Genomic DNA, 110560 nt, shown 5'->3' on the forward strand with positions numbered 1-110560 from the left:
GGCCAGCTCGCGCAGTTCGCGTTTCACAGCGATCGCGCCGGTCAACCCGCCGAAGTTCGCACCGAGAACCAGGATTTTCGCGCGCATGACGCCTCCGATCTCCGGGCCTCACGCGCAACGGTAGGACGCACGATCGGGCGACGAACAGGGCCACAGGTCCTGCCGTGACCGGCCTCCGCGGGTACATGATGGACCGGTGAGCGGGGACCCGGGTTACGCGGTGCGGCCGTGGCAGGTGCCCGAGACCCGCCTCGACCCCGATCTGCTGGCCCGATCCGAATCGATCTTCGCGCTCTCCAACGGCTATCTCGGCCTGCGCGGCAACCTCGACGAGGGCGATCCGCACGCCGTGCCGGGCACCTACCTGAACTCGTTCTACGAACTGCGGCCGCTGCCGTACGCGGAGGGCGGGTACGGCTACCCGGAGTCCGGGCAGACGGTCGTGAACGTCACCAACGGCAAGGTGATCCGCCTGCTGGTGGACGACGAGCCGTTCGACGTCCGCGACGGGCGCCTGGTGCACCACGAGCGGGTGCTCGACCTGCGCGACGGGGTGCTGCGACGCGACGTGACGTGGGAGTCGGCGGCCGGGCGCACGGTCCGGGTGCGCTCCACCCGGCTGGTGTCATTCGTGCAACGCTCGATCGCCGCGATCGCGTACGAGGTGGAGCCGCTGGACGCCCCGGCCCGGGTGATCGTCCAGTCCGAGCTGGTGGCGAACGAGGCGCTGCCGGGGCCGCTGCGTGATCCGCGGGTGTCCGCGGTGCTCCGGGCGCCGCTGCAGGCCGAAGAGCATCACGCATCGGGGACCGGGGCGGTGCTGGTGCACGTCACCCGGGAGAGTGGCCTGCGGGTGGCCGCCGCCATGGACCACCTGGTGCAGGGGCCGGCCGGGCTGCGGTGGGACTGTGAGTCGGATCCGGACCTGGCCCGGCTGACGGTCGTCTGCCGGTTGGCGCCCGGACAACGGCTGCGGCTGGTCAAGTTCGTGGCGTACGGCTGGTCGAGCCGGCGGTCGCCGCCGGCTCTCCGCGATCAGGTCGCGGCGGCGATCGAGGGTGCCCGGCTGGAGGGCTGGGACGGCCTGCTGCGCTCGCAGCGGGCCTACCTCGACGAGTTCTGGGACGGCGCGGACATCGAGGTGGACGGTGACGCCGAGGTGCAACAGGCGGCCCGGTTCGCCATGTTCCACGTGCTGCAGGCCGGCGCCCGCGCCGACCGGCGGCCGATCCCGGCCAAAGGGCTGACCGGCCCCGGCTACGACGGACATGCCTTCTGGGACACCGAACGGTTCGTGCTCCCGGTGCTCACCTACGTGCAGCCCGCCGCCGCGGCCGGCGCCCTGCGCTGGCGGCACGCCACCCTCGATCCGGCGCGCGAGCGGGCGGTCACGCTCGGGTGGGCGGGTGCGGCGTTCCCGTGGCGCACCATTCGCGGGCAGGAGTGCTCCGGGTACTGGCCGGCCGGCACCGCGGCGGTGCACCTGGCCGCCGACATCGCCGACGCCGTGGTCCGCTACGTCAACGCGACCGGTGACGAGGCGTTCGACCGGGACACCGGCGTCGAACTGCTGGTGGAGACCGCACGGTTGTGGGCGTCGTTCGGTCACCACGACCGGGACGGCGTCTTCCACCTGCACGGCGTCACCGGCCCGGACGAGTACACGGCGGTCGCGGACGACAACGTCTACACCAACCTGATGGCCCGGCGGAACCTGATGGCCGCCGCGGCCGCGGCGGCACGCCATCCGGACCGTGCCGCCGCTCTCGCGGTCGGCGAGGCCGAGACCCGGGCGTGGCGGGCCGCGGCGGCGGCCATGTGCATTCCGTACGACGACAAGCTCGGCGTACACCCGCAGGTCCGCGGGTTCACTCTGATGAAGGAGTGGAACTTCGCCGGGACCGGTCCCACCGACTACCCGCTCATGCTGCACTTCCCCTACCTGGAGCTGTACCGCACCCAGGTGGTCAAGCAGGCGGACCTGGTGCTCGCCATGCACTGGTGCGGTGACGAGTTCACCGCCGGCGACAAGGCGCGCAACTTCGCCTACTACGAGCCGCGTACGGTCCGCGACTCCTCGCTGTCGGCGTGCACCCAGGCGGTGCTCGCCGCCGAGCTGGGCCATCTGGACCTCGCGCACGACTACATCGGTGAGGCCGTGCTGATGGATCTGCACGACCTGCACCGCAACACCCGTGACGGGGTGCACATCGCGTCACTGGCCGGGGCGTGGCTCGCACTGGTGGCCGGGCTTGGCGGGATGCGCGACCACGGCGGCCGGCTCTCCTTCACGCCCCGGCTGCCCGACCGGATCCACCGGCTCGCGTTCTCCCTGCTGTGGCGGGGGACGCGCCTGCACGTCACGGTCCGCCCGCACGAGGCCGTCTACTCGCTCGCCGGCGACGACCGTGGCGCCGCGCTGCGGCTCTGGCACTACGACGAGCCGCTGACCGTCACCACGGCGGCGCCGGTGACCCGGCCGCTGCGCGAGACCGCCCCCGCGCCGGAGGCACCGGTTCAGCCGCCGGGCCGCAGCCCGGCGCGCCGTCGGGACCTTCGCCCCTGACCGGACCGGCTTCCCGGGCGCACGCTGAGGGGATACAGCGTGGTTGGGGGTAGCCATGAGCACCCGGGGAACGGTTCTGGTCGGCACGGACGGCTCGGTCACGGCGCAGGAGGCGGTGCGCTGGGCGGCGGTGGAGGCGCAGCGCCGCGAGGTCACCCTGACCGTCCTGTACGCGTACGAGGACGAATGGCCGACCATGCCCGGCATGCTCCCGCAACGGACGGTCGAAGCCGCACGCGACCACGCCGAGGTGGTGGTGAGCGGCGCGCGGCTCGCCGTACAGCAGATCGCGCCGGGGCTCACCGTGCACACCGAGGCGATTCCCGGTGACCCGGCGGCCGTGCTCGTGCGTCAGGCCGGCACGGCCGGGTTGATGGTGGTGGGGCACCGTGGCGACGGCGGATTCACCAGTCTGATGCTGGGCTCGGTGGGCCACAGCGTCGCCGCCCACGCGTCCTGCCCGGTGGCCGTGGTCCGCGGCCGGTCGATGGCGGCGAGCGGGCCGGTTGCGGTGAGCGCCGACGGCGCGCCCGGCAGCGACACGGCGATCGAGTCCGCGTTCGCCGAGGCCAACGCCCGCGGCGCGGCAGTGCTGGCGGTCCGCGCCTACCGGGAGCCGATGCCGCCGGTGACGCCGGGACTGCCGACACTGCGGCTGGTGTCTCCGGCCGAGCACGAGAAGTCTCTCACTGACGAGCTCGAGGCCCGGCTGGCGCCGTGGCGCCGGGAGTTCCCGGCCGTGCCGGTCGGCACGGTGATCAGCGCCGGAAGTGTGGCCCGGCTGCTGGTCGGCGCCTCGCACCAGGCACAGCTCGTGGTGGTCAGCCACTACGGGCCGGCGTGGTCGCAACTTCTTCACCACGCAGATTGCCCGGTGCTGATAGTTCGCAAGTGACCAGCGAAGGAGCCATCCGATGTCACCGACCGCCGCCGAGATCTGGGATGCCGTAGCCCGGTGCTCGTTCGCCGTCATCAGCCATGTGACCCCCTCCGGCGCTCCCCGATCGAGCGGCGTCGTCTACACCGTCTCCGGCGATCGGATGTACGTCGTGGTGGCCGAGAGCAGCTGGAAGGCCCGGCACATCCGTGACGAGGGGCTGATCGCCGTCACCGTCCCGGTGCGCCGCGGCGGACTGCTGTCGCTGCTCACGCCGATACCGCCGGCGACGGTCAGTTTCCCGGCCGTGGCGACGATCCATCCCGCGGCCCTGCTCGACGACATCCCGCGCCTCGCCACCCTGGTGCCGCCGCAACGGCGCTCCGGCTGCGCGGTCCTGGAGATCCGGCCGAACGGCCACTTCGTGACGTACGGCATCGGCGTGCCGTTGCTGCGAATGCGGGACCCGCAGCGGTCCCGGGCCCGGGTGCCGGTCCGGACAGGCCCGGCCGCGGCACACGGACCGGTGAAGGAGCCGTGATGGCGCCGATACCCGCCCCCGCGGTCCTCCGCCCCGCCCCGCCGGAGCCGGTGGCCGTAGCCGAGTCGCGCCGGCAGGCCCGGCTGCTGGCCATCGCGCACGCCGGCACCGCACCCGATCTCTCAGCGACCGCGGAGCAGGTACGTGATGCCCTGCGCCGCCGCTGGGACGCGACCCTCGCCGGGTTGCGGCCGTACCGCGGCGAGGTCCTGCGCCGGGAATCCGTGACCGAAGTAGAGCAGCGGGCACACCGGTTCCTGGCCGGGCGCGCAGCGCTGTTCGCCGCCCGCATCGATCGTGGACGACCCGACGACCTGATCGCGGAGCTCGCGGCCCGGGCGATGGATCTCGAGCGTCGCGGCGGGGATCGGGCGGCCGGACAGTTCCTCGACTGGTACGCGCGGTTCGGCGGCGACCCCGTCCCGGCGGCGCTGCTGCACCTTCACCTCGCCTACCAGGGTCTCGCCCGGGTCCGGGCGGGGTGTCTGCGTCATGCCCGGGGTGACCGATCGGCAGCCGCGGACGTCACCGCGTTCACCGATCTGACGCTGCGACATCTACGGACGGGAACGGTGCGCCTCATCCTGGTGGGCGGCCCGTCCGGCGCCGGCCGGTCGCTTGCCGCCGGACGGCTTGCGGACGAACTGGGCGCCGTCGTGCTCAGCAGCGACCGGATCCGCCGGGAGATCGCCGGGCTCGACCCGCACATCAGCGTCGGTGCGGCGTACCGCGAGGGAATCCACACCACCGAGTGGACCGAGCGCACCTACGCGGAGCTGCTGTGGCGGGCCGATCACCTGCTCCGGCGCGCGGAGACGGTGGTCCTGGACGCTTCGTGGCGGCGGCGACGCCATCGCCTGGCGGCGCGGGCGATCGGGGCCGCCACCTACACCGCGCTGACGGAGTTGTGCTGCGCCACCGCGCCGGGGGCGGCAGACGACGACTGGCCCGAAGCGCACGTTATCGAGGCGGAGACCGGCGACGGCGGGCTGCGGCAGGCGATGCGCGTCGTCACGGTCGTGCCGGCTACCGGTGAGCACGGAAGAGCACAGCGATGGACGACCGACTAGTTCCGGCGGTGGACCGGCTCGGCGCCCGGCCGGTTTTGCAGCGTCTCGGCGTCCTCCACGAGCCGGAAGGCCCGCTGCCCTCCGACACCGCCGAGGTCGCCGCGGTGCTGGCCGACCCGGGCTTCGCAGCGCAGCTCGACGTGCTCGCCGCAACCCTCGGCCGCGACCCGGGCCAGGTGCGCCGCGAGGCAGCCGGTCATCTGCGCGAGATGGGAGCCACCCACACCCGGCGCGCCACCCATGACTGGGCGCGGTTCAGCCACTGGCTGGCCCGGGCACACGACCTGATCCTCGACCCCGGGCAGGCGCAGCGGCTGCGGGCGCTGGATCGCAAGCAGTCGCTGCTCTTCCCGTTCTCGCACCGCTCGTATCTTGACGGGGTCACGGTGCCGGCAGCGATCTCGCAAAACGGCATCTCGCCGGCGTTCGTGCTGGCCGGCGCGAATCTCGACGTCTTCCCGTTCAACCATCTGCTGCGCCGCTCGGGCTTCGTCTACGTCCGGCGGTCCACGGCCGACCTGCCGGTCTACCGGCTCGCCCTGCGGTGCTACATCGCCCGGCTCATCCGCAACCGGCGCAATCTGTGCTGGTCCATCGAGGGTGGCCGGACCCGCACCGGCAAGCTACGGCCACCCTCGTACGGGGTGCTGCGCTACGTCGTCGACGCGCTCGGCGCCACCACCGGCGAGCAGGCGCTGATCGTCCCGGTGTCGGTGGTGTACGAACAGTTGCACGAGGTCCCGCTGATGACCGGCGAGGCACGGGGCGGCAGCAAGCGCCCGGAGGATCTGCGCTGGCTGTGGGCGTTCGGGCGGTCGCAGCGGGAGCGTTTCGGCCGGGCGTACCTGGAGTTCGGCGAACCGGTCTCGCTGCGCGAGCGGCTGGATCAGCTGCGCGACGAGACGCGGGTGGTGGAACGGATCGCCCTGGAGACCTGCCACCGCATCAACCGGGCCACGCCGGTGACCGGCACGGCCGTGGTGTGCCTGGCGCTGCTGGCCGCCGATCGTGCGCTGACCCTGGACGAGGTGCTGGACACGGTGGCCCCACTGGCCCGGTATCTCGCCCGGCGGGGACGGCCGGTGGCCGGCGCCGCGGATCTGACCCACCGGGCGACCATCCACCGTACCCTTGATGATCTTGATCGGTCCGGGGTCCTGACCGGCTACGCCGCCGGAACCGAAGCGGTCTGGGGCATCGCGCCGGGCCAACATCTGGTCGCCGCGTTCTACCGCAACACCGCGGTGCACGTGCTGGTGAACCGGGCGATCGGCGAGCTGGCCCTGACCGCCGCGATCGAGCACGACGACGGGCTGGCGACCGCCTCCCGAGAGGCGCTGCGCCTGCGTGACCTGCTGAAATTCGACTTCTTCTTCCCGGCCCGGACGCAGTTCGCGCACGAGATGGCCGCCGAGCTCGCGCTCGCCGACGAGACCGGCGGTGGCGAGTTGCACGAGTTCACCGCGGCCGACGCCCGGCGCTGGCTCAACGGCGGCACGCCGCTCGTCGCGCACCTGGTGCTGCGGCCGTTCCTGGACGCCTACCACGTGGTGGCGGATCGGCTGGCGGCCGCGGAGGACGACGAGCCGTTCGACGACGCACGGTTCCTCGACGAATGCCTGCGGGTGGGACGCCAGTGGGCGCTGCAGCGGCGCCTGGCCAGCGAGGAGTCGGTGTCGCTGGAGCTGTTCAAGCCGGCGCTGCAGCTGGCCCGGCACCGCGGTCTGGTCACCCCGGGCGGCCCGGCGCCGGCTCATCGCCGGTCGGCCTTCCTGGACGAGGTACGCACAATCCTGCGCCGCCTCGACACGATCGCTCAGCTGGCCCGGGCGCAGAAAGGATGATCAGCCCACCGGGATGGGACTTTGCACCCTGGCCCGCCGATATCGACGCGCATGACGATGGCAGGGACGGCACAGGTGCGGAAAGGGGCTGTGATGACACCGAACACCCCGGCCGGGGCTCCGGCAGTGGACGCGCTCACCTCGGACGGCGGCGTCGTGTCGATCCGGCCCATCGTGCCGGCGGACCGGGCCGCGGTCACCGCCCTGTACGCGAACGCCTCCGGGGAGAACCTGCGGCTGCGGTTCTTCGCCCGGCCCGGATCGGGCACACTCACCGCCGAGGCCGACCGGCTGTGCTTCCCGGACCCCCGGCACACCATCGCGATCCTGGCCCACGAGGGTGATGACCTGGTCGGGGTCGCTTCCTGTGAGCGGCTCGGCGAGGAGCCGCGGGCCGAGTTCGCCGTCTTCGTCGCGGACCGGCACCACGGCCGCGGCATCGGGACGCTGCTGCTGGAGCATCTCAGTGTCCGCGCCCGTCACCAGGGCATCACCGAACTGATCGGCGAGGTGCTGCCCGGCAACCGCGACATGCTGCGGGTGGCACGGGACCTGAGTTCCCGGGCGGACAGCCACTTCGACCGCGGCGTCGTCGACGTGAGCCTGCGGCTGGGCGACGACGAGCAGACGTTCGACGCGGTGGACCGGCGCGACCGCATCGCCGAGCGGGCCTCCCTGCGGCCGCTGCTGTGCCCGGACTCGGTGGCGGTCGCCGGAGCCGGGCGGCTCCCCGGCGGGGTGGGCCACGAGACCCTGCGGGCGCTGCGGGAGTTCGGCTTCCCCGGGGCGCTCTACGCCGTCAACCGGACCGGCACCCCGATCTGCGGGGCGCCCGGCTACCGCAGCCTGCGGGATCTGCCCTCCCCGGTCGATCTGCTGGTGATCGCCGTCCCGGCCGATCAGGTCCCCGCCGTCCTCGCCGACGGCGCCGCCACGGGCGTCCGCGCCGCCGTCATCCTGAGCGCGGGATTCGGCGAGACCGGCCCGGCCGGGCAGCGCCGCCAGGACGACCTGGTGCGGCTGGCCCGATCGCACGGCATCCGGCTGGCCGGCCCGAACTGCATCGGCGTGATCAACACCGATCCCGCCGTGCGCCTGAACGCGAGTTTTGCCCCGGCGTCCCCGCCGCCCGGCGGCCTGGCCGTCGCGACCCAGTCCGGCGCGGTCGCGGTCGCCGTGATGGAGCATGCGGGTCGTACCGGCTGCGGCGTCTCCACCCTGGTCTCCCTGGGCAACAAGGCGGACGTCAGCGGCAACGACCTGATCGCCTACTGGCACGACGACCCGGCCACCCGCGCTGTCGCGCTGTACCTCGAGTCGTTCGGCAACCCGCGCAAGTTCGCGCGCACCGTGCGGCAACTCGCCCGCCGCAAGCCGGTTCTGGCCATCAAGAGCGGCCGTTCCGACGCCGGGCGGCGGGCCGGCGCCTCGCACACGGCGGCCGCCGCCGCGCCGGCCGCCACGGTGGACACCCTGTTCGCTCAGGCGGGGGTGATCCGCACCGAGGCCCTCGGCGAGATGCTGGACGCGGCCCGCCTGCTCACCGGGCAACCGCTGCCGGCCGGGTCCCGGCTGGCCGTCGTCGGCAACGCGGGCGGGCTCAACGTGCTCGCCGCCGACGCGGCCGAGGCCCGCGGTCTGCGGGTTCCGCCGCTCGCCGACGACGTGCGGCGACGCGTCAGCGCCCAGGCGGCGAGCGGGGACAACCCCATCGACCTCGGCGCCGGCGCGACACCGGAGGCGTTCGCCGCCGCCGTCGCCGCGGTCGCCGACGGCGATGCCGCCGACATGCTGCTGCTCGTGCTCGTCGGCACCCGCGCCAACCGTCCGGCCGAGATCCTGGCCGCCGTAGCGCCGGTGCTCGACCGCCACCCGGGTCTCCCGGTCGCCGCCGTGCTGACCGGGGTCCGTCCGACGTGCCGGATCGGCTCCCGTGACCTGCCGGTCTACGAATTCCCCGAGCAGGCGGTCCGGGCGCTGGCGCACGCGTCGTCGTACGCGGCCTGGCGGCGGGAACCCCCGGGGCGGCACGCCGATCCGGACGGCATCGACCCGGCCGCGGCCGGCGAGGCGATCGCCACCGCCATGTCCGCGACGGACGGCTGGCAGCCGTACGAGCGGACCGCCGAGATCCTGGCGACCTACGGCATCACGATTCTACCCGCCACCTCGGCCGCCGACGCCGGCGCCGCGGTCCGCGCTGCCGCCCGGGCCGGGTACCCGGTCGTGCTCAAATCCGCCGACCCGCAGCTGGTGCACAAGAGCGACACCGGCGGGGTACGCGTCGGCCTGGCCGGCGCGGACCAGGTCCGATCCGCGTTCGCCGGGGTCGCCGCGGCCGGCCGGCCCGGATATGGCGTGCTCGTCCAGCACCAGCGTCATGCCCCGGTGGAACTGGTGGCCGGGCTGGTGCACGACCCGCTCTTCGGCTCCCTGGTGCTGCTCGGCCTCGGCGGGGTGCACACCGACCTGCTCGGCGACCGGTCCCTGCGGCTGGTGCCGATGACCGATCTCGACGCCGGCCGGATGTGGCGTTCGCTGCGCGGCGCGCCCCTGCTCACCGGGTACCGCGGCGGCCCGCCCGTGGACACCGCCGCGCTGGAGGACCTGCTGCTGCGGCTGAGCCGGCTCGCCGAGGACCACCCGCAGGTCGCCGAGCTGGACCTCAACCCGGTGCTCGCCGGCCCGGACGGTCTCGTGGCCGTCGACGCGAAGCTGCGGCTGGCCCCGGTGGGCCCGGAACCCGACCCGGTGCTGCGGGGCCTTCGGCCGGCCTCGGGCCGGTGAGCTCCCCGCGTACGAAAGAAGATCTGACCGCGACGCGGCGCGGCCGGGACCGGAAGTCCCGGCCGCGCCGTCAGGGTGGTTGATCATCGATGGGCGAGCCGGTCCATCTCGGCGCGGATGGCCTCCTCGGACGGCTCGGAGCCGACCAGCACGTCCCAGGCGTGGAAGATCACCCCGATGCCCCAGCCGAACAGCGGGAACATCGGCCAGAAGAACCCGTCCGGGGTGGTCAGCCACCAGATCACGATCAGGAACGCGTTGGACAGCACGTAGGCCAGCACGTGGGCCCCGAGCTCGCGGCGTTTGCGCAGGCGGGTGACCGCCACCTCACGCAGGCCATCCGGCCTCTCCGGTGATGCCGTCATCGCTCTCTCCTTTCGGCGATGGACGTCCGGACACCTTCACTGTCGCGCGGCGGCATGGCCCGGCACAGGGCCGGAAGGCCCCCGGCGCGGGTCCGCGGGACCGGCCCAGCCGCGAACCGCGTGCCCGGTGACCGCCGCCATCGTGACCGCCATCAGCAGGCCACCGGCCACCCCGATCGCCACGATCAGCGGCAGCGGCTGTCCCGGCTGCCACAACGGGGTGCTGAACAGCGTGAAGACGATGAGCCCGGCCAACCAGGCGGCGGCGCTGTACGCGATCCACCGCCCGGCGCGCGGGACGCGGCCGCGCAGCACCGTCCACTGCGCGACCCCGATCGTGTTGAGCAGCACCAGCGCGAGCAGCCCGGCCACGGGGATCAGCACGGCCGGCGGCCAGCCGGTCCAGACGTCGCTGAACGTCGACGGTAGCAACCCGGCCGCGTACGCGAGGACCGCTGCCGCCGCGGTGCGAACCACCCATCGGCGGCAGGGGAAGCCGCGGAGAACACGGCGCAGCACCACTGCCTGGCCCCAGCCGAGCATCAGCCCCTCCACGGCGCCCGCGGCCAGCAGCGCCGGCACCGACACGGACACCGACGCGCCGGCGGTGAGGGCGCCGGCCACGGCCGGGACCGCGAAACCGATCATCTCCGCCGCCGTCACGGTCACCACCCAGCGCTGCCACAGTGTCATGACGGCCTCAGCCCAGCTCCTTCTTGAGGACCTTGCCGGCGCCGCTGAGCGGCAGGCTGTCGCGGAACTCGATCAGGCGCGGATATTTGTACGCGGCGAGGCGCTCCCGGCAGTACCCGATGATCTCCTCCGGGTCCGGCGCCGGACCCGGTCGCGGCACCACGAAGGCCTTGACCTCCTCGCCGAGCCGGGGGTCGGCGACGCCGACGACGGCGGCCATCAGCACGCCGGGGTGCCGGTGCAGCACCTCCTCCACCTCGCGGGGGTAGACGTTGTACCCGCCCCGGATGATCAGCTCCTTCTTGCGGTCGACGATGAACAGGTAGCCGTCGTCGTCGAAGTATCCGAGGTCGCCGGTGTGGAACCAGCCACCGGCGAACGCCTCCGCGGTGGCCTGCGGCCGGTCATGGTAGCCGCGCATGGTGTGGTAGCCGCGGGTGACCACCTCCCCGACGTTGCCGGCCCCCGGAGGCAGCCGCCGCCCGTCCGGGTCCCAGATCTGCACCTCGACTCCCCAGACCGGGCGTCCCACGCTGTAGGCGCGCCGGTCCTGCGGACTCACGTTGAACGTGATGGTGGCCGCGGTCTCGGTCATGCCGTATCCCTCGAGGATGGGCACGCCGAAGCGTTCCTCGAACGCGTCCAGGGTCTGGGCGGGGATCGCGTCGCCACCGGAGATGCAGACCCGCAGGGACGACGTGTCGTAGCGGTCGTCGTGCGGCTGGGCGAGCAGGGCGGTGAACATGGTGGGCACGCCGTCGAAGATGGTGGCGCGGTCGCGGGTCACGGCGGTCAGCACGGCGTGCGGCGTGAACCGGGGCACCAGCGACAGCGCGGCGCCGAAGCGGACACCCACGTTCATGGTGCTCGACATGCCGAAGACGTGGAACAGCGGCAGCGCCGTGATCACCACGTCGTCGGATCTGATGTCGAACAGCCGGCCCGGGATGTCGGCGTTGAGGTAGAGCTGCAGATTCGTCAGTTCGGCGCCTTTCGGCAGGCCGGTGGTGCCAGAGGTGTAGACGATGGCGGCGATGTCCCCACCGTCGCGGTCGGCCAGCGGCCAGGTCTGCTCGCACGGGACGGTCAGCTCGGTGAACGGCTGTGCCGCGGTGCCGTCCACCGGGCCGACGCTGTAGATGCCGGTGAGCCCGGCCTCGGCGGCGCCTTTCGCGGCCTCCTCCAGCGCCCCGCTCCAGGTGATCAGCAGCCGGGACTGGGAGTCGGTCAGCTGGTAGGCGATCTCCGGCGCGCGCAGCAGCACGTTGAGGGGGACCACCACGGCGCCGGCCTTGAGGATGCCGAAGTAGGCGATCGGGAATTGCGGGATGTTGGGCAGGTGCAGGGCCACCCGGTCACCGGGCTGCACGCCCCGGCGGGTGAGGGCGGCGGCGACCGCGTCGGACAGCGTGTCCAGGTCGCGGTAGCTGATCGTGCCGCCGTCGTACATGATCGCCGGTCGCTCGGGCTCGGCGGTGGCGGACTCGCGCAGGATCACTGCCAGGTTCAGCATGGTCGGCTCCCCTCAGGGTGCGGCTGATTCAGCGGTGGCTTTCCGCTTCGTCGTGGCCGGCTTGCGGCGGCGAGGCGAAGGTGCGGGCACGGCCGGGCGGGCGAAGGCGCGCAGGGTGACCAGCTCGGCGTGCAGGTCCTCGGCGATGGCCGCCGTCTCCGGCACCGAGGCGAAGTCGGTGGTGACGCCGAACGCGGCCTGCCCGGCATAGGTGAACGCGGCGACGCCGATGCGCAGCCGCTCCCCGATCGGCACGTAGGGCAGGATTTCCCGGACCGGCCGGCCGAGGATGTAGAGCTGCTCGTGTGGTCCGGGAACGTTGGTGGTTACCGCCGTGATCGCCTGATTGGGCAGTCGCAGCGCGCTTCGGACGATCATGGAGACGGCGGCGAACGGCTCCCGCTCGGCCAGCTCGACCAGGCCGGCCACGGCTTCCACCTCGTGGGCGGCGCGCAGGGCGAGGACGCGTTCGTGCACGGCACGCAGCCGCTGGACCGGATCGTCGACCTCGACGGGCAGCAGGACCAGCAGCGAGGCGAGCCGGTTGTCCAGCACGCCCTCCTGGTCGCGGGCGCGCATGCTGACCGGGACCAGGGTGCGCAGCGGGTGTTCGGCGGGGTCCTCGCCACGGGCCTGCAGCAGGCGGCGCAACGCCCCGGCGACCGCGGCGAGGTAGACGTCGTTGACGGTCACCTCGTGGGCACGGGCCGTGGTGACCAGGTCGGCGATCGGGATGCGGGTGACGGCGTAGCGGCGGGACCGGCCGACCGGCCCGCGCAACGAGGTGGGCACGGCCGGCACGAACGCCCCGGCCAGGGTGCCGAGGCCGCTCGCCAGCCGGCCGGCGGTCCCGGCGGCCGCCGCGTAGTCGCGTACCGCGCCGAGCACGACCCGGGCCTGGTCGAACGGCATCCGGACCAGCCGGCCGAGCGCGTCGAGGGTGAGATCCAGGGTGTCCGCGGCGCGGGCCGGCCGCCACTCGTCCGGAACGGGCGGCTGCGGCTCCGGGCTGGTGTCGCAGATCAGGCGGTAGAGCTCGTTGCCGGAGATGCCGTCCATCATGCAGTGGTGCACCTTGGACAACAGCGCCCAGCGGCCGCCCGGGAGCCCTTCGACGAGCCAGTCCTCCCACAGGGGATGCTCGCGGTCCAGGCGCTGGCTCATCACCCGGCCGATGAGGTTGGCCAGCTCGGTGTCGCCACCCGGCGCCGGCAGCGCGGTGCGGCGGAGATGGAAGTCGAGATCGAACTCCGGGTCGTCGACCCAGACCGGCCGGCCGAGGTTGAACGGGATCCGCCGCACCCTCTGCCGGTACCGCGGGACGAGTGGCAGGCGCCCCCTGATCGTCGCGGCGAACTCGTCCTGGCTCGGCGCGGGGCCGTCCAGCACCGCCACCGAGCAGATCGCGAGCGACGCGTGGGCGTCCTGATCCTCGGCGTCCAGGAAGGACGCGTCCAACGAGCTCAGATAATCCACGGCACACCTCTTCCGGTCACGGATGGTCACACCACTCTCACGGTCCCGGCTGATGGCGCCGCCCGGCAGGGCCGGACGTCCCGTCGGGACTGCCAATTCGTGGCACCATGGACTGGTCGGCTCACGGGTGGTGGCAGATGACGGTCAAGAAGGTGGCGCTGGTGCTCGGCGCCGGTGGGACACTGGGCGCGGCGTGGATGATCGGCGGGCTGGCCGCGTTGCAGGAGCGGCTCGGGCGACCGCTCGGCGAACTGGACACCATCGTGGGCACCAGCGCCGGCAGCATCCTGGCGGCCGCGTTGCGGCACGGATTCACACCCGGCGATCTGCTCGCTCATCAGCTCGGTCAGCCTCACCCCGCGGTGCCGGGGACGGACGAGTTCGAACGTGACTCCGGGTTCCTGCCCCCGCCCCCGCGGCTGCGCCTGGGCTCGGCGCGGATGCTCGCGACCGCCGCGCTGGCGCCGCACAGCGTGCACCCCCGGGTGCTGGCCTCGGCGGTGCTGCCGCAGGGCCGCTCCGAGCACGCGGCGCTCCGGCGATACGTCCAGGCGCTGGTGCGTGACGATCCGGGCCGGTGGCCCGTGCCGCATCGCACGTGGATCGTGGGCGTTGACTACGAGTCGGGCCGGCGGGTGGTCTTCGGCCGCGCCGGCAGCCCGGCGGTGTCGCTGCCCGACGCGGTGGTGGCGTCCTGCTCCATCCCCGGCTGGCACCAGCCGGCGGTGATCGGCGACCGCCGGTACGTCGACGGCGGCGTCCGCTCCGCGACCTCGGTCGATGTGCTGCACCGCGAGGAGCATGACGAGATCTACGTGCTGGCGCCGATGGCCAGTCATCGGCCGGACCGCCCGTGGCATCCGGCCGCGCGGGCCGAGCGGCTGGTGCGGCAGATCTTCACGGCTCAGCTGGATCGGGAGGTCCGCAAGGTGTCCCGCGCCGGGGCCCGGGTCACTGTCCTCACTCCCGGGCCGGAGGATCTCGCGGCGATCGGCCCGAACCTCATGGACGCCCGGCGGCGGCACGACGTGCTGCGGACCGCGCAGGCGAGCATGCCGGCGGCGCTGCGGGCGGCGGCGTGAGCGGCCGCACACCGTCGGCCCTCGGAGAGATCATACGGCGGCAGCGGGAACTGGCCGAGTTGCCGATGCGGCAGCTGGCGTCGATGGTCGGCATCTCGATCCCGTACCTGTCGCAGATCGAGCGTGGCCTGCGCGCACCGTCGGAGAAGGTGCTGCACGCGATCGCGGGGTCGTTGCGGACCACCGCCGACGCGCTGATGGCGGAAGCGGGGCCGGAGCAGGGCGGGGCGCCGACGGTTCTGCAAGCGATCGCCGCCGACCCGGATCTGACCGCGCGGCAGCGACAAGCGCTGGCCGAGGTGTACGCGTCGATGACCGAGGTGACGATCGCGCGGCGGCACCGCGAACGGCCCGGGGTATGAGCCCGGGCCGTCATCGCAGCGTCACCGCAGCAGTTGGCGCGCGGTTCTGACATAGGCCGCGCCGACGTCCTCGATGAGCCCGGCGCTCACGGTGAGCGCGTTCTTGGCCCACGGGTACGGCGTGATCTTCGCTGCGTCCTTCTCGAACGCCACGAAGCTCGCGACGCCGCGCTCGTAGACGTTCACGGCCAGACCGCCGATCTCACGGCCGATCCGCTCGGCGTGCTCGCGCCGCGCCGCAGCGGGCGGTGTCTTGGCCGCCTTGGCCGGTTCGGCCGGCTTGGCGGGCCGGTTGGTCGTGGTGGTCATCGCAACCTCCCTTCTCCGTCTCCACTTAGCACGTTAGCTGTTCATTGCTAAATCGAGCAGGGCCTTTGGACCTGCATCAGCTCACGGAGGGCGCGGGGCTTCCCGGGGATGGGCTGCCGGGCGGCGGGCTGCTGGGCGGCGGGCTGCTGGGCGGCGGGCTGCTCGGAGACGCGGTGGGCGACGGCGCCTCCGGAGAAGAGCTGGGACTGATGTCCGGCTCCGGCGACGTCACGGACGGCGACGGCGGCGCCTCCGGTGACCTGCTGATCGCCGGTGCGGGATGAAGCCGGGGCGGTTCCACCACACCCGTTCCGGGCGCCGACAACAGCGACAGCACCGCCAGAACCGCCGCGCCGAGACCGGCGATGACCACCCCGGCGGTCGTTCCCGCCAGCATCGCCCGGCGGTCGCGCTGCCACTCCGAGCGGCGTCGCGCGGCGAGCTCCGGCGGCAGCATGGCACGCTGCGCGGCGATGCTGTGGTAGGGCGCCGCGGCCAGACCCAGGGTGGGTACCACGAGCAATCCGGCCAGCAGCGGGCCGCTGAGGGTGTCCCAGCGGCTCAACGAGGCGACGATGGCCGCCAGGCCGAGTCCGGCCAGGGTGGTCTCCGCGGCGTTGGCCCGCAACGCCTTGCCGAACGTCTCGTACTCCCCCGTCTTCGGGGTGCGCAGAAACTCGGCCCGGCGGGCGAACAGGCCTTGCACGGATGCGCGGGCCACCACGACCGCGGTGGACTGCCAGACGAGGAAGGCGCCGATGGCGTCACGCCAGGTGGCGCCGGTCTCGTGCCGCAGCAGCGCCACCGCCCGCAGCAGGCCCAGCAGGATCAGCACCGGCACGGTCGCTACCACGAAGACGGTGAGCCGGCGGAACAACTGGTCGCCGCCGAGGGCGAGGTTGACCGCACCGGCCAGCAGGAAGCCGAAGAAGACCAGCCCCAGCAGGTCGCCGTACCATTGCAGGGCACCGGACAGATAGGCCCAGCGCTGTCCGGGTGTCAGCCGGTTGTGGGCGGTCCGCGGCCCGGGCAGCAGCGACCGGATGTGCATCCGCATGATCTGGATGCCCCCGAAGCACCAGCGGTAGCGCTGGCTCTTGAGCGCCTCGAAGGTCAGCGGCATCACGCCACGGCCCATGGACGCGTCCACGTGCAGCCCGGACCAGCCGGCGCGCAGCAGCCGCAGCGACAGCTCGGCGTCCTCGGTGATGCACCACTCGTCCCAGCCGCCGACCTCGCGCAGCGCCGCCAGCCTGATCAGCCCCATCGTGCCGGCGAAGATGGCGCCATCGCGCTCGTTGCGCGACGGCTGCGACACCGCGAAGAAATATCGGTACGAGTAGTAGAGCCGGCGCAGGTAGGGCACGGTGTGCCAGGACCGGTAGTCCTGCGGCGCCTGGATGAACCCGATCGCCGGGTCGTCGAAGAGCGGCACGCACCGGCGCAGGAACTCCCGGTCGATGTGATAGTCGGAGTCGACCACCCCGATGAGCTCGGTCCTCGGGTCGATCAACTCACCGAACGCGTAGTTGAGGGCCCCGGACTTGTAACCGGGCCAGTCCGCGAGATGGATGAACTTCACCCGGTTCCGGCCGCACCAGGCCTGCACCGGCCGCCACAGCGCCTCGTCGGCGGTGTTGTCGTCGATGGCGATGAGCTCGTAGTTCGGGTAGTCGAGGTGCCTGATGTGCTCGAGCGTTTCGATGACCATGTCCGGGGGTTCGTTGTGCGCGGGAACGTGCAGGCTCACGAAGGGCAGGTCGGCGGCGGGCCGGCCGGCACTCAGCCGGGCCAGCTCCAGGGAACGGTCCACAGTGATGCGCCGGCGCCACTGTTCGGTGCCGAGGGCGTCGCACAGTTCCCACAGGTACGCCGCCGCCATCAGCGTGGCGACCAGTTCGAACAGGCACAGCAGCAGGCCCCCGGCGGTACCCCAGCGGCCGAGCCCGCTGTCCAGGGTCCATCGGGTAACGAACATCAGGTAGCCGGCGTACAGGAACGTGTTGGCGGCCCAGGCGACGTGGCCCCGGGCCGCCCAGCGGCGAGTGGCCGGCAGCCAGAGCAGACTCCACAGGACGAACAGGCCGGCGCTGTTCCTGGTCCAAGCCGGATCGGTGCCCAGCAGATGGAGCACCGCGATCATCGGGGCGGTCACGGCCACGGTCGCGGCCACGGCGTACAGCAGCCGCCGGACGGCCGGGCCGGCGCGCGGGCGCGGCGACAGGAACAACGCCAGCGTGGTCAGCGGCGCGGCGACGAGACCGGCCACCAGCACTGCCGCATACATCGAGACCACCTCCCGAACGGGTCTTCCGGCCCTGAACACCGCCACCGCGGCGGACGACGATGAAGGTCCTGGAGTGGACGGAGGCCCCGCCATGCGCGCACACATCGGCGACCGGATCGTCATCGAGTCACTGCACCTCGAGATCCCTCCACGGATCGGCGTCATCGTGGGTGTCGCACGCCCCGGCGGGCGCCCGCCCTACCAGGTACGGTGGCTGAGCAACGGACACGTCACCTTGATCATCCCTGGCCCGGACGCACGGATCGAACCGCTGCCACGGCCTCCGGAAGAGGCCGGATAGCGGTCAGGAAGACGACTCGGGCGGTTCGATGTCCGGAACGGACATCGGATGCCGTTCGTCGTCGCGCTGCGCCAGCCGGGACAGCGCCGCGCGGTACTGCGCCCGGGTGATGGAGCCGTCGACGAGTTGCCCCACCAGCACGCCCTCCAGCGTGGCCGGTGCGACCCTGCCGTCTACTGCTGGGATGCTCTCCTGCTCCGCCGGCCCGCCTTTCAGCACCGGCCATACGAGCAGGGCACCGGCGAGGATCAGACCGATCACGATGAGAACCACGTAGAGCATCGCAACCACCTCCGTCGATTCCAGCCTCGACCCGCAGCTCGTTTGATCGGCAGAGACGAAGGTCCCGGCCGGCCAGGACCTCAGAGCGCCGGGGTCCACTGCCGCACGACGCCGGCGATCTCCTTGACGATCACCGGCTGGAGCGCGGCCGGCAGATCGTGGCCCATTCCGGGGTAGACGACCAGCTTCGCGCCGGGAACGGCTTTGGCGGTGGCCCGTCCCCCGGAGAGCCGCACCAGCGGATCGGCGGCGCCGTGCACGACCAGGGCCGGCAGGCGCAGGCCGCGCAGACCGGGTCGCCGGTCCTGAGCCGAGACGATGGCGGACAACTGGCGGCGCACGCCGTTCGGGTCGTGGGCACGGTCGAAACTGTGCCGGGCCGCGTCGCGGATCCACTCCTCGTCATGCGGGTAGCCGGGCGAGCCGATGGCCCGGAACACTCGTACCATCTGCCGGGCGGCGGCCTCCCGGTCATGGACCGGGAGATTCGCCAGCGCGGCCATGGCCCGCGGGTGGGGCCGGCCGATGCGCGGTGACGGCGTGGAGGACAACGAGGTGAGGGTGCGGACCCGGCCGGGGTGCCGGATCGCCAGGGTTTGGGCGATCATGCCACCGAGCGACACCCCCACCACGTGCGCGTTCGGCCAGCCCAGATCGTCGAGAACCGCCACCGCGTCGTCGGCCATGTCGGCGAGGGTGTAACCGTTCCAGCGCCGGGTCAGGAAGACCAGGGGCGAGGGCAGGCCCAGCTCGGTCAGGTGCGTCGAAGCGCCGACGTCACGATTGTCGAAGCGGGCGACCCGGAAGCCGTGCTCGGTCAGCAGGTCACGGAACCGCGGCGGCCAGAAGACCATCTGCAGTCCCAGCCCCATGATCAGCAACAGGGGGATGCCGTCGTCCGGGCCTTCCACGTTCCAGGCGATCCGGATCCGTCCGCGTCGTGCCGTGCCGTCGGGCCTCATCGGTCACTCCTTGGCAGCGAACTGCCTGGTCAGGTCGACGAGCCTGTTGGTGTAGCCCCATTCGTTGTCGTACCAGCCGAAGACCTTCGCCAGCCGGTCCTGCGCCTGGGTCAGGCCCGCGTCGAAGACGCAGGATGCCGGATCGCCGACGATGTCGGCCGAGACCAGCGGCGCCTCGGTGTAGCGGATGATGCCGTGCATCGGCCGACCCGGGACGCTCTGGGCCGCGACGGCCTCGTTGATCTGCGCCGGCGTCACCGGAACCGTGAAACGCAGGGTGAGGTCGCTGATCGAGCCGTCGACGACCGGGACGCGCAACGCCACACCGTCGAGGCGGCCGGCGAGCTCGGGCAGTACCAGGCCCACCGCTTTGGCCGCCCCGGTGCTGGTCGGGATGATGTTGACACCCGCGGCGCGGGCCCGGCGCGGGTCCTTGTGCGGCGCGTCCAGCACGTTCTGGTCGTTGGTGTAGGCGTGCACCGTCGTCAGGTAACCGCTGTCGACGCCGAAGGCCTCGTGCAGCACCTTCAGCAGCGGAGCCACGCAGTTGGTCGTGCACGACGCGGCGGAGATGATCTGGTGCCGGGCCGGCTCGTAGCTGTCACTGTTGACGCCGGGCACCAGGGTGGCGTCGACGTCCTTGCCGGGGGCGGAGATGAGCACACGCGCCGCGCCGGCCTTGAGGTGCAGGGCCGCGTCGTCGCGCCGGCGCAGCTTGCCCGTCGCCTCGATCACCAGGTCCACGCCGAGTTCCCCCCAGGGCAGCGTGTCGGGATTGCGCTGGGCGAACACCGGGATGCTGTGCCAGCCGACATTGAGGGTGTCATCGGCGTACCCCACCGGGAGGTCGAGGCGGCCGAAGGTGGAGTCGTACTCCAGCAGATGCGCGAGGGTGGCGGTGTCGTACAGGTCGTTGATCGCGACCACCTGCAGCTTCTGGTTGGCCATGTCCTTGGCCAGTATCCGGCGCAGGTAGTTGCGGCCGATCCGGCCGAAGCCGTTGATCGCCACGCGGTAGGTCATGGTTCCTCCCATCCTTGTCCCTTCAGCCTCACCTGCACGACTGGGCGCCGGACAGGGTCAAACGGCCCTACGGACATGCCCCGATGCGGGACCGGCGGCCCTGTCGGCTGACCGGCGATCGCGGCCCAATGGAGGAGAGGGAGGAGGAGCCATGAACGCCAACACCAACCACGTGATCGTCGTCGGCGTGGACGGCTCGGAGGGCGGGCGACGGGCTCTGCTGTGGGCGGTCGAGGAGGCCCGTCTGCGCGACAGCGCCGTCCAGGCGGTTCTGGCATGGTCCTGGGACGGCATGGAGTTCAGCCCGATCTCCGCCATGTCCGCGGAGGAGGAGCGCCGGCACGCCGCAGAGCTTCTGGATCAGCAGATCGCCGCCGTGCGTGAGCGACTCGACGCGCCGCCGCCCGTCGCCGCCGAACTGGTCGAGGGCCGCCCTGCCGACGCTCTGGCCGCCGCGGCGCACCCGGCCGATCTGCTGGTGCTGGGCAGTCACGGGCACAGCCGGATCCGGCATACCGTGCTGGGCTCGGTGAGCGCGGACTGTGTGCGCAAGGCGACCTGCCCGGTGGTCGTCATCCCGGTGCCGGCCGACCACGACGTACCGATCTCCGCCCTGCCGGTCGACCGGCCTCGTCCGCGCCCTACGAGTTGACCATGTCCACCACCACCCGCACCCGCGCCGTGCACCGGGGAACGCCGGCGGGGTCCGCGGCGCCGACGCGTGCGCTGGTGTCGACGGCACCGGCACAGATCCGCGCTGGGGTGCCGGAGCACAGCGGCAGAGGCTGCTGTGTCGGCACCACCTCACCGGGCCGGCTGGTGGATGCGCTCGCGATCTGAGAGGTGCGGCGATGAACCGTCTAGCGGCCGGGCCCGGCCTGACCAGCGCCGAAGCCGCCGTACGACTGGCCGGGGACGGCCCGAACGTGGTGGCCGCTCCCCCACGCCGTGGCGTGGCCGGCCGGGTGACCCGTCAACTGGCCGATCCAATGATCGTGCTGCTGCTGGCCGGGGCGGTGGTGACGGCGGCGCTCGGCGACCTGCCGGACACGGTGATCATTCTGCTGGTGGTGTCGGTCAACACGGTGATCGGTGTGGTCCAGGAAGTGCGCGCGGACCGTGCCATCGCCGCCCTGAATCAGATGGCGGCGCCGGTGGCGCGGGTCCTGCGCGACGGCCGTGACCAGCTGGTCCCGGCCGCGGAGCTGGTGCGCGGCGACTACGTGCGGCTCGAGGCGGGCGACGTCGTCCCCGCGGATCTGCGACTGGCCGAGACGCAGCAGGCGGCGTTCGACGAGTCGTCGCTGACCGGCGAATCCGTCGCGGTCCACCGCTCGGTCGCCGAGACCGCCGGTGCCGGCACGGTGCTGGTCGCCGGGCGGGCTGCCGGGACCGTGCTGCGCACCGGGACCGCCAGCGCGCTCGGCCGGATCTCCGAGCTGGTGGCGCGCACCCGGCCCGGGCCGACCCCGCTGCAGCGGCGCATCGCGGCACTGGGCCGGATCCTCGGCGTGAGCGCGGTCCTGGTGTCGGCCCTGGTCTTCGCCCTGGGTCTGCTCGCCGGGCAGCCCCTCGTCCGCATGGCGATCACCGCGGTGAGCCTGGTCGTCGCGGCGGTACCGGAAAGCCTCCCGGCCGTGGTGACCCTCGCCCTGGCGCTGGGCGCCCGCCGGATGGCCCGCACCAAGGCCATCCCCCGCCGGCTGCACGCGGTGGAGACCCTCGGGTCGGTCACCGTGATCGCCTCGGACAAGACCGGCACCCTCACCGAGAATCGGATGACCGTGCAACAGGCGGTCACCCCCGACGGCGCCCGCTACACGGTGACCGGGTCCGGATACGACCCCGCCGGTGAGGTGTGCCGTGCCGGTGGTGGCGTGACCGGGGCCGAGCTGCGCGAACTCGCCCGCGGCGGCGCGCTGTGCAACGACGCGAGCCTACTGGCCCCGGACGGCGACCGGGCCGGCTGGGCGGCCGCCGGTGATCCGATGGAGGCCGCCCTGCTCACCTTCGCCGCCCGGTGCGGCCTGGATGCCGACGCCGAACGGGCCGCCGCCGCCCGCGTCGCGGAGCGCCCCTTCGATCAGGCCGGCCGCCGGATGCACACCGTGCACCGGCTGCCGTCCGGCGAGCATCTGGTGGTCTGCAAGGGCGCTCCGGAAAGTCTGCTCGACCCGGTGACGGACGCCGCGCTGCTGGCCGCCGCGACCGACCTGGCCGCCGACGGGCTGCGGGTGCTCGCGACCGCGACCGCGACCGTGCCGGGCCTGCCGGACCTGGACGCTCTGCCGGCGTTGCGCCCCGCCGGGCTGGTGGGTATCGGCGACCCCCTGCGGGACACCGCCGCGGACACCGCCGCGGCGTTCGAGCGGTGCGGCGTACGCCTGGTCCTGATCACGGGTGACCACCCGCGGACCGCCACCGCCATCGGACGAGAGCTCGGCATCCTGAGCGCCGGCGCGATGGCGCCGGAGGGCCGGGTGTGGGCGCGCGTGCAGCCGGAGCAGAAGCTCGACATCATCGCGGACCTGCAGCAGCGCGGCGAGGTGGTCGCCATGACCGGTGACGGCGTCAACGACGCGCCGGCGCTGCGGCGCGCCGACATCGGCGTCGCCATGGGCAGCGGCACCGAGGTCGCCCGTCAGGCCGCCGAACTGGTGCTGGTCGACGACAACCTCGGTACGGTGGCGGCCGCGATCGGTGAGGGCCGCCGGGTGTACGACAACATCCGCCGGTTCCTGCGGTACGCGCTCTCCGGCGGGCTGGCCGAACTGGTCGTGATGCTGGCCGGTCCGCTGCTGGGCATGCCGCTGGCGCTGCTGCCCGCACAGCTGCTCTGGATCAACCTGCTCACCCACGGCGTGCCCGGCGTCGCGATCGGCGCCGAACCGGCCGAATCCGATGTGCTCGACCGCCCCCCGCGCTCCCCGCAGGAGTCCGTGCTCGGCGGTGGCCTGCTGCGCAGCGTCATCACGGGTGCCGGTCTGCTCGCCGCGACCACCCTGGTCGCCGGCGTGGTGGCGCACCGGGCCGGCCTGCCGTGGCAGTCGGTGATGTTCCTGGTGCTCGGCCTGGCGCAGCTCGGCGTCGCCCTCGCGGTGCGAGCGGCGCCGGCGCCGGGCACTGCCCGCAACACGTCGCTGCTCGCCGCGGTGGCGCTGTGCGCACTGCTTCAGGTCGCCGGGGTGCTGTTCGGGCCGCTGCGGGCGCTGCTGGGCACCGAGCCGCTGACCGCCACGACGATGCTGGCCTGTGTCGGGGCCGCAACACTGCCCGGTCTGCTGCTGCGCCTGCGCCGGGCCGGCGGATCCGTTCGTGAGACACCGAGTAGGGAGGCCGAGTGATGATCACCAGAGGAATCCGTGTCCTGGATCCCACGACCGGCGCGCTGATCCGGGTGTGCCCCGGACCGTATCCGGCCGGAGGCTGCCCGCTGGCCGGACCGGACGGCGTCGTGCCGTGTGCCGGTTTCCTGGTCACCGTCGACAGCACCGGCAACCATCATTGGCCGTTGCGGATCCCGGCCGGCTACCGGCACTGTGACGTGCCCTGGAACGAGCGCGCCCGCGACTATCTGCGCACGGCGGAGACCTGCCGGCGGCGCTGGGATGCCGGGCTGTCCAAGGAGATCACCCGGGTGCGGACGCTGGCCGCCGCCCACGACCCTCGGTACCGCCGGATGAGTGACCACGAGATGCGCGCCACCGCACTGTGGCGGTGGCGGCTGTCGGCGGCGGGGCAGGCCCTGCGGCGTTCGGAGCAGAAGGCGCAAGAGAGGGCCGACACCTACCTGACGTTCCTGCGGTCCCGGCATGGCGACGATGTCCCGGTCCCGTGACGCCGAGGACCTCTGCCCGGTCAGCCGGCGAGGAAGACCGGGCAGAACGCCCGCACCGGCAGCACATGCGCCGCCGGGCCGAGCAGCGATCCGGAGATCATGCTGTGCCGGTGCCGGCCCACGACGACGGCGGCGGCCCGCTTCGATTCCTCGATCAGCGCATTCACCGGATCACCGGAGAGGATTCGGTGACGTACCGGCACGCCGTCCCGCGACTCCAGGCGCCGGGCCAGGTCCATCCGATCGCCCACGATGTGCAGCAGGGTGACGTCGCAGCCGCGGACCCGGGCTTCGGCGAGGGCGAAGTCCACCGCGGCTTGCGAGGGCGTCGAGCCGTCGACGGCCGCGACGAGGGGCCGTGAGCCGAACTCCGGGCCGGCCGGCCAGCCGGGCATCCGGACCACCAGGACCGGACCGGGATGGGCGCGGCCGACCCGGTCGGCGACGCTGCGGCCGATCGCGCTGACCGTCGCGCCGTGCCGGTGCCCCACCACCACCAGGTCGGCGTCGGCTGCCTGAGCCAGCAGGATCTGCGCCGGATGGGCGCCGGTGGCGAGCCGGCTGCTCACCACGACCTGCGGGGCACTCGCGTGCACCCGGTCGGTGAGCCGTTCCAGCAGCTCGGCGCCGGCGTCACCGGCCCCGGTACGCCGGACCGTGACCAGCCGTATCCCCCACCCGTGCAGGTCGGCCTCGATGGCGGCATGATCGAGCGCGACGCAGCTGATCGCCGAATCGTCCACGCCGACCAGCACCGTTCCGCCGGTGGCGGCCAACGGCGACGGCCGGCGCCCGGCTTCCGGTCGTGCCATCACGACCGCGTACGGGTCCGGGTAGCCGGACGCGCCGAGGTATCGGTTGATCGCGGCACCGAAGCGGTTGTGGGGCTGCGCCCGTCCCCCGCCCCGGCGGGCGGTGGTCCCGATCCGGAACTGGTTGAGGTCATTCATGGCGGCCTCCCGCGATGCCTCTCCCTCTATGCCACCACCTCACCCGTGGCTGCGACAGTGCCGTTCGGCCCGCCCGCGCCCGCCGGCGGGCACAGCCGCACGGCGGCGACCCCGGGCACGGTACGGGCCAGCGCAGTGACCACGGCCCGCTGCTGCTCGTTGGGGAAGGTGCCGGTGACTGTGACGACGCCGGACTCCGCGGTCGCCGTCCACAGGTCACGGCGGCCGGCGTAGTCGTCCAGGCGGCGCTGCACGTCGGCGGTGACGGTGTCGTTGGTGCGGACCACGGCCTTGAGGATGTCGCGGCGGCTGATGATGCCGACCACGACGCCGCCCTCCTCCACCACCGGCAGGCTGCGCACGTCGTGGTCCAGCATCAGCTGCGCCACGTCGGCGATGTCGGCGCCGGGGCTGGTGGTCACCGGGAATTCGGACATCACCTCGAGCACGACGGCCGGGCGGTGCAGCGGCTCGGTGTCGGGGTGGCCGGTCTCATCGGTGTCGGGTTCGGCGGGAACCCGGTGCCACAGCAGGTCGCTCTCGCCGACCATGCCGGTCAGCCGGCCTGCCGCGTCCAGCACCGGCAGGGCGGTGATCGCGTGGGTGGTCATGAGGTCGGCCGCGCGCTCCACAGGGTCGTCGTGCATGACGACGCGGACGTTGGTGGTCATGATGTCACGGGCTCGCATGACTATTCCTTTCCCGGGGTTGGATGATGGCGGTGCCGCGCCCGGTACCACTCGTCGGCGGCCCAGACCAGCAGCGGGAACGGCGCGAGGAACAGCAGTTCGGCGATGCCGAGGCCGGTGGTGCCGAAGAGGGCCTGCAGCGGCGGCAGGTAGATCACGGCGGCGGCGAAGAGCAGTTCGAAGGCGATGCCGCCGAGCAGCAGCCGGTTGCTGAGCACGCCGATCGAGCGCAGTGACGCGTGGTCGGTGCGGGCGGCGAACGCGGTGCCGATCTGACAGGCGACGATGCCGGCGAAGGTCATCGTGGTGGCCCGCGCGTATCGGACGCCAGTGACGGCCTGCCCGGGTTGCCAGCCGGCGCGCCACAGCGTCCCGAAGAAGCCGGCCATGACCAGCACGGCAGAGGTGATCCCCAGGACCGCCCAGGCGCGCCACAGCAACCGCCGGTCGATCACACCGGCCTTCGGTGACCGTGGCGGCCGATCCATCAGGCCGGGCTCGGCGCGTTCGCGGCCGAGGGCGAGCGCCGGCAGCGTTTCGGTGCCCAAGTCGATCGCGAGGATCTGCAGCACGGTCAGCGGCAGGGGCACGGCCCCGCCGGACAGCGCGAAGATCAGGAACGGTACGACCTCCGGCACGGCGTGCGCGAAGATGTAGAGCACGAACTTGCGGACGTTGTCGTAGACGCGCCGGCCGGAGTCGATCGCCCGGACGATCGTCGCGAAGTTGTCGTCGGTGAGCACCATGGTGGCCGCCTCGCGGGCCACGTCGGTGCCGGAACGGCCCATCGCGACGCCGATGTCGGCCCGGCGCAAAGCCGGGGCGTCGTTGACGCCGTCGCCGGTCATCGCCACGATGTGGCCTTCCGAACGCAGCGCCTCGCAGATGCGCAGCTTGCCCTCCGGCGACGACCGGGCGAAGACGATCTCCTCGTGGCCGCCGAGCAGCCGGTCCAGTTCGGCGTCGCCCATCGCGTCCAGTTCGGCGCCGGTGACGACCCGCGGATCGGCGCCGCCGATCCCGACCTGGGCGGCGATCTCCGCGGCCGTCGGCCCGTAGTCGCCGGTGATGACGTGCACGATGATCCCGGCCCGGTGGGCGGCGGTGACCGCGGCCGGCACGGCCTCCCGCGGCGGATCCACCATCGCCACCAGGCCGAGCAGGGACAGGTCCTGCTCGGCAGCGCCGCGTCCGGTGGCCAGCAGGTGCGCGTCGGCGACGCGCCGCGCCACGGCGAGCACCCGCAGGCCGGTGGTGGCGTACCGGTCGACGGCGGCGCTCACCTCGGCGCGGGCCTCGTCGGTGAGGTCCACGAAGCGGCCGCCGGCATCCATGATCCGGGTGCACAGGCTCAGCACCGACTCGGGCGCGCCCTTGGTGAAGAGATGGCACCCCGCCACGGTGGACATCCGCTTGCTGCGCGGGTCGAAGGTGTACAGCGCGGTGCGGGCGGCGTCGCGGTCGGACTCGGGCACCGGTACGCCCAGGGTGGCCGCGAGGCGCAGCAGAGCGAGTTCGGTCGGGTCGCCGGTGCCGGCCAGGTGGGCGGTGGTGCAGGTGGCGGCCGCGGTGGCCAGTTCGTGGGCCCGGCCGTCGTGGACGGCGTCGCCGACCTCACGGTCACCGCCGGTCAGCCAGAGCCGGGTGACCCTCATCCGGTTCTCGGTCAGCGTACCGGTCTTGTCGGTGCAGATCACCGTCGTCGAGCCGAGCGTCTCCACGGCGGAGAGCCGCTTCACGACGGCGCCGGCACGCGCCAGCTCGCGTACGCCGGCGGCCAGCGCAAGGGTGATGGTGGGCAGCAGTCCCTCCGGGACGTTGGCCACGATCAGGCCGATCGAGAAGGTGATGGCGGCGGCCCAGCCGAGTCCGGCGAGCACCCCGATCGGCAGGAATGCGGCGCCGGCAGCGACCGCGACGGCGGCGATGATCCAGGTGGCTCTGCGGACCTGCCGCTCCAGCGGGCTGGGATCGGTGTGCCCCCGCTGGGACAGTGCGGCGATCCGGCCGATCTCGGTGCGCATGCCGGTGTGGGTGATCACCGCGCGGGCCTGTCCCGCCGTACAGGAGGTGCCGCTGAACACGAGCTCGCGGGCTTGCAGCAGCGGCCCGGGAACGACCTCGGTGTCGGGGGTCCGTACCACCGGCACGGATTCGCCGGTGAGGGCGGACAGATCGACCGCGACGCTGCCGTCGACCAGGCGCGCGTCGGCGCAGATCCGGTCGCCCTCGGCGATCTCGATGACATCACCCGGCACGAGGTCCCGGGCCGGCGCCTCGACGAGCACGCCGTCGCGCAGGACATGTGCGGACAACGGCAGGAAGGCGGCGAGCGCCTCGACAGCCCGTTCGGCCTGTCGTTCCTGGGCGAACGCGAAGGCGGCGTTGAGCAGGATCACCACGATCACCGCGGCGGCCAGGGCCGGGCTGTGGCCGGCCCAGGCGAGGACGGCCGCGACCATCAGCAGCACCGCGAGGGGCTGGGTGAACTGGGCGAGCAGTCGGCGTGGCCAGGTTCGGCCGTGTTTGCGGGACAGTTCGTTGGGTCCGTACACCGTGAGCCGGCGGGCCGCCTCCCGTGAGCGAAGCCCGTCCGGGGTGGAGCGCAGATGCCGGAAGAGTTCCGTGGGCGGCTGGCGTTCGTCGACTTCGGCCGGAGCCGTCATCGTCTGAGCCATAAGTTCAGCGTCGGCCCGGGACGGATGGCCCGGACAGGGCCGGACGTCCCGGCCGGCGGGGTCCACCGGCCGGGACGCTCTTGCGGTCACTTCTTCGTGACGGCGATCTGCCGTCCTTCCGGCTGCGGCTCGGTCAACGGCACCACGATCTCCAGGATTCCCTTGTCGTAGGTCGCGGTGATCGCGGTCTCGTCGGCGTTGGCCGGCAGCCGCACCGAGCGGTGCAGCATGCCGTACCGGAACTCGGTACGGCCGGCGCCGGACGTCTCCTCACGCCGCTCCGCGTTCACGGTCAACACCCCGTTCAGGGCGCTGACCTGCACGTCCTTCTCCGGGTCCAGGCCCGGCAGCTCGGCGCGCACCACGTACTCCTTGTCGGTGATCCGGTCCTCGACGCGGATCGCCGGCAGCGGACGCGGAAAGTCGACTTCCAGCCAGTCGCTCATGTCCCCGAACAGCCGGGGCAACAACGCGCTCATTCCGATCCTCCTTTCCGGCTCTCCTTCCATCGCATCGCGGCGGGACCGGATCGGTCAGGGCCGAACGGCCGTTGTTGCGGTGCACGCTCATCGACCGGCGAGCACGGCTCCGCTATGCGATGAAGATCGCGGGCAGCGGGTCGGCCTCCTTGCGGTCGTCGAAGTCGTAGGAGACGTGATCGGTGACGTCGACGACCCCGGGTACCTGACGCATCAGCCGGACGAGCAGCACCGCGGTGGACCAGCGTTCCACCTTTCCACTGAGCGTGACGATGCCGCCCTCGACCTCGGTCTCGAGATGGGCGTTGTCCTCGCCGAGCAGGACCTCGCGGGCGGCCGCGCGGGCGTCGGTGCGGATGTCGTCGTCGGAGCGCAGGTGTTCCTTGAGCAGGTCGCCGCGGGTGACGATGCCGGCCAGCCGGCCCTCGTCGTCCACGACCGGCAATTGTTTGACGCCGGCCTCGTCCATGGCGCGCGCGGCGCCGGCGACGCTCGTCGTGGTCAGGGCGACGACGGCGGGCGCGGTCATCAGCTCGGCAGCGGTCTGCCCGGCCGCCTTGTGCAGGCGGGCCCGACGACGGCGGGCGTACCAGTGCGGCTGCTCCTCACCCGCATATTCGATCTTGAGGAGCAGATCGGATTCGGTGACCACGCCCAGCACCTGCCGATCGCCGCCGATCACCGGCACCGCGTTGATGTGGTTGTCGGCCACCAGGGCGACCAGGTCCCGGTAGGGGGTTTGCGGGCCGGCGGCGAGGACGTCGCCGGTCATCACGTCGGTGACATGCCAGGTCTTCATGACGATACCTCCACCTCGACGCTAGAAGACCACGCACACGTCGAGGAGGGTCCATGGTCCCGTTCCGCCCGGGCGACCCATCCCTTTCCCGGGACTCGCGCATTACGCTCACACCGTGGCCGAGCACACTCCCTCACTCGGGCTGCGGCCGCTGTCACGGGTCCGTCTCGACGAGTTGCTGCAGGAGATGCAGAATCGGGTGGGCGACATCGTCGCCAGCCGGGAACGGTTGCGCGCCCTGCTCGACGCGGCCGTCCGGATCGGAACCGATCTCGACCTGCGCAGCACCCTGCAGCGGATCGTCGAGGCGGCCTGCACGCTCGCCGGGGCCCGTTACGGTGCGCTCGGCATCCTCTCCCCCGCCCGTGACGGTCTTTCCGACTTCATCACGCACGGCATCGACCCGGCCGCCCACGCGAGGATCGGCGACCTGCCGGAGGGCCGCGGCGTGCTCGGGCTGCTGATCACGCAGCCGCACCCGGTTCGGCTGCCCGACATCATCAACCACCCCCATTCGTACGGATTTCCGCCGCACCACCCGCCGATGCACAGCTTCCTCGGCGTCCCCGTCCGCACCCACGATCAGATCTTCGGCAACCTCTACCTGGCCGAGAAGCAGGGCGCCGACCAGTTCAGCGAGGACGACGAGGAGATCGTGACGGCCCTCGCCGCCGCGGCCGGGGTGGCGATCGACAACGCCCGCCTCTACGAGATCGCCCAGCGCCGCGAGCGGTGGCTGGCGGCGTCCGCGGAGATCACCGGCCTGCTGCTGGGAACGGTACGGCGTACCGAAGCACTCGGACTGATCGCCCGCCGCGCCCGGGAGGTGATCGAGGCGGAACTGGTGCTCGTGCTCCTCTACGACGAGGCCGCCGCCCGCTGGACGATCGAGGTCGCCGACGGCGCCGATCCCGCGTGCGCCGCGATGGCGGGCGCACACCTTCCGGCCGACGCCGAGGAGGCCGACCGATTCGGACGGGAGAGCTCGCGCCGTATCCCGGACCTGCGTGCCGCGGCGGCATGGCCCGGCCCGGTTCCGGCGCGTCCGGCCCTGGCCGTCCCGCTGAACGTCTCCGACAGCCTGCAGGGCGTGCTCACCGTGGTCGCGCCGGCCGGCCGGGTGACGGCCGAGGAGGACGCCACGCTGTTGTCCACGTTCGCCGGGCAGGCGGCGCTCGCCCTGACACGGGTCCGGGCGCAGGAGGAACGCCGGCAGCTCGCGGTGCTGGCGGACCGCGAGCGCATCGCCCGGGACCTGCACGACGTCGTCATCCAGCGTCTGTTCGCCACCGGCATGCAGCTGCAGGGTGTCGCGGGGCAGACAATGAAACCCGACGTGGCGAAGCGGATCAACGCGGCCGTCGACGAACTCGACGAGACCATCCGCGACATCCGCCGATCGATCTTCGAACTGCGAACGGTTCTCGGTCCGTCGTTGCGTGCGGAACTGCGCCGTGCCGTCGAGGCCGCCGGCGGCGCGGCGGGCTTCGATCCGGTGGTGCGGACGTCCGGCCCGGTCGACAGCGCGGTGCCCGAGGAGATCGCGGCCGATCTGCTGGCGGTGCTGAGTGAGGCGCTGTCCAACGTGGGACGGCATGCCCAGGCCACGCGGGTGACGGTGACCGTCACCGCGACCGGGGGCGCGGTCACCCTCACCGTCCAGGACGACGGCAGAGGCACCGACCCGGCGGCGGCACGCGGTGGGCTGGTGAACATGGCAGCCCGGGCTGAGGACCGGGGAGGCCGGTTCGAGATCCGGACGCCGCCCTCGGGCCCCGGCACCGAACTGGTGTGGCAGGTACCCCTCGGTGATCCCGCCGGGTCAGGCGATGCCGAGGGGTGACACGGCGCCTTCCAGCCAGTTGTCGTCGTAGTCGAACGCGACACGGTCGGTGACCGCCGCAACCCCGGGTATCTGCCGTGCCGCCGCCACGGCACGCTCCGCGGTGGAGCGTCGGTCGACCCGGCCGGTCAGGGTGAGCACGCCGTCGACGACGCGGGCCTTCACCGAGCCGGCGATGCTCAGCGCCTGCAGGACGCCGGAGTCGACGTCCGTGCGGATGTCGTCGTCCGCACGCAGATGCACCCGCAGCAGGTCGGCGCGCGACACGATCCCGACCAGACGGCCGAGGTCGTCGGTCACCGGAAGGTGCTTGACCTGCTCACGTTCCATGATCCGGGCGGCGGACGGAATGCTGGTGCCGCGCAGGGCCGTGACCGCGGGCGTGCTCATCAGCTCGGCGGCGGTACCCGCGGCCGCCTTGCCCCGCTGGTCGCGGCGGCGACGGCCTTCGAACAAGCGGGGCTGGTCGTCCTCGGCGTATTCGATCTTGCGGAGCAGGTCGGCTTCGGAGACCACACCCGTCACCCGGCGGAAATCGTCGATCACCGGCACGGCGCCGACGCGCCGTTCGATGATCAGGTCGACGAGCTGCCGATAGGTGGCGGCCGGGGCGGCCGTCACCACCTCGGTGGTCATCACGTCGTCAACATGCCAGATCTTCATGACGGCTCCTCCCGGTCGACGCCTCACGGTCCGACGTTAGGGACGCCGTCTCCTGCCGGTCAGGGCCGAAGGTCCCGTTCCGGAGCCTTGTCAGTGCCGGGCATTCCGCAGCATGCGAAGGCTCTGCTCGTATTCCTCGGCGTCGATCTGCCCGCCGGCGAACCGGTCGGCCAGAATCTGCTCGGCCCGCTCCTGACCCTGGTCACGGCGCCGGTGCACCGGCCAGACGGCCAGCACCCCGAGGGCAGCGATCGCCAGGAGGAGCAAGAGGACGAAGAGCACCGAACCGGAGCCCATGAACATCGGCGACGGGTAGTCGTACATCATGACCGGCCTCCTTCCTGCCACCGCTCATGCTCCGGCGCCCCGGGCGACGGCGGCAGAGTCGCAAGACCCGTACCCATGCTCGTTCTCTCCCCGGATCCGGGCCCTTCGTCCCTGGGCACGGACGTGACCGAGGTGTCATCGTCGGGGTTCTGCCCGGGGACGATCCGGCATGGAGGTGGCCCGATGAGCAGATATGAAGCCTCGGCACCGACTTCCGGCCCGCACGGCGATGACCGGCCGGCGCAGAGCATCGGCTCACCGTGGGATCCGCTGTACCGGACCGGGGCCGTCTGCGCGACGCTCGCGGTCCTGTCGTACGCCGTCGCGTTGATCATCGTGGTCGTCGCCGAAGCGCCGCCCACCTCGGGCGGCGCCGAGGTGCTGGCATTCGTCGCCGCGCACCGAACGATCTACATCGTCCGTCAAGTGCTGTGGTTGCTGCCCAGCGTGCTCCTGATGGTGGTCTTCCTCGCCCTCGCCGTGGCGCTGCGGAACCGCGGCAGAAGCTTCGCCGCCGTCGCCGGCCTCATCACCATCTCGTCGTGGGCGATGTCGCTCGCCTGGCCGACCACCGGCGACGGATCACCGGCCATGGTGCTGCTCAGCGACAGGTACGCCGCCGCGACCACCGCCGGTGAGCAAGCGCCCTTCGTCGGCGGCGCGGAGGTCCTGCTCGCCCTCAACGACGTGCCCGCCGTGATCGGGGTACTGCAGACCTTCGGCATCCTGCTGATCTCGTTGCTGATGCGCCGCGGGCCGTTCGCCGCAGGACTCGCCTGGCTCGGCATCGCGACCGGCACGATCGGGATGGTCGCGGAGCTGCTGCGCCCGGTGCTCGGCTGGGCCTACGCCGTGTACGGCCTGCTGCTGTTCGGCTGGCTCATCGGGATCGCCGGCGCGCTGTGGCGGCATCCCCGCCGCCATGCCCCGGCGCGTGAAGCACCCTGACTCACTCGTGTCGCCGTAGGGCTGAGGTCCCGGCACGTGAGGTCTTCGGCCGCTTCCGGTCCCGGTGCGGGCTGCCGAGGCTGAGAGCATGGCGACCATCGAGGTACGCAACCTGGTCCGTGCCTATGGAGCGGTGAGAGCCGTCGACGGGATCAGCTTCTCCGTCGGTGACGGCGAGATCTTCGCCCTGCTCGGGCCCAACGGCGCCGGCAAGACCACCACCGTGGAGATCCTGGAGGGGTACCGCTCGCGCGACGCAGGCACCGTACGGGTGCTCGGGTGTGATCCCGCGACCGGCGGAGCGGGGTTCCGGGCGCGCATCGGCGTGGTTCTGCAGTCGGCCGGGTTCGAGGAGGAGTTCACGGTGCGCGAGCTGGTCCGGCTCCAGGCCGGGCTCTTCCCGCGCGGCCACGACGCCGACGAGCTGATCGACCTGGTCGGGCTCGGCGACAAGCGCACCACCCGGGTCAAGGCGCTCTCCGGCGGTCAGCGACGGCGGCTGGATCTGGCGCTCGGGCTGGCCGGCGCGCCGGAGCTGCTCTTCCTCGACGAGCCGACGACCGGGTTCGACCCGGCCGCCCGGCACCACGCCTGGGATCTGATCGCCCGGCTGCGCGGACTCGGCACGACGATCCTGCTGACCACCCACTACATGGACGAGGCGCAGCAGCTCGCCGACCGGGTCGCCGTGATGAGCGCGGGAAAGCTGATCGCCGACGGCTCACCGGAGCAGTTGCGCGCCGCGAGCGACCTGCCCACCGTGATCAGCTTCGCGCTGCCTGCCGACCGGGCCATGGCGGCGCTGCCGCGGCTGAGTGCGCCGCTGACGGTGACCGGGCGGCGGGTCACCCTGCTGTCCCGCACGCCGGTCACCGACGCCTCACTGCTCACCGGGTGGGCGATCCAGCACCGGGCCGGCCTGGCCGACCTGGCGGTCGTGCCGCCCACCCTCGAAGAGGTGTACCTGGCCATGACCGGGGAGGGACGTGATGACCGCCCGCACTGAGATCAGGGAATCCCGCGTCGGCGGGCGTCACCCCGTACCGTTGCGGGTCCTCACCGGACATGCCCTGCGCGCCTTCGTCCGCAATCCGGTGGCGGCGTTCTTCACCCTGGCGTTCCCGCTCGCGTTCCTCGTCATCGTCGCGTCGATCGTCGGAGATCAGGACGCCGGCAACGGGATTCCGGTGGCGCAGTACCTGGTGTCGCCGTTCGCCGTCTTCGGCGTGGCGCAGGCCTCGTTCGTGCTCATCGCCATCGACACCGCGCGGCTGCGCGACAGCGGTGTGCTGCTGCGGCTGCGTGCCACCCCGATTCCGCCGTGGACCGTCCTGTCCGCCCGGATCGGGGCGTCGCTGGTCATCTCCGGCGCCGGCGTGGCGCTGCTCACGGCGGTGGGGGTGCTCGGCTACGACGTGCGAATCGTGGGGCGGAAGGTGCCGGCTCTGCTGGTCACCCTGCTCGCCGGCATCGGGTGCTGTGCCGCGCTCGGGGTGGCGCTGGCCTCGCTGTGCCGCACGGTGGCGGTGGCGCAGGCGCTGTCCCAGGGCCTGCTGATCAGCCTGGCGTTCATCTCGGACGTGTTCATCGTCGGCGCCGACCTGCCGCGCGGGCTCGAGCTGATCAGCACGGCGCTGCCGCTCAAGCACTTCGCGCAGGCCATGTCCGCGACGTTCGAGCCGGGGCCCGGGTACGGCTTCTCCCCCGTCCACTTGGCCGTCCTGGCCGCCTGGGCGGTCGCGGGAGCGGTCGTCGCCCGTACGCAATTTTCCTGGCAGCCGGACGTGCGCACGCCGCCCGCGCCACCGCCCCCGGACGGCGCGTCAGCGCCGGGCGTGCTCTCCCCGCCCGCACCGCGGGCCGGCCGCTCACCACTGCTCATAGTGTCCGGTCAGATCGGATACGCCGTCCTCGGACTGCGCCGGGACCCGCTGTCGGTCTTCTTCTCGGTGGTGTTCCCGGCGCTGCTGCTGGCGCTGTTCCCCACGGTGTTCGGCGACGCGCCGGTGTCCGGAACGCCGATGGCGCACTATCTGTTCGCCGGCATGATCACCTACGCCACGGCGGTGGCCGCCTACGTCGACGTGCCGGAGGGGGTGGTCGGCGCCCGCGCGGCCGGGGTGCTCAAGCGGCTGCGCGGCACTCCCCTGCCCCTGCGCGGCTACTTCGCCGGGCGGGTGTCCGCAGCGCTGATCGTCGCCCTGATCGCCACCGCGATGCTCGCGGTCGTCGGTCTCGGCTTCCTCGGCGTACGCCTGGACGCGGCCCGCCTGCCCGCGCTGCTGCTGGCGATCGCCGCCGGTTCGGTGTGCTTCGCGGCGCTGGGTCTGGCCGTCGCGGCGCTGATGCCGTCCGCACATTCCATCGTGGCCGTCACGCTGGGCACGCTGCTGCCGCTCTGCTTCGTCTCCGGCGTCTTCGTGGTCGGCGACCGGCCGCTGCCCGGCTGGCTCACCACGGTCGCGGACCTGCTCCCGCTGCGCCATCTGATGCGCGCGGTGCTCGCCGCCACCGAACCGGCTGCCGCCGGCTACGGATTCACGGCCGGGCATCTGGCCGTGCTCGCCGGCTGGGCGGCCGCTGCCCTGCTGGTGGTGTGGCGCCGCCGTGCGGCACTGGCCGGTTCGGGCCCTCACTGACGGGACTATCGCCTCTGTCTGCCGGCCCGGGCCGAGCGTGCCATGGAGAGAGATTGGAGGGCCGTACCGTGCACAAGAAGATCATCGTCGGGTACGACGGCTCGTCCTGCGCCCGTACCGCGCTGGATTGGGCACTGCGGGAGGCCTCCCGCACCGCGGAAGCCGTCGAACTGGTCCACGCCGACGAGCGGCCGGCCTCGGCGCCCGCGCAGGTTCCGGAGCTCCGGCCGGACAGCCACGCCGAGCAGGTGATCAACGCCGCTCTGCAGAGCGCCCTGACGCACGCGGCCCGGTACCAGCCGATGATCGACGTGACCGCGACCACGGTAGCCGGTCACGCCGCGACGGTGCTGGTCGAGCGGTCCCGGCAGGCCCGGCTCATCGTGCTCGGCGCCCGCGGACACAGCGCCGTCACCGGCCTGCTCGGCTCGGTGAGCGCCGCCGTCTCCGCTCACGCGCACTGCCCGGTCGTGGTGGTCCGGGGCGAATCATCTGCATCCGCGCCGGTCGTCGCCGGCGTCGACGGCTCTCCCGCCGCCGCGGCGGTGCTCACCGTCGCCGCCGCGCAGGCGGCCCGGCGCAAGGTACCGCTGCGTGTGATCCGTGCCTGGAAGCCGGTGACCGGGCTGTGGGAGGAGACAGCCATGAACACCCACACGGTGACCGACGCCGAGCGGCAGCCGTTCGACTCACTGGTCGCCGTGATCCGGGACGCGTTCCCCGATCTGGAGATCGACGCCGAGGCCGTCGTGGAACATCCGGCGGCGGCGCTGACGGCAGCGAGTGCGACCGCGCAGCTGGTGGTGGCCGGCAGCCGGGGGCACGGGGCGGTGCGCGGCCTGCTGATCGGGTCGGTCAGCCAGCACCTGCTGCGCCATTCCGCATGCACCGTCGTGGTCGTTCACGGCGGTGCCGAAGACCCTCTGACCCAGGGCTCGTGTACGGGTCCGGGCAACGACCCACCGAAAGGACAGTCATGAGAGCACACGTCGGCGACCGCATCGTGGTGGAGGGCGTGCACCTCGGCGATGAGCGTCGCATCGGCATCATCACCGTCGTGGGCCACGACGACGGTGGCCCGCCCTACCACGTGCACTGGTTGGACAACGGCCGTACCACCCTGTTCTACCCCGGCCCCGAGTCCCACATCGTGCCGGGACACGGCAGCCCGCAGAGCGCGGTGCCATGAGGACGACCGCCGGAGCTGTTGGATTGCCCATCGTGGCGCTCGCCTGCTCAGCGGGTGGCCTGCCCGCGCTGCAGCAGATCACGTCCGGACTGGCCACCGACTCGCCGGCCGCGTTCATCGTGCTACGCCATCAGGACCCGCGATACGGCGACCATCTCGCGGGCATCCTGCAACGACGCACACGGATGCCGGTCGCGTTCGCCCACGACGGTGACGTGCTGGTCCCCGGACGGATTCTCGTGGCGCCGCCCGGCTATCACACCCTGGTGAGCCGTGACTTCACCGTCGTGCTCGTCCGCTCGGGTGATCGGCCGCCCTACCGGCCCTCCGCGGATTTGCTCTTCACCAGCATGGCGATAGCCGCAGCCGGCAAGGCGATCGCGGTGGTGCTGTCCGGCTACGGCAACGACGGCGCAACGGGCGCGGCGGTCATCCATCACCTCGGTGGAACGGTCATTGCCGGCGACAAGTCGACCTCACCGGTCTTCGCCATGCCGAACGCGGCGATCAGCCGGGACGAGATCGTGGACCACGTGGTGCCGGTCAACACCATCGCCCGTCTCCTGACCACGCTTTTCGCCTCGGGACCGTCCGAGTCGGTGGCAGCGGCGGCACCGCGCTGACGAAAAAATCGGAACAGGAGTGCTATTTCAGGAGGTTGGTCATGAGATCAATCGGAAGCGCTGTGATGGCGTTGTCGATCGCCGTGTTCGGGTCGGTCGCCGCGACGGCACAGCCCGCCGGCGCCACCGGCCCGCGGACCGAGCGGGTCAGCGTCGGCAACCACGGACAGCAGGCCGCCGGTCGCAGCTTCATGTTCGCGCTCAGTGGCAACGGACGCTACGTCGCGTTCGACTCGTCGGCCGCGAACCTGGTCCGCGGCGACACCAACGGCGCCGACGACGTGTTCCTGCGCGACCGCTGGGCGCAGACCACCCGCCGGGTCAGCGTCGCGTCGAGCGGCACCCAGGGGGATCTGAACAGCTCGGGCCCGTCGATCAGCAGCGACGGGCGCTGGATCACGTTCGTCTCGGACGCCACCAACCTGGTGCCGGGCGACACCAACGAGTCCTCCGACCTGTTCCTGCACGACGTGCTGACGGGTACCACCCGCCGGATCGCCTACATCGAGCCGTTCGGTGACCGCGACCGGCCGCTGTGGAACGGCGCCATCAGCGCGGACGGGCGCAGTGTCGTGCTCTCCGCGGCGGATCCGCTGCTGCCGCAGGACACCAACGAGCAGGAGGACATCTACGTCATCGACCTGCCGGACGGAAAAATCAGCATGATCACCCCGCCGGAGGCGAACGGCTCCAGCTACTGGCAGGACGTCAGCGCGACCGGCCGGTACATCGCGTTCGCGTCCTGGGCCGGCAACCTCGTGCCCGGCGACACCAACGACACGCTCGACATCTTCCGGTACGACCGGGCCACCGGCGTCACCGTCCGGGTCAGCCTGACCGCCGAGGGCCGGCAGATCGCCGGACGCAGCGACGGACCGTCGATCACCGCGGACGGGCGTTATGTGGCCTTCACCTCGGAGGATCCCGACATCGTGCCGGGCGACACCCACCCGGGCGCCGACGTGTTCCTGCGCGACCTGCGACGCGGCACCACCACCATGGTCAGCGTCACTCCGGCGGGCACTCCGGGCAACGACACCAGCAGTTCGGCGGACATCAGCCCGGACGGCCGTCAGCTCGTGTTCGGATCCGGGGCGACCGATCTCGTGGCCGGCGACACCAACTCCTGGTACGACGTCTTCGTGCGGGATCTGCGAACCGGCCGGACCTCCCTGGTCAGCGTGTCGACCACCGGCACGCAGGGCGACTTCGGCGGCGAGAACGGCGCCATCAGCACCGACGGCCGGCACGTGGCGTTCACCTCCGGCTCGTCCGACCTCGTGCCGGGCGACACCAACGACAACCTCGACGTGTTCGTCCGCGATTTCTGAGCGACATGCGAGCCGGTCGGCGCTACCGGGCGACTGGCCCTCCGTGTGATGTGCTGGAAAGGTGGAACGGTGCCCACACCTGAGGAGTTCTTCGGCGGCGAACCCACCGGATTGGCGATCTACCGGGCAGTCCGTGAGGTCGTCGAGTCCCTGGGCGCCGCCGAGGTGAGGGTCGGGAAGTCGCAGATCGCGTTCCGCAGGCGCAAAGGGTTCGCCTACGTCTGGCGGCCGGGGAAGTACCTCAAGTCCGACGTTCCGGCGGTTCTGTCGTTCGGCTTGCCGTCCGAGTTGCACTCACCGCGATTCAAAGAGGTGGCGCACCCCGCAGCCCGGGTATGGATGCATCACCTCGAGTTGCGGGAACCGGGTCAGGTCGACGCCGAGGTGCGCCGCTGGCTCGCCGAAGCCTTCGCGAAGGCCGCCTGAACCGGCCGTGCCGTCAGCGGCCGGCCTTGGTCCGGGAGAGCAGGAAGTCGGTGACGGCCGGGGCGAAGTCCGGACCCCACCGGGGCACATGGTCGCCGCCCTCGATCGTCCACGCCTGCACGGTCGACGCTCCCTCACATCCGCGCTGGTAGATCCGTACCGACGTCTCGGCGCCCGGCAGGCCGGGGACGAGGTCGAGCCGGGCGCCGTCACGGCCGAGTTCGGAACACCGGTCGTAGCCCACCCACTGGGCGACCGTGGTGTCCGCCGAGGGATAGGGGACGCCGTTGATGTCGCCACCGGCGAACGCGACGGTTTCATCGGCGCTGCTGTGAATGGCGAGCACGCTCACCGGTCCGGACGGTTCGCACCGCGCGGCGTCGTTCCAGCCGGCCCCGTTGAGGGAGACGATCGCGGCGATCTGGTCGGCGTGATCACAGGCCATCCGGAACGTCATGAAACCGCCGTTGGAATGGCCGATCAGGTAGACCCGGGCAGGATCGATGCGGTAGCGGGCCTGCATAGTGGTGATCAGCTCACTGAGATGGCGCGAGTCGTCGGGCGCACGGCTGGAGAACGCGCAACACGCGTCGGTGGCGTTCCAGAAGCGATCACCGGCGGCGTCGGCCGACCCGTCCGGATAGGCGTAGACGAATCCCGTCCGCTGCGACTCGGGGATGAGCCGAAGATACGTCTCCAGCTCCTTCGCGTCGGAGGTGTAACCGTGCAACGCCACGACCAGGGGCGCGGGCCGGGCCGGATCGTAGGAGTCCGGGACGTAGACGGTGACATCCCGCCCGCCGACCTGCGCCGTGCCGCCGCCGATCGACGGCAGGGCCGGGGACGGCTCGGTCGGCGCCTTCGGAGCACCACAGGCGACCGTCATCATGACCACCGCCGCGGCGGCCATGACGCGGGCGAACCGTTGCGTCATCGCACCTCCCGGGGCCGGGATGAGCATCCAAGAGTATCGCTGAAGTCACCTTCCTCAGGAACGGCGGCCCGGTCACCGTCTACGGAGCCCGCGCCTATGACGCCTCCCTCGAATTCCACGAGGAAGCGCTCAAGCGCGACAACGCCGCGTAAGCCGGCTCCGTACCGCGTCGGCGCCCCCGAACCTCGGCCCGCGCGGTCAGTAGACTCGCCGCATGAGTCGACCGGGTGTATCGCTGGCCGTGGGTGCGCTGGTCACCGCCGTGCTGGCGGCCGCGGCCGCGTTCGGGCCGCTGCCGTACGTCGTGGAGCAGCCCGGGCCGGCCGTCGACGTGCTCGGCTCCTACGACGGCGAGACGGTGATCGCGGTGACCGGGGCCGACGTGTCCGCGTCCGCCGGGAAACTGCTGCTCACCACGGTGCGGGTGCAGACCGAGGTGACGCTCGGCGACGCGGTCCGGGGGTGGTTCGACGACGACCGGGCGGTGGTTCCCCGCTCCGTCGTCTACCCGGACGGGCAGACCGGCGAGGAGACCGACGCGCGCAATGCCGAGCTCTTCCGGGGATCGCAGACCAGCGCCGTGGCCGTCGCCCTTCGTACCCTGAAGAATCAGCCCGCTGAGCAGCCCGGCATCTCCTTCGGCGTGGACGAGATCGGTGGTCCCAGCGCGGGCCTGATGTTCACGCTCGGCATCATCGACAAGCTCACCCCGCAGGACCTGACCGGCGGGCGGATCATCGCGGGCACCGGCGCGGTCGGCGACACCGGCGCGGTGAATCCGATCGGCGGCATCCCGCAGAAACTGCGCGGCGCCGAGGCGGCCGGGGCGCAACTGTTCCTGGTGCCCGAGGGCAACTGTACGGAGGCACTGCGCAACGTCCGGCCGGGGTTGACGATGGCCCGGGTCGCCACGGTCGAGGAGGCGCTGACCGCGGTCGCGACGTTCACCGGCGGAGGCGTGCCGGAGCCCTGCTAAGGAACGAGCAGCACCTTACCGATCGCGGCCCGTGACTCGAGATAGCGATGGGCCTCGGCCACGTCGGCGAGGGCGAACACCCGGGCGATCCGGGGCCGGACCGTGCCGTCGGCGATCCAGGAGAACAGCTCGGCCGCGCGCTTGCGCCGCTCCACCGGGGTGGTGAGCACGTTCCACAGGTCTCCCCCGGTGAGCGTCAGGGAACGGTCCATCAGCAGCGACGGCGGCACCGCGGGCGGTTCACCGCCCGCCATCCCGAAGTAGACGACCCGCCCCCGGTCGCGGGTGGCGGCCAGGCTCTCCAGGATCGTGGTGCCGACGCTGTCGAAGACGACATCCGCGCCGTGCCGCGCGATCGCGCGGACCCGCTCGACCCAGCCGGTGCGGCCGATCGCGGCGTCGGCGCCCGCGTCGAGGGCGGCCTGCTGCTTCTCCGCGGTCGACGCGACGCCGATCACCCGCCCGCCGCGCCGTTTGATCATCTGGGTGAGCAGCAGCCCGACGCCGCCGCCCGCGGCGTGCACCACACACCAGTCGCCCGGCCGCACCGGATGGCTGTCGTGGACCAGGTAGTGCGCGGTCAATCCCTGCAGGAGCACGCTCGCGGCGGTCCGCGCCGTGACCGTCTCCGGCAGTGGGATGAGCCTGCCGATCTCGACGGCGACGCGTTCGGCGTTGGAGTTCGGGTTGTCGCACCACGCCACCCGCCGGCCGGCCGCGAAGCCCGCCGCGGCACCAGCCGGCCCGGGGTCGGCGATCGTGCCGGCGCCCTCCATGCCGGGAATCCACGGCGCCGGGCCGGCCGGGGTGAAGCGGCCCTCGCGCCGGTAGACGTCGGCGTAGTTGAGCCCGGCCGCCTCCAGCCGGACGATCACCCGGCCCGCGTCCGGGATCGGGTCGTCGGTGTCCTGCCAGCGCAGGACATCCGGGGTGCCGAAGGCGGTGTACTGCACGGCTTTCACGGTGCCTCCTGTCCTGGTGCGAGAACGTCAGGAAGCGATGTCACCACGAATCCTGGCCAGAGGGCAGCCGTAGCCGGCCACGATGGGCGCCGGCTCCTCGATGACGAGCAGGACGCCGGAGGCCGCGCCGGGCTCGTCGGAGGGCGCGGGCGGGTTGGCACCGCTGGCCACGGCGATCGCCAGCAGTGCCGGCACCACGACCAGGGACAGCTTCGAGAGAGTCATGCTCGCCGGTCCGTTCCGGGCTGTTGTCCCACCGGCCGGGCAGGCCCGCCCGGCCGGTGGTGGTCGAGTTGATCGAGCTGAGGTTAGACAGGCGTAGCGAAAGAGGACCGAAAGGCGACCTCAGAACGCGATGAGCGCCTTCAGGATCTCGCGGTCGTCCATGGCGCGGTAGGCGTCCGGGACCTCGTCGAGGGTGACCGTGCGGTCGAAGACCTTGCCGGGATCGACGGTGCCGTCGAGGATGGCGGGCAGCAGCTCGGCGATGTAGGCGCGGACCGGCGCCGGACCGCCGTTGAGGGTGATGTTGCGGCCGAACAGGCTGGCGAACCCGACCGGCGCCTCCTCGTACTGCGGGACGCCGACCCTGCTGATCACGCCGCCGCCGCGGACGACGCCGACGGCCTGGTCGTAGGCGGGCCGGTGGCCGACCGCCTCGAGGACCTTGTGGGCGCCGCCGCCGGTGAGCTCGCGCACGAGAGCGATGCCCTCGTCGCCGCGCTCGGCCACGACATCGGTCGCCCCGAATTCACGACCCAGATCGGTACGGGTCTTGTGCCGGCCCATCAGGATGATCCGCTCGGCGCCGAGCTGCCGAGCCGACAGCACGGCGAGCAGCCCGACCGCCCCGTCGCCGATCACCGCGACGGTGTCGCCGGCGGTCACCTTCGCCATCTTGGCGGCGTGGTAGCCGGTGCCGTACACGTCGGCCAGGGTCAGCAGCGAGGGCAGCAGGGCGGTGTCGACGCCGGCCGGCAGCTTGTAGAGGGTGCCGTCGGCGAGCGGCACCCGGATCAGCTCGGCCTGGGCGGCGCTGAAGAATCCGGCCTCCGGGTGCGAACAGGCGGTCTGGAACCCGGCCCGGCAGAACTCGCAGGTGTCGTCCTGGTACGAGAACGACGCGACGACCAGGTCACCGGCCCGCACGGAGGAGACCTGCGGGCCGGTCTCCTCGACGACGCCGAGGAACTCGTGGCCCATCGGCATGCCCCGCTCCTGCTCGGGCAGGCCGTGGTAGGGGTGCAGGTCGCTGCCGCAGACGCAGGCCCGCACGATCCGTACGATCGCGTCGGTCGGCTTCCGCACGGCCGGGTCGGCGACGGTCTCGACGCGGACGTCGCCGGCACGGTACATCAGGGTGGCGCGCATTTTTCGATCTCCTGGGTGACGCGGGGTGGTGCGTGCCTTCCATGAAAGCGCCCGCCGGCCGCGGGTACGAGGCACTGATGAGGCAGGTACCGGCAGGGCACCCCTCGCCGGCGTCACCGGCCGGCGCCGGACTGCCCGCCTCCCACCAGCTCCAGCAGCTCGGCGGAGAGGGCCGCCAGGTGCGCGGCGGTCTGCCGGGTCTGCACCGCGCTGCTCTCGGTATCCCGCGACATCCGGGCGGTGTCCGAAGCGGCGACGTTGACCTGCTCGACGGCGGTGGTCTGCTGCTTCGTGGACAGCTCGATCTCGCGGGTGGCGTCGTTGGTGGTGGCGACGAGCCCGGCGATCGTCCGGAACGCCGTGGTGGCGTCGTCGAAGGTGCGGGAGCCTGCGTCGACCGCCTTCGCGCCGGTCTCGGTCGCCATCACGGTGGTGTCGACCGCGCCCCGCACGTCGTCGATGAGCGCGCGGATCTCCTTGGCCGAGGCCGCGGTGCGGTCGGCGAGCTTGCGGATCTCCTCGGCCACGACGGTGAACCGGCGGCCCTGCTCGCCGGCGCCGGTCGCCTCGATCGTGGCGTTGATGGCGAGGATGTTGGTCTGCTCGGCCAGTTCCGCGACGAGCCCGACGACCGCGCCGATCTGCTGGGACTTGTCGCCGAGCGCGACCATGTGCCGCACGATCTGGTCGACCTGGTCGCGGATGAGCGCGATCGAGGCGCGGGTCTGGTTGATCGTGGCGTCGCCTCGCAGCGCCGCCGACTCGGTGTCCTGGGCGGTGCGGGAGACGCGCTGGGCGTTGTCCGCGATCTGCCGTGAGGTGATCAGCAGTTCGCTGATCGTCGTATTGATCTCGGTGGTCGCGGTGGCCTGGTCACGGCCGCCCTCGGCCTGCTGGGTGGCGGCGACCTCCAGTTGCGCGGACGAGCTCTGGATGTGCCCGACCGCGGCGCCGATCTGCCGGCGCAGGGCCCGGTTGAGCCGGTGGGCGATCGCGGCGCCGCAGCCGAACGCGAGCACGCCCAGGGCGACGATGGCGGCGATGGCCTGGTCGGCGCGGTCGGCGGCGTGCTCGTTGAGGCCCTCGACGTCGGCGCGCAGGCGGACGACCAGGGCGGTGTTGGCGTCCTGCACGGCCTGCCGGGCGGTGATCAGCTCACCGGTGAGGAGCTGGGCGATCTGGGTGAGGTCACGCATCGACCGCCGCCGGTCCAGCAACGGCGTCAGCACCGCCGTGTACCGCTCCTCCGCCGCGGCGACGTCGTCGAGCAGCCGCCGCACCCGCGGGTCGTCGAGGGTGTCGCGAAGCCGGGCCACCTGGTCGAGGAAGTCCCCGCGATCCCGCAGGGACTGGTCCAGGTCGGCCCGGCTGCCGGTGATCAGGTAGCCGCGGGCGCTGGCGCCGCGGCTCTCCATGGCCGTGTTCAGCCGCTGCGCGCCGAGCAGGCTGCCGGTCGACGCGACGACCGCGGTGTTGTTGCCACGCACCACGAAGATCAACGCCGCGATCGAGGTGATCGCCATGATCAGGGTGAGCAGCAGCGTGAGGACGAACCCGGCCGTGAGCTTGGAGCCGAACGAGAGCCGGCTCAGATCGCGACCGAAAAGGCGCATGTAAACATCTTATACCGATTCACCCGATTCGAGGGCCGACAGCACGAACGAGAACCGGGCGACGTGGTCCCCCCAGTACCGGAACGCGCTCAGATCGGGCAGCTCCACGAGTTCCGCGCTGCCCCGGGCGGCCCGGACCAGACCGGACCACTCGGCCCGCTCCCTCTCGTCGAGCCGCGCGCTCACGGCGTTCTGCCACCGGCCGTCCTTCTCCTTCGGCTCGAAGCCGTCCAGGAACCGCGCCCAGGTCGTGCCGGCGGGCAGATCGCGCAGCATCTCGCCGAGGCGGTGCGGGTACGCGGTGAGCAGCCCCAGCAGCACCGCGGCGGCCTGGTACTGGCCCGGCTCCGCGGCGTTGCCGAGGAAGCGGGACACTCCTCCCGGTCCTCGGGGGCCGGTGCGGCCAGGCTGTCGACGAGGGAGCCGAACGTGTCCGGTGTCATGGCCGGGAGCACGAACGGGATGTTGAAGATCTTCGACGACCACGACGAACAGGTCGAGGGCGAGCAGCAGATGCACCGCCTGCAGCACCTCGACGACCTGTTCCGGCGAGCAACGATCGAGGTCGTCGATGTAGAGCACGATGCGGTCGACGGGCCGGCGCGCGTCGTCGTCCGGCGTGCTCCGCCAGTCGTCCATGAGCTTGATGAGCTGCTGGAAGTCCCTGCGGATCGTCGAGATGAGCCCGAGCCGGCTGCGGTAGTCGCCGCTCGCGGCGCGTTCGCTGAGGAACCGGTACAACCGCTGGCCCGGGTTGACGTCGACGAGCTCGCGGCCGAGCTCGCCGGCGCGGGCCAGCACCTCGTCGAGCTGGGCCTCGATCACCTTGCGGCGGGCGTCGGCCCGGCGGACGGCGTCGATCTCCGCGGCGAACCCCTCCTCGGCGTTCCGCTCGATCCGGGCGTTGATCCGGGCGGCCTCGGCGCCGATCGTCCGCAACGCGGCCCCGGCCCGGCGACCGGCGGCAGCGGCGACGGCGGCGCCCGCCACCAGGGTCGCCACGCCCGCGCCGCCGAGCCATCTCGTCCCGATGCTGCACCCGGCCACCGTCCGGGCCGGTCCTTCTGTCGCGCACCGGATTGACGGCGCACAGGCGCGGTCCTAAGCCGGAGCAATGGAGCCCGACCTCTTCGTACGCCGCCACACCGACTTCGTCCTGTGGCGCCCCCGGATCACCACGCCGCCGCCCCGCCTGGTGATCGGCACGTTCACCGCCGGCAATCCGCCCGGCCTGGCGGGCCGCAACGAGATCCCGCTGCTGCCCGACGGCGACCTCTGGTCGATCCCGGCCACCGACTGCGGCCTGACCGACGGCACGGTCTACCACTACTGGTTCGAGATCACCGACAGCTGCCCCTACGGCCACGGCGGCCGCCTGCTGCGCACCGACCCGTTCGCCACCACCGTGGACTGGCGGCTGCTGTCACCCCGGCTCGCCCCGCCCTATCACGGCGACGACCGCTGGCCCGCCGCCGTCCTGAAGTGGCGCGACGGCGAGCTGCGGACCTGCGACCCGGACGGCGCCGAGCCGCCGCCGGTGCGTCCCGGCCGGAACCTGCCGCCGAACCACCGGACCGTCTACTACAAGCTGCCCACCACCTGGGCGCGGAGGTCGGCCGAAGGCGGCGTGGAGCTCGCTGTCGGCTCCTTCGCCGACGTGCTCGCGCTGGTCGACGCCGACGCCGCGCCGGTGAATCTGCGGGGTGTCGCCGCGCTCGAGCCGGGCCGCGCGCACCTGCGGGAGTTGGGCGTCACCACGCTGGAGCTCACGCCGGCCGCGGACACCTGGGTGACCCGCGAATGGGGCTACTCGACGAGCCACTACACCGCCCCCGACCACGACCTCGGGCTCACCGGCCAGTCGACGTCGCCGGCCGCCCAGCGCACCCTCGCCGACCTGGTGAACGGCTGCCACGACGCGGGCATCCGGTTCGGCTACGACGCGGTGATGGCGTTCGCCCAGCGCGATCCCTACCGTGAGATCAACTTCTTGGACTTCCACGTGCGGCACGACGCCGGCGATCCGGAGGAGCAGGGCCGCGACGGCTTCGGCGGCGACCTGTTCAAATACAACTTCCGGACCGACGGTTACGACCCGGTGGAGGGCAAGGAGGGTCCGCTGCGGCCGGCCCGCCAGTTCCACAAGACCGCCATCGCCCACTGGATCCTGCAGCACGGTGTCGACTCCATCAGGATCGACAGCGTCAACAACGTCGGCAGCTGGGACTTCATAGAGCAATTCACCGGGTACGCCCGGAGCCTGCACCGGCAGCGAACGCCGGACGCGAGCGAGGACCGTTTCCTGGTGGTCGGCGAGGAGTTGGCCGTACCCGTGGATCTCGTGCGACAGAACCGGCTGGACGCCCTCTGGAACGAGCGCTTCCTCTATCTGCTGCGCAGCGCGCTGCTCGGCCGCGCCGAGGAACAGACCGGCTCGTTCGAGGAGACGGTCCGCCAGATGATCGACTGCCGGCGGCTGGGTTTCACCGACGGCAGCCAGGCGGTCCTCTACGCCACCTCCCACGACGTGCAGGGCCTGCACAAGGAACGCCTCTTCCGGTTCTTCAACAACAACGGCGTGTGGCAGACCGAGCAGCGCATCAAGCTCGCCTTCGTCTGCCTGCTCACCGCCGTCGGCATCCCGATGATCCTGGCCGGCGAGGAGTTCGCCGACGACCACGACCTGCCGATCCGCCACCCCGAGAAACAGACCGACCCGGTCAACTACGACCGCCTCGCCGACCCGTGGCGCCGCCGCGTCTTCGACCACGTGGCCCGCCTGGTGCGCCTGCGCCATGAGGCCGAAGCCCTCTCCGTCAACGACACCCGTTTCCTGCACACCGACTTCACCGGCGGCCGCCGCGTCCTGGTCTGGCAGCGCGGCCGCTCCGCCGACACCCCGGTCGTCGTGATCGCCAACTTCTCCGACTGGAGCCAGGGCCCGGGCGACGAGTACGTGGTGCCGGGCTGGCCCGCGACGCCGCCGGGGCAGCGATGGCGCGAGGTCACCCAGGATCGTGTGGTGCCGCCGGAGTGGGCCGGGCGCGAGTGGCTGCCCCGTTGGGCAGCGATGGTCTACACCCTGGAACCGGCCTGATTCACCGTCGCCGCCACCGGCGCAACCTCCTGCGGCGCCGCGGTGCCGCCGTCCCGGAGGAGGTCGCCGATGCGCTGGTCGCCGGCTCGGCCTGGGTATCGAGGGACGGTGGCTTCGCCGAGGGCTGGGCCGGCTGCGCCTGCGGGTCCTTGCTGGGCAGCCGTTCCAGGATCTGTTGCGCCCGATCGTCGGCGACGCGGGTGACGAGCTGCTGGGCGATGCCGAACAGCACGGCGTACGCGAGGATCTGGCGCTGGCTGTCCAGCTCGCTCAGGCCGGGCACGAACTCGCCGGCCAGCAGCAGCATCCCGATGATGGCGCAGAGCGCGCCGGTCGGGACCTTGAGGATCGCCAGCGCGGTGGCCGTCGCGTACGGGGTCGAGGTGCCGCGCAGGTTGCGGATCGCGACGATGGCGCCGAGCAGGCCGCCGACCGCGCCCAGCCCGGCGACGATGGTGATGTCGGCCGAGGACGGCGGCCTCGGCACGTCCGCGCCGGCGAGGGTCTCGCCGCTGGGGCAGACGGTGGGCAGCACCGTCGTGGCGTCCGGCGGGCCCGCGCCGGTGACGTCCGGCATGAAGCACAGCGGGATCGACGCGGGGAAGAGCGCCACCATGGTGATCAGGACCCCGGTGGCCAGGGCGATCGCCGCCGCGGTGAGCAGGACGATGTTGCGGAAGTCCCGGAGCCGCACGTACTCCTCGTCGGAGCCCTCGTACGCCGTCTCCATGGCCTGCTTCATCGCCGCCCGGTATTCCGGCTCGGGTGCCGCCTTCATCAGGCGTTGCTCGGCGTCCATCCGGCGCGGGTCGTTGCGGTCGAGCACCATCTGCAGGCGTGTCGTGACGTCCGGCACCAGGGCGTCGAGCTCGGGCTTGGTGAGCAGGTCGACGAGGAACACCTTGGCGGCGTGCAGGTTGCGGTACGCCCGGTCCACGGAGGTTCCCCGCCACTTGTCACGCCAGCGCCGCCGGCGGCGGGCGCCGGCACGCCGGCAGGCGTGGTGGGTGTGCCGGAGGTGAGCCTCGACGGCGCTCGCGCTCGCCGTCTCGGCGCCGGTCAGCGTGCGGGCTCGCGCCACGGTCACCCGGTGCAGCATCCGGTCGGCGTCGACGGAGGCCTGCACCGCCCACTGCTCGGGCCACAGGTCCTCGTGCGCGGCGGGCTGGTTCATCGGACCTCCCGATCTCCCCCACGCGCCCCGCCGGGGCACCGGCGGGCGCCCCTCCAGCACACCGCCCGCGAGGACCGGGCGTCTGTTCGGCTGCCGACCGGCGCCGTGTCGGCTTTCAGCCGGCCGGGGCGGGCAGCGTCTTGACGTAGTACACCAGCGTCCACGTCCAGGCCGGCCGATGCTCCCGGCCGGTCTCCCGGTAGCCCAGCGAGCGGTAGAACGCCATGGCCGCCGGCTGATTGGTGGCCGTGTCCAGATGCAGGAACCCGAGGCCGTCACCGGCCGCGCGCCTCTCCAACGCGGTCATCAGCTGCCGCCCGATGCCGCGCCGCCGGGCCGCCGGATGCACCCGCACGCGCAGCACCTCGGCGCCGCCGGCGGTATCCGGCCGGTAGCCGCCCATCCCGACGATGTGACCGTCCAGCTCGGCCACGAGGAACTCTCCGCCCACATCGAGGAAGCAGGCGCCGACGTCGGCGAGATCGGGGAATGCGGCCGGCGCCTCGGTCGCGGCCGGCAGCGGGATGGGGACGGCGGGATCGGCCGTCTCGCCGATGTTCGGCAGGGCGTTCAACGCCCAGAGCACCCCGGTGTCGGCCTCACCGAATCTGCGTACGATCACCACGCCACCGACCCTGCCCGGCGCCGGCACCGGCGCCAACCGGATTTCCCGGTGATCACGGGCAGTGCCGCCCCGGCTCGCCGAACGGGTCGACGGGGTGCTGTTCGTGGTCACCGTCGCGCGGCGGCCCGCCCGTCCGGTTCCGGCTCGCCGCCGACAGGGTCGCCCCGCAGGAGCCGGACCGCGCGATCGGCGACGGCCGCGTCCACCTGCACGTCGTAACCATCGGCACGGATCTGACCGGGCACCGTGACCGAACGGCGGCCGCGCGTCAGCCCGTACCCGAGAAGCCCGGACGACGCACCGAGAACCGCGCCCATGACCGTCGACCACAGACTGACCCAGCCGTCGCCGGTCGCCGGCTCCAGCAGGCCGGCGCCGGACAGCAGACTCCCCACCAGCACACCGACGACGGCGCCGAGCAGCCCGCCCCGCCCCGCCACGTCCCGCGCCGACAGCCGGCCGGTGATCCGCCCCGGCTCCCGCAGCCCCCGGGCCACGACGACGACCTCGTCCTCCCGCAGCCCGCCGTCGGTCAGCCGCGAAGCCGCCCGCTGCGCGGTGCCGTGATCGGTCGCCGTCGCGACGACGCGCCGGATGGTGCCGAGGTCCGATGCCATGGGTACGCTCCTCACGTCCGCCGTTGCCGTGCATCCGACGGTGACGCGCGGATTTCCCGGCGAGCATGCGGCGGGATGACGAGTCCGTGACAATGTCACCCCATGAAGTACACCGTCTCCATCGAGATCGCCCTCCCCCACGATCGGGTGGCCCGGAAGCTCGCCGACCCGGCACTCCTGCCGCAGTGGCTGCGCGGGCTGGTGGTGCACGAGCCGCTGAACGGGGTGCACGGCCAGGTCGGCACCACGTCCCGCGTCGTGCTGCGGACCGGGCAGCAGGAGATGGAGGGCACCGAGACCATCACCCGCCGGGAACCGGCCGACCTGCACGACATCCCGGCCGATGTCGTCGTCCACTACGAGCGCGAACTCGTCGCCGACGGCATGTGGAGCGCCGCCCGGGAGCGGCTTAGCTCGGTGGGGCCGGAGACGACGCTCTGGGAGAGCGAGAACGAATACCGGTTCAGCGGTCTGCCGATGCGGCTGGTCGGGCTGTTGATGCCGGGCGCCTTCCGGAAGCAGTCACTGCGGCACATGCGCGACTTCAAGGCGTTCGCGGAGCAGGGTACGGACGTGCGGGAGCAGTCGCCGTGATCCATCACCAGGGCTTGGTGGTCACGCCGTCCAGTTCACGGATCGCGGTCCGGTTCTCGGTCGCCAGGATCGTCAGCATCCGCTCGGCCTCGTCGAGGCCGGCGTACTTGCCGACCGAAGCGGACTCGGCCACGAACGGCGACTCCAGCCATAGCCCGCCGTGCTCCCACCGCATCTGCACGATGCCGGCTTCGTGCACGGCGGACAGCCACGATCCCGTGCGGGTGGGCAGCCGCCGCAGGACGGCGAGCATCTCGGGCAGGCTCATCGGCCGTCCGGCGATCTGCTGCGGGCCGGTCGGCAGGCACTGGTAGGTGACCTCCATCAGCCCCGGCTCGCCGGGAACCTCGCCGTCGCCCTCCCCGCTCAGAAGCCGCAGACCCTCGAAACGGCCGGTCTCGCGACCGTCATCGCTGATCAGGCGATGCTTCTCCCGCCGGATCGTCATCGTCCGCTCGCCGTCGTCGACCCGCACGCTCGTGCCGGCGGGCAGCCAGGGCAGCTCGAGCGCGGCGAGCGCACCCACCGGCATCGGCGGGAAGACCATGTGCCGGTCCGGAACGAACCGCACCTCCACGATGCGGCCGGGCTCGGCACCCACCGGATAGGCGGCCATCCGGCCGTACCGGCGTTTCGCCCAGCGCAGCCGGACATGGATGCGCTGCGCGGCGTCACCGGTCCAGTCCACCTCCAGGCCTTCGCCACGCAGCGCGGCCACGACCTCCTCGCCGACCTGCGCGGCGCCGGCCCGCTCGTCGAAAGTGCCGTACGCCAGCCACAGGGTCCCGCCCTGAGCCGCCCGTTCGGCATCCTGACCGTGATAGAAGACGTATCCGCGAGCCGGCCCGCCGTCGCCGATCTCGTCGCCGATCTCGCTGCTCCCGCACGACTGGCAGCACGCGAAGTCCTCCCGGGCCACGATCCCCGCCCGGTCGAGCGCACGGAACGCGTCCGTGAGGCGATCGCTGTCGGTCCGCGCGGGCCACCCCGCCTGGGCTTCGAGGTGCGCGGCAAGCTCGCGCGGCACGACGTCCCAGGCCAATGCGTACGACTCGGCGGGCTCAGCCTCGTCGTGCAGGTACTCCGCGGTGCCGGACACGATCATTCCGCACGTCATGAGGCCGCGGGCCACCTCAGCGCGGGCATATTCGGTCGCGGACCGCCGAAGATCATCAAGCTGCATCGCGGCAAGATACCAACGCTCCCGCCGCCCGGCCGGCCCGCTGCGAGCCGGCCACAGCAACGGCGCACCATGAACGCATGCCGTTCCATCCGCCGCGCGTCCGAGCCGACCCCGATCCCCGGTTCGACCCCTATCGCGAGCGCGCCGGCGCTCTCTCCCACGACGGTGAGCCGTTCGGCGTTCTCCACCTGCGCTTCGAGACCTACTGGCGGATCCTCGGCGGGCACCTCTGGTGGCGTCGCTGGTCGGAGCCGCGGGAACAGGTGGACGGCTACATCGCGCTGGCCCATGGCGGATTCGATGACTTCACGCAGGACACCGAAACCATCGCCGGCGAGCTGGAACTCTGGAGCCGCGGGCTGTTCCGCTATCGCGGGCTGCTCCTCACCGTCGCATGGCTCGATGACGAAGCGTCCCGCCTCGCTCGGGGGCCCGGCTAAATCGGTTGCCGCTCCGCCGATGTGTGGCACCGTGTGGATCACCGCCCCCGACCGTGAGGCCATGGTGACGATCTACTTCTACGGCGCCGGCGAGGTCCCGTACGGATGCTTCTCGAACTTCTCCGCGCACGGCTTCGACCTCGACGGGGACTGGTGGCCGACGTCCGAGCACTACTTCCAGGCCCAGAAGTTCGCGGGCACCCGGCACGCCGACCTGATCCGCCGGGCGGCCAATCCGTTGCGCGCCGCCCAATGGGGCCGCGACCGGTCCCGGCCGCTGCGCCGCGACTGGGAGCGGGTCAAGGACGACGTGATGCGCCGGGCCGTCGCGGCGAAGTTCACCGCCCACGCCGACATCCGCGCCGTCCTGCTCGGCACCGGCGACGCGGAGATCGTCGAGAACACCGGCACCGACCACTACTGGGGGCGAGGCCGGACCGGCACCGGCAGGAACATGCTCGGCCGGATCCTGATGCGCACCCGCACCCAGCTACGTGGGGGTCTTCACCGCCGATGAACCCCACCGCGATGCCGTCGGCTGAAGTGGACGTCACCCTGGACCTGGTCCGCCGGCTCGTCGGCGACCAGATGCCCGACCTGGCCGGCCGTGAGCCCCGGATGCTCGCGCACGGCTGGGACAACGTCATGGTGAGCATCGGCGACGACCTCGTGGCCCGGCTGCCCCGGCGGGCGGTCGCCGTGAAGCTCCTCCTGAACGAGCAGCGCTGGCTGCCCCGGCTGGCGCCGCGGCTTCCCCTGCCGGTCCCGGTGCCCGTCCGCATCGGCCGGCCGGGGCACGGCTATCCGTGGCCCTGGAGTGTGGTCCCGCGCCTGGCCGGCGACATCGCCGCCCGCACCCCACCGGCCGACCACGACCAGGCGGCCGTCACCCTGGCGACGTTCCTGGCGGCGCTGCACGTGCCCGCACCGCCCGACGCACCACGAAACCCGGTCCGCGGCGTACCCCTGGCCCATCGCGCCGATACGTTCGCCACCAACCTGGACCGGCTCGGCGCCTCTGTCGACGGCCGCCTCATCACTCACATGTTCCAAGCAGCGGCCGCGGCAGCTCCATGGGACCGGACACCGGTCTGGCTGCACGGCGACCTGCACCCCGCGAACATCCTCACCGACGGCGGCCGGATCAGCGCCGTCATCGACTTCGGCGACCTCACCGCCGGCGACCCGGCCACCGACCTCGCCGTCTGCTGGATGCTCCTGCCCGCCGGCAGCCGAGCGACGTTCGCCGACGCCTATGGCGCCGACGGAGGGCTGTGGATCCGTGCCCGCGCCTGGGCTCTCGTCCTGGCGATCGCGTTCCTCGCCCACTCCGCCGACAACCCGCGGATAGCGGCCATCGGCCGGCGCACCCTGACGGCGGTGCTCGACAGCGAAACCTGAACACCTCGCCCGAGCAGCGACCGGCGTCGAGCACCGTGGGCAGGGCGGCGAAGTCCGCTCCGCGGCGATGAACGGGAAGACGTTCACGGAGTCTTCTTTGCAAGCGAAAATCTCATCGAGAGCGCCCTCCCCGTTTGTCGTGCCGGCGCCGCCCTGAACAATGGGCGGCGGCCCCGCCGTACGAGGAAAGGTCTTGATCATGGGTTGGAACACCTCGGTGCTCTTCCGTCAGAACGTGACGGCGGACGAGGCTGTGGACGACCTCGCCATCACAGATTTCAGCGGCGAACTGGTCGGCGCCGACCAGGCTACAAGCGCTCTCAAGCCCGACGCCCTCTATGCCGCCGAGTCGGGTGGCTGGGTGCAGGTCTGGAATCCGATGATGGATGTGGTCATGGGGTGGGAGCCGACCGACCAGACCGACGCTTTGGTGGTCTTCTTCAGCAGCGTTTCGAGCACATACGGCTTCACGCTGTTCACGAATGGCGAACGCACCCGGCACTACGTCTACGCCGACGGTGTGGCCGTCGAGGACGAGGGAACGCCATTGCCGGTCGAGGCCGAGACTGCTCTGCCGTCCTGGGGTCCGGATGAGGACTTCCTCTGGTCGATCATCACGGCGGTCACCGGTCTGCGGTACGACGAGAAGCTGCAGTACCGCGTCTACCCGCTGTGACGGCGTATGCGACGGGCTACCGAGCCGGGTCGATTGTTGCGAGCCCTGCCCCGCGGCGGCGTGAACTGACCGGATCACGACTGACGGAACCAGCAGCGAATATGGGGGGCTGGGTCGCCTTTGGCGCTGCCTTCGGCGTCGTCGGGAGCGAGTGCATCTCGAGCACTCGTCAGGTCAGCCGGCCAGGAGCGCATGGTCAAGAGCCCGACAACGGCAACCAGACCTAACCGGGCGTCGCCAACCGGAAGCTGTGCTCACCCGCGTGCCGGTTCGGCAGCAGGCAGTCGTCGTGATCGGACTGGGACAGGCACACGTCGAGCGGCAGGATCTCGTGCCGGCCGCCGCCCCACCGCAGCCACCACCACTCGTCGCCCTGCTCGGCGGCGAGGACGAACGCGATGTGGCCGCCCTCGTGGCCCGACGCCAGTTCGCAGTGGACGGCGCGCAACGGCGGGCCGGCGCGGTACCGCTGGGCCAGGAGCGTGGAGAACTGGGAGTCCGTCACTTCGGCGGCGCTGTCACATCGGGACAACGTGCTCGTCCCGCGGTCGATCACTGACACAACAGGCAACCTATTTCACGATCACAAGGGCGGGTCAGGAGGCGACCGTACCTCCCTTCCCGGGCTGCCGCACTTCGGCGCGCTCACAGCAGTCCCAGCCTTCGGGCCGCGACGACGGCCTCGCGGCGGCGGCTCGCGCCGAGCTTGCGGTAGATCGAGCGGAGATGCGCCTTGACCGTGTTCACCGAGATGTTCAGGTCGCCGGCGATCTCGGCGGCGGTCAGCACGGTCGGCATGTACTGCAGGACGTCGGTCTCCCGCTCGCTGAGGGTCTCGGCGGAGGCGGTGGCCGCGACGACCGGCAACTCCCCGGTGATCTCGGTGAGGGCATCCCCCTGCGACCGGCCCGCCGAGACCGGCGAGACCGGCTGCCGGCCGGCCAGGACCAGCAGCCGATCGGCGCCGAAGCGGCGGAACGGCAGCCGCAGACCGTCCGGTTCGGCCGCGGCGAGTGCCCGGGTCATCGCCTCACCGGCCCGGCCGCTGCGGCCACGCGCCTCGGCGGCGAGGGCGGTGAGCAGCCAGGCGTAGACCACGGCGACCCGGTCCGGGCCCTCCCGGACCGCGGCGAGCAGGCGTTCGGCCTCGGTACGGCGGCCGGTCGCCTGGTAGGCCATGGCCAGCCGCACCTGCTCGGCCGGGTGCAGCTCGCGCCGGTCGGCGTAGCGGGCGACCACCGGCCGCGGGTCCTCGAGGGCCAGGTCGATGTCGCTCTGCGCCACCCCGACGATGCGCCGCAGCATCGGCGCGTCCAGGTGCGGCGCGGTCTCCCCGGCCAGTTTGTCGAGCTCGGTCTGCGCCGCGTGGGGTGCGCCGCGCTCGACCAGGAACGAGGCCCGCACCGCACCGGTCAGCACGAAGATCGCGGCCTCCGGCTGGTCGCCCGACGCGTGCAGGGTACGCCGCAGCGCCTCGTCGGCCTCGACGTCGTCGCCCCGCAGCATGGCGATCACCGCCTGGGTCAGGTGGGCGGCCGCGGTCGAGGTCTGGTCCGGTGCGGCGATCCGGCCCGCCACGGCGAGCGCCGCGCCGGCGTGCTGCCCGGCCTCGTGCAGCGATCCGCGCAGCACGCTGAGCATGGCGAGGTGACCGAGCGCGCTGACCTCGACCCACGGGATGTCCGCGGCCCGGGCGCCGGTGACGGCCGCCCACAGATGGCGGTCGGCGTGGTCGAACCGCTGCGACCAGAGCAGGCCGATGCCCTTGTCGTTGAGCGCGATGGCCCGGTATTTCGGCATCGCCGGCACCTGGTCCCAGCGCAGCCGGCCGAGTTCGGCGAGCACCCGGGTGGCCACCCTCGCCAGCCGGGGCATGTCGCCGTGCCAGCGGGTCGTGATGGTCGCCTCGAGCACGTCCAGCGCCATCGCGACGACCCGGCGCCGGCCGGCGTCGCGGTGGGTGAGCAGCTGGCGGGCCCGCTGGACGCGCTGGCTCACGCCGCTGACGTCGCCGAGCCCGTAGGTCAGCAGGGCGTCGCAGAGGACCAGTTCGGCACTGCCGCCCAGCAGGTCCCGCGGGATGGCGCCGAGCACGTCGAGCAGCTCGCTCCGGCCGGCCGAGTAGAACAGCGGCATGCCGTGGTCGGCGACGAGCCGGCCGACCATCGTCCAGTCGCCGGCGGTGGCGGCGTGGCGCAGCGCCGACAGCGGGCTGCCCTGCCGGGCGTGCCAGCGCGCGGCGAGCAGGTGCAGCCGGGCCGGGTCGTCGCCCTGTTCGAGGCCGAGCCGCTGCCGCAGCGCCGCCTGGAACTGACGGTGGTACTGGAACCAGCCGCCGGGCCCGATCCGGGTCAGGAAGAGGTTGGCGCGGGCCAGCTGTTCCAGCTGGATCCGCCCGTGTGCCCGGCCGGTCAGCGAGTCGGCCAGGCCGCCGCAGATCCGGTCGGGCACGCTGGTGTAGAGCAGGAACTCGCGCATCGGCGCCGGCAGCGCGGCCAGCACCTCGCGGGCCAGATAGTCGGCGGCCGCCTCGTCCGGGTCGGTGCCGGGCGGCGCGTCCACGGCCAGCCGCAGCCCGGCCGCCCAGCCCTCGGTGGCCTGCATCAGCGCGGCGAGTACCGCACCCGGCACCGGCCCGCCTCGTGCCGCGAGCAATTCGGCCGCCTCACCGGCCCGGAACGCCAGATCGTGCGCCCTGATCTCGGTCAGCTCCCCGGCCGCCCGCAGCCGATGCAAAGGCAATTCAGGATCCGTACGAGTGATGAGCACGAGCCGCAGCCGCGGGGGCGGATCGCGCAGCAGCCCGGCCAGATCTTCGAGGACGCCCGGTTCGGTGATCTCCTGCAGGTCGTCGAGGACGATCACCAGCGGACCGGGGAACGTGCCGAGGCCGGCGGTCATCCGGCGCAGCACGTGCGGCCCGTCGATCCCGCGCACCGTGCCGCGGTTCGGCAGCACCTGGCCGGGCCGCAGGGCGCCACCGGCGCGCAACGCCCGGATCAGATCCGCCCAGAACAGATAGCGGTCGTTGTGTCCCCGACGCAGGGACAGCCACGCCAGCGGCCCCCGCGCCGTCCTCGACCGCGCCCACGTCGCGGCCAGCACGGTCTTGCCCCAGCCCGGCCCGGCGCAGAGCACCGTCACCGCCCGCTCGGTGGCGGCGTCCAGCGCCCCGGTCAGCCGAGGCCGCCGGATCACCCGCTGCGGCATCGCCGGCCACGTCGCCCCCGCGTCGTCCCCCGGTCCCGGCGACGCGCTGCCTGTCTTCTCAAGCATGCCGACTCCCGGCGATCGCCCCGTTGTGATCTCTCCGTCCAGGCTCGCCGCAACACTGGGCATACGCATCGTTCGATTCGGGTGATCCGCCGTCACCGACCTGCGTCAGCGCTCACACTTCGCGCGCTTCAGCGACGAGTGGGGAGCGCGACCGACCGCCGCCGGCGACCTCGGCGGCGCGGCCGAGCACGTCGTCGAGCATGGCCGCGGTCAGCCGGCCGGTCCGGGTGTTCTGCGGGCTCGGGTGGTAGCAACCGAGCAGGATCCGGCCGTCGCCGGCCGGGTGCTCGCGCCCATGACCGAACGGCGGCCGGGGCCGCAGACCGGCCCAGGCCGCGGCGGCGTTCCAAGCGAGTGCGCCCAGGCAGACGATCACGCGTACGCCGGTGAGCAGTTCCAACTCCGCGTCCAGGTAGCGGGCGCACTCGCGGCGCTCCCCGGCGGTGGTCCGGTCCCGGGGAGGCGCGCAGCGCACCGCCGACGCCATCCACGCCCGGTCCAGGCGCAGCCCGTCGCCCCGGTGCGTCGAGGACGCCTGGTTGGCGAGACCGGCGCGGTGCATCGCGGCGATCAGCCAGTCGGCGGTGGCGTTGCCGGTGAACGCCCGGCCGGTGCGATTCCCGCCGTGCGCCGACGTGGCCATGCCGAGCACGTAGATCCGGGCGTCCGGGTCCCCGAAGCCGGGCACCGGCCGCGCCCAGTAGTCCTGCCCGGCGAAGGCCGGCCTGGGGTGCGCGGCCGCGTGCTCGCGGTGGGCGACCAGGCGCGGGCACCTCCGGCAGCCGGTCACGTGCTGCTCGAGGATCGCCAGGCTCCGCGCGGACATCCGGTCAACCGTAGCCGGTGCGGCCGCCTCGAACGGGTCCGTGCAGGCGGGAGCACATGACTCTTGCACTCGCCACGGTCGAGTGCTAAATACGGAAAGTGAGACGAGGCCTCGGTGAAGGAGCACCGAAGGAGGAGGGACCATGCTTCTGCGTACCGACCCGTTCCGTGAGCTCGACCGGGTTTTCGAGCAGTTCACCGGCACCAGCAGCCGGCCCGCGGCGATGCACGTCGACGCCGAGCGGGACGGCGACACCTTCTACGTCTACTTCGATCTTCCCGGCGTCGACCCCGGCTCGATCGACGTGACCGTCGAGCGCAACGTCCTGCAGGTTCAGGCGCAGCGGCAGCGCCGCACCCGGGACGACGTCGAGCCGGTGATCAGCGAACGGCCGATGGGCGTGTTCAGCCGCCAGCTGTTCCTGGCCGACACGCTCGACACCGACCGGCTCGAGGCGCTCTACGACAACGGCGTGCTGACCCTGCGCATCCCGATCGCCGAGCGGGCCAAGCCGCGCCGGATCGCCATCGGCACCGGGGATTCCGCCCCGAAACAGATCAAGGCCTGAGCGTACGGTGGCCCGGCGCCTCCACGGGCGCCGGGCACCGATGCTCAGTAGTGGGCCAGCACCTCGCGGACCTGGTGCCCGAGCGCCCGCCCCACCTCGGCCAGCTCCTCGGCCGTCAGGTGTCCGCCTCGGCCTCCTGCCCCGGGAAGAGCTCGCCGAGCACGGCCCGGGCCTGCTCGACAGCGGCGGTGTCCGGGACCCACTGCGGATCGGCCGGGATCAGCCGGATCAGGTGCGTACTCATGCGGCGTCCGTCATCGATCAGGCCGTCGTGCCGCCCGCGGCCGGGAGCCGCACCTCGAACCGGCAGCCGGGACCGACGTTGCCGACCCGTACCCGGCCGCCGTGCGCCTCCACCAGGCCGCGCACGATCGCCAGGCCGAGCCCGCCCCCGCCCGCGCCCTGCGGGGTGCGCGCCCGGGTGCCCCGGAACGCCACGTCGAAGACCCGGGGCAGGTCGTCGTCGGGGATGCCGCCGCAGCTGTCCGAGACCGCGAGCCACACGTCCCGGCCGTCCCGGCCCGCCTCGATCCGGACGACACCGTTCGCCGGGGTGTACCGCAGCGCGTTGGTGAGCAGGTTGTCCACCACCCGGTTCAGCTCGGCGGCCCCGGCGGTCACCACCGGCCACCCGCGGTCGGCGGCCAGCACGCTGATGCCCCGGTCGGCGGCGAGCGGCGCGACGGCGGCCACCGCGTCCGAGACCACGTCGCCCAGCGGCAGCCGGGCCGGGGACAGCCGCAGCGCGCCGGCGTGGATGCGGGACAGCTCGAACAGGTCGTCGACCAGGCCGCTCATCCGATCGGTCTCGGCCCGGATCCGGCGGTGGTACTCGGCCACCCCGGCCGGGTCGGCGACCACCCCGTCCTGCAATGCCTCGATCATCGCGCGCAGCCCGGCCAGCGGCGTCCGCAGGTCGTGCGACACCCAGGCGACCAGGTCACGGCGACCGGCCTCCATCCGCCGTTCCCGCTCCCGCGCCTGCGCCGCCCACATCGCCGCGGCCGCCAGCCGCCGCCCGAAGATCGTGCCGACGGCCAGGCTGACCGCCGCGGACGCGGCCACGGTGACGAGCACGACCTGCAGATCGTGGCCGGACAGGAACATCGCGCGAGCCACCGTGACCACGCCGGCCACGACCGCGGCCACCGTGATCGCCAGCAGCACGCACACGTGCACGGTGATCGACCGGCCGCGCAGCAGGCGCATCAGGCCGGCGCCGAGCAGCCCGACGACCGCGCCGGCGGTCAGCGCGTAGAGCCCGATCAGCAGGATGTCACGCATCGGCGGCCGGCTCGTAGCGGTAGCCGACGCCCCAGACGGTGAGCAGCCGCGCCGGCGCCGCCGGATCGGCCTCGATCTTCTCCCGCAGCCGGCGCACGTGCACGGTGACAGTGGACTGGTCGCCGAACTGCCAGCCCCAGACCCGGTCGAGCAGCTCCGCCCGGGACCACACCCGGACCGGGTGGCGCAGCAGGAACTCCAGCAGATCGAACTCGCGGACGGTCAGCGCCAGCGGACGCCCGGCCAGCTCCGCGACCCGCCGTCCGCCGTCGGCCACCAGGTCGCCGTCGCGCAGCACGGCCGGCAGCGGCGCCGGGGCGGGCGCGGTGCGGCGCAGCACCGACCGGACCCGCAGGGTCAGCTCACGTGGGCTGAACGGCTTGGTCACGTAGTCGTCCGCGCCGACCTCGAGGCCGAGCACCCGGTCGTTCTCCTCGCCCAGGGCGGTCAGCATGACGACCGGCAGCCCGGGCTCCTCACGCCGCAGCCGCCGGCACACCTCGAGGCCGTCGATGCCGCCGAGCATCAGGTCGAGCACCACCAGGTCGGGGCGTTCGGCGCTGACGGCGGCGAGCGCGGCGAGACCGTCGGTGGCCAGCCGCACCCGGCAGCCGTCCTGCTCGAGGTAGCGGCGCACGACGTCGCTGACCGTCGGGTCGTCGTCGACGACCAGCACCTGGTGTGTCACTCCGGCAGGCTACCGAGACGGGCGCCGCCGGCGCCCCGCCCGCCATCTTTCGATTCCCTTACGGCAGGCGAGGCCGGTCACGCTCACCGCCACCACGATCAGGAGCAGGCCCATTCCGTACGGGCGGGGCAGCACCGAGGGATCGCCGGGATCGCGGCCGAATCCGAGCGCCAGGGGCGCGCCGACCAGCAGGACGGCCAGGTCGACGAGCAGCACCAGCCGGACCGTGGATCGCCATCCGGGCGACACGGTCCGGCGGATCAGCGAACCCGTGAGCAGGATCAGCGGCATCAGCACCAGGTCGTGCAGGAGCAGCACCGCCAGGGCGAACACGAGCATGCCGAGCGGGTCGGCGTCGAGGTCGGCGAGGGCGCCGCTCACCCCGTACCCGATGATCAGCGCACCCGAAACGATCAGAGCGACCCTCATCCGGTCCTCCGCACGTCGATCCGGGCGACCCATTTGGTCTGCAGCACGCCGGGCCGGTTCGGGGCGATCAGCCGGGCCGGATAGCCGTGGTCGAGCGCGAGCGGCTCGCCGCCGAGCCGTAGCGCGATCAGCGTGCGGTCGTCGGCCAGGTGCGGACTCGCCACCGTGGACGTCCGATAACGGCCACCGACCTGCAACGACGCGACGACCGCGTCGCATTCAGCCGGATCGGCGCCGAGCAGACCGGCGAGATCCCGCAACCGGACGCCGGACCAGCTGCCGACGGAACTCCACCCCTCGACGCAGGCGATCGGCAGCACCGCCGTGTGCTGCGGCAGCGCCGCCAGGTCGGACAGACTCAACTCCAGTGATTGACCGAATCCGGTCACCGACAGCCGGTAGCCCGGATGCAGCGCGGCGTCCCGGACACCGGCGGCCGCCGCGGTGCGGTTCACCGGGAGGCCCTGCGGTCCGGTGCCGGGACGACGGGGTGCCAGCAGCGAGACGGCGGCCAGCGGCGTGACCGTCTGTCCCACCGTGGCCAGCGTGATCACCCCGGCGGCGGCGCCCGCGGCTCCCAGCACGTGCCGGCGGCTCCGCCCGGCCCGATCGGCCGGCTGCGGATCGGGCCGCTGCTGGTGGAGGGCGCCGCGGATCGCCGGTAGCTGCACGCCCACGTGCACGAGCAGCGCGCCGGCCAGCAGCCAGGCCGTCCAGTAGTGGGCGGCGGTGAAGAAGAACGGCATCACGGCGTACCAGCGCGCCAGGTTCAGCACGCCGCTCACCACCTGGAACAGGGCCGCGCCCACCAGGACGGCGACCGCGGCGCGCTCGGCGGCGTGTGCCGGGTGGCGTACCGGCGGCCAGCGGAACAGCCGCGGGTAGACCGACCACAGCTTCGCGCCGAGCAGCGGCACGCTCGCGAGGCCGGTCGCCACGTGCACGCCCTGGGTGAGCCGGTAGAGGCCGGCCGGCCCGACGGGCCACCGGAACCAGCCGGGCGGGTGCTGGATCAGGTGGCTCAGCACGCCGGTGAGGAAGCAGACCGTGAACGCCGCGCCGAGGGCGAGGCCGAGCGCCGTGGTGAGCCGTACCGAGCGCAGCGGGGAGGGGAAGGCGTCCGGGGCGAGGGGGCCGCGGCGCAGGCGGGCGGGCGGGGCCGGGAGCGGCTCGGTCAGCCAGGTCAGGAGCCGGCGCGCCCGGCCGTCAGGGTGGCGAACCATCGGCCTGCCTCCGTCCAGGTGTCGTCGATCCGCAGGCCCGCGTGCCCGGCCAGCGGCGTGAGGTCGTCGGCGGCGACCCGGGCCCACCGCAGCGCCGCACCGCCGTTGTAACCGTCGCCGCTCCGACTCCGCCCGTTCTCCGACCGGCCGGTGACGCGCTGCGCGGAAGCCGTCCCGGCCGTGTCGTCGCCGAGACGCACGGACGCCGGACCGGCCGTGTCGTCGCCGAGACGCACGGTGGCCGGGCCGGACCAGGAGCCGGTGCCGGGTGGTTCCAGTTCGGTGTGGATGCGGCCGTGCGGCGCCAGCAGTTCGCGGCAGCGGCGCAGCAGGGCGACCGGGTCACCGCCGATGCCGACGTTGCCGTCGGCGAGCAGCACGTCCTCCCAGCGGCCGTGCCCCGGCAACGGCGCGAACACGTCGCGGCGCAGGGCCAGCGCGCCCCGGGCCCGGGCCAGCCGTACCGCGGCCGCGCTCACGTCCACGCCCAGCGCCGCCCGGCCGCGCCGCAGCAGCGCACCGGCGAGCCGGCCCGGCCCGCAGCCGACGTCGAGGGTCACGCCGGTACACCGGTCGAGCAGCCCGTCGTCGCCGGGACGCCGGTCCCGGCACCATCCGGCCGCGTCGACCAGGTGCTCCCGGCCGTCCGCCGCCCGGAGCACCAGCATCCCTCCCCCGCCGGCCGCCACCCGCGCCAGAACCTGTTCGTACACATCGAGGGCGGCCCGCTCGTCCGGCGGGCAGACCACGGCGGGCGCGGTCATGCGCGCACCCCGGCGCGGGGCAGGTGGCGGGCGACCGCGGCCGGGAACCGGTGCCCGGGTGGGCAGAGCGCTGCAACCTCGATCGCGTCGGCGGCGGTGTCGACGTCGCGCAGCCGGTTCAGCAGCATCGGCCGTACCCCGCGGCCCCGCAACGCCGCGAGCGTCAGCTTCCCGGTCTGCTCCGTCGACATCGGCACCGTGGTCAGCACCGCGGCGGCCGCCGGGTCCGGCAGGCCCAGCGCCCACCAGCCGCCGTCCTCGGCCGGACCGAGCACCGGTTCGCCGGCCGCCAGCAGGTCCGCCGCCTCACCCAGCATGCCCGCGGTCACCTGCGGGGTGTCCATGCCGATGAGCAGCGCCGGAGCACCGGGCAGGGCACAGTCGGCGTACGCGTTCGCGAGCCGCTCCCCCAGACCGCCGCCGCGCTGGGGCGTCCGCGCCCAGCCGGGCGGCGCCGGATGATCGCCGTCGACCACCAGCGTGTGCCGTACCCCCGGGACCGTGCCGGCCACCCGCAGGGTGTCGGCCAGCGCGGCCGCCGCGACGGCCGCGGCCTGTTCCGGCGCGCAGGGCGGGCAGAGCCGGGTCTTCACCCGGCCCGGAACCGGTGACTTCGCCATGACCAGCAGCTGGATCATCGGGCCAGCACCGCCCGCATGTCGTGGATGGCGCGCAGCGTGCCGCGAACCGTACCGGTGACCTTCGAGCGGGTACCGGCGGCGCGGGGCGCGTAGGCGACGTCCACCTCGGTCACCCGCCACCCGGCCCGGGCGGCGCCGAGCAGCAGCTCCAGCGGATACCCGAACCGCCGGTCGCGCAGGTCGAGGGCGAGCAGCGCGTCGCGGCGGGCGGCCCGGATCGGGGCGATGTCGTGCACCGGCAGCCCGGTGTCGCCGCGCAGCCTGCGGGCGAGGACCGCGTTGCCGAGCCGGGCGTGCAGCGGCCAGGCTCGCGCCGCCGTGGGCCGGCGGCGCCCGCAGACCAGGTCGGCGTCGCCGGCACGGACCGGGTCGGCGAGCCGCGGCAGCTGCGCCGGGTCGAAGGAGCCGTCGGCGTCCATCACGCACACGACGCCGTCGGCCGGATCGGCGGCGAGGATCCCGGCGTGCACGGCGGCGCCGTAGCCGCGCTCCGGCACGCCGACGACGCGCACACCGCGCCGGCGGGCCAGCTCGGCGGAACCGTCGGTGGAGCCGTTGTCGGCCAGGATCGGCCGGTATCCGGCCGGCATCCGGTCCAGCAGCCACGGCAGCGCCGCGGACTCGTTCAGGCAGGGCAACACCACATCCGTCATGTCCGGCAAGTTATCCCTGCTCAGCGCCGCGAGATCTTACGAAGTGAGGACGTCGGCGGCAGTCCTTACGAACCGCTGACGGATCGGCGCGGACCCTGTCGGCGGGCCCTCCGGCGGGCCTACGGTCGCCGGCGTGACGCACATTCTCGTGACCGGTGGCGCCGGTTTCATCGGCACCCACGTGACCACCGCCCTGCTCGCCGCGGGCCATGACGTCTCGGTGCTGGACTGCGGCCATCCGTACGCGCACGCCGAGCCGCCCGGGGTTCCGGACGGGGTCCGGCTGCACCGCGCCGACCTGCGGGACCGGACCGCGGCCGGGGAGGCGCTGCGGGGTGTGGACGCGGTGGTGCACCAGGCCGCCCTGGTCGGGCTCGGATCCGGTCCCGGCGACCTGCCCGAGTACGTCGGCTGCAACGACCTGGGCACCGCCGTGCTGCTCGCGGCCATGTCCGAGGCCGGTGTGCGGCGGCTGGTGCTGGCCAGCTCGATGGTGGTGTACGGCGAGGGCAGGTACCTCTGCGCCCGGCACGGTCCGGTGCGGCCGGCGCCGCGCGAGCCGGGCGACCTGGCGGCCGGCCGTTTCGAGCCGGGGTGCCCGCACTGCGCGAGCCCGCTCACCGCCGGGCTCGTCGACGAGGAGACGCCGGTCGATCCGCGCAGCGTCTATGCGGCGACCAAGGTCGCCCAGGAACATCTGGCGTCGGCCTGGCAGCGCGAGTCCGGCGCCGCGGTGGCCGCGCTGCGCTACCACAACGTGTACGGGCCGGGCATGCCCCGGGACACCCCGTACAGCGGGGTCGCGGCGATCTTCCGGTCCGCTCTGGAGGCCGGCCGGGCGCCGCAGGTCTTCGAGGACGGCGGCCAGACGCGCGACTTCGTGCACGTCGGCGACGTGGCGGCGGCCAACGTGGCGGCTCTCGGTGTGGGGCGGGGCTTCCACCCGTACAACATCGCCTCGGGCCGGCCCACCACCGTGGGTGAGATGGCCGGGTTGCTCGCCGACGCGTTCGGCGGGCCGCGCCCGCGGGTGACCGGGCGGTTCCGGCTCGGCGACGTGCGGCACGTGGTGGCCGCCCCGGACCGGGCCGCGGCGGAACTCGGCTTCCGGGCGGGCATCTCCCCGGCCGACGGCCTGCGGGAGTTCGCGTGCGCACCCCTGCGCGCCTGAAGCGGCGCCCGAGTCCCGGCCGGCCGGCGCCGCTGTCCTGGCCGGTCCGGAAATCCTGGCGGGCGCCACGATCCTGGCGGGCGCCACGGTCCTGGCAGGCAGCGCGGTCCTGGCAGGCAGCGCGGTCCTGGCAGGCAGCGCGGTCCTGGCAGGCAGCGCGGTCCTGGCCGGCGTCGCGGGCCGATCGGTGGACGTTGCTGCTGGTGCTCACGCTCGTGGCCGCGGCGGCGCTGACCGCCGCGCTGCTGGGCCTGGCCGGACACTCGGTGCACGCCTCCGCGGCGCCGTTGTTCGGGCACGTGCTCCCGCACGCCGGCCCGGGCACCCCGGCCGCGCTCGCGGTCGCCGCCGCCGTGATCCGGTGGGGGCCGGCGCTGGCCGGCCGCCTGCCGTGGCGGCGGCTCCTGCTCGCCGGCTGGGCCGCCTCGGTGGCCTGGGCGTTCGCCCTCGCCCTGGTGGACGGCTGGCATCGCGGTGTGACCGGCCGGCTGACCACCCGGTTCGAGTACCTCAGCGAGGTACCCGGCGTCACCGACGTCGCGGCCATGCTGCGCGGCTTCACCGCCCGCATCCTCGACGGCACCGCCGACCCGTGGACGACGCACGTGGCCGGGCACCCGCCCGGCGCCCTGCTGGTCTTCGTCGGCCTGGACCGGGCCGGGCTCGGCGGCGGCGCCTGGGCGGCCGTGGCCTGTGTGCTGACCGGCTGCACGGTCACCGTGTCGATAGCGGTCACGCTGCGGGCGCTCGGCGACGAGGCGGCGGCCCGGGCGGCGCTGCCGTTCCTGGTGTTGTTCCCGGGCGCGGTGTGGATCGCGGTCTCCGCCGACGGGCTGTTCGCCGGGGTGGCCGCGGCCTCGCTCGCCCTGCTGGCGGCCGGACTGTCCCGGCGCTCACCGTGGATGGTCACCGCGAGCGGCGCCGGACTCGCCTGCTGCGCGTACCTGTCCTACGGCCTGGTCCTGCTGGCCCTGCCCGCTGCCGCGATCCTGGTGGTCCTGCGCCCGCGGATGCGGTCGTTGCTCGGCGCGGTGGCCGGCGGCGCCGCCGTGGTGGCGGCGATGACGGCGCTCGGATTCGCCTGGTGGGACGGCTACCACCTGGTCAAGCAGCGCTACTACCAGGGGCTGGCGAGCGAACGCCCGTACCCGTACTGGATCTGGGCGAACCTGGCCGCACTGGCGCTCTGTGCCGGACCCGCCGCCGGGGTGATCCTGCGCCGCGCCGCGGCGCGGGTCCGGAGCGTCCACCGGCCCGCGGTGGCGATGTGCCTGGCCGCCGCCCTGGCGATGGCGGCGGCCGACCTGTCCGGGTTGAGCAAGGCCGAGGTGGAGCGGATCTGGCTGCCGTTCGCGGTCTGGCTGCCGGCCGCGGCCGCGCTGCTGCCCGCCGGCGATCGCCGCGGCTGGCTGGCGGTGCAGGCCGGTACCGCGCTGCTGGTCAACCACCTCGTGCTGACCGGATGGTGACGGCTCAATCAACGCATAAACCGACGCAACCTGTTTCGGCGCTTTCCTCATGGGTACGTCACGGGCACGCTCAACGAAGGAGAACATCGTGACCACCGTGACCGAGTCCGTGGACGTGAACGTGCCGATCCGTACGGCGTACGATCAGTGGACTCAGTTCGAGACCTTCCCGCAGTTCATGGACGGCGTCGAGTCGATCACCCAGACCGACGACACGCACACCCACTGGGTGACCAAGGTCGCCGGCCAGACCCGCGAGTTCGACGCCGAGATCACCGAGCAGCACCCGGACGAGCGCGTCGCGTGGGCGAGCACCGGCGGCGACACCAAGCACGCCGGCGTCGTCACGTTCCACCGCCTCGCCGACGCCGAGACCCGGGTGACCATCCAGCTCGACTGGGAGCCCGAGGGCTTCGCCGAGAAGGTCGGCAGCGCCGTCGGCGTCGACAGCCACCAGGTGAAGGCCGACGCCAAGCGGTTCAAGGAGTTCATCGAGAACCGCGGTGGCGCGACCGGCGCGTGGCGCGGCGACGTCGAGCGCCCCGGCGCCTGACCATCTGTGGACCGGCCGGGGTGGCATGACGCCGCCCCGGCCGTTTCCGATACGCCATGACCGAAGGGGACTCCATCCGCCACCTGCCGCACGCCGCACTGGGTGGGCAGACCGTCGCCGCCGCGGAGTTCCGGCGCGGCGGCGAGGCCCCGGCGTTCTGGCGGTGCCCGCACTGCCGGCCCGCACCCACGATCGATCGCGACGGTCCGTCATGAACCGGATGACCGGGGCCGACCTCGAGGCCGGCGTCGCGGAACTGACCCGCCGCGAACCCCGCTTCGCCGCCGTGGTTCGCCGGCACGGATCCCCGCCGCTGTGGGACCGCCAACCCGGCTTCGCGACGCTGCTGCACATCATGCTGGAACAGCAGGTGTCGCTCGCGTCGGCCCACGCCACCTTCCACCGGCTCGAAGCGCTCACCGGCACCCTGACCGCCGAGAACGTGCTCCGCCTCGACGACGGCATGCTCCGCTCGGCCGGTTTGAGCAGGCAGAAGGCACGCTACGCCCGAGCCGTCGCCACCGCGGTCGCCGACGGCGCCCTCGACCTGGACGGTTTGGCCACACTCGACGACGAGAGCGTCGACACCGCCTTGCGTACGATCGTCGGCATCGGCCCCTGGACCGCGGCGATCTACCGGCTCTCGGCGCTCGGCCGCCCCGACGCCTGGCCCGCCGCCGACCTGGCCGTCATCACCGCCATCGCCGACCTGTGGCGGCTGCCCACCCCTCCCGCACCGGCCGACACCGTCGTCCGCGCCGAGGCATGGCGCCCATGGCGAGCGGTCGCCGCCCGCCTGCTCTGGCAGCACTACCTGGGCGAACGAGCCTCCCCCGACCACAACGCGCAACCAGCCACCGCGCCGCCGACAGCACCCCCAACCCCGATCTTGTGAATCCGCGCAGCACCGCCCCGCAGACATTCACAAGATCGCCGCAGCCAGGCCCGGCCAGCGCAGCCAGCCCCGCCCCCAACCGCGATCTTGTGAAACCGTGCAGCACCGCCCCCGCAGACATTCACAAGATCGCGGCAGCCAGGCCACATCGCGACAGCCGGCCCGGCCAGTCCAGCCAGCCGCGGCCCCCAACCGCGACCTTGTGAATCCATGCAGCACCACCCCCGCAGACACTCACAAGATCGCGACAACCCGGCCCAGCCAGCCCAACCAGCCCCGCCCCCAACCGCGACCTTGTGAATCCATGCAGCACCACCCCGGCAGACATTCACAAGATCGCCGCAGCCAGGCCACATCGCGACAGCCGGCCCGGCCAGTCCAGCCAACCGCGGCCCCCAACCGCGACCTTGTGAAACCGCGCAGCACCGCCCCCGCAGACATTCACAAGATCGCCGCAGCCAGGCCACATCGCGACAGCCGGCCCGGCCAGTCCAGCCAACCGCGGCCCCCACCCCCGATCTTGTGAAACCGCGCAGCACCGCCCCCGCATACATTCACAAGATCGCCGCAGCCCCGGCCACGTCGCGACAGCCGGGCCACATCCCGTCAGTCCAGCCAGCCTCGGTAGAGGCGGCCGTCCGACGACTCGTTCCAGGCGGCCAGCCACGCCCGCCGGATCCGCGCCGGCGCCCACGGCGAGTCCCGCAGCTCGAGCGGGATCAACGGGTCGTCGCGGATGGCGCGTTCGAGGGCTTCGGCGAGGCGCAACTGCTGCACCAGCGGATCGGCGGCCGGCTCGGCGATCACCGGTTCCACGGCCGCGTACCCGCCGGCGATCGGCCCCGCCGGCCACAACCGTTCGGCGACGGCGAGCGGCGCGGTCACGCCGCGTACGTCCAGTTCGCGGGCGGTCGCGCGGATCAACTGCGCGGGCTCGTCGAGCATGCCGGTCAGGTCGTGCGGGCTGACGTAGAGGCCGGGGGTGAGCGGGGCGGCCCCGGCGTCGAGGAGGCGGCGGCGCAGGGTGTCGCGTACCGATCGTTCGTCCTCCTGGACGCTGAAGGCCAGCAGCCGCCAGCAGCCGTCCCAGGGCGCCTCCCCGGCGTCCTGGGCGAACGCCAGGCGCAGGCCGAGCCGGTCGCGGAGCAGGCGCTCCCGTCCGCGGCCGGTCAGGGCGAGGCTGCCACCGCGCCCGCGCCCGGTTTGGATCACCTCGCCGGCGGCGGCCATCCGGCGGATCGCGAGGCGCAGAGGCTGGTCGCCGACGCCGGCCGCGTTGGCGGTGTCGTAGACGAGTCCGAGCCCGACCTCACCCTCGAACGGCAGAAAAGCCTCGATCACCGTACGCGGCGCCGGGACGACGCCGATCACGACGCGACCGGCCGGCGCATCGTGCGGTAGCGCCGGAAGCCGTAGAGCTCGCCGAGCACGCCCATCGAGCCCTCGCCGACCACCCGGTAGCCGAGCCGCCGGTAGAGGGCCTCGGCGCGCGGGTTGGTGTCGACCACCGACAGCTGCACCTCCCGGTCGCCGCGGGTGGCGGCGTGCGCCTGCGCGGCCGCGAGCAGCGCCGACCCGATCCCTCGGCCGCGGTGACGGGCGTCGACGCAGACGCCGTCGAGGACGAGGACGCCGCCGGCTTCGCTGCGGCCGAGTGGGGCGAGGGCTGCCGAGACCCGCAGCGACGTACGCACACCGAACCGTTCGCGCAGTTCACGCCAGGAGAAGGCGACGGCGCCGTGCCCGCCCTCGTGGAACCCACAGACACCGGCGACCTCACCGCCGACCCGGGCGACGAGCATCCGGTCGGCGCGCAGCACCCCGGTCACGAAAGCCTGACCGCTCGCGTCGTCGGGGAAGCCGGCGCGCAGCTTGCGGCGGAACGCCGCCCAGTACAGCGCGCCGACGCGCGGTCGTTCGGCGGTGGTGAATCCCAGCCCGATCATGAAGTTGAAACTATCACCTACGCTACGGACGTGAACAGAGCGATAGTTTGCGCGATCGTGGCGGTCGTGATGGTGACGGGCGTGGCGGTGGCCGGCAACGACTACCGGATCTCCGAGGAGCGGGTGAGCGTCGGCGACCTCGACGCGGTGCTGGTCCGGCCCCGGGACGGCGAGGCGGCGGGGCTGGTGGTCATGGTGCACGGCGACGGGCCGGTGGAGGCGACCCACGACGGGCTCTACCGGCCGTGGTTCGAGGCCGCCGCCGACGCCGGGTTCGCGACGCTGTCCTGGAGCAAACCGCCGAACTGGCTCGCGCAGACCATGGACGACCGGGCCCGGGAAGCCGGCGCGGCGATCGACTGGGCGCGCGGGCGGGCCGGCGTGCCCACCGGCGCCGTCGTGCTGTGGGGCGCCAGCCAGGCCGGCTGGGTGCTGCCGAAGATCGCGGCGGCCCGCGACGACCTGGCCGGGATCGTCGCGGTCAGCCCGGCGATCAACTGGCTGCGGCAGGGACGATTCCACCTGCTCGAAGGCCTGAGCGAGGCGAGCGACGAGGAGCGGGAGCGGGCCATCGCGATCAGCGACCGGACGCGGCGGCTGCTCGCCGACGACGCCGACTACGCGACCTATCGCGCCACGTCCGGCGACCCCGCGCCGATGGACGCCGCCCGCTGGGAGTTCGTGAAGCTCAACTTCCGCTCCGACGCCACGGCCGACCTGGAGGCCTCACGCGGGCGGCACCTCCCGGTGCTGCTCATGCTCGGCGACCACGACCGCAACGTGGACGTCACCGAGACGGCCGCCACCTACCGCCGCATCCTCGGCGACGACGTGCGCATCGCCCGGTTCGACGCCGCGCACTCGATGGCCCGGCCGGTCATGGAGGACTCCGCGGTGGCCGGGTTCGGCACCGCGGTGCTGTGGCCGAGGGCGCTCCTCGCCGGCGGGGTGCTCGACGAGTACCGCACGTTCCTGGAGCGGCTGTCCCCTCGTACCCGAGAAGGCTCTTGATCTTTAGCGCCCTAGACCTCCGGCTCCCAGGCGATGAGCTGGTCGAAGATGCCCGGATCGCCCTCGACCCGCAGCTGCTCCGCCGTGATCCGGCCGTAGAAGAACTTGACCAGCTCGTCGGCGGTGCCCCAGGCCGCGACGCCGGCCGGCTCCGAGCCCTCGCCCGGGTGGCGGGCGACGCGGGCGCCGTCGGCGGAGAGCCACACCCGCCAGGAACGGCCCTCGGTGGCGTGGTAGTCGACGATCGCCGGCTTGTGCGGCCACGCGCCCGTCGTGGCGCAGCAGGTGGTCAGGAACTCGTCGACCCCGTCGAGCGCCACCTCGGCGGGGAGCGGCTGCGGGGCGCCCACCGCGACCTGGGCGTCGTAGGTGTGCACGGCGAGCTGCTGGAGCTGGTGCCGGGCGACGGCGCCGCTGGTCCGCGGCGACTGCGACGCGCCCCACCACGTCCAGCATTCGCGGTCGGGTCCGGCCTCGCGCAGCGCGTCCAGCAGCTCCCGCACCGACGCGGCGAACCAGGCCGGCACGTCCCCGCGATCCTGGGGGACCTCCGGCACGGTCACTGCGGCGGGGCCCTCGGCCGGTCCGGCGGCGACCGTGGCGGCCCACCGGTAGCGGCCCTCCACCAGGTGCTGCACCAGGTCGAGGAGCGTCCACTCCGGGCAGGTCGGCACCCGCACGTCGAGGCTGGGCGCCGCGGCGACGACGGCCTGGAAGGCGGTCGCCCGGTCGTCCATCAGGCGCAGCAGGTCGGCGTACTCCAAGGTCTTCTCCACCGTGGGTTTGTATCACCACGCATCGACGGGCGACAGCGGATTAACTCCGGTGACCGCGCGTTCACTTCCCGCTGATGTGACGTAAGCAATTGTTGACTTATGTCGCGACCTGCCCCTTTACTAGTAAGCGAACGTTTACATCTCACAGCGGGGACACCATGACCCAAACGACCAACGAGCGCCCGGCCGGCGGCGGCCTGCTCGTGCTCTACCTCGCGCTCGGCGGCCTCGCGTTCGCCTGCCTGCAGTCGCTCGTCTCGCCGGCGCTCTCCACGATCGGCCACGAACTCGGCGCCAGCACCGCCGACACCAGCTGGGTCGTCACCGCGTACCTGCTGTCCGCCTCGGTGCTCACCCCGATCCTCGGCCGCCTCGGCGACATGGTCGGCAAGCGCAAGGTGCTCATCGGCGTGCTCGCCGCGCTGGCCGCCGGCACCCTGGTGGCCGCGCTCGCCACCAACCTGACCGTGCTCATCGTGGCCCGCGTCCTGCAGGGCGCCTCCGGCGCGATCCTGCCGCTCTCGCTCGGCATGGTCCGCGACGAGCTGCCCCGCAAGCGGGTGCCCACCACGGTCGCCGTGCTCTCCGCGATCAGCGGCATCGGCGCCGGCATCGGCATCGTCGCGGCCGGCCCGATCGTCGAGCACCTCTCCTGGCACTGGCTGTTCTGGCTGCCCCTCGCGCTCGTCGTGATCGCGCTGTTCGGCGCCGTCTTCGGGATGAAGGAGTCGCCGGTCCGCACGCCCGGCAAGCTCGACTGGCTCGGCGCGATCGTCCTGTCGGTCACCCTGGTGGCGCTGCTCATGGGCATCAGCAAGGGCCAGGCCTGGGGCTGGGGCGACGCCAAGACGATCGGCCTGCTCGCGCTCGGCGTCGTCGGCCTGCTCGCCTTCGTCCTGATCGAGCTGCGGGTCACCGAGGCGCTGGTCGACATGCGGCTCATGCGCAACCGCGCCGTCTGGGCCACCGACCTGGTCGCCCTGGTCATGGGCTTCGCGATGTTCGGCGCCTTCCTGGTCATCCCGATGCTGCTGCAGCTGCCGCCGGCGCTCGGCTACGGCTTCGGCAAGCCGGTCTCCCAGATCGGCCTCTACCTGCTGCCCACGGTCATCGGCCTGATCCTGTTCGGCGTCGTCGCCGGCGTCCTGGTCCGCAGGTTCGGCCCGAAGCTGCCCATGGTCCTCGGCGCCGGCCTGGTCACCGTCGCCTTCGCCATCCCGGCCATCGCCCACGACCAGATCTGGCACCTGCTGCTCTCCGGCTCGCTGACCGGCGCCGGCATCGGCCTCTCCTTCGCGGCCATGTCCAACGCCATCATCGAGGCCGTCCCGGCCACCCAGACCGGCCAGGCCACCAGCGTCAACGCCATCGCCCGCACCATCGGCAGCAGCATCGGCACCGCCGTCATCGCGGCGATCATCAGCGCCAAGGTGAGCCCGCAGGGCATCCCCACCGACGACGCGTTCACGATCGCCTTCTGGACCTGCTCCGGCATCGCCGTCCTCGCCATCGTCGCGGCCCTCGCCGTGCCGTCCGCCCGCCGCCGCCACGAGCAGTCGGTCGCCGCGGGCGTCGACGATCTGCCGCCCGAGCCGATCGAGCTGCACCTGCCACATCGCGCCCACTCCTGACACCCGCGTCGGGTCCGGCCAGGCGTTCCGCCTGCGCTTGATTCGGCGTACGAAGATGAGCGTCCGAACCCACCGGCCGGGACCGGAGCCGACAGTCGGCTCAGGTCCCGGCCGTCGCCATCCGGGCCGCGGGCACACCCCGCCCGCAGTGCCGGCAAGCACCGCGCCGGCGTAGGTGATAGGTCACGGTGGCGACGCCGAGCGCCACACCCCAGAGCACCCACGGCACGCTGACCAGGCGCAACCCCCACCCGTCGCCGACCGCCGGATCCCACAGCATCATCAGCCCGGCCGGGATCAGCACCACCGCGACCAGGGACGCCGGGACGACGGCGAGGGCCGGCGGCACCGGCCGGCCCGCCCTCCACCGGATCCATCGCGGATAGACCTCGCCCCACCGGCTGACCAGGCCGTGCGTGAGCACGCCGCCGGCCACCGACGCGACGGCCAATCCCAGCCCGATCTCGAGCATGCCGGGCGTCTCCCGCATCATCGTGAGGAAGTCCCGGTCGATCCCGAGCGGGTACCCGACGTACCAGGCCAGCCGGGTGATCTCGTAGGGCAGCGGCGCGAGGCACGCGACCACGACGGCCCACCGACCCCAGTGCAGCAGCGTCCGCCGGGACGGCCCGTCGCCGCCCGGACCGTGCCGGCGACCGCAGTGCTCGCACCGCTCCCTCCGCCGGCGCTGGTACGCCAGGGTGGCCGCGGCCCACAGCAGGCCACCGGCGAACAGGATGATCAGGTTGATCCGGTGCCAGTACAGGATGTCGCCGATGCCGTCCTGCGGCCCGGGCACCCCGGTCACCGCGAACACCATCAGCAGCGGAGCGAAGGCGACCACGGCGATCAGGGTGTAGTCCGGGATGATCAGCGTGAGGGCGGCCGCCGTGAGCCAGCCGAACGTGATCATGGCGGTGGCCGTGCGGCGGGAGCCCGCGCCCCGGGCCATCGTCAGCGCTACACCGGCCGCGGCCAGGCCGAGCACCGCCATGATCGGCGCCCCGGTCGCCGCCTCGGTGCCCTCCAGGATCGAACCCGACCGGCGGTCGTCGGCGATCGGCGCGAACGGGAACCCGTCGCCGCCGGCCGTCCAGTACAGACCGAGCATCGCGTACATCAGCGACCAGCCGGCCGCCGCGTATCCCACCCAGGACGGCCAGCGCCGCCAGACCCATCGAGACATGGCACTCCCCCGTACGACATGCGGCGCAGGTGCGCCGCGTCCCCCTCAGCCTCGATGCGGACCGCCCGGCGCGGCCATCTGCCGAAACGGCGAGGTGTGGCGGGCCGGCCGCCGCGTCCTCCACCGATCGGCGTACGGCGATGCCCGCCTACGATCGGGGCATGACGCGACGGGACCTCGGCTGGATCAGCATGGCGGCCGGCGCCGCCGCGCTCGGTGCGGCGTTCCTGGTCGACATGGACGGCCCGCCGTACCTGTTCATGCTGGTCGTCACCGTGCTGGCAGTCCTCGCCGCGGCCGCGGTGCGCTGGGCGCCGCGCCGGCAGATCGCGCCGGCCGCCGGATCGGCCGCCGCGGCGATGGCGCTGATCGTCTGGTCGTTCACCGGCGGCATGCCCGCGGCCCAGCGGGTCGCCGCGGCGGCGTTCTGGACGACACCCGCCGTGGCCGCGCTCGTCGTCGGCGGCTACCCGCGCCTGATGCTGCACCGGCGGGCCGCGGCCGTCGCGGAGGCCCGCCGCGCCCAGCGCCTGCAGGTGGCCCGCGACCTGCACGACTTCGTGGCCCACGACATCAGCGGGATCGTGGCGCAGGCCCAGGCGGCCCGGTTCGTCGCCGGCAGCCGGCCCGAGGCGGCCGGGCCGGCGCTGGAGCGGATCGAGGCGGCGGGCCTGGCCGCGCTGGAGACGATGGACCGGATGGTCGGCATGCTGCACGAGCCCGACGCCGGCACGGTGCGGCCCCTGCCCACCCTCGACGGGCTGCCCGGCCTGGTCGACCGGTTCCGTGCGGCGGGCCGGCTCGACGTCCGCCTCGACGTTCGGCTCTCGCAGGGCGACCGGCTCGGGCGAGACGACCGGCTCGTGCAGGACGACCGGCTCGGGGAGGTGCCCCGGGACAGTGCCGCCGTGGCCTATCGGGTCGTGGTCGAGGCGCTCACGAACGTGCGCCGGCACGCCCCGGCCGCCCGCCGGGTCGACGTGTCGGTGATTGGCGACGCCACCCGGGTCGAGGTGCGGGTCCGCAACGACACCGGGCCGGTGACGGCCCGGCAGCGCCCCGGCGGCGAGGGCGGGCACGGGCTGTCCGGGCTGCGCGAGCAGGTCGCCGCCCGGGGCGGCACCCTCGCGGCCGGACCGTGCGGCGATGGCTGGGAAGTCGTCGCCGTGATCCCCGGGGCGCCGGCATGAACCCGACCCGGGTGCTGCTCGCCGACGACCATCCCGACGTACGCAGCGGGTTTCGCCTTGTCCTGGACTCGCAGCCGGACATCACGGTGGCGGGCGAGGCCGCCGACGGCACCACGGCCCTGGCGCTGGCCCGCACGCTGCGGCCGGACGTCGTGCTCACCGACATCCGGATGCCCGGCGTCGACGGGCTCGAACTGACCCGCCGGCTCACCGAGGACGGCCTGCGGGTGATCGTGGTGACCACCTTCGACCTCGACGAGTACGTCGACGCGGCACTGCGCCACGGCGCCAGCGGCTTCCTGCTCAAACGCTCCGGCCCGGCGCTGCTGGTCGAGGGCGTCCGGGCGGCGATGGCCGGCGACGCCCTGATCAGCCCGCAGATCACGGTCCGCATGCTGCGCGCCATGGCGAAGCCCGACCGGCCCCCGATTCACAACCCTCTCACCCCGAGAGAGACCGAGATCGTACGACTGGTGGCGCGCGGCCTGACCAACGCCCAGATCGGCGCCGCCCTGTTCATCTCGGCCGGCACCGCGAAGACCCACATCGCCAACATCCAGGCGAAACTCGAACTCGGCAACCGCGTCGGCATCGCCGCCTGGGCCTGGCGCACCGGCCTGGCCGACCCGCACGCCTTCTGATCAATCCTGCGGCTCCGCCTCCAGCCAGGCCTCGCCCACGCACCCCTCCTCGTAGTCCCACCAGCCGTCCCGGGAACCGTCGCGCAGCAGCCGCTTCACCGCCGCCAGATCGGCGCCGGGCGGCACGTCGAGCGCCACCAACCCGAACTGCTGAAGGCCCTCACCCTCGACCCCGAGCGGCGTGAACAGGTCGAGCACCCGCTGCCGCGACCCACCGAGCGCCCCCTCCGCGAACGGGATGATCCGGATCGTGCAGTGTCCCGACCACTCCAGCCGCTCGCCGGCCGTCCACTGACCGTCCTCATCCCGGCGTACCCGGAACAGATCACCGCTGGCCGCGTTCCGCACGAACCACGGGGTGTTCTCCAGCCGGACCGTGTCCGCCGTGACCGGCGCCGCCCACAGCCCTTCCCGGCCCACCGGCGGCCAGCCGTCCGCATCCTGGTCCAGCACGAACACGACCTTCACGAGCCGCCGGTCCGGGCCGTTCCCCGATTCCACCTCATTCACGGCGCCAGCATGCCCGACCAGGGTTCGGACGTCGGTGCTCCCCCGCCCACGGTCTCCGGTCACGCGGGCCGGGACGGTAGGTGGCGATCCACTGCTCCACATCCGCAGCCAGCCAGATCCTGCCCTGAACCAGGTCGGCAACCGGCGCCGGGAAGGTGGCCCGTCTGCTCAGGACATGGGCGCGCTGCCGGCTGATGCCACCCAGCCGGGCCCCGATCTCCCGGATGCCCATGAGCGCGATGGGCTCTTGATCCATGCTCATGGCCGTGTTGTCTCCTTCTCCCTGCCGCCGAACGGGCGCTCGGCACCGTCGACACCGACGACGCGGCGCAGAAGAGCAGTGACCAGAATCCGGAGTGGGTGTACTGGCTGAGCCTGACGCAGCTGAAGAGGAGTCCGCGTAGACGCCGCAGCTCACGATGCGAGCTCGGCCCTCCACTCGGGATGGTCGAAGTAGAACCTGGTCGCCTGGTAGGCCGGCACCGCGTTCGCGCCGAGCCAGGAACTTGGCACCACCAGGAACGGCAGGGCCTGGCCCTCGAACGCCTGGAGGCGGCCGGTGTGGCGGCGCACGCGGGTGCCGGCAGCAGGCAGCGCCTTCACGGTGATCCAGGGGTCGGAGGCGTCGCGGGCCTGGACGTCGACGACCGCGTCCCAGGGAAGGAAGTGCTCGAGGACCAGGGAACGGTGGTAGATCCCGGTGGGGGTCAGCACGAGCGTGCCGGGCGCCAGGCGCAGCAGGACGACGAGAAACCAGCCGAGGAAGACGGCGAACGGGAAGGCCACGATCGCCGGCGGGCGGGCGGCCAGGAGGACGGTCCCGGCCAGCGTGACGGTCAGCAGGTAGTAGGGCAGCCGGGCGTACGAGAAGGCACGGCCCTTCTCTCCCTGGTCGGTGACGCCGGTGACGTGACCGTTTCCGGCGGGGCGGGGGCGCCACAGACCCGTGATGCCGATGGCGGCGACGTGCCCGGCGACGACGGCCGTCAGGCCGTACCCGGAAGCTTCCGCGAAATCACCGGCCGGCACTGCCACGGCGAGGAGGACGCTGACCAGGCCGAGAAAGACCGAGGCGAGCACGCGGACGGCGGACCGGCGCGGCTTCGGCCATCCGAGGGGCGGATCAGGGTACGGGTGCATGCGCCTCCGCCTTCGTGAGACCGAACCACCTATCGGGATCTACGCCGGCATCGTCGCAGTGGTTCATCGGGGTACGGTCGGGCGATGCCCGTCGAACTGCGCCCCGCCACCGAGCACGACGCCGACGCGATCGCGGTGATCTGGGAGGCGGGGTGGCGCGACGGTCATCTCGGCCACGTGCCCGCCGAGCTGGCCGCCCTGCGTACCCCCGAGACTTTCAAGGCTCGAACCACGGAACGCATCGCTCAGACGACCGTGGCCGAGGTCGGCGGCCGGGTCGCCGGGTTCGTCATGGTCGTCGGCGACGAGGTGGAGCAGGTCTACGTCGACGCCGGCCATCGTGGCAGCGGCGTCGCCGGCATCCTGCTCGCCGCGGCGGAGCGCCAGGTCGCCGACGCCGGGCACCCGACGGCGTGGCTGGCCGTAATTCCCGGCAACGCGCGGGCCCGCCGCTTCTACGAACGCCGCGGCTGGGTCGACGACGGTGGTTTCGGCTATGAGGCCGCCCACGCCGGCGGCTCCGTGACGGTGCCGTGCCGGCGCTACCTCAAGGAGGTCCCGTAACGGTCAGAGCAGGCCGGCGAGCCGGTACAGCACGAGTGACCCGGCGACCGCGACGTTGAGGCTCGACCCGGTGCCCACCATCGGGATCTCCACGGCGCTGTCCAGCAGGTCGAGCGCCTCGTCCGGGATGCCGGTGGCCTCGTGGCCGAGCACCATGACGGTCCGGCGCCGGGCGGCGGGCAGGTCGGCGAGCCGGATCGCTTCGTCGGCCAGTTCGACGCCGACGATCACGGTGCCGGCGCGGCGTTCCCCGGCGAGCCAGTCGAGCGGGCTGCGGATCCGGTGCACGCAGGCGGGTTGCCGCAGCGTGTTGCCGCGGGCGAGCGCCTCGTCCACCCATCCGAACGGCGGCACCGCGAGGCAGGCCCCGACGGCGTCGCAGGTGCGCAACAGCGTGCCGAGGTTGGCGCCGTGCATCGGCCACAGCGGCGCCGCGACGAGATGTCCCCAGCATCGGTGCCGGCGAGGACGACGTGTTGCCCGGATCTCGGTGGGTTTCCGGGTTCGGATCGAGGCTTTCACCGTACGAGGGGAGAGCCGCTCCGGCAGTCAGGAGTCATGTGAGAGCGTGCTTCGCGGCGCACGCGGGCCATCGTCGAGGTGTTCGGCGGCCAGGATACCGGACCGTCAGTTGATCGGCTCGCCCTCTTTGACCACCCCGGGTCCCCTGGTCAGGTCGCACAGGGCGCTCACCTGCGTCTTCGTGACGTCGGCTGTCTCCGGGACGGTGTTCTTCTGCGACATCGCGGTGATCGGCGAGGTGGTGCCGCCGACCTGGCAGGCGCTCTGCTTGGTCTGCCCGTCGATGTTGCCGCCGACGAGCTTGCCGGCCGTGTCGCGCCAGGCGAAGGTGATGCCGCGGGACAGCAGGTCGGTGCAGTTCGGGCTCTCCGTGGTGAACGCGACGAGCGCCGAGCCGTCCGGTTCGCGGCCGCTGCCGTCCGGGGAGACGGTGGCCGGGATCGGGGCGAGGCCGTCGGCGGCGTCTCCGGGCGGCAGCCAGCCGGTGACGGCGGGCTCGATCGTGACGGTGTCGACGGTCGCCTTCTCGTCCACGACCAGGGTGTCCCCGATCGCCGCCTTCTCGCCGGGCGCCAGCAGCGGAACCTCGATCATCTTGTATTTCGCCTGCTCGCCGGAGACGACGGAGGTGCCGGACGCGTCCAGGGCGTCGAAGACCACACGGGTACGGTAGGCGACCTGATCGCCGGTGTTCTCCAGCACCGCCCCGATGCTCACCCGCGCGAACGAGGTGGCGTTGCGCGCGAAGTCGGCCTTCACCACGGTGTATCCCTGTTCGGCGACCTTCACGGCGGTGGTGTCCGGCGCCGCCCCGGCCGCCGGTGGCGTGGCAAGCTCGCAGGCGGCGGCGTCCGGGTCGCCGTCGCCGTCGCCGGAGTCGCAGCCGGAGATCGCGAGGGCCAGCAGGATCACGCCTGCGATGGTTCCGCGAGATGTACGCCGCACAGCCGCTCCCCTATTCCTCGCCGTAGTGCTTGCTGGACAGTGCCACGAGTTTCGCGTACTGGTCGCGGATCAGCTCGCCGGCCGCTTCCCCGGCCGCCGCCGCGAACTGCCACTCGTCGAGCGCGCGCAGCGTTCCCGGGCGGATGCCGACCTCCCAGCCGCGCATGCCGACCGACCGGATCGTGACGTCGCCGTACGCGGACGAGCCGTAGACCACCAGCTCGTCGCGTTCGGCCCGCCACTGCCGGTCGCGTTCCCCGGCCGGCGGGTCGTCGCCGGCCGCGTCGGTGCCGGTGACGTCGCCGTAGATCCGCCAGTATTCGCGGGTCCGGGCCACCCACAGCCTGCCGGCCAGCGCCTCGAGGCGGCGTTCCAGCTCGGTCTCGTCGGTGAACTGCCGGTAGGCGCCGTCGCGGAAGGTCAGGGACAGGCCGTCCCGGCCGTACAGTTCGGCGGTGATCCCACCGTCGGGTGTGGACACGGCGATGTGCATGGTGTCGACGCGGTCGGCCAGTTCTCCCATGGTGGCGTCACCCCTCCGCCGTGCCGAGGCCGAGGACGTCGTCGCGGATCGTCGCCGCGGTGGCGTCGGCCAGCCCCGGCCGCGGCGCGATGATCCGGTCCGGGTTCTGGTGCAGCACGCCGAGGGCGTTGTCCATGGCGTCCCGGATGACCGTCTCGGCCGCGACGATCTGCGCGCTCAGCTTCGCCAGCGCGTCCCGGATGCCGTTGACGATCTCGCCGGCGTTGCGGCCGCTGAACGTCACCTTCTCCTTGTCGGCCATCGGCACCGCGGCGCCCGAGGCGAACGCCTCACCGACGATGGTCAGCCCGATCGCCAGGCCGCCGGTGGAGACCGACGCGCCGACCGCGAAGATCGAACCGGCGACGGTCAGCAGGAACGCGACGTCCTTCGGGTTGCAGTCGAGCATCGAGTCCAGCGACGCCTGCGCCTGATGCGCCAGGTCGTCGACGTTCTTACGGGCCTCACGCCACAGCGCGTGCTCCGCCTCGATCCCGCCCTTGAGCGCGATCACCAGCGCGAACTGGTTCGAGGTGATCGAGTCCCACTTCGACAGGTAGTCGCTCTTGAACTTGTGCCCGGCCTCGCCGTACCAATCCTTGACCAGGCCTTTGACGTCGTCCATCAGGCCCAGGTCGGGGTTGGTGAGCACACTCGCCGCGTTGTACGGCAGCTCGCCCTTCTCGTGGTTGAGCGTGGTCGCGGCCTGCGCCAGGACGTCGCGCAGCGGGATGAACGCCTCCGGGTCGGGCATGCCCAGGAACGGCGTGAACAGGTCGGCCACGCCGGAGAACTTCGCGGCGGTCAGATCGGCGGCCGAGCGCACCACCTCGTCGTCCATGAACGAGTCCCAGAACCGGTTCTCATCGGAGTCGTACCCGAAGCCCCGCTGCCGCATATCCATGATCACTGCGGAGCGTTCGAGCTGGATCGCGTGCTGGGCGAGTTGGTCGTAGCTCATGACGTGACCCCGTGCGCGTGGTCGAGCCCCTGCTTGAGCTCCTCGAAGTGCCGGGCCGCTATCGCGTCGGTCTTGCCGTACTCGTCGGCCGCCATGATCAGCGCATCCCCGGTGTCCTCCATGTTCACCGCCGTCGTCGCGATCACCTCGATGATCGCGTCCCGCAGCGCCTCCCAGGAGCCGAGCGCCGGCCCGGACGAGCCACCCAGATCCGGGTGCCGCGCGAACACCCCGGTCATGCCGTAGGTGCGCACCAGCGCCGCGCCGGCGCCCCGGAACTCGACGGCCAGCGCCTTCATCTTGAACCGGCCCGCGTCGTAGAGATCGACGAGGTCCGCGCCGAGCTCCTCACCCGAATGTGGCATGACCAGCCCTTCCCCTCGTGGCGTGTCATCACCGTATACGCGCCGCCGTCCGATGTGGTTCGGTCCTCATCGCGACAGTTCGCCCGGTGGAGGTGCCGGAGGGCGTGGCGTCGCCGTGGATGATGGGCCGATGCTGTTGCTGTTTCCCGCTGACGTGTTGCGCCCCCGCCGCCCGGACGAGCACTTCGCCGACGAGGCGGCGGCCGCCCGCGCGGCCGGGCACCACGTCGCCCTGGTCGACCACGACGCGCTCACCGGGGGCGGTACGCCGGAGAGCGCGGTCGCCCGGGTGCCCGCAGGAACGGACGCCGTGTATCGCGGCTGGATGATGAGCAGCGAGCAGTACGCGGCGATGGCCGGCGCCCTCGCCGCGCGGGACGTCACCCTGCGCACCAGCCCGGAGCAGTACCGCCGGGCGCACGAGCTGCCCGGCTGGTACGACACGATGCGGCCGCACACGCCCGAATCGGTGTGGGGCGCCGACTTCTCCGCCGTCCGCGCGGAACTGGGGACCGGCCCGGCGGTGCTGCGTGACTGGACCAAGTCGATGAAGCACTACTGGCACGAGGCCGCCTACATCCCGGACGTCGCCGACGCCGAGGCGGCCTCGGCGGTGGCGGCCCGGTTCCGGGAGCTGCGCGGCGACGACTTCACCGGCGGTTTCGTCCTGCGCCGCTTCGAGACGTTCACCGGCGCGGAGGCCCGCACCTGGTGGGTCGGCGGCGAGTGCCGGCTGATCACCGCGCACCCGGACACCGACGGCGACCTGCCGCCCGCCGGCCTCGACGTCACCCCGTTCGCCGCGGCCATCCGGGCGTTGCGGCTGCCGTTCGTGACCGCCGACCTCACCCGCCACGAGGACGGCCGGTGGCGCGTCGTCGAGGTGGGCGACGGCCAGGTCAGCGACCGCCCCCGCGGCACCGACGCGGCCGAGTTCATCGCGGCCCTGGCCTCCTGAACCTCACACCGGCCTGAGAGAGGGTGAACAGGCCTTGACGGTTCGCTCCAAGGCGCCACCTGACAAAGGTCAAAGAGCGCTCTTCGCGGCGGTGACGATGACGTCGGCGACGACGTCGGGCTGCGTCAGAAAGAGAGCGTGGCTGGCGGAGACGTTGGTGATCTCCGCGCCGATGCGCCGGGCCATGTGCTGCAGCATCGCCTGGTCGAACGCCCGGTCCTCGGTGGCGATGACGGCCCAGGTCGGCTTGTCGTGCCACGCCGCGTTCTTCACCGGCGTCGCGAACACCGCCATGTTGATCGGCACCTGCGAGTCGCGCAGGAATGCGGCGTCGGCGTCGCTGGTGTCGGCCGCGAACCCGGCCTTGAACTTGTCGCGGTTGATGAGGCCGAACCCGTCCTCGGCGACGTCGATGACGAAGTCCGGTGTCGGCGCGAATCCCTCGTACTGTTGCGCGGTCGTCTCGCCGGCATCGGGCGCCAGTGCCGACACGTAGACCAGGCCGGCGGCCTTCGGATGCACGCCGGCCTCGGTGATGACCGTGCCACCCCACGAGTGGCCGACCAGGATCGCCGGGCCGTCCTGAAGATCGAGCGCCCGCGTGGTGGCGGCGACGTCGTCCTCCAGCGAGGTGAGCGGGTTCTGCACGATCGTGACCCGGTAGCCCTGGGCGGTCAGCCGGTCATGGACGCCGCGCCAGCCGGAACCGTCGGCGAACGCGCCGTGGACCAGCACGACATTTCGAATACTGCTCATGATCCTCGTCCCCCTATGCCGAAGTTCTGTGTTCTGCATGCAATATATTGCACACAGCCGACGGTATTCAAGACATCTGTCGATGGGATGCCGGCCGGAAGATGAGAGGCTTACTCCTCCGACAGACCGAAATCTGTGCGCGGGTCCAGGCTCATCCAGTTGTCGCGCGCCGCCGCTGCCGCGCCCTCGACATCGCGGGCCGCGCACAGTTCGATGATCCGGTCGTGCAGGGCCACCGAGCCACGGGCGCTCACCGACGAGAAGCGCAGGCGCTCCAGCCTCCGCAGCACCGGCGTGAACTGCTCCAGCACCGACCGGACCGCCGGGTTGGCGGCCGCGGCCACCGTGATCCCGTGGAAGTCGTCGTCGGCGGCGATCGCCGCGTCGACGTCCTCGGCCTTCAGCGCCGCCGCGAAGCGCGCGTTGGCATCCTGCATCGCCGCGATCTCGTCGTCCGTCAGCACCGGCACCGCCTCACGCACGGCGAGCTCGTGCATCGCCGCGGTGACCGTCTGCGCCGACCGCGCCGCGCGGACGTCGAGCGGGCTGACCATCGTGTAGCGGCCCGGTTTGGTCTGCACGAGACCGGACTCCTCGAGCTTGGCCAGCGCCTCACGCACCGGGGTGCGGCTGACCCCGAGCCACTGGGCGAGCTCGATGTCGTTGAGCCGCTCCCCCGGCTGCAGCGTGCCGTCCACGATCGCGTCGCGGATCGACTGGTACGCGTTCTCGCGCAGCAGCGATCGGGCGATGACACCTGTACGCGGCGGGATCGGCATGCAACATATTCCACACCGCATGACGGATACCGGTCAAACGCGCGCTTTCCGACGGCGGCGGGCCCGTGAACGTGAGAATCCTCTTTCCTGATAACGGTCTGGGAACATGCTGAATGAAGACCGATAGGCACCTTTTGGGTCGGGTAATAACCGTTTCACCAGCCCCCCGGAAGGAGAGAACCATGGCCCTGAGCACTCACACCCACACCGACGACGTCCCGGCGAAGAACCTGCGCCTGCGCGGTGAGGAGACCAAGCCGTCCTACAAGACGACCGAGCTGATCGTCTATGTGCTGGCGGTCATCGGCGTGCTGATCGCCTCCAACGCGGTCGGCGACGGCTCGGCGAACAACGGCGCCGACTACTTCGCGGCCGACAAGGCGTGGTGGTACATCACCCTGCTGACCATCGGCTACATGATCAGCCGGGGCCTCGCGAAGGCCGGCAGCCGCAGCAGCGACGCCGACCCGCGCACCCACAACCACCACCACTGACATGGTTCTCGCGGGCGCGGCCGGCCGGGCCGCGCCCGCCGCCATTCCAGACCGAACGTTCTGGCCGCTACGATGGCGGAATGACGCGTGGGGCCACCTCTGAAGCCCGGGAGCGGCTCCTCGCCACGGCGACCAGGATCTTCTACGCCGACGGCATCCACGCCGTCGGCGTCGACCGGATCATCGCCGAGGCGAAGGTGACCCGGGCGACCTTCTACCGGCACTTCCCGAGCAAGGACGACCTCGTGGTCGCCTACCTGCAACAGGTGCACCAGATGGACCGCGGCGCCGTCACCGCGGCCCTCGCCGCCAGCGCCACGGCGACCGACTCGCTGCTGGCCATCGCCGGCGCCGTCGCCGCGAACATCCGGTCCCCCGGCTTCCGCGGCTGCGCCTTCCTCAACGCCGCCGCCGAGTTCCCCGACGCCGGCCACCCGGTGCACGCGCAGATCATCGCGCACCGGCAGTGGTTCCTCGACACCCTCACCACGCTGATGGCCCAGGTCGCCGAGGACTCCTCGGACGCCGCCGCGCGCCACTTCGTCATGCTGCGCGACGGCGCCATGGCGGCCGGCTGCCTCTTCGACCCCGACCTGGTCACCGAGACCTTCCTGCGCGGCGTCGAGGGCCTGGTGCGCATCCACGGCGAGCGCGAGCCGGCCACCGCCGGCTGAGAAGACGGCTGAGAAGACGGCTCAGTTCCACTCGACGCCGGGCTCGCGCAGCGCGTCCAGCGCCGGCCGCTGGAAGGTGCCGGCCGTCAGCTCGACGCCGCCCTCGTTACCCTCCTGGCCCTCCTGAACGATGACGACCAGGCCGGGAGCGACGTGCAGCGACGCGGCCGGGCCGAGGAAGGCGGGCCGGGCCAGCGGGACCTCGGTCAGCCGCTGCGCGAGCCGCTTCCACTGTGCGTCCGTGAGCTCGGCGCTCGCCCGGTAGGGCGCCGCCATCACGGCCTCGGCCAGGGTGAACTGCAGCAGGAAACCGCTCAGCGGCTCTTCGTCCGGGTCGCCGTCGTCGTGGACTTCCGGGTCGTCCTCGTCCGGGTCGACGACCCTCACCCACACGCCCTGGTTCTCGGCGGCGACGATCACACCGCCCTCGTCCTCGTCGTACTCCAGGTCGTGCGGCCGGTAGATCTCGTTGTGCACGCCGAACATCAGCGGTTCCCGCGCCGCGAGCCGATAAAAGACCTGCAAGGGTACGGGGAGAGGAGTCGCCGCCTCGGGTTCCTCGGTGCCGGCCGGCGCCATGTCGGCGTACCAGCCCTCGGCGAACGCCCGCAGCGCGCCGACCTTGTCGTGCGGCAGCATCGTCAGCCAGCCGAGGTCCGGCAGCCGCCGCTCGCGGTCCGGGCGCAGCAGGTCCAGCAGCGGGAACGGCAGCGGCTCCTCGAGCACCAGGTCAAGGTCGTCACCGTCGCGGCGCACGACTCCGCCGCTGCGGCCGAGCGGGACACAGTCGCCGCCGGCGAGCCGCGCGTAGAGCAGCCACGGCAGGCCGGCACGGTCGAACCAGGAGACGACCGGGTCCGGGAACGGCCCGCGCAGCTCGACCGTGCGCCGATCGGCCAGCCGCGTTCCGGCCGGCCGATCCCCCGCGTCCAGGACGATGATCAGGGCACGGCCGCCGGCGGCGTACACGGATGGTCCTGATCTTTGGATCTTCGCTCCTTCACCCGCGGCACGGAGCACCTCGTCCTCGGTGAACAGCGTCCATTCCTCGCCCATCTCAAGATCATAATTGGCGGCGGCCATAGGCCTCGAGCAGGCGCAACCACACCTCGCTGACCGTCGGGAACGCCGGGACCGCATGCCAGAGCCGGTCGATCGGGACCTCGCCGGCGATCGCGACGGTCGCGGCGTGCAGCAACTCGGCGACGTCCGGGCCCACCACGGTGAAACCGACGACCACCCGGCGGTCCTCGTCGACCACCATCCGGGCGTGACCCCGGTAGTCCTCGGCGTGCAGCGCCGCACCCGCGACCGCTGCCAGGTCGTGGTCGACGACCCGGGTCCGCAGCCCCGCCGCCTCCGCCGCCGCGGCGGTCAGTCCGGCCGACGCCACCTCCGGATCGGTGAACACGACCCGCGGCACCGCCCGCTCGTCGGCCGTGACCGCGTGCCGGCCCCACGCGCGAGTCTCGACCGGCTCGCCCTTCGCCCGCGCCACGATCGCGTCGCCGAGCGCCCGCGCCTGGTACTTGCCCTGATGGGTGAGCAGAGCCCGCCGGTTCACGTCGCCCGCGGCGTAGAGCCACTCCCCCGCTCCGGTCACGTGCAGGGCGTCGTCGACCGTCAGCCAGGAGCCCGGCTTCAACCCGACGGCGTCCAGGCCGATGTCCTGGGTGTTCGGTGCCCGGCCGATCGCGACCAGCACCTCGTCGGCCTCGACCTGCCCGCCGCCGGCCAGCGTGAGGTGCACCGTCCCGGTCCCGTCGCGGCGCACGGCCACCGCCTCGACACCGATCCGTACGTCGACGCCGGCGTCGCGCAGCGCCTCGGTGACCAGCTCCCCGGCGAACGGCTCCGCCGCCGGCAGCACGCCGTCGCGGGCCAGCACCGTGACCGTGGAGCCGAGGCTCGCGTACGCGGTCGCCATCTCGGCGGCCACCACGCCGCCGCCGATCACGGCGAGCCGGCCGGGGACCGCGCTCGCGGCGGCCGCCTCCCGGCTGGTCCACGGCTTCGCCTCGCGCAGGCCCTCGATCTCGGGAAGGAGCGCGCCGGTGCCGGTCGCGACGACGACCGCGTGCCGGGCGGTGAGCACCGTCGTGACCCCGTCGGCGCCGGTCACCGCGACGGTCCGCTCCCCGCTGATCCGGCCGTGCCCCCGGACCAGCGCGATCCCGGCCGACTCCAGCCAGGACACCTGGCCGTCGTCCCTCCACTGTGCGGCGAACGCATCCCGGCGGCGCAGCACGGCCGACACGTCCAGATCGCCGGTGACCGCCTCGCGGGAACCGGGCACCCGGCGGGCCGCCCGCAGCGCGCCCCCGCTGCGGAGCAGGGCCTTGGTCGGCATGCACGCCCAGTAGGAGCATTCGCCGCCGACCAGTTCGCGCTCGACGACGGCGGCGGTCAGGCCGCCCCGCACCAGGCGGTCGGCGACGTTCTCCCCGACCGGGCCGGCGCCGATGATGACGACGTCGTAGGTGGTGCTGGTGTCCGGCATGTCAGTGACCCTTCGCCGCGCTGTGGCTCGTCTCGGCGGCGCTGTGGCTCGTTTTCGCGGCGCTGCCGGCGCTTCCCGCGGCACTGCCCGCGCTTCCCGCGGCGCTGCCCGCGCTTCCCGCGGCACTGCCTGCACTCCTCGCGGCGCTGCCGGCGCTTCCCGCGGCGCTGCCGGCGCTTCGCGCGCTCCTCGCGGCGCTTCCCAGGCGGATGGCGGAGACGAGGAAGAAGACGGCGCCGGGGATGGCGTAGCCGACCGCGTTCGTCAGCGCGGGCTCGGCCGCCGAGGCGGCCGCGTAGAACGAGGAGCCGGCCAGCACCGACAGCCCGCCGCTGAAGATCATCGGCCACTGCCCGCCCATCCTGCGGCGGGTCACCGCCACGGCCAGCTGAACCAGGCCGGCCACGATCGCCCAGGCGCCCCACACCCGCAGCATCGCCGGGATGCCGGAGGCGCCGGCCACGGCCAGGCCGATCGCGGCGAGCGAGCTGACCGCGACGTTCACGTAGAGGAGGACGGGCGAGCCGGTGGCGCGCGACGACCGGGCGTCGACGATCGCGGCGGCCACGTCGGCCAGCGGATAGATCACGAAGAGCACGGTGGTGAGCCCGGTGAGCTCGCCGGCCGCCGCGAACGTCACGCCGGCCCAGGCGAAGGCGAAGACGGCCCGCGCGAAGTACAGCCGCCGCAGGGCGGCCGCCGCCGTCGAGATGCCGGAGGTGGTCATGGTGATGCTCCCGTTTGGTAGAACGATCGTTCTGTCTTGCATCACGATGACGGGTCGCTCGTCGCAAGTCAAGACCGAACGTTCTACCTACCGCTGCCCCGGCCGGGTCGCTACCGCAACCGGCAGGTCAGGTTGAGCATGTTGCCGTCGGGGTCGTGGACGTGCGCCACCCGCTGCCCCCACGGCATGTCGTTGGGCTGCCCCGGCACGGCGCCGCCGGCCGCCTCGACGACGGGCAGCAGCGCGTCGACGTCCTCGACCTCGGCGCTCAGGATGATGCGTACCGGTGCGCCGATCTCGGTCTTCTCCTCGTGCACGAGGCCGAGCGTGGTCGCGCCGATCCGCAGTTCGACATAGAAAGCGGGGCCCTCCTCGGGGACGCGCATGGCGGGGGTCGCGCCGAGCACCTTCTCGTAGAAGGCGCGCAGCCGGGGCAGGTCGGGGGTGCTGACGATGGGCTGAATCGAGGTCATACCGACGTGGACCGCCCGGCGGCCGGGAACTCATCGGTGCCGGAAACAATTGCGGTGACGGCGATGGCCGCCGTCGCGAGAATGGCGGCGTGGACGGGATCGAGATCGTCATCGCACATCGGGCCCGCGCCACCCTGCGCGCCGGCGACGTCTTCCTGAAGATCGACACCGATCAGGCGCGCATCGACGTCGAGGTCGCGGCGATCGCCCTGGCGCCGATCCCGACGCCGCGGGTGCTGTGGCGCCGGCCGCCCGTGCTGGCGCTCGCCGCCGTACCCGGCAGGGCGCTCGGCCGCCTCGGCCGGCCGTCCACCGCGTCGCCGGCGGCGTGGGCCGCGGCGGGCGCCGCCGTCCGCAAGCTGGCGCGCTGGTCGCTGCGCGCCCTGCTGGCGATCCGCTGGCTGTCCGAGCACGGCTTCGACCCGGCCGCGCCGGGCTGCGAGATCGACGTCCTGAAGGACCGGATGTGAGCGGGCTGCCGGATCGAGGTCCTCAAGGCCCGGATGGGTCCGCGCCGCGAACCGGGTGGGCGGCGCTCGCGCGGTGGGGTGACGACGCCGTACGCATCGAGCCGCTCACCGGCGGGGCCGCCAACGACGTGTGGCTCGTGCGCGTCGGCGGGCGTCTCGCGGTCGGCCGGCTCGGCACCCGGAGCGACGCCGACCTGGCCTGGGAGACCGGGCTCCTGCGGTACCTCGGCCGCGCCGGCCTGACCGTGCCGGCGCCGATCCCGGCCGCCGACGGCCGGCTCTTCGCCGACGGCCTGGTGGTGATGACCCACCTCGAGGGCGGGCCACCGGAGTCCCCGGCCGACTGGCGTCGCGTGGCCGGCACCCTGCGCGAGCTGCACCGGCTGACCCGGGACTGGCCGCAGCGCCCGGGCTGGCGGTCGTCTGCCGACCTGCTGCACGCCGAGACCGGGACGAGGGTCGACCTGCGCGCGATGCCCCGGGAGGGCGTCGCCCGGTGCCGGGCGGCATGGGCGCGGCTCGCCGGGCGGCACGGGCTCGACCTCACCGGGCGGCATGGGCGCGACCTCACCGGGCGGCACGGGCGCGGCCTCACCGGGCGCGAGACCAGCGTCGTGCACGGCGACCCCAATCCGGGCAACGTGCTCATGACCGCGGATCGTGTCGCGCTGATCGACTGGGACGAGGCGCACGTCGACGACCCCCTCCTCGACCTGCTGCTGCCCGGCAACGCGGCCGGCCTCGACGACGGCATCCACGACATCGCCGCGCAGGCGTCGGCGGCCTGGGAGGCCGCGGTCTGCTGGGGCGACGAGTACGCCGTGAGGCGGCTCGCCGAAGTCAGGGCGTAGAACGATCGGGCACCCTCGGTCACCGAACGGATCAACACTTGTGTAAGTTTCGATGTCCTGGCCGCCGCGGTCTTGGGGCGCGAGACCACCGGCGGCCGTTCCACTTCTACGGGGAGTCGTTCGTGGGCTATCGCCATCTCAGTTCCATCCTCGCGGTGACCGTCGCGGTCACCGCCTCCGGCCTGGTCGCGCCGCGCCCGGCAGTGGCCAGTCTCGCCGCGCCGTACCAGAACCCGGCCGGCCGGATGCCGCTCGGCCCGGACAGCCTGGTCACCACGGTCGGGGCGGTGCAGACGCCGGTTCCGGGGGTGACCTACCGCAAGTTCTCGCAGGGCTACGCCTCGTCCCGGTACGGCATCGCCCTGAACTATCCGAACGCCCAGAACCTGACCCGGGACGCCCAGGCCGCGCTGGACTACCAGGCGGCCCTGAGGGCGGCCGGGATCGAGACGACGAAGTCCACCTACGACCCGCCCCTGCCGGCCGACATCGGCTACCGGGCGCCGGCCGACGTCACCCTCTTCCACGGCCTGCACCTCACCGAGACGTTCGCCGACCGCAAGGCGGCGGAGACGAAGCTGGCGGCGCTCGCGAAGATCACGGTGAACGGCAAGGCCCTCAGCGGCACCGTCCAGCACCAGGCGTTCCGGCAGGAGACGACGACCGGGCCGTGGGAGGTGCGCGTCGTGGTCGTGGAGCCGGACGCCGCGGTGACCGTGGGCGGCGCGCACGGCCCCGATCTGGCGAGCGGGGAGACGGTGCGGGCGATCGCGAAGCACGCCGGGGCGTTCGCCGCGATCAACGCGAGCGAGTTCGACATCAACAGCGTGAACAACAAGGACTTCAACGGCTTCGACGGCGATCCGCTCGGCATCTACGTGCAGGGCAACAACCTGCTCAGCGAGGCGCAGAACGGGCGCACCGCGCTGCTGCTGGGCGGCGCGGCGGGCAAGCCGCGGATCACCGAGCTGACCAGCTCCACCAAGGTCACGGCGCCGGACGGGGCGCAGTGGGTGATCGACGGCATCCACCGCAAACCCGGGAAGATCATCAACTGTGGCGGGGTCGGCGACCTGCGGCCCGACGGCACGGCCGGCGACGGGGTCTGGCGGTACGAGGCCTGCACCGACGCCGACGAGATCGTGATCTTCCGGCCCGAGTGGGGGACGACCACGCCGACCGGCCCGGCCGGCAGCGTGGACGTGGTGGTCGACGGCAACTGGGTGGCCAAGCAGGTGCGCAGCCCGGCCGGCGGCCCGATCCCGGCCGGTTCCCGGGTGATGCAGGGCATCGGCGCCGGCGCGCAGTGGCTGCGCGACCGCACCGTGATCGGCCAGAAGTTCCAGCCCGGCACGCAGATCCTCGACCCGCAGGGCCGGATGGTCACCGGCCCGGACTTCACCGCGATCAACGGCGGCCCGGCACTGGTCCGCGACGGCGAGATCTGGATGAACTCGGGCGCGAACGGCTGGAAGACCAGCGAGGGCTACTTCGCCCCCGCCTTCCACTCCGACCGGCACCCGCGGACCATGGTCGGCATCACGGCCGCCGGCCAGCTGCTCATGGTGGTGGTCGACGGCCGGCGACCGGGCATCAGCGTCGGCGTCACCATTCCCGAAGCCGCCGCGGTGATGAAGTGGCTGGGCGCGGCCGACGCGATGATGTTCGGCATGGGCGGCGACAGCACCCTGATCATCAACGACACGCTCTACAACCGGCCCACCGACGACTGGGGCAACGAGGCGATCATCGAGCGCCGGGTCGGCAACGCCATCGTGATCAACAAGAACTAGTCAGTCGATGCGTACCGTGACGGCGTGCCAACCGGTCGCGCCGTCCGGTGCCGTCGGCGCCGGGGTGGCGGTCTGGGTCTGCCCGTTGCGGTCGGTGGCCCGCACCCGCAACCGGTGCTCCCCCGGCGTCGCCTGCCACGGGTAGCTCCACTGCCGCCAGGTGTCCGCGGACACCGTCGCGGCCAGCGTCGCCTCCCGCCACGGCTCGTCGTCGATCTGGACCTCGACCTTCGCGATACCGGTGTGCTGGGCCCACGCCACCCCGCCGACGACGACAGTGCCGGCCGCTCTCTTCGTACCCTTGCGCGGGGTGTCGATCCGGGACTGCAGCTTGATCGGACCCTGCGCCGACCAGCCGCGCGGCACCCAGTACGCGTCGAAGTCGGCGAACCGGGTCAGCTCGATCTCGGTGATCCACTTGCAGGCGCTCACGTAGCCGTACAGGCCCGGCACCACCATCCGTACCGGGAAGCCGTGCGCCACCGGCAGCGGCTCGCCGTTCATCCCGACGGCGAGCAGCGCGTCCCGGCCGTCGCGCAGGACCGCCGTGGGCGTGCCGCAGGTCCAGCCGTCCGCCGAGCGCTGCACCACCTGGTCGGCGCCGGGCAGCGGATCCGCCTCGTCCAGCAGTTCCCTGATCGGCGTGCCGAGCCACAGCGCGTTGCCGATCAGGTCGCCGCCGACCTCGTTGGAGACGCACGCCAGCGTCACGTAGCGCTCGATCATCGGCCGTCGCAGCAGCTGCTCCCAGGTGATCGTGATCGGGTTGCGGACCATGCCGTGGATGCGCAGCTCCCACGTCGACGGGTCGATCTGGGGCGGGTACAGCGCCGTGTCGATGCGATAGAAGTCGGCGTTCGGTGACACGTAGGGCGTCACGTCCGCCACCTGCACCCCCGCCGGCAGCGGTGGTGGCGACTGCCGGGGCGCCGGCAGCACCACGGCGTCGCGGGCCTGCTGGACGGCCTGCCGCGAGGTCAGCAGCCGCCCGGCCGCCCCACCGGCGACGGCCAGCCCGGCCGCCAGCCCGACACCTTTCAGGAATCGCCGCCGACCGTCCTCTTCGGCAGGCCTTGCGCCGAGTCCCAGCAGCCGGTGCAGCACCCACACGGCCAGCGCGGCTCCGGCGACGCTCGGCAGCCAGGCCATCGGCCCCGCGTCGTGCCGGGTCATCGCCGCGACGGCGCCGATCATTCCGAAGAGCGCGATACCCGCCACCCCGATCCACCACCGGCGTGCGGCCAACACCCCGATCGCGTACGCGTAACCCGTGAGCAGGATGAGCGTCCCCACGATCAGGGCCGTCTTGTCGTGGATGCCGAAGACGCGTACCGCGGCGTCCTTGACCGGCCCCGGCACCGTGTCGACCACGACGCCGCCCACGGCCAGCAGCGGCGCCGACAACGGCCCGGTCACCACGGCCACGATCTCGGCGACGCCCAGCGCCACCGCGGCGGCCGCCACACCGGACAGCCCGGCCCGCACAGAAGTGTTCACGCGCCCATACTGCTACCCCGGCACCCGAAACGCGGACTTGCCCCTGACGTCAACGTCAGGTTCTAGGGTCGGCGGCATGCAGATCTCCGGAGCAGTCGCCCTCGTCACCGGCGCCAATCGCGGCCTCGGCAAGCACTTCGCCGAGCAGCTTCTCGCCCGCGGCGCCAAGGTCTACGCCACCGCCCGCCGCCCCGGGCTCGTCGACATCCCCGGCGCCACGGTGCTGCCGCTGGACATCACCGACCCGGCCTCGATCGCCGCCGCCGCGGCCGCGGCCCCCGACGTCACCCTGCTGGTCAACAACGCCGGCGTGGACACCGTCACCGGACTGGTCACCGGCGACCTCGACCGCATCCGGCTGGAGCTGGACACCCACTTCTGGGGCACCCTCGGCATGATCCGGGCCTTCGCACCCCGGCTGGCCGGCGGCGCGATCCTCAACGTCCTCTCCGCGATGTCATGGTTCAACTACCCGGGCCACACCGCCTACGGGGTCGCGAAGGCCGCCGAGTGGAACCTCACGAACGGCGTACGCCTCGAACTGGCCGCCCAGAAGACCCTGGTCACCGCCCTGCACCTGGGTGCCGCCGACACCGATCTGAGCGACTACGACGGCCCCAAGGGCGACCCGGCCGTGCTCGTCCGCGCCGGCCTCGACGGGCTCGAGCAGGACCGCATCGAGGTGATCGCCGACGACTGGACCGCCCATGTGAAGGCGTCCCTGGCCGGCGACCCCGCCGCCTTCTACCGCTGACCTCGCCCGGAAACTCATCGCCGATCGGCCGCTTTTGGTAGTCATGAGAACATGACCCGACTCGCGGCCCTGACGATGCTGGTCACGGCGATGCTGGTCACGGCGCTGTCCGTGCTCCTTCCCGCCCCCGCCGGCGCAGCTCCCGCAGGGGTCGAGGGCGGTGTCTCCCCGCGGAACCTCACGCTGCCGGCCGCCGGGGACCCGGTCGAGGAGATCCTGGCCCCGGTGCTGTTCGCCGACGAGGAGGGCTGGGCGAACAGCGTCACGCTCACCTTCGACACCTCGAAGGTGGGCGTGGCCGCCGTGGAGATCGACGCCGCGCAGGCCGGCGGGACGTGCTCGGCAGGCCCGGTCGTGCGGTGCGTGCTGCCCGGCCCGCACCGGGTCTTCGAACGCCCCGACGACGACGCCACCTGGGGTTTCGCGACCACTACCGTGATCATGCTGACCCTCACGCCGGAGCCGGGCGCCGCGGTCGGCGACGCCGGCACCCTGTCCGTCGCGACGGCCGTCGACGGCGGCGCCGCGACCACCGAGACCGCGACCGTGCGGATCGGCGAGGGCGTCGACCTCACGGCCGTGGACGGCGCGCCGCTGACGGTGGCCCCGGGCGGCGCTGCCACGCTGCGGCCCGCGGTCCGCAACACCGGCACCACGGCGGTCGGCGGGCTGACCGCCGTGATCAGCAGCGAGCCGGGAGCGCTCGCCGGCACGAACTTCGGCAACTGCACGTACGGCTGGTCCATCGCCTGCACCTTCGACACGACGCTGACGCCGGGCGGCACCTACCGGGTTTCCGCGCCGTTCACGGTCGAGGCGCCCGGCGACGCGGCCGCGGGAAGCGAGACCTCGCTGGCCGTGCAGTGGCTGACCGCCGCCGAATGGGAGGACCAGCGGATCCCGCTCCCCCAGGACCGGACCGGCACCGGGCCCGCGCTGGAGCTCGAGGAGGTGGCCGCGTCGGCTGCCGGCGTCCCGCAGGCCGACACCGACCAGGACGACAACGGCACGTACACGACCGTGACCGTGACCGGCGAGCGGCGCACCGACGTGGTCGCCACCGGCGCGAGCATCCCCGGCACGCCCGGCGAGCACACGATCGAGGTGGGGTTCGGCAACTCCGGTCCCGGCACCCTGCGCTACCCGCCCTTCACGAACAACGCCTCCTACACCCGCGTCACCCTGCCCACGCCGCTCACCGTCGTCCGCTCCGACGACCGCTGCCGGCTGCTCTCCGACGACGAGACCTCGCGGGAGTTCACCGAATTCGACTGCTCGCTGCGGACGACGACGCTGCCCCCCGATCAGCAGGTGAAATTCACCTTCACCGTACGAGGGGCCGAAGCGGTCCACGGCGAGCAGGGCTCGGTGCAGGTCGAGCTGTTCGGCGACGAGGACGGCATCGACCGCGATCCCGGCAACAACGAGGCGGCGATCACGGTGACCGCGGCCGGCGCCGAACTCCCCATCACCGGCACGAGCGCCGGCGCCACGGCGAGCATCGGCCTGGGCCTGCTGTTCGCCGGGGCCGCCGCCGTCGCGGTGCGCCGCCGCCGTGATGGCAGACTCGGCGCATGACTTCTCCCCCGGCGCGGCGCGCCCTGGTCACCGGGGCGTCCCGGGGTATCGGCCGGGCCGTCGCGGTGGCCCTCGCGGCGCGCGGCGACCGGGTCGCCGTCCACTACGCCAGTGACCGCGCCGCCGCCGAGCAGACCGTTGCGCTGCTCGGCGGCGACGGCCACGCCGTGGTCGGCGGCGACGTCGGCGATCCCGGGCAGGCCGCCGAGGTGGTGCGGCAGGCGGTGGCCGCGCTCGGCGGCGTCGAGATCCTGGTGAACAACGCCGCGGTGGCGCCGGCCCCGGACAACCGGCACGCGATCGCCGAGGTGTCCTACGCCGGCTGGCAGGACAGCTGGCGCCGCATGATCGACGTCGACCTGATCGGCGCGGCCAACGTGACGTACTGCGTGGCCCGGCACCTGATCGACCGCGGCGCGCCGGGCAGCATCGTCAACGTCGGCTCGCGCGGCGCGTTCCGTGGCGAGCCGGAGTTCCCCGCGTACGGCGCCGCGAAGGCCGGGCTGCACGCGTTCGGCCAATCGATGGCGACGGCGCTGGCCCCGTACGGAATCGGGGTCTGCTCGATCGCACCCGGCTTCATCGGCACCGACCGGCAAGCCGCCAGACTCGCCGGCGCCGGCGGCGAGGCCGTCCGCGCCCAGAGCCCGTTCGGCCGGGTCGGCACCCCGGAGGAGGTGGCCGCCGCCGTCGCCTACCTCACCTCCGCCGAGGCGGTCTGGGCCTCCGGCGCGATCCTGGACCTCAACGGCGCCTCCCACCTGCGCACCTGAGGTCCCGTCAGCCGGCGACCACCCGTGCACCTGAGGGCCGTCAGCCGGCGGCCACCCGCGTCACCAGCTCGCGGTAGGCGTCCTTCATCGGCAGCTCCCGTTCCACGACTACCCGTCGGCGGCCGGTGCCCTCCCACCACAGGCCGATGCCGCGCCGCTGCCAGGCGGGCACGTCGTTGTAGTTGATCCCGTGCCGGAACAGCAGCTCGTTCTTCTCCGCGGTGCCGGCGCCCTCGATCGCGGCGGAGGCCTCCCGCCGGGACCGTCCCGCGGTGCGCAGCGTCCAGTAGCACCAGCCGTTCAGCGCCGACCGGGCCGCATCCGCCTGCCGCCAGGAGAAGTAGTCGGCCACGTCGCCGACGCCGGCGCCGAGCCAGATCCGTGAGTCGAAGTGCGCCGCCCGGCCGGCCTCCCGGGTGAAGACCGCGCTGGCCATCCCCGCCGACACCGACACGAGTTTCTCCACGGCCCGCCCGAACAGGTCGAAGCCCGGATCGAACAGCAGCGAGATCTCGTCGCTGACGGTGTACGCGTACCGCGCGCCCATCTCGGCCAGCAGCGCCTCGGCACCGTCGACGTCCACGCCCTGCCTCCTGCCTCACACACACCCACGGGCCGCCCCGGCGAGGGACGACCCGTGGATTATGCGGCCCGGCTGTCTAGCGCTGGAGGGTGAGCACTCCCGGCCGGTACGGGAGCAGCCCGTAGTCGCCGCCCGAGCTCGGCGAGCGGCCCTGGTAGAGCAGCTGCAGGTTGCAGGGGTCGATCGTCATGGTCTGGTCGGCGCTGACCCGGATCAGCTCACCGTGGCTGATGTCGTTGGTCCAGGTGGCGCCGCTGTTGGCCCTACCCGCGAACGGGTTGCTCTCGGTGGCGGCCTGCGGCGTCCACGAGCCGCCCAGGCTGGTGGCCGTGAACGAGCGGAAGTAGCGGCCCTGGCTCCCGATCGCCTCGACGATCATGAGGTACTGGTTCTGGCCCTGCACCTTGTAGACCTGCGGCGCCTCGAACAGGTTGTTCGTGGTGTCGCTCATGATCGTGGTGTAGGACGAGCCGAAGTTGCCGGGGAAGTTCCCGATCGGCATCGACGCCCGGTAGATCTTGCCGTTGTCGCCGGCGAAGAAGAGGTACATGGTGCTGCCGTCGGCGATCAGCGTGTGGTCGATCGGCCCGGTGCCGGAGCCGGTGATGCTGCCGGTGAACAGGGTCTGCGCGGCCGACCAGCCGTTCGGGTTGGTCGGGTCGCTGGAGGTGCGGTAGGAGAACGCCGGGCCGCCCCACTGGTAGGCGAGCACCCAGATGTTCTTCGGCGCGAAGTAGAACAGCGACGGCGCGACCGCCGCGAAGTTCATCCCGTTCTGGCTGGCCGAGCCCATGTCCGACCAGTTGGAGAAGACGCCGAAGTTCATCGAGCCCCACGACGTGCCGGTGTCGTGCGTGGTGGCGTAGACCAGCTGGCGGCCGTTGTAGGGCGCGTGCGTGAAGTCCTTCAGCGACACCCAGCCGGACCGGGGCTGGGCCAGCGCGCCCGTCGACGACCAGCGGTAGTTCGACGGCAGCGAGCAGGTGCCGCCGCCACCGCCGCTGGAGCCGACCTTGACGAGCTGCCACTGCTGGTTGGCGCCGTTCCAGTCGCTGTACTGCACGACGTTGGCGCCGTCGGCCGTGGACGCGCCCTGCACCTCGACGGCCTTGCCGCTGTTGCGGTTGATCAGCTGGATGTAGCCGTCCACGTCCTGGACGCTGAACTGCTGGTTGGTGGTGTTGTTGTCGGTCCACTGCACGATCGATCCGCCGTCGGCCGTCGACAGGTTGTAGACGTCGAGGACCTTGCCGGAGTGCTTCGACTTGAGCCGGTAGTAGCCGCTGCCGGAGCTGACGAACTGCCATTGCTGCTGCGCCTGGTCGTTGCGCGCCCACTGGGTGATCCGCGCGCCGTCGTTGGTGGCCAGGTTGTAGACGTCGAGCGCCTTGCCACTGTTGCGGTTGACCAGCACGTACGACGCGCTCGTGTCGATCGTCGCGGCGGCTGCCGGGGTCGCGGTCACCGCGACGGTTCCGCCGGTGACGACCAGGGCCAGAGCGACGAGCATTTTGGGTACGTGCATACGGGTGCTCCTCGGGGAACGGGTGGGGATGTGGTTGCCGTACATCAAGGGGTGGTCAGGTCGAAGCGGTTGACCACGACCGCGCCGCCCAGCTGCCGGGTGGCGTGGTTGAAGATGCCGAAGCGGTAGCCCATGAAGAACTGCCAGGCGTTGTTGAGGGTGAACGGCGGTCCCAGGGTGGTGAAGGTGCTGCCGTTCGTGCTGTAGGAGAACGTCGCGGTCCGCCCGGAGCCGGGCCGGATGTCGGCGCTGACCCGCAGCCAGATTTTTCCGCCGCTGATCGCCGCGCCGGCCGCCTCGCTGCCGGTGCCGGTGGTGGCCCAGCTGGAGTTCATGGTGAGCCCGTTGGTCATCGACACCCGGGTGGCGCCGTTCTCCTTGCGCACGCCGATCCAGGCGGAGGAGTCGCGCAGCATCGCGAGACCGGCCCGGTCGCCGTCGGCCATCTGCGAGTAGTCCAGTTCGATGGTGGCGGTCGACGACGGCCCCTGGATCCGGTGGGTGAGCGTGTTGCGGGCGTTGTAGAGGTCGTTGGTCACCGTGGCGGTGGCCAGCCGCAGCCCGTTGCCGACGCTGAACCTGCTGGTGTCGGGGTTGTGGTTCCACTCCCAGCGCGGGCCGAGCGTGCTGCCGGTGAAGGTGTCCGGCCCGATCATCGAGCGGACGGTCTTCCCGGTCGTGATGGCGGGTTTCGGGTACGTGGCGCCCCAGCGCCCGCCGGAGGTGGTGAGCACCGGCCAGTCGTTGCTCCAGGTGATCGGCGCGAGCGTCGGCACCCGGCCGCCGGGGTAGGCGTCGGTGAACGCCATGTACCACCAGTCGCCGTTCTGCGTCTGCACGATGCCGCCCTGGTGCGGCACCCCTCCCCCGGAGATCGGCCCGGGAAGATCGAGAAGGACCTGCCGGGATTCGTACGGACCCCAGGGGCTGGTCGATCGGAGCACGTACTGGCCGTTCGCCGGGCGGGTCAGCCAGATGTAGTAGTAGTTGCCGCGCTTGTACATCCGGGCGCCCTCGAGGGTGCCGATGCTCGACGGCGTGGTGTAGACGGTCTGCGCCCGCACCTGCGAGGTCAGGTCGCCGGAGAGCTGGGCCACGCTGATCGTGCCGTTGCCGTACGCCACGTACGGGGTGTCGTTGTCGAACAGCAGGCCGGCGTCGTAGTAGCAGTTGTTGATCCGGGCCTTCTTCGACCAGGCGCCGTCGACCGCCGAGGCGGTGTAGACGTAGGTGCGGTTGAACTCGGTGCAGCCCAGCCAGTAGTAGGTGCTGTTGCTGGGCCGGTAGTTGAACGCCGACGCCCAGATGCCCTTCACGTACGCCCGGCCGCCGTTGAGGTCGTAGGCGTTCGAGTCGAAGTCGAGCCGGGGCACCGAGTGGCCCGCGTACTCCCAGTTCACCAGGTCGTAGGAGCGCAGGATGGGCGCGCCGGGCGAGTAGTGCATGGTCGACGCCGAGTAGTAATAGGCGTCGCCGACCCGGATGATGTCGCCGTCGGCGAAGTCCTGCCACACCACCGGGTTGGTGAAGGTGCCGGTGGAGGGTGTGCCGCCGCCGAGCTTGACGAGCTGCCACTGCTGGTTCGCGCCGTTCCAGTCGCTGTACTGCACGACGTTGGCGCCGTCGGCCGTCGACGCGCCCTGCACCTCGACGGCCTTGCCGCTGTTCCGGTTGATCAGCTGGATGTAGCCGTCCACGTCCTGGACGCTGAACTGCTGGTTGGCCGCGTTGTTGTCGGTCCACTGCACGATGGCGCCGCCGTCGGCCGTGGAGGCCCCGGAGACGTCGAGGACCTTGCCGGAGTGCCGGGACTTGAGCCGGTAGTAGCCGCCGCCGGAGTCGACGAACTGCCACTGCTGCTGCGCCTGGTCGTTGCGCGCCCACTGGGTGATCCGCGCGCCGTCGTTCGTGGCCAGGTTGTAGACGTCGAGCGCCTTGCCGCTGTTGCGGTTCACCAGCACGTACGACGCGCTCGTGTCGATCGTCGCGGCGGACGCCGGCACGGCGGTGACGGTGAGGGTGAGCAGCGCGATCAGCGCGGCGGCGAGCAGACGGAAGGGCCTCACGCGAACCTCCACCAGTCGACGTTGAACAGGTAGCCGCTGCCGCCGGTGAACCTCAGGTACACGTCGCGGGTGCCGGTGGCGCCGCTGACCGGGCAGCTCACGGTGGTCCAGGTCTGCCAGCCGCCGGTGGCCGGGACCGTGCAGGTGCCGCCGAGGGTTCCGGTGGGGCTGCCGTACCGGACCTCGAGGCGCCCGCCCGCGGCAGCCGAGGCGACCCGCGCCGAGAACGAGGTCGCCCCGGCCCCGAAGGCGACGCCCTTGACCTTGATGTAGTCGCCGTTCTCGAGGTAGCCGACGTTCATCCCGCCGTCGCTGGAGCGTTCGGTCTCCACGCCGGAGCTCCAGGCGATGGTCTCGGCCTCCTGCCGGACGTACGGGTTCAGCGTCCCGTTCTGCGGCGCCCCGGCCGAGGTCATGGTGATCCCCGGAATGGTGCCGTCGGCGTTGTAGGTGAACTTCTCGACGGCGACCGAGCGGGTGAATCCGCCGCCGCCGGGCAGCGCGCCGTTGTGGTAGAAGAAATACGATCCGCCGTTGAAGTCGACGATTCCGGCGTGATTGGTGAAACTGCTGCCCTGGGTCGGCATGACGGTGCCGCGATAGGTCCACGGCCCGGTCGGGCCGGGCGCCGTGGAATAGGCGATGAACTCCGAGCAGCATTTGGCGGCGAACACGTTGTAGTAGAGCCCGTTGCGCTTGTAGACCCAGGGGCCCTCCTCGTAGAGGGTCGGCCGGGCCGCGTCGCCGGTGCGGGTGCCGAACCCGGCGGTGGTGAGCGGGATCCGGGTCACCGCGCCGCTGTAACTGATCATGTCGGGGTTCAGCCGCACGTACCAGAGATTGGGGTTCCCCCAGTAGAGGTAGGCCTGGCCGTCGTCGTCGATGAACACCGACGGGTCGATCTCGCCGTTCTCGGCGAGCGGCCGTCCGATCGCGTCGGTGAACGGCCCGGTCGGGCTGGTGGAGACGCCGACGCCGATGGCCTTGCGGCCGGTCGCGCGGTTGGTGACCGGGACGTACCAGTAGAACTTGCCGTTGCGGGCGACGACCTGCCCGGCCCAGGCGTCGGCGCTGGCCCAGCCGAACGTGGCGAGGCTCATCGGCGAGCCGTGATCGGTCCAGTTGACCATGTCGGCGGACGAGTACACCCGCCACTCCTTCATGGTGAACCAGGTCGAAGCGTCCTCGTCGTGGCCGGTGTAGAGGTAGACGCGGCCGTTGTGGACCAGCGGCGCCGGGTCGGCGGTGTAGATGGTCTGCACGATCGGGTTGTCGGCGTGCGCGGCCGCGGCCGGGACGGTGAGGCCGGCGCAGACCAGGGCGACGACCCCGAGAAGCCTTCTCAGCATCAGGCACGACTCCATCGCTGGTTGGCGGCGGTACCGCAGGTCCACAGCAGGACCCGGGTGCCGTTCGCGGTGAGGTTGCGGTCGACGTCCAGGCACAGACCGGAGGCGGTGCCGCGGATGGTGCCGTCGGAGCGCAGCGTCCACTGCTGGTTGGTCTGTCCGTTGCAGTCCCAGAGCTGCACCTTGGCGCCGGCGGTGGCGCCGATCGGGGCGTCGAGGCACTTGCCGAGCGCCTGCAGGCTGCTGCCGGAGAAGGTCCAGCGCTGGTTGGCGCCGCCGTTGCAGTCCCAGATGACCGGCTGGGTGCCGTTCGCGGTGACGCTGTCCGGCACGTCGAGGCAGCGTCCCGACGACGCGCTCACCAGAGTGGCGGCGCTCGGCAGCGGCGTCGTCGTGCCGCCGCTCACCCGGTAGACGACCGTGCCGTGGCCGGGAACGGTGGCGCTGATGCCGCCGGTGCTGGTGCTCGTCCCGCCGGTCCAGGCGTCCTGCAGGGTGAACGAGCTGCCGGACTTGCCGATCGCGGCGGCGGTCGTCGAGACGGTGGTGGCCGAGGTGCCCTGGTTGAAGAGCGCCACCGCGACGTCGCCGTTCGCCAGCCTCTTGGCCAGTACGCGACGCGTCCCGTCGTACGAAATCTGATTCGCCTGAAGCCCGAGCGCGTCCTGGTTGATCGCGATGAGGCGCGGGTTCTTCAGAATGGTCTGGGTGGCGCTGCTCATCGAGCGCAGGTCGTTGCCGGCGATCAGCGGCGAGGCCATCATGGCCCAGAGCGCGAAGTGGCTGCGCTGCTCGGTGTCGGTCATGCCACCGCGGCCGACCTCCATCATGTCCGGGTCGTTGAAGCTCCCCGGCCGGGCGTACGCGGCCAGCGGGACCGTGACGTCGACGATGTTCTTGACGCCCATCGGGTAGCCGTTGGTCTGCCCGGTGTCCCAGGCGTCGCTGATGTCCTCGGTGGTGCGCCACATGTTGGCGACGTCGCCCCAGTTGCGCTGCGGGCCGGTCTTCGCGTGGATGCTGTTCGGGTTGATGCTGTAGACGATCGGCCGGCCGGTGGCGGCGAGCGCGTCCCGCATCTTCGCGAACGTGGCGACCTGGTCGTTGATCGTGCCGGTCGGCGAGCACCAGTCGTACTTGAGGTAGTCGACGCCCCAGGCCGCGAACTGGCGGGCGTCCTGCACCTCGTGGCCCAGGCTGCCGGTGGCGCCGGGATAGCTGTTGAAGTACTGCGCGCAGGTCTTGTCGAGCGGCCCCTGGTAGATGCCGAACTTCAGGCCCTTGCCGTGCAGGTAGTCGCCGAGCGCCTTCATCCCGCTCGGGAATCGGGTCGGGTCGCCCTGCAGGTTGCCGGCCGAGTCGCGGTTCGGGTTGAACCAGCAGTCGTCCACCACCACGTACTGGTAGCCGAGGTCGCGCATCCCGCTGCTGACCATGGCGTCGGCCATCTGCCGGATCAGCGTCTCGTTGATGTTGCAGCCGAACGTGTTCCAGCTGTTCCAGCCCATCGGCGGGGTCCGGGCCACGCCGTTGTCCAGCGCCTGAGCCGGCGCGGACACCAGGCCGGCCAGCAGCAGCCCGGCCGCGAGCATCGTCGCAAGTCTCTTCATCATCGGCTCGTCCAGATCTGGTTGGCGGTGGTGGTGCAGGTCCGGAGCGTGGTGGTGGTGCCGTTGGCGGTTCCGCCGGCCTCCAGGCACAGGCCGGACCGGGCGTTGCGGATCGTGCCGCCGGAGGTGTAGGTCCACCGCTGGTTGTCGGCGCCGCTGCAGTCCCAGATCTGCGCCCGGGCGCCCGTGGTGGCGCCGGTCGGCGAGTCCAGGCACTTGCCCAGCGCCCGCAGGGTCTGCCCGTCGTAGGTCCACCGCTGGTTGGCGGCGCCGGAGCAGTCCCAGATGATCGGCTGAGTGCCGTTGGCGGTGGCGCCGGCCGGCAGGTCCAGGCAGCGGCCGGAAGCCGCGCCGGCCAGCGCCTGGCCGGTGCTCGGCGCCGGGTCGCCGAGCGAGCCGGGGACCGCGCGCAGGGCCGCGTACCAGGTGGCGGCCATCCTGTCGTAGCCGCCGGCGGTGGGATGGACGCCGTCGATCAGGTCGGCGGTGGTGAGCGCGGCGTGCATGTCGACCAGGTGGAAACGCGAGCCCTTGCTGCTCACGATGCCGGGCAGGGCCGCGTTGAAGGTGCGTGCCGCGGCCTCCTGCCCCGGGTTGGCCAGCGGGATCAGGGTGGCCACGAAGACGTCGGCCGACGGCGCGCCCGCCTTGATCCGGTCCAGCAGGGCGGACAGCCGGCCGGGCGCGCCGGACACGTTGTGGTTCTGCAGGATGTCGTTGGTCCCGATGTGCAGCAGCACGGTGCGCGGGGTGGTGGTGCGCAGCCAGCCGGCGACGTTCGCGTCGATCTGGTCGATGCGCCATCCGGGATGGCCCTCGTGGTCGTGGTCGCCGAGGGCGGCCGGCCCGTTGAACTGCGAGCCGACGAAGTCGGTCCGGTATCCGGCGGCGGCCGCGCGCTGCCAGAGCCCGGTCCGGTATCCGCCCGGGATCTGGGTGCCCTCGGTGATCGAGTCGCCGAGTGGCATGACCCGGGTTCCGCCGTTCGACTCCGCCGCGGCCGGACCGGGATGAAGGACGAGGACCGCCGCGACCAGAGCCGCTACGGGAAACCACCGTGGTATTCGGGGCATGGCTGAGGAGCCTCCCTGACAATCGGGGATTTCTGTTATCGCTCACACCGCATCGACTGCTGGTCGGGGATGATCCAGATCAGATGCGATAGGGGAATGGGAGCGCTAACAGCTTGATTCCGAAGGTTGCCAGGATGTTTCGGGACATTCAAGAGGGTTGTTGTGGCGACCATTCGCCGGTCGTACGCATAACGCTTTTCCCCGGCGAACTCACGCCGGGGCCGTCTCCCGGTGTCGCTGCTGCTTGGCCCGGTACATGGCGGCGTCGGCCTCGCCGAGCGCACCGGCCAGGCCGTGCTCCGGGCTGACCGACGCCCAGCCGATGGAGGCGGTGACGCCCGCGGCGTCGAGCTCGGCGTTCACCCGGGCCACGACGGCCTCGGCGCCGGCCCGCTCGCACGGGGTCAGCAGCAGGCCGAACTCGTCGCCGCCGATACGGGCGATCACGTCGGTGTCCCGCAGGGCCCGCCGGGCCGCGTTCGCGGCGGCCTGCAGGTAGGCGTCGCCGGCCGCGTGACCGAGTCCGTCGTTGACGGCCTTGAGGCCGTCGAGGTCGAGGATCGCGACGACGGTGGGATCGGCGAGGCGCTGATGGCGTTCCTGGGCCCGCTCGACGGCCCGCTGCCAGGCCCGCCGGTTGGGCAGTCCGGTGAGCTCGTCGGTGTCGGCGTTGAGCTGCTCGCGCAGCAGCGCGTCGGCGGAGCGGTCCTGGGTGCGGTCGGCCGCGAGCGCCGTGGTCAGCATCCGGCCGAGGAGCACGAGCAGGCGTTCGGCGCCGGCCATCCGCGGGTCCTCGGTGTGGGTCTGCGGGTCGAGCCCGCAGATGGCGCCGAACAGGCTGCCGTCGCTTTCCACGATCGGCGCCCCGGCGTAGGTGCCGATGTCGATGCGCTCGTTGATGCGGGCGCCGGCGTAGAGCGGGTCGGCCCGGGCGTCCCGGGCCACGGCGGGCGCCCGGCCGGCGGCCATGTGCACGCAGAAGCTGTCCTGCCACGGGTGACTCTGCCCCTGACGCAGCCCGTAGCCGTTGTCGGCGTCGAGGTAGAGGTAGGTCTGCCGGCCGTTCTCGACCCGGGTGACCGCCCAGAACGCCAGCGGCATCTCCTCGTGCAGGTATTCCAGGACCAGGTGGGCGGCCTGGGCGAAGACCCCGGACACGGGTACGGGGTCCGCAGGCGTGGGCCTCGCCACCGGCGCGGTCCCGGCCTCGACCGGCGGCGCCTCCGGCTGTGGCTGCGACTGCGGGCCGGACTGCGGATGGGGCTGGGACTGCGGCCGGGGCTGGGACTGCGGCTGCGGCTGCGGCTGCGGGGAGTCGGGCAGGGCCGCGGCCTCGGCCGGCAGCGTGAACGTGAAGCGGGACCCGGCGCCGTCCGGATGGGCGGCGGCGCCGATCGTGCCGCCGTGCCGCTCCACGATGCGTTTGCAGATGCCCAGGCCGAGCCCGGTGCCCGCGTAGCCGCCGTCGGTATGGGCGCGGTGGAAGTCGCCGAAGATGCTGCCGTGCTGCCCCTCCGGGATGCCGATCCCGTTGTCGTCGATCGTCATGGTGACCATGTCGCCGACACGGTCGCTGCCGATCCGCAGCCGCGGGGTGACACCGGCGGCGGTGTACTTGACAGCGTTGCTGATCAGGTTCTCCAGCAGCTGCCGGATCAGGACCGGGTCGGCGTAGACCGGCCGCAGCTCGCCGATCTCGAACACCGGCACCGGCCGGCCGGTGCTCTCGGCCTGGTCGATCCGGCCGGCCGCGATGTCCCGCACCATCTCGCCGACGTCGACCGTCGCCGGCGAGATGGCCGCGTCCCGGGCCGTGGTGTAGGCGAGCAGGTCGTTGATCAGGTTCCGCATGCGGGCGGCGGCCCGGCTGATCCGGCCGATCCCGGTGGCGGCCGGGGATCCGGCGGGCGCGCCGGCGCCGGCGGTGTCGCCGAGCGCCTCGGCCCAGCCCTCGATGGTGGTCAGCGGGTTGAGCAGGTCGTGGGCCACCACGCCGGCGAAGGAGGCGAGCTCGCCGCGGTGACGGCGCTCGGCGGTGACGTCGTGCAGCACGGTCACGGCGCACCGCGTCCCGTCCAGGTCCAGCGGCAACGCGCGGGAGCTGGCGTTCAGGATGCGGCCCTCGGGCAGGTCCGGGTTGCGGATCAGGATGTCCATGTCCCGCACGTCCTCGCCGGCGAGGGCACGCCGGTACGGCATCTCGTCCGGTCGCAGCGGCGTGCCGTCCGGGTGGAACATGCCGTAGAAGTCCGGTTGCGCCATCCGGTCCGACCGGCCGGCCACCCCGCCGACCAGCTCGCGCAGGGCGGGGTTGCGCAGCAGGAAGCGGCCCTGCTCGTCGACGACGGTCAGGCCCTCGTTCATCGTATCGACGATGGCGCCCATCAGCTTGGCCTGCCGGTCGGCGCTCTGCTGCGCCCCGCGCAGGTCGCGGACCAGCTCCGTCCGCTCGTCGCGGCCGAGGGCCAGCGCCAGCCCGGCCACCGCGATCATCCCGACGAACAGCTGGGCCACCAGCGCCCGGGCCGGATGCGAGTCGATCTGGGCGAACACGCCGCGCCCGGCCAGGGTGAACAGCACCGCGACCGACCCGAACACGAGATCGTGCAGCACCACGAAGACGGTGTGCAGCCGCGTCGCGGCCCACACCGTCATGCCGATCACGGCGAACGCCAGCGGCAGATGGGTGTTGACGCCGAAGACCACCGTGTACGAGGCCGCCGAGAGCACCAGCACGGCCACGTACTCGAGCCGGCGGGATGTGTCCAGGCCCGCCCAGGTCCGCCGCGAGAGCACCTTTCCGGCGCCGGTCCGGTGCTCGCGCAGCAGATGCCCCAGCCGCAGGCCCACCGCGGCGATGAGCAGGATGCTCACCGTGTTGCGGGTCAGCCAGACGGCCGTGGCCGACCACGAGTAGCTGCCGGTGACCGCCCACACCCCGGTCGGGCCGATCAGCGCGCCGCCGGCGGTGGCCAGGAACGCCGCGGACACCAGCCGCCACAGCTCGCTGATCCGGGCCAGCGGCCGCTCGCCGCCGCACCCCCACAGGTGCGGCGTCCAGCGCCGCATCAGGACGGCGAACAGCCCGGCCTGCAGCACGTTCGCGACCACGAACCAGGTCGCGAGCACGGCCGGGGCGCCGGTGGCGACGTTCACCGCGACGGTCACGACGGTCAGCGCCAGCACGTCCAGGGCGCGCCACGGCGAGGCGTACCGGACCAGGAACCACAGCGCCGACACCCCGGCCGCCGGCCACACCAGGCTCAGGTTGGTGTCGTCCATGACCGTCAGCCGGCCGGCGTACGTGGCTGCCAGGTACAGCGCCGTGAAGCCGGCCGTGCGCCACACCGGCGAGCGACCACCCACAGCACTCAACCCCACTTCCGTACGATCGGCACCATCGGTGACCCGCTGAGCCGGGTCCTCAGCTCCGCGTGCGGGCAGCCGATCAGCAACCGGTCACCCACGACGCACGAGGGAGCCTCGGGATGCCGCGAACCC

General features: G+C 72.5%; 113 protein-coding genes (2 of these 113 cut by a window edge). 50 read left to right on the top strand and 63 right to left on the bottom strand.

What is annotated here, in order from left to right:
• On the bottom strand, positions 1–87 hold the 5' portion of the coding sequence (locus AB0G10_RS13965) for an FAD-dependent oxidoreductase (RefSeq protein ID WP_360919925.1). The gene continues 1116 nt to the left of window position 1, outside the view; the window shows 87 of its 1203 coding nt (coding positions 1–87); it begins with the start codon at positions 85–87; its stop codon lies off the left edge, out of view.
• Positions 88–196: 109 nt separating this feature from the next.
• On the opposite strand from AB0G10_RS13965, the gene AB0G10_RS13970 reads away from it, so the two are divergent.
• The 6 genes from AB0G10_RS13970 (at position 197) to AB0G10_RS13995 (ending at position 9685) form a co-directional block, all read left to right on the top strand.
• Positions 197–2566, top strand: a complete 2370-nt coding sequence (locus AB0G10_RS13970; RefSeq protein ID WP_360919928.1) for a glycosyl hydrolase family 65 protein — start codon at positions 197–199, stop codon at positions 2564–2566.
• 55 nt (positions 2567–2621) lie between these two features.
• Positions 2622–3461 (top strand): universal stress protein, encoded by an 840-nt coding sequence (locus tag AB0G10_RS13975; protein WP_360919931.1) that lies wholly within the window; start codon positions 2622–2624, stop codon positions 3459–3461.
• A 19-nt stretch (positions 3462–3480) separates the two neighbouring features.
• Positions 3481–3984, top strand: coding sequence for a pyridoxamine 5'-phosphate oxidase family protein (locus AB0G10_RS13980; RefSeq protein ID WP_360919934.1), 504 nt, complete (start codon positions 3481–3483; stop codon positions 3982–3984).
• A complete protein-coding gene (locus tag AB0G10_RS13985; RefSeq protein WP_360919937.1) occupies positions 3984–5054 on the top strand; it encodes an AAA family ATPase in 1071 nt (356 codons plus the stop codon). Before AB0G10_RS13980 ends, AB0G10_RS13985 begins: the two co-directional genes overlap by 1 nt.
• Positions 5039–6898, top strand: coding sequence for a lysophospholipid acyltransferase (locus tag AB0G10_RS13990; RefSeq protein WP_360919939.1), 1860 nt, complete (start codon positions 5039–5041; stop codon positions 6896–6898). The genes AB0G10_RS13985 and AB0G10_RS13990 overlap by 16 nt, the downstream gene beginning before the upstream one ends.
• 93 nt (positions 6899–6991) lie before the next feature.
• The gene (locus AB0G10_RS13995; protein WP_360919942.1) at positions 6992–9685 is read left to right on the top strand and encodes a GNAT family N-acetyltransferase; all 2694 of its coding nucleotides are present in this window, start codon (positions 6992–6994) and stop codon (positions 9683–9685) included.
• 83 nt (positions 9686–9768) lie between these two features.
• On the opposite strand, the gene AB0G10_RS14000 is transcribed toward AB0G10_RS13995, so the two are convergent.
• The 4 genes from AB0G10_RS14000 to AB0G10_RS14015 are packed head-to-tail and all read right to left on the bottom strand — an operon-like array spanning position 9769 to position 13732.
• Positions 9769–10050, bottom strand: a complete 282-nt coding sequence (locus tag AB0G10_RS14000) for a 2TM domain-containing protein (protein WP_360919945.1) — start codon at positions 10048–10050, stop codon at positions 9769–9771.
• A 36-nt stretch (positions 10051–10086) separates the two neighbouring features.
• Positions 10087–10743 carry a hypothetical protein gene (locus AB0G10_RS14005; protein WP_360919949.1) on the bottom strand — a complete coding sequence of 219 codons (657 nt, stop codon included), beginning with the start codon at positions 10741–10743 and terminating at the stop codon, positions 10087–10089.
• Positions 10744–10750: 7 nt separating this feature from the next.
• On the bottom strand, positions 10751–12256 hold the full coding sequence (locus AB0G10_RS14010) for a long-chain fatty acid--CoA ligase (protein WP_360919952.1): 1506 nt from the start codon (positions 12254–12256) through the stop codon (positions 10751–10753).
• A 12-nt stretch (positions 12257–12268) separates the two neighbouring features.
• Positions 12269–13732, bottom strand: coding sequence for a wax ester/triacylglycerol synthase family O-acyltransferase (locus tag AB0G10_RS14015; RefSeq protein ID WP_360919955.1), 1464 nt, complete (start codon positions 13730–13732; stop codon positions 12269–12271).
• A 137-nt stretch (positions 13733–13869) separates the two neighbouring features.
• Here AB0G10_RS14015 and AB0G10_RS14020 point away from each other — a divergent pair, with 137 nt between their 5' ends.
• A complete protein-coding gene (locus AB0G10_RS14020; RefSeq protein WP_360919958.1) occupies positions 13870–14814 on the top strand; it encodes a patatin-like phospholipase family protein in 945 nt (314 codons plus the stop codon).
• Positions 14811–15176 (top strand): helix-turn-helix transcriptional regulator, encoded by a 366-nt coding sequence (locus AB0G10_RS14025; RefSeq protein WP_360919961.1) that lies wholly within the window; start codon positions 14811–14813, stop codon positions 15174–15176. The genes AB0G10_RS14020 and AB0G10_RS14025 overlap by 4 nt, the downstream gene beginning before the upstream one ends.
• Positions 15177–15197: 21 nt before the next feature.
• On the opposite strand, the gene AB0G10_RS14030 is transcribed toward AB0G10_RS14025, so the two are convergent.
• Both AB0G10_RS14030 and AB0G10_RS14035 read right to left on the bottom strand, forming a co-directional pair.
• Positions 15198–15485 carry a hypothetical protein gene (locus tag AB0G10_RS14030; RefSeq protein ID WP_360919964.1) on the bottom strand — a complete coding sequence of 96 codons (288 nt, stop codon included), beginning with the start codon at positions 15483–15485 and terminating at the stop codon, positions 15198–15200.
• 76 nt (positions 15486–15561) lie between these two features.
• Positions 15562–17772 (bottom strand): glycosyltransferase family 2 protein, encoded by a 2211-nt coding sequence (locus AB0G10_RS14035; protein ID WP_360919967.1) that lies wholly within the window; start codon positions 17770–17772, stop codon positions 15562–15564.
• A gap of 91 nt (positions 17773–17863) precedes the next feature.
• Here AB0G10_RS14035 and AB0G10_RS14040 point away from each other — a divergent pair, with 91 nt between their 5' ends.
• Entirely contained in the window at positions 17864–18073 is a 210-nt protein-coding gene (locus tag AB0G10_RS14040) for a DUF1918 domain-containing protein (protein ID WP_360919970.1), read from the top strand.
• A gap of 3 nt (positions 18074–18076) precedes the next feature.
• Here the strand turns inward: AB0G10_RS14040 and AB0G10_RS14045 are convergent, their stop codons facing one another.
• The 3 genes from AB0G10_RS14045 to gap form a co-directional block, all read right to left on the bottom strand.
• Positions 18077–18355, bottom strand: coding sequence for a hypothetical protein (locus tag AB0G10_RS14045; RefSeq protein ID WP_360919972.1), 279 nt, complete (start codon positions 18353–18355; stop codon positions 18077–18079).
• 80 nt (positions 18356–18435) lie between these two features.
• Positions 18436–19317 carry an alpha/beta hydrolase gene (locus AB0G10_RS14050; RefSeq protein ID WP_360919974.1) on the bottom strand — a complete coding sequence of 294 codons (882 nt, stop codon included), beginning with the start codon at positions 19315–19317 and terminating at the stop codon, positions 18436–18438.
• Positions 19318–19320: 3 nt separating this feature from the next.
• The gene (gap, locus tag AB0G10_RS14055) at positions 19321–20340 is read right to left on the bottom strand and encodes a type I glyceraldehyde-3-phosphate dehydrogenase (protein WP_360919977.1); all 1020 of its coding nucleotides are present in this window, start codon (positions 20338–20340) and stop codon (positions 19321–19323) included.
• Positions 20341–20491: 151 nt separating this feature from the next.
• Between gap and AB0G10_RS14060 the strand changes: the two genes are divergently transcribed.
• From AB0G10_RS14060 to AB0G10_RS14075, 4 genes are read left to right on the top strand one after another with little or no spacing between them, the layout of a single operon-like run.
• The gene (locus tag AB0G10_RS14060) at positions 20492–20992 is read left to right on the top strand and encodes a universal stress protein (RefSeq protein ID WP_360919979.1); all 501 of its coding nucleotides are present in this window, start codon (positions 20492–20494) and stop codon (positions 20990–20992) included.
• A 2-nt stretch (positions 20993–20994) separates the two neighbouring features.
• Complete coding sequence (locus AB0G10_RS14065; RefSeq protein WP_360919982.1) at positions 20995–21180, top strand: hypothetical protein; 186 nt, start codon at positions 20995–20997, stop codon at positions 21178–21180.
• Between the two features lie 11 nt (positions 21181–21191).
• On the top strand, positions 21192–23684 hold the full coding sequence (locus AB0G10_RS14070) for a cation-transporting P-type ATPase (protein WP_360919985.1): 2493 nt from the start codon (positions 21192–21194) through the stop codon (positions 23682–23684).
• The gene (locus AB0G10_RS14075; RefSeq protein WP_360919988.1) at positions 23684–24178 is read left to right on the top strand and encodes a hypothetical protein; all 495 of its coding nucleotides are present in this window, start codon (positions 23684–23686) and stop codon (positions 24176–24178) included. Before AB0G10_RS14070 ends, AB0G10_RS14075 begins: the two co-directional genes overlap by 1 nt.
• A gap of 20 nt (positions 24179–24198) precedes the next feature.
• On the opposite strand, the gene AB0G10_RS14080 is transcribed toward AB0G10_RS14075, so the two are convergent.
• The 5 genes from AB0G10_RS14080 to AB0G10_RS14100 form a co-directional block, all read right to left on the bottom strand.
• Complete coding sequence (locus AB0G10_RS14080) at positions 24199–25128, bottom strand: universal stress protein (RefSeq protein ID WP_360919991.1); 930 nt, start codon at positions 25126–25128, stop codon at positions 24199–24201.
• Between the two features lie 26 nt (positions 25129–25154).
• On the bottom strand, positions 25155–25817 hold the full coding sequence (locus tag AB0G10_RS14085) for a CBS domain-containing protein (protein WP_360919993.1): 663 nt from the start codon (positions 25815–25817) through the stop codon (positions 25155–25157).
• 2 nt (positions 25818–25819) lie between these two features.
• Positions 25820–28495, bottom strand: a complete 2676-nt coding sequence (locus AB0G10_RS14090; RefSeq protein ID WP_360919996.1) for a cation-transporting P-type ATPase — start codon at positions 28493–28495, stop codon at positions 25820–25822.
• Positions 28496–28581: 86 nt separating this feature from the next.
• Positions 28582–28974, bottom strand: a complete 393-nt coding sequence (locus AB0G10_RS14095) for an Hsp20/alpha crystallin family protein (protein ID WP_360919999.1) — start codon at positions 28972–28974, stop codon at positions 28582–28584.
• A 112-nt stretch (positions 28975–29086) separates the two neighbouring features.
• Complete coding sequence (locus AB0G10_RS14100; protein WP_360920001.1) at positions 29087–29773, bottom strand: CBS domain-containing protein; 687 nt, start codon at positions 29771–29773, stop codon at positions 29087–29089.
• A 187-nt stretch (positions 29774–29960) separates the two neighbouring features.
• On the opposite strand from AB0G10_RS14100, the gene AB0G10_RS14105 reads away from it, so the two are divergent.
• Positions 29961–31616 (top strand): GAF domain-containing protein, encoded by a 1656-nt coding sequence (locus AB0G10_RS14105; protein WP_360920744.1) that lies wholly within the window; start codon positions 29961–29963, stop codon positions 31614–31616.
• On the opposite strand, the gene AB0G10_RS14110 is transcribed toward AB0G10_RS14105, so the two are convergent.
• Together AB0G10_RS14110 and AB0G10_RS14115 are read right to left on the bottom strand one after the other, a co-directional pair.
• Positions 31596–32279, bottom strand: coding sequence for a CBS domain-containing protein (locus AB0G10_RS14110; RefSeq protein ID WP_360920004.1), 684 nt, complete (start codon positions 32277–32279; stop codon positions 31596–31598). The genes AB0G10_RS14105 and AB0G10_RS14110 overlap by 21 nt on opposite strands.
• A gap of 90 nt (positions 32280–32369) precedes the next feature.
• A complete protein-coding gene (locus AB0G10_RS14115; protein ID WP_360920007.1) occupies positions 32370–32606 on the bottom strand; it encodes a hypothetical protein in 237 nt (78 codons plus the stop codon).
• Positions 32607–32789: 183 nt separating this feature from the next.
• On the opposite strand from AB0G10_RS14115, the gene AB0G10_RS14120 reads away from it, so the two are divergent.
• The 8 genes from AB0G10_RS14120 to AB0G10_RS14155 all read left to right on the top strand — a co-directional run bounded on the left by AB0G10_RS14120 (position 32790) and on the right by AB0G10_RS14155 (position 39762).
• Entirely contained in the window at positions 32790–33554 is a 765-nt protein-coding gene (locus AB0G10_RS14120; protein WP_360920010.1) for a hypothetical protein, read from the top strand.
• Positions 33555–33642: 88 nt separating this feature from the next.
• On the top strand, positions 33643–34560 hold the full coding sequence (locus AB0G10_RS14125) for an ABC transporter ATP-binding protein (RefSeq protein ID WP_360920013.1): 918 nt from the start codon (positions 33643–33645) through the stop codon (positions 34558–34560).
• The gene (locus AB0G10_RS14130; RefSeq protein WP_360920016.1) at positions 34544–36193 is read left to right on the top strand and encodes an ABC transporter permease; all 1650 of its coding nucleotides are present in this window, start codon (positions 34544–34546) and stop codon (positions 36191–36193) included. Before AB0G10_RS14125 ends, AB0G10_RS14130 begins: the two co-directional genes overlap by 17 nt.
• A gap of 53 nt (positions 36194–36246) precedes the next feature.
• Complete coding sequence (locus tag AB0G10_RS14135; RefSeq protein ID WP_360920019.1) at positions 36247–37173, top strand: universal stress protein; 927 nt, start codon at positions 36247–36249, stop codon at positions 37171–37173.
• Positions 37170–37382, top strand: a complete 213-nt coding sequence (locus tag AB0G10_RS14140) for a DUF1918 domain-containing protein (RefSeq protein ID WP_360920022.1) — start codon at positions 37170–37172, stop codon at positions 37380–37382. The genes AB0G10_RS14135 and AB0G10_RS14140 overlap by 4 nt, the downstream gene beginning before the upstream one ends.
• A gap of 32 nt (positions 37383–37414) precedes the next feature.
• A complete protein-coding gene (locus AB0G10_RS14145) occupies positions 37415–38005 on the top strand; it encodes a chemotaxis protein CheB (protein WP_360920747.1) in 591 nt (196 codons plus the stop codon).
• Positions 38006–38046: 41 nt separating this feature from the next.
• Entirely contained in the window at positions 38047–39336 is a 1290-nt protein-coding gene (locus AB0G10_RS14150; protein WP_360920025.1) for a hypothetical protein, read from the top strand.
• Between the two features lie 69 nt (positions 39337–39405).
• Positions 39406–39762: a DUF5655 domain-containing protein gene (locus tag AB0G10_RS14155; RefSeq protein ID WP_360920028.1), complete on the top strand. Its 357-nt coding sequence runs from the start codon at positions 39406–39408 to the stop codon at positions 39760–39762.
• A 13-nt stretch (positions 39763–39775) separates the two neighbouring features.
• Here AB0G10_RS14155 and AB0G10_RS14160 read toward each other — a convergent pair whose 3' ends face one another.
• Positions 39776–40696 carry an alpha/beta fold hydrolase gene (locus tag AB0G10_RS14160; protein ID WP_360920030.1) on the bottom strand — a complete coding sequence of 307 codons (921 nt, stop codon included), beginning with the start codon at positions 40694–40696 and terminating at the stop codon, positions 39776–39778.
• A 214-nt stretch (positions 40697–40910) separates the two neighbouring features.
• Between AB0G10_RS14160 and AB0G10_RS14165 the strand changes: the two genes are divergently transcribed.
• On the top strand, positions 40911–41672 hold the full coding sequence (locus tag AB0G10_RS14165) for a S16 family serine protease (protein WP_360920033.1): 762 nt from the start codon (positions 40911–40913) through the stop codon (positions 41670–41672).
• Here the strand turns inward: AB0G10_RS14165 and AB0G10_RS14170 are convergent.
• From AB0G10_RS14170 to AB0G10_RS14190, 5 genes are all read right to left on the bottom strand, one after another.
• Entirely contained in the window at positions 41669–42634 is a 966-nt protein-coding gene (locus AB0G10_RS14170) for a quinone oxidoreductase (protein ID WP_360920036.1), read from the bottom strand. The two genes, AB0G10_RS14165 and AB0G10_RS14170, sit on opposite strands and share 4 nt — an antisense overlap.
• 27 nt (positions 42635–42661) lie before the next feature.
• Positions 42662–42859, bottom strand: a complete 198-nt coding sequence (locus tag AB0G10_RS14175) for a hypothetical protein (protein ID WP_360920039.1) — start codon at positions 42857–42859, stop codon at positions 42662–42664.
• Between the two features lie 120 nt (positions 42860–42979).
• Positions 42980–44005 carry an alcohol dehydrogenase catalytic domain-containing protein gene (locus AB0G10_RS14180; protein ID WP_360920042.1) on the bottom strand — a complete coding sequence of 342 codons (1026 nt, stop codon included), beginning with the start codon at positions 44003–44005 and terminating at the stop codon, positions 42980–42982.
• A 113-nt stretch (positions 44006–44118) separates the two neighbouring features.
• Entirely contained in the window at positions 44119–45618 is a 1500-nt protein-coding gene (locus AB0G10_RS14185; protein WP_360920045.1) for a methyl-accepting chemotaxis protein, read from the bottom strand.
• 9 nt (positions 45619–45627) lie between these two features.
• A complete protein-coding gene (locus AB0G10_RS14190) occupies positions 45628–46665 on the bottom strand; it encodes a P-loop NTPase fold protein (protein WP_360920048.1) in 1038 nt (345 codons plus the stop codon).
• Between the two features lie 67 nt (positions 46666–46732).
• Between AB0G10_RS14190 and AB0G10_RS14195 the strand changes: the two genes are divergently transcribed.
• Complete coding sequence (locus AB0G10_RS14195) at positions 46733–48715, top strand: alpha-amylase family glycosyl hydrolase (protein WP_360920051.1); 1983 nt, start codon at positions 46733–46735, stop codon at positions 48713–48715.
• Between the two features lies 1 nt (position 48716).
• Here the strand turns inward: AB0G10_RS14195 and AB0G10_RS14200 are convergent, their stop codons facing one another.
• The 3 genes from AB0G10_RS14200 to AB0G10_RS14210 form a co-directional block, all read right to left on the bottom strand.
• A complete protein-coding gene (locus tag AB0G10_RS14200) occupies positions 48717–49889 on the bottom strand; it encodes a hypothetical protein (RefSeq protein ID WP_360920054.1) in 1173 nt (390 codons plus the stop codon).
• A 115-nt stretch (positions 49890–50004) separates the two neighbouring features.
• Positions 50005–50511, bottom strand: coding sequence for a GNAT family N-acetyltransferase (locus tag AB0G10_RS14205; RefSeq protein WP_360920057.1), 507 nt, complete (start codon positions 50509–50511; stop codon positions 50005–50007).
• A gap of 110 nt (positions 50512–50621) precedes the next feature.
• Positions 50622–51131, bottom strand: coding sequence for a general stress protein (locus AB0G10_RS14210; protein WP_360920059.1), 510 nt, complete (start codon positions 51129–51131; stop codon positions 50622–50624).
• A gap of 102 nt (positions 51132–51233) precedes the next feature.
• Here AB0G10_RS14210 and AB0G10_RS14215 point away from each other — a divergent pair, with 102 nt between their 5' ends.
• Positions 51234–51725: an SRPBCC family protein gene (locus AB0G10_RS14215; RefSeq protein ID WP_360920062.1), complete on the top strand. Its 492-nt coding sequence runs from the start codon at positions 51234–51236 to the stop codon at positions 51723–51725.
• 4 nt (positions 51726–51729) lie between these two features.
• On the opposite strand, the gene AB0G10_RS14220 is transcribed toward AB0G10_RS14215, so the two are convergent.
• The gene (locus AB0G10_RS14220) at positions 51730–52908 is read right to left on the bottom strand and encodes a hypothetical protein (protein WP_360920065.1); all 1179 of its coding nucleotides are present in this window, start codon (positions 52906–52908) and stop codon (positions 51730–51732) included.
• Positions 52909–52985: 77 nt separating this feature from the next.
• Between AB0G10_RS14220 and AB0G10_RS14225 the strand changes: the two genes are divergently transcribed.
• The 4 genes from AB0G10_RS14225 to AB0G10_RS14240 all read left to right on the top strand — a co-directional run bounded on the left by AB0G10_RS14225 (position 52986) and on the right by AB0G10_RS14240 (position 55425).
• On the top strand, positions 52986–53348 hold the full coding sequence (locus tag AB0G10_RS14225) for a hypothetical protein (protein WP_360920067.1): 363 nt from the start codon (positions 52986–52988) through the stop codon (positions 53346–53348).
• Positions 53349–53409: 61 nt separating this feature from the next.
• Positions 53410–53865 (top strand): NADAR family protein, encoded by a 456-nt coding sequence (locus AB0G10_RS14230; protein WP_360920070.1) that lies wholly within the window; start codon positions 53410–53412, stop codon positions 53863–53865.
• Complete coding sequence (locus AB0G10_RS14235; RefSeq protein ID WP_360920073.1) at positions 53862–54749, top strand: aminoglycoside phosphotransferase family protein; 888 nt, start codon at positions 53862–53864, stop codon at positions 54747–54749. Before AB0G10_RS14230 ends, AB0G10_RS14235 begins: the two co-directional genes overlap by 4 nt.
• Before the next feature lie 199 nt (positions 54750–54948).
• Positions 54949–55425 (top strand): hypothetical protein, encoded by a 477-nt coding sequence (locus tag AB0G10_RS14240; protein WP_360920076.1) that lies wholly within the window; start codon positions 54949–54951, stop codon positions 55423–55425.
• Between the two features lie 223 nt (positions 55426–55648).
• Here the strand turns inward: AB0G10_RS14240 and AB0G10_RS14245 are convergent, their stop codons facing one another.
• The 3 genes from AB0G10_RS14245 to AB0G10_RS14255 all read right to left on the bottom strand — a co-directional run bounded on the left by AB0G10_RS14245 (position 55649) and on the right by AB0G10_RS14255 (position 59527).
• The gene (locus AB0G10_RS14245) at positions 55649–55987 is read right to left on the bottom strand and encodes a hypothetical protein (protein ID WP_360920078.1); all 339 of its coding nucleotides are present in this window, start codon (positions 55985–55987) and stop codon (positions 55649–55651) included.
• Between the two features lie 83 nt (positions 55988–56070).
• Entirely contained in the window at positions 56071–58701 is a 2631-nt protein-coding gene (locus AB0G10_RS14250; protein ID WP_360920081.1) for a LuxR C-terminal-related transcriptional regulator, read from the bottom strand.
• Positions 58702–58813: 112 nt separating this feature from the next.
• Positions 58814–59527 carry a uracil-DNA glycosylase gene (locus AB0G10_RS14255; protein ID WP_360920084.1) on the bottom strand — a complete coding sequence of 238 codons (714 nt, stop codon included), beginning with the start codon at positions 59525–59527 and terminating at the stop codon, positions 58814–58816.
• Positions 59528–59669: 142 nt separating this feature from the next.
• On the opposite strand from AB0G10_RS14255, the gene AB0G10_RS14260 reads away from it, so the two are divergent.
• Positions 59670–60095: an Hsp20/alpha crystallin family protein gene (locus tag AB0G10_RS14260; protein WP_360920086.1), complete on the top strand. Its 426-nt coding sequence runs from the start codon at positions 59670–59672 to the stop codon at positions 60093–60095.
• Positions 60096–60210: 115 nt separating this feature from the next.
• On the opposite strand, the gene AB0G10_RS14265 is transcribed toward AB0G10_RS14260, so the two are convergent.
• From AB0G10_RS14265 to AB0G10_RS14300, 8 genes are read right to left on the bottom strand one after another with little or no spacing between them, the layout of a single operon-like run.
• A complete protein-coding gene (locus tag AB0G10_RS14265) occupies positions 60211–60339 on the bottom strand; it encodes a hypothetical protein (protein WP_360920088.1) in 129 nt (42 codons plus the stop codon).
• A gap of 17 nt (positions 60340–60356) precedes the next feature.
• The gene (locus AB0G10_RS14270; protein WP_360920091.1) at positions 60357–61379 is read right to left on the bottom strand and encodes a HAMP domain-containing sensor histidine kinase; all 1023 of its coding nucleotides are present in this window, start codon (positions 61377–61379) and stop codon (positions 60357–60359) included.
• Positions 61372–62067, bottom strand: coding sequence for a response regulator transcription factor (locus AB0G10_RS14275; RefSeq protein WP_360920093.1), 696 nt, complete (start codon positions 62065–62067; stop codon positions 61372–61374). The genes AB0G10_RS14270 and AB0G10_RS14275 overlap by 8 nt, the downstream gene beginning before the upstream one ends.
• 9 nt (positions 62068–62076) lie before the next feature.
• Positions 62077–62496, bottom strand: a complete 420-nt coding sequence (locus tag AB0G10_RS14280; RefSeq protein ID WP_360920095.1) for a hypothetical protein — start codon at positions 62494–62496, stop codon at positions 62077–62079.
• Positions 62493–63719 (bottom strand): molybdopterin-dependent oxidoreductase, encoded by a 1227-nt coding sequence (locus AB0G10_RS14285; RefSeq protein ID WP_360920098.1) that lies wholly within the window; start codon positions 63717–63719, stop codon positions 62493–62495. Before AB0G10_RS14285 ends, AB0G10_RS14280 begins: the two co-directional genes overlap by 4 nt.
• Positions 63680–64483, bottom strand: a complete 804-nt coding sequence (locus AB0G10_RS14290) for a class I SAM-dependent methyltransferase (RefSeq protein WP_360920100.1) — start codon at positions 64481–64483, stop codon at positions 63680–63682. The genes AB0G10_RS14285 and AB0G10_RS14290 overlap by 40 nt, the downstream gene beginning before the upstream one ends.
• Complete coding sequence (locus AB0G10_RS14295) at positions 64480–65121, bottom strand: TIGR04282 family arsenosugar biosynthesis glycosyltransferase (RefSeq protein WP_360920103.1); 642 nt, start codon at positions 65119–65121, stop codon at positions 64480–64482. The genes AB0G10_RS14290 and AB0G10_RS14295 overlap by 4 nt, the downstream gene beginning before the upstream one ends.
• Positions 65118–65786 (bottom strand): glycosyltransferase family 2 protein, encoded by a 669-nt coding sequence (locus tag AB0G10_RS14300; protein ID WP_360920106.1) that lies wholly within the window; start codon positions 65784–65786, stop codon positions 65118–65120. Before AB0G10_RS14300 ends, AB0G10_RS14295 begins: the two co-directional genes overlap by 4 nt.
• A gap of 124 nt (positions 65787–65910) precedes the next feature.
• Here AB0G10_RS14300 and AB0G10_RS14305 point away from each other — a divergent pair, with 124 nt between their 5' ends.
• From AB0G10_RS14305 to AB0G10_RS14325, 5 genes are all read left to right on the top strand, one after another.
• Positions 65911–66948, top strand: a complete 1038-nt coding sequence (locus AB0G10_RS14305) for an NAD-dependent epimerase/dehydratase family protein (protein ID WP_360920109.1) — start codon at positions 65911–65913, stop codon at positions 66946–66948.
• A 194-nt stretch (positions 66949–67142) separates the two neighbouring features.
• Positions 67143–68417, top strand: a complete 1275-nt coding sequence (locus tag AB0G10_RS14310) for a hypothetical protein (protein WP_360920750.1) — start codon at positions 67143–67145, stop codon at positions 68415–68417.
• 88 nt (positions 68418–68505) lie between these two features.
• Positions 68506–68970, top strand: coding sequence for an SRPBCC family protein (locus AB0G10_RS14315; protein ID WP_360920112.1), 465 nt, complete (start codon positions 68506–68508; stop codon positions 68968–68970).
• A 56-nt stretch (positions 68971–69026) separates the two neighbouring features.
• Complete coding sequence (locus AB0G10_RS14320; protein ID WP_360920115.1) at positions 69027–69185, top strand: hypothetical protein; 159 nt, start codon at positions 69027–69029, stop codon at positions 69183–69185.
• Complete coding sequence (locus AB0G10_RS14325; RefSeq protein WP_360920118.1) at positions 69182–69865, top strand: DNA-3-methyladenine glycosylase 2 family protein; 684 nt, start codon at positions 69182–69184, stop codon at positions 69863–69865. Before AB0G10_RS14320 ends, AB0G10_RS14325 begins: the two co-directional genes overlap by 4 nt.
• 606 nt (positions 69866–70471) lie before the next feature.
• Here AB0G10_RS14325 and AB0G10_RS14330 read toward each other — a convergent pair.
• Complete coding sequence (locus AB0G10_RS14330) at positions 70472–71236, bottom strand: PaaX family transcriptional regulator (RefSeq protein WP_360920121.1); 765 nt, start codon at positions 71234–71236, stop codon at positions 70472–70474.
• Entirely contained in the window at positions 71233–71811 is a 579-nt protein-coding gene (locus AB0G10_RS14335) for a GNAT family N-acetyltransferase (RefSeq protein WP_360920124.1), read from the bottom strand. The genes AB0G10_RS14330 and AB0G10_RS14335 overlap by 4 nt, the downstream gene beginning before the upstream one ends.
• 30 nt (positions 71812–71841) lie before the next feature.
• On the opposite strand from AB0G10_RS14335, the gene AB0G10_RS14340 reads away from it, so the two are divergent.
• Positions 71842–72822, top strand: a complete 981-nt coding sequence (locus AB0G10_RS14340) for an alpha/beta hydrolase (protein ID WP_360920126.1) — start codon at positions 71842–71844, stop codon at positions 72820–72822.
• Positions 72823–72833: 11 nt separating this feature from the next.
• Here the strand turns inward: AB0G10_RS14340 and AB0G10_RS14345 are convergent, their stop codons facing one another.
• Positions 72834–73598, bottom strand: coding sequence for a maleylpyruvate isomerase family mycothiol-dependent enzyme (locus tag AB0G10_RS14345; RefSeq protein WP_360920129.1), 765 nt, complete (start codon positions 73596–73598; stop codon positions 72834–72836).
• Positions 73599–73756: 158 nt separating this feature from the next.
• Between AB0G10_RS14345 and AB0G10_RS14350 the strand changes: the two genes are divergently transcribed.
• Positions 73757–75229 (top strand): MFS transporter, encoded by a 1473-nt coding sequence (locus tag AB0G10_RS14350; RefSeq protein WP_360920132.1) that lies wholly within the window; start codon positions 73757–73759, stop codon positions 75227–75229.
• Positions 75230–75329: 100 nt separating this feature from the next.
• Here AB0G10_RS14350 and AB0G10_RS14355 read toward each other — a convergent pair whose 3' ends face one another.
• Positions 75330–76415: an NYN domain-containing protein gene (locus tag AB0G10_RS14355; RefSeq protein WP_360920135.1), complete on the bottom strand. Its 1086-nt coding sequence runs from the start codon at positions 76413–76415 to the stop codon at positions 75330–75332.
• 161 nt (positions 76416–76576) lie between these two features.
• On the opposite strand from AB0G10_RS14355, the gene AB0G10_RS14360 reads away from it, so the two are divergent.
• Together AB0G10_RS14360 and AB0G10_RS14365 are read left to right on the top strand one after the other, a co-directional pair.
• Positions 76577–77605 carry a histidine kinase gene (locus tag AB0G10_RS14360; protein WP_360920138.1) on the top strand — a complete coding sequence of 343 codons (1029 nt, stop codon included), beginning with the start codon at positions 76577–76579 and terminating at the stop codon, positions 77603–77605.
• Complete coding sequence (locus tag AB0G10_RS14365) at positions 77602–78246, top strand: response regulator transcription factor (RefSeq protein WP_360920141.1); 645 nt, start codon at positions 77602–77604, stop codon at positions 78244–78246. Before AB0G10_RS14360 ends, AB0G10_RS14365 begins: the two co-directional genes overlap by 4 nt.
• Here AB0G10_RS14365 and AB0G10_RS14370 read toward each other — a convergent pair whose 3' ends face one another.
• The gene (locus tag AB0G10_RS14370; RefSeq protein WP_360920144.1) at positions 78247–78756 is read right to left on the bottom strand and encodes a DUF4265 domain-containing protein; all 510 of its coding nucleotides are present in this window, start codon (positions 78754–78756) and stop codon (positions 78247–78249) included.
• A gap of 414 nt (positions 78757–79170) precedes the next feature.
• On the bottom strand, positions 79171–79896 hold the full coding sequence (locus AB0G10_RS14375; protein WP_360920147.1) for a hypothetical protein: 726 nt from the start codon (positions 79894–79896) through the stop codon (positions 79171–79173).
• Positions 79897–79980: 84 nt separating this feature from the next.
• Between AB0G10_RS14375 and AB0G10_RS14380 the strand changes: the two genes are divergently transcribed.
• Positions 79981–80460, top strand: coding sequence for a GNAT family N-acetyltransferase (locus AB0G10_RS14380; protein WP_360920150.1), 480 nt, complete (start codon positions 79981–79983; stop codon positions 80458–80460).
• A 3-nt stretch (positions 80461–80463) separates the two neighbouring features.
• On the opposite strand, the gene AB0G10_RS14385 is transcribed toward AB0G10_RS14380, so the two are convergent.
• From AB0G10_RS14385 to AB0G10_RS14405, 5 genes are all read right to left on the bottom strand, one after another.
• Positions 80464–80877 (bottom strand): TrmH family RNA methyltransferase, encoded by a 414-nt coding sequence (locus tag AB0G10_RS14385; RefSeq protein WP_360920153.1) that lies wholly within the window; start codon positions 80875–80877, stop codon positions 80464–80466.
• A gap of 210 nt (positions 80878–81087) precedes the next feature.
• Positions 81088–81894: a hypothetical protein gene (locus AB0G10_RS14390; protein ID WP_360920156.1), complete on the bottom strand. Its 807-nt coding sequence runs from the start codon at positions 81892–81894 to the stop codon at positions 81088–81090.
• Between the two features lie 43 nt (positions 81895–81937).
• Entirely contained in the window at positions 81938–82450 is a 513-nt protein-coding gene (locus AB0G10_RS14395) for a hypothetical protein (protein ID WP_360920159.1), read from the bottom strand.
• Positions 82451–82457: 7 nt separating this feature from the next.
• Positions 82458–83411, bottom strand: a complete 954-nt coding sequence (locus tag AB0G10_RS14400) for a hypothetical protein (RefSeq protein ID WP_360920162.1) — start codon at positions 83409–83411, stop codon at positions 82458–82460.
• On the bottom strand, positions 83408–83776 hold the full coding sequence (locus AB0G10_RS14405; protein ID WP_360920164.1) for a hypothetical protein: 369 nt from the start codon (positions 83774–83776) through the stop codon (positions 83408–83410). Before AB0G10_RS14405 ends, AB0G10_RS14400 begins: the two co-directional genes overlap by 4 nt.
• Before the next feature lie 130 nt (positions 83777–83906).
• Here AB0G10_RS14405 and AB0G10_RS14410 point away from each other — a divergent pair, with 130 nt between their 5' ends.
• Entirely contained in the window at positions 83907–84734 is an 828-nt protein-coding gene (locus AB0G10_RS14410) for an ATP-grasp domain-containing protein (RefSeq protein ID WP_360920166.1), read from the top strand.
• Between the two features lie 69 nt (positions 84735–84803).
• On the opposite strand, the gene AB0G10_RS14415 is transcribed toward AB0G10_RS14410, so the two are convergent.
• Positions 84804–85490: an alpha/beta hydrolase gene (locus tag AB0G10_RS14415; RefSeq protein WP_360920169.1), complete on the bottom strand. Its 687-nt coding sequence runs from the start codon at positions 85488–85490 to the stop codon at positions 84804–84806.
• Between the two features lie 110 nt (positions 85491–85600).
• Positions 85601–86269, bottom strand: a complete 669-nt coding sequence (locus AB0G10_RS14420) for a GntR family transcriptional regulator (RefSeq protein WP_360920170.1) — start codon at positions 86267–86269, stop codon at positions 85601–85603.
• A 182-nt stretch (positions 86270–86451) separates the two neighbouring features.
• Here AB0G10_RS14420 and AB0G10_RS14425 point away from each other — a divergent pair, with 182 nt between their 5' ends.
• Together AB0G10_RS14425 and AB0G10_RS14430 are read left to right on the top strand one after the other, a co-directional pair.
• Positions 86452–86763: a hypothetical protein gene (locus tag AB0G10_RS14425; protein ID WP_360920173.1), complete on the top strand. Its 312-nt coding sequence runs from the start codon at positions 86452–86454 to the stop codon at positions 86761–86763.
• Positions 86764–86843: 80 nt separating this feature from the next.
• Positions 86844–87437: a helix-turn-helix domain-containing protein gene (locus AB0G10_RS14430; protein ID WP_360920175.1), complete on the top strand. Its 594-nt coding sequence runs from the start codon at positions 86844–86846 to the stop codon at positions 87435–87437.
• A 21-nt stretch (positions 87438–87458) separates the two neighbouring features.
• Here the strand turns inward: AB0G10_RS14430 and AB0G10_RS14435 are convergent, their stop codons facing one another.
• From AB0G10_RS14435 to AB0G10_RS14450, 4 genes are all read right to left on the bottom strand, one after another.
• Positions 87459–88493 carry a hypothetical protein gene (locus tag AB0G10_RS14435; RefSeq protein WP_360920178.1) on the bottom strand — a complete coding sequence of 345 codons (1035 nt, stop codon included), beginning with the start codon at positions 88491–88493 and terminating at the stop codon, positions 87459–87461.
• A 7-nt stretch (positions 88494–88500) separates the two neighbouring features.
• On the bottom strand, positions 88501–89937 hold the full coding sequence (locus AB0G10_RS14440; protein WP_360920181.1) for an NAD(P)/FAD-dependent oxidoreductase: 1437 nt from the start codon (positions 89935–89937) through the stop codon (positions 88501–88503).
• A 1-nt stretch (position 89938) separates the two neighbouring features.
• Positions 89939–90664, bottom strand: a complete 726-nt coding sequence (locus tag AB0G10_RS14445; protein WP_360920184.1) for a hypothetical protein — start codon at positions 90662–90664, stop codon at positions 89939–89941.
• A 110-nt stretch (positions 90665–90774) separates the two neighbouring features.
• Positions 90775–91137, bottom strand: coding sequence for a VOC family protein (locus AB0G10_RS14450; RefSeq protein ID WP_360920186.1), 363 nt, complete (start codon positions 91135–91137; stop codon positions 90775–90777).
• Between the two features lie 89 nt (positions 91138–91226).
• On the opposite strand from AB0G10_RS14450, the gene AB0G10_RS14455 reads away from it, so the two are divergent.
• The 3 genes from AB0G10_RS14455 to AB0G10_RS14465 all read left to right on the top strand — a co-directional run bounded on the left by AB0G10_RS14455 (position 91227) and on the right by AB0G10_RS14465 (position 94251).
• Positions 91227–91607: a hypothetical protein gene (locus AB0G10_RS14455; RefSeq protein ID WP_360920189.1), complete on the top strand. Its 381-nt coding sequence runs from the start codon at positions 91227–91229 to the stop codon at positions 91605–91607.
• Entirely contained in the window at positions 91604–92458 is an 855-nt protein-coding gene (locus tag AB0G10_RS14460) for a phosphotransferase (protein ID WP_360920191.1), read from the top strand. The genes AB0G10_RS14455 and AB0G10_RS14460 overlap by 4 nt, the downstream gene beginning before the upstream one ends.
• Before the next feature lie 122 nt (positions 92459–92580).
• Complete coding sequence (locus AB0G10_RS14465; protein ID WP_360920193.1) at positions 92581–94251, top strand: phosphodiester glycosidase family protein; 1671 nt, start codon at positions 92581–92583, stop codon at positions 94249–94251.
• Here AB0G10_RS14465 and AB0G10_RS14470 read toward each other — a convergent pair whose 3' ends face one another.
• Complete coding sequence (locus AB0G10_RS14470; protein WP_360920196.1) at positions 94252–95748, bottom strand: molybdopterin-dependent oxidoreductase; 1497 nt, start codon at positions 95746–95748, stop codon at positions 94252–94254.
• Between the two features lie 76 nt (positions 95749–95824).
• On the opposite strand from AB0G10_RS14470, the gene AB0G10_RS14475 reads away from it, so the two are divergent.
• The 3 genes from AB0G10_RS14475 to AB0G10_RS14485 are packed head-to-tail and all read left to right on the top strand — an operon-like array spanning position 95825 to position 98853.
• The gene (locus AB0G10_RS14475; protein WP_360920199.1) at positions 95825–96502 is read left to right on the top strand and encodes an SDR family oxidoreductase; all 678 of its coding nucleotides are present in this window, start codon (positions 95825–95827) and stop codon (positions 96500–96502) included.
• Between the two features lie 51 nt (positions 96503–96553).
• The gene (locus tag AB0G10_RS14480) at positions 96554–98080 is read left to right on the top strand and encodes an LPXTG cell wall anchor domain-containing protein (RefSeq protein ID WP_360920202.1); all 1527 of its coding nucleotides are present in this window, start codon (positions 96554–96556) and stop codon (positions 98078–98080) included.
• Positions 98077–98853, top strand: a complete 777-nt coding sequence (locus AB0G10_RS14485; protein WP_360920205.1) for an SDR family oxidoreductase — start codon at positions 98077–98079, stop codon at positions 98851–98853. Before AB0G10_RS14480 ends, AB0G10_RS14485 begins: the two co-directional genes overlap by 4 nt.
• A gap of 40 nt (positions 98854–98893) precedes the next feature.
• Here the strand turns inward: AB0G10_RS14485 and AB0G10_RS14490 are convergent, their stop codons facing one another.
• The 7 genes from AB0G10_RS14490 to AB0G10_RS14520 all read right to left on the bottom strand — a co-directional run bounded on the left by AB0G10_RS14490 (position 98894) and on the right by AB0G10_RS14520 (position 110440).
• Entirely contained in the window at positions 98894–99436 is a 543-nt protein-coding gene (locus AB0G10_RS14490) for a tRNA(His) guanylyltransferase Thg1 family protein (RefSeq protein WP_360920208.1), read from the bottom strand.
• Positions 99437–99512: 76 nt separating this feature from the next.
• Entirely contained in the window at positions 99513–100961 is a 1449-nt protein-coding gene (locus AB0G10_RS14495) for a non-reducing end alpha-L-arabinofuranosidase family hydrolase (RefSeq protein ID WP_360920211.1), read from the bottom strand.
• A gap of 44 nt (positions 100962–101005) precedes the next feature.
• Positions 101006–103027: an RICIN domain-containing protein gene (locus AB0G10_RS14500; protein WP_360920214.1), complete on the bottom strand. Its 2022-nt coding sequence runs from the start codon at positions 103025–103027 to the stop codon at positions 101006–101008.
• Positions 103024–104376 carry a glycoside hydrolase family 43 protein gene (locus AB0G10_RS14505; RefSeq protein WP_360920217.1) on the bottom strand — a complete coding sequence of 451 codons (1353 nt, stop codon included), beginning with the start codon at positions 104374–104376 and terminating at the stop codon, positions 103024–103026. Before AB0G10_RS14505 ends, AB0G10_RS14500 begins: the two co-directional genes overlap by 4 nt.
• Positions 104376–105986 (bottom strand): ricin-type beta-trefoil lectin domain protein, encoded by a 1611-nt coding sequence (locus tag AB0G10_RS14510; RefSeq protein ID WP_360920753.1) that lies wholly within the window; start codon positions 105984–105986, stop codon positions 104376–104378. The genes AB0G10_RS14505 and AB0G10_RS14510 overlap by 1 nt, the downstream gene beginning before the upstream one ends.
• On the bottom strand, positions 105986–107059 hold the full coding sequence (locus tag AB0G10_RS14515; RefSeq protein ID WP_360920220.1) for a ricin-type beta-trefoil lectin domain protein: 1074 nt from the start codon (positions 107057–107059) through the stop codon (positions 105986–105988). The genes AB0G10_RS14510 and AB0G10_RS14515 overlap by 1 nt, the downstream gene beginning before the upstream one ends.
• A gap of 210 nt (positions 107060–107269) precedes the next feature.
• Positions 107270–110440, bottom strand: a complete 3171-nt coding sequence (locus AB0G10_RS14520; protein ID WP_360920223.1) for a diguanylate cyclase — start codon at positions 110438–110440, stop codon at positions 107270–107272.
• A 107-nt stretch (positions 110441–110547) separates the two neighbouring features.
• On the opposite strand from AB0G10_RS14520, the gene AB0G10_RS14525 reads away from it, so the two are divergent.
• On the top strand, positions 110548–110560 hold the beginning of the coding sequence (locus AB0G10_RS14525; RefSeq protein ID WP_360920226.1) for an EAL domain-containing protein. 1154 nt of this gene lie beyond the right edge of the window; only the first 13 of its 1167 coding nucleotides appear in the window; its start codon is at positions 110548–110550; its stop codon lies beyond the right edge, outside the window.

Source organism: Actinoplanes sp. NPDC023714, from assembly GCF_040639855.1.
Lineage (GTDB): Bacteria > Actinomycetota > Actinomycetes > Mycobacteriales > Micromonosporaceae > Actinoplanes.

Bases quoted from the DNA above. Each gene is read 5' to 3' on its own strand.
- AB0G10_RS13995 (WP_360919942.1), top strand. From the start codon at position 6,992: ATGACACCGAACACCCCGGCCGGGGCTCCGGCAGTGGACGCGCTCACC.
- AB0G10_RS14045 (WP_360919972.1), bottom strand. From the start codon at position 18,355: ATGCTCTACGTGGTTCTCATCGTGATCGGTCTGATCCTCGCCGGTGCC.
- AB0G10_RS14405 (WP_360920164.1), bottom strand. From the start codon at position 83,776: ATGCCACATTCGGGTGAGGAGCTCGGCGCGGACCTCGTCGATCTCTAC.
- AB0G10_RS14120 (WP_360920010.1), top strand. From the start codon at position 32,790: ATGAGCAGATATGAAGCCTCGGCACCGACTTCCGGCCCGCACGGCGAT.
- AB0G10_RS14505 (WP_360920217.1), bottom strand. From the start codon at position 104,376: ATGCTGAGAAGGCTTCTCGGGGTCGTCGCCCTGGTCTGCGCCGGCCTC.
- AB0G10_RS14510 (WP_360920753.1), bottom strand. From the start codon at position 105,986: ATGAAGAGACTTGCGACGATGCTCGCGGCCGGGCTGCTGCTGGCCGGC.
- AB0G10_RS14350 (WP_360920132.1), top strand. From the start codon at position 73,757: ATGACCCAAACGACCAACGAGCGCCCGGCCGGCGGCGGCCTGCTCGTG.
- AB0G10_RS14115 (WP_360920007.1), bottom strand. From the start codon at position 32,606: ATGATGTACGACTACCCGTCGCCGATGTTCATGGGCTCCGGTTCGGTG.
- AB0G10_RS14385 (WP_360920153.1), bottom strand. From the start codon at position 80,877: ATGCACGGCGCCAACCTCGGCACGCTGTTGCGCACCTGCGACGCCGTC.
- AB0G10_RS14295 (WP_360920103.1), bottom strand. From the start codon at position 65,121: ATGATCCAGCTGCTGGTCATGGCGAAGTCACCGGTTCCGGGCCGGGTG.
- AB0G10_RS13975 (WP_360919931.1), top strand. From the start codon at position 2,622: ATGAGCACCCGGGGAACGGTTCTGGTCGGCACGGACGGCTCGGTCACG.
- AB0G10_RS14285 (WP_360920098.1), bottom strand. From the start codon at position 63,719: ATGGTTCGCCACCCTGACGGCCGGGCGCGCCGGCTCCTGACCTGGCTG.
- AB0G10_RS14420 (WP_360920170.1), bottom strand. From the start codon at position 86,269: ATGCCGATCCCGCCGCGTACAGGTGTCATCGCCCGATCGCTGCTGCGC.
- AB0G10_RS14150 (WP_360920025.1), top strand. From the start codon at position 38,047: ATGAGATCAATCGGAAGCGCTGTGATGGCGTTGTCGATCGCCGTGTTC.
- AB0G10_RS14230 (WP_360920070.1), top strand. From the start codon at position 53,410: ATGGTGACGATCTACTTCTACGGCGCCGGCGAGGTCCCGTACGGATGC.
- AB0G10_RS14100 (WP_360920001.1), bottom strand. From the start codon at position 29,773: ATGAAGACCTGGCATGTCACCGACGTGATGACCGGCGACGTCCTCGCC.
- AB0G10_RS14020 (WP_360919958.1), top strand. From the start codon at position 13,870: ATGACGGTCAAGAAGGTGGCGCTGGTGCTCGGCGCCGGTGGGACACTG.
- gap (WP_360919977.1), bottom strand. From the start codon at position 20,340: ATGACCTACCGCGTGGCGATCAACGGCTTCGGCCGGATCGGCCGCAAC.
- AB0G10_RS14240 (WP_360920076.1), top strand. From the start codon at position 54,949: ATGGGTTGGAACACCTCGGTGCTCTTCCGTCAGAACGTGACGGCGGAC.
- AB0G10_RS14495 (WP_360920211.1), bottom strand. From the start codon at position 100,961: ATGCACGTACCCAAAATGCTCGTCGCTCTGGCCCTGGTCGTCACCGGC.
- AB0G10_RS14125 (WP_360920013.1), top strand. From the start codon at position 33,643: ATGGCGACCATCGAGGTACGCAACCTGGTCCGTGCCTATGGAGCGGTG.
- AB0G10_RS14475 (WP_360920199.1), top strand. From the start codon at position 95,825: ATGCAGATCTCCGGAGCAGTCGCCCTCGTCACCGGCGCCAATCGCGGC.
- AB0G10_RS14355 (WP_360920135.1), bottom strand. From the start codon at position 76,415: ATGTCTCGATGGGTCTGGCGGCGCTGGCCGTCCTGGGTGGGATACGCG.
- AB0G10_RS14250 (WP_360920081.1), bottom strand. From the start codon at position 58,701: ATGCTTGAGAAGACAGGCAGCGCGTCGCCGGGACCGGGGGACGACGCG.
- AB0G10_RS14180 (WP_360920042.1), bottom strand. From the start codon at position 44,005: ATGCGCGCCACCCTGATGTACCGTGCCGGCGACGTCCGCGTCGAGACC.
- AB0G10_RS14410 (WP_360920166.1), top strand. From the start codon at position 83,907: ATGCTGTTGCTGTTTCCCGCTGACGTGTTGCGCCCCCGCCGCCCGGAC.
- AB0G10_RS14085 (WP_360919993.1), bottom strand. From the start codon at position 25,817: ATGCGAGCCCGTGACATCATGACCACCAACGTCCGCGTCGTCATGCAC.
- AB0G10_RS14165 (WP_360920033.1), top strand. From the start codon at position 40,911: ATGAGTCGACCGGGTGTATCGCTGGCCGTGGGTGCGCTGGTCACCGCC.
- AB0G10_RS14185 (WP_360920045.1), bottom strand. From the start codon at position 45,618: ATGCGCCTTTTCGGTCGCGATCTGAGCCGGCTCTCGTTCGGCTCCAAG.
- AB0G10_RS14430 (WP_360920175.1), top strand. From the start codon at position 86,844: ATGACGCGTGGGGCCACCTCTGAAGCCCGGGAGCGGCTCCTCGCCACG.
- AB0G10_RS14175 (WP_360920039.1), bottom strand. From the start codon at position 42,859: ATGACTCTCTCGAAGCTGTCCCTGGTCGTGGTGCCGGCACTGCTGGCG.
- AB0G10_RS14195 (WP_360920051.1), top strand. From the start codon at position 46,733: ATGGAGCCCGACCTCTTCGTACGCCGCCACACCGACTTCGTCCTGTGG.
- AB0G10_RS14450 (WP_360920186.1), bottom strand. From the start codon at position 91,137: ATGACCTCGATTCAGCCCATCGTCAGCACCCCCGACCTGCCCCGGCTG.
- AB0G10_RS13985 (WP_360919937.1), top strand. From the start codon at position 3,984: ATGGCGCCGATACCCGCCCCCGCGGTCCTCCGCCCCGCCCCGCCGGAG.
- AB0G10_RS14425 (WP_360920173.1), top strand. From the start codon at position 86,452: ATGGCCCTGAGCACTCACACCCACACCGACGACGTCCCGGCGAAGAAC.
- AB0G10_RS14395 (WP_360920159.1), bottom strand. From the start codon at position 82,450: ATGGGAGAACTGGCCGACCGCGTCGACACCATGCACATCGCCGTGTCC.
- AB0G10_RS14220 (WP_360920065.1), bottom strand. From the start codon at position 52,908: ATGCAGCTTGATGATCTTCGGCGGTCCGCGACCGAATATGCCCGCGCT.
- AB0G10_RS14435 (WP_360920178.1), bottom strand. From the start codon at position 88,493: ATGGGCGAGGAATGGACGCTGTTCACCGAGGACGAGGTGCTCCGTGCC.
- AB0G10_RS14485 (WP_360920205.1), top strand. From the start codon at position 98,077: ATGACTTCTCCCCCGGCGCGGCGCGCCCTGGTCACCGGGGCGTCCCGG.
- AB0G10_RS14040 (WP_360919970.1), top strand. From the start codon at position 17,864: ATGCGCGCACACATCGGCGACCGGATCGTCATCGAGTCACTGCACCTC.
- AB0G10_RS14415 (WP_360920169.1), bottom strand. From the start codon at position 85,490: ATGAGCAGTATTCGAAATGTCGTGCTGGTCCACGGCGCGTTCGCCGAC.
- AB0G10_RS14290 (WP_360920100.1), bottom strand. From the start codon at position 64,483: ATGACCGCGCCCGCCGTGGTCTGCCCGCCGGACGAGCGGGCCGCCCTC.
- AB0G10_RS14065 (WP_360919982.1), top strand. From the start codon at position 20,995: ATGTCCACCACCACCCGCACCCGCGCCGTGCACCGGGGAACGCCGGCG.
- AB0G10_RS14480 (WP_360920202.1), top strand. From the start codon at position 96,554: ATGACCCGACTCGCGGCCCTGACGATGCTGGTCACGGCGATGCTGGTC.
- AB0G10_RS14360 (WP_360920138.1), top strand. From the start codon at position 76,577: ATGACGCGACGGGACCTCGGCTGGATCAGCATGGCGGCCGGCGCCGCC.
- AB0G10_RS14400 (WP_360920162.1), bottom strand. From the start codon at position 83,411: ATGAGCTACGACCAACTCGCCCAGCACGCGATCCAGCTCGAACGCTCC.
- AB0G10_RS14260 (WP_360920086.1), top strand. From the start codon at position 59,670: ATGCTTCTGCGTACCGACCCGTTCCGTGAGCTCGACCGGGTTTTCGAG.
- AB0G10_RS14105 (WP_360920744.1), top strand. From the start codon at position 29,961: ATGCAGAATCGGGTGGGCGACATCGTCGCCAGCCGGGAACGGTTGCGC.
- AB0G10_RS14325 (WP_360920118.1), top strand. From the start codon at position 69,182: ATGAACCGGATGACCGGGGCCGACCTCGAGGCCGGCGTCGCGGAACTG.
- AB0G10_RS14265 (WP_360920088.1), bottom strand. From the start codon at position 60,339: ATGAGTACGCACCTGATCCGGCTGATCCCGGCCGATCCGCAGTGGGTC.
- AB0G10_RS14140 (WP_360920022.1), top strand. From the start codon at position 37,170: ATGAGAGCACACGTCGGCGACCGCATCGTGGTGGAGGGCGTGCACCTC.
- AB0G10_RS13990 (WP_360919939.1), top strand. From the start codon at position 5,039: ATGGACGACCGACTAGTTCCGGCGGTGGACCGGCTCGGCGCCCGGCCG.
- AB0G10_RS14335 (WP_360920124.1), bottom strand. From the start codon at position 71,811: ATGATCGGGCTGGGATTCACCACCGCCGAACGACCGCGCGTCGGCGCG.
- AB0G10_RS14060 (WP_360919979.1), top strand. From the start codon at position 20,492: ATGAACGCCAACACCAACCACGTGATCGTCGTCGGCGTGGACGGCTCG.
- AB0G10_RS14380 (WP_360920150.1), top strand. From the start codon at position 79,981: ATGCCCGTCGAACTGCGCCCCGCCACCGAGCACGACGCCGACGCGATC.
- AB0G10_RS14090 (WP_360919996.1), bottom strand. From the start codon at position 28,495: ATGGCTCAGACGATGACGGCTCCGGCCGAAGTCGACGAACGCCAGCCG.
- AB0G10_RS14110 (WP_360920004.1), bottom strand. From the start codon at position 32,279: ATGAAGATCTGGCATGTTGACGACGTGATGACCACCGAGGTGGTGACG.
- AB0G10_RS14280 (WP_360920095.1), bottom strand. From the start codon at position 62,496: ATGAGGGTCGCTCTGATCGTTTCGGGTGCGCTGATCATCGGGTACGGG.
- AB0G10_RS14225 (WP_360920067.1), top strand. From the start codon at position 52,986: ATGCCGTTCCATCCGCCGCGCGTCCGAGCCGACCCCGATCCCCGGTTC.
- AB0G10_RS14160 (WP_360920030.1), bottom strand. From the start codon at position 40,696: ATGACGCAACGGTTCGCCCGCGTCATGGCCGCCGCGGCGGTGGTCATG.
- AB0G10_RS14010 (WP_360919952.1), bottom strand. From the start codon at position 12,256: ATGCTGAACCTGGCAGTGATCCTGCGCGAGTCCGCCACCGCCGAGCCC.
- AB0G10_RS14005 (WP_360919949.1), bottom strand. From the start codon at position 10,743: ATGACACTGTGGCAGCGCTGGGTGGTGACCGTGACGGCGGCGGAGATG.
- AB0G10_RS14050 (WP_360919974.1), bottom strand. From the start codon at position 19,317: ATGAGGCCCGACGGCACGGCACGACGCGGACGGATCCGGATCGCCTGG.
- AB0G10_RS14445 (WP_360920184.1), bottom strand. From the start codon at position 90,664: ATGACCACCTCCGGCATCTCGACGGCGGCGGCCGCCCTGCGGCGGCTG.
- AB0G10_RS14210 (WP_360920059.1), bottom strand. From the start codon at position 51,131: ATGGCATCGGACCTCGGCACCATCCGGCGCGTCGTCGCGACGGCGACC.
- AB0G10_RS14375 (WP_360920147.1), bottom strand. From the start codon at position 79,896: ATGCACCCGTACCCTGATCCGCCCCTCGGATGGCCGAAGCCGCGCCGG.
- AB0G10_RS14320 (WP_360920115.1), top strand. From the start codon at position 69,027: ATGACCGAAGGGGACTCCATCCGCCACCTGCCGCACGCCGCACTGGGT.
- AB0G10_RS14200 (WP_360920054.1), bottom strand. From the start codon at position 49,889: ATGAACCAGCCCGCCGCGCACGAGGACCTGTGGCCCGAGCAGTGGGCG.
- AB0G10_RS14215 (WP_360920062.1), top strand. From the start codon at position 51,234: ATGAAGTACACCGTCTCCATCGAGATCGCCCTCCCCCACGATCGGGTG.
- AB0G10_RS13980 (WP_360919934.1), top strand. From the start codon at position 3,481: ATGTCACCGACCGCCGCCGAGATCTGGGATGCCGTAGCCCGGTGCTCG.
- AB0G10_RS14365 (WP_360920141.1), top strand. From the start codon at position 77,602: ATGAACCCGACCCGGGTGCTGCTCGCCGACGACCATCCCGACGTACGC.
- AB0G10_RS14235 (WP_360920073.1), top strand. From the start codon at position 53,862: ATGAACCCCACCGCGATGCCGTCGGCTGAAGTGGACGTCACCCTGGAC.
- AB0G10_RS14070 (WP_360919985.1), top strand. From the start codon at position 21,192: ATGAACCGTCTAGCGGCCGGGCCCGGCCTGACCAGCGCCGAAGCCGCC.
- AB0G10_RS14095 (WP_360919999.1), bottom strand. From the start codon at position 28,974: ATGAGCGCGTTGTTGCCCCGGCTGTTCGGGGACATGAGCGACTGGCTG.
- AB0G10_RS14080 (WP_360919991.1), bottom strand. From the start codon at position 25,128: ATGAATGACCTCAACCAGTTCCGGATCGGGACCACCGCCCGCCGGGGC.
- AB0G10_RS14075 (WP_360919988.1), top strand. From the start codon at position 23,684: ATGATCACCAGAGGAATCCGTGTCCTGGATCCCACGACCGGCGCGCTG.
- AB0G10_RS14035 (WP_360919967.1), bottom strand. From the start codon at position 17,772: ATGTATGCGGCAGTGCTGGTGGCCGGTCTCGTCGCCGCGCCGCTGACC.
- AB0G10_RS14515 (WP_360920220.1), bottom strand. From the start codon at position 107,059: ATGCCCCGAATACCACGGTGGTTTCCCGTAGCGGCTCTGGTCGCGGCG.
- AB0G10_RS14270 (WP_360920091.1), bottom strand. From the start codon at position 61,379: ATGCGTGACATCCTGCTGATCGGGCTCTACGCGCTGACCGCCGGCGCG.
- AB0G10_RS14030 (WP_360919964.1), bottom strand. From the start codon at position 15,485: ATGACCACCACGACCAACCGGCCCGCCAAGCCGGCCGAACCGGCCAAG.
- AB0G10_RS14130 (WP_360920016.1), top strand. From the start codon at position 34,544: ATGACCGCCCGCACTGAGATCAGGGAATCCCGCGTCGGCGGGCGTCAC.
- AB0G10_RS14000 (WP_360919945.1), bottom strand. From the start codon at position 10,050: ATGACGGCATCACCGGAGAGGCCGGATGGCCTGCGTGAGGTGGCGGTC.
- AB0G10_RS14440 (WP_360920181.1), bottom strand. From the start codon at position 89,937: ATGCCGGACACCAGCACCACCTACGACGTCGTCATCATCGGCGCCGGC.
- AB0G10_RS14255 (WP_360920084.1), bottom strand. From the start codon at position 59,527: ATGTCCGCGCGGAGCCTGGCGATCCTCGAGCAGCACGTGACCGGCTGC.